The 112,677-nt window shown below is 56.7% G+C and carries 110 protein-coding genes and 1 pseudogene (2 of these 111 only partly in view); 64 read left to right on the plus strand and 47 right to left on the minus strand.

Going from position 1 to position 112,677, the window contains the following annotated elements:
• The 3 genes in view from Q9R35_RS01305 to Q9R35_RS01315 are tightly spaced (at most 12 nt apart) and all read right to left on the minus strand, a layout consistent with a single transcriptional unit that may run on beyond the window.
• Nucleotides 1-141, minus strand: partial view of an N-acetylmuramoyl-L-alanine amidase gene (locus Q9R35_RS01305; protein ID WP_311219246.1) — the 5' portion only. The gene continues 669 nt to the left of window position 1, outside the view; 141 of the gene's 810 nt are visible here — the first part of the coding sequence; the start codon lies at nt 139-141; its stop codon lies off the left edge, out of view.
• Between the two features lies 1 nt (nt 142).
• Nucleotides 143-865 (minus strand): SAM-dependent methyltransferase, encoded by a 723-nt coding sequence (locus Q9R35_RS01310; protein WP_197314164.1) that lies wholly within the window; start codon nt 863-865, stop codon nt 143-145.
• A 12-nt stretch (nt 866-877) separates the two neighbouring features.
• Entirely contained in the window at nt 878-1,432 is a 555-nt protein-coding gene (locus Q9R35_RS01315) for a Maf family protein (protein ID WP_311219247.1), read from the minus strand.
• 336 nt (nt 1,433-1,768) lie between these two features.
• Between Q9R35_RS01315 and Q9R35_RS01320 the strand changes: the two genes are divergently transcribed.
• From Q9R35_RS01320 to rarD, 19 genes are all read left to right on the plus strand, one after another.
• Nucleotides 1,769-2,290 carry a DUF177 domain-containing protein gene (locus Q9R35_RS01320; protein WP_026483102.1) on the plus strand — a complete coding sequence of 174 codons (522 nt, stop codon included), beginning with the start codon at nt 1,769-1,771 and terminating at the stop codon, nt 2,288-2,290.
• A gap of 74 nt (nt 2,291-2,364) precedes the next feature.
• Nucleotides 2,365-2,547, plus strand: coding sequence for a 50S ribosomal protein L32 (rpmF, locus tag Q9R35_RS01325; protein ID WP_003800968.1), 183 nt, complete (start codon nt 2,365-2,367; stop codon nt 2,545-2,547).
• Nucleotides 2,548-2,588: 41 nt separating this feature from the next.
• The gene (gene plsX / locus Q9R35_RS01330) at nt 2,589-3,677 is read left to right on the plus strand and encodes a phosphate acyltransferase PlsX (RefSeq protein WP_042482426.1); all 1,089 of its coding nucleotides are present in this window, start codon (nt 2,589-2,591) and stop codon (nt 3,675-3,677) included.
• Nucleotides 3,678-3,702: 25 nt separating this feature from the next.
• Nucleotides 3,703-4,680, plus strand: a complete 978-nt coding sequence (locus tag Q9R35_RS01335; RefSeq protein WP_042482423.1) for a beta-ketoacyl-ACP synthase III — start codon at nt 3,703-3,705, stop codon at nt 4,678-4,680.
• A 46-nt stretch (nt 4,681-4,726) separates the two neighbouring features.
• Nucleotides 4,727-5,665 carry an ACP S-malonyltransferase gene (fabD, locus tag Q9R35_RS01340; RefSeq protein WP_042482418.1) on the plus strand — a complete coding sequence of 313 codons (939 nt, stop codon included), beginning with the start codon at nt 4,727-4,729 and terminating at the stop codon, nt 5,663-5,665.
• Nucleotides 5,666-6,409, plus strand: coding sequence for a 3-oxoacyl-ACP reductase FabG (gene fabG / locus Q9R35_RS01345; RefSeq protein ID WP_042482415.1), 744 nt, complete (start codon nt 5,666-5,668; stop codon nt 6,407-6,409).
• A gap of 184 nt (nt 6,410-6,593) precedes the next feature.
• Nucleotides 6,594-6,833: an acyl carrier protein gene (acpP, locus tag Q9R35_RS01350; protein ID WP_003800961.1), complete on the plus strand. Its 240-nt coding sequence runs from the start codon at nt 6,594-6,596 to the stop codon at nt 6,831-6,833.
• A gap of 140 nt (nt 6,834-6,973) precedes the next feature.
• Nucleotides 6,974-8,206, plus strand: coding sequence for a beta-ketoacyl-ACP synthase II (gene fabF, locus Q9R35_RS01355; protein WP_021446869.1), 1,233 nt, complete (start codon nt 6,974-6,976; stop codon nt 8,204-8,206).
• A 462-nt stretch (nt 8,207-8,668) separates the two neighbouring features.
• A complete protein-coding gene (rpoE, locus tag Q9R35_RS01360) occupies nt 8,669-9,271 on the plus strand; it encodes an RNA polymerase sigma factor RpoE (protein ID WP_009456579.1) in 603 nt (200 codons plus the stop codon).
• 9 nt (nt 9,272-9,280) lie between these two features.
• Nucleotides 9,281-9,775, plus strand: a complete 495-nt coding sequence (locus Q9R35_RS01365; protein WP_021446868.1) for a sigma-E factor negative regulatory protein — start codon at nt 9,281-9,283, stop codon at nt 9,773-9,775.
• Nucleotides 9,772-10,797, plus strand: coding sequence for a MucB/RseB C-terminal domain-containing protein (locus Q9R35_RS01370; RefSeq protein ID WP_247966612.1), 1,026 nt, complete (start codon nt 9,772-9,774; stop codon nt 10,795-10,797). Before Q9R35_RS01365 ends, Q9R35_RS01370 begins: the two co-directional genes overlap by 4 nt.
• A 24-nt stretch (nt 10,798-10,821) precedes the next feature.
• Nucleotides 10,822-12,330, plus strand: a complete 1,509-nt coding sequence (locus Q9R35_RS01375; protein ID WP_311219248.1) for a DegQ family serine endoprotease — start codon at nt 10,822-10,824, stop codon at nt 12,328-12,330.
• A 243-nt stretch (nt 12,331-12,573) separates the two neighbouring features.
• Nucleotides 12,574-14,367 (plus strand): translation elongation factor 4, encoded by a 1,794-nt coding sequence (gene lepA / locus Q9R35_RS01380; RefSeq protein ID WP_042482399.1) that lies wholly within the window; start codon nt 12,574-12,576, stop codon nt 14,365-14,367.
• 64 nt (nt 14,368-14,431) lie between these two features.
• A complete protein-coding gene (lepB, locus tag Q9R35_RS01385; RefSeq protein ID WP_042482395.1) occupies nt 14,432-15,316 on the plus strand; it encodes a signal peptidase I in 885 nt (294 codons plus the stop codon).
• Complete coding sequence (gene rnc / locus Q9R35_RS01390) at nt 15,316-16,074, plus strand: ribonuclease III (RefSeq protein WP_009456563.1); 759 nt, start codon at nt 15,316-15,318, stop codon at nt 16,072-16,074. Before lepB ends, rnc begins: the two co-directional genes overlap by 1 nt.
• Nucleotides 16,071-16,961 (plus strand): GTPase Era, encoded by an 891-nt coding sequence (era, locus tag Q9R35_RS01395; RefSeq protein ID WP_009456562.1) that lies wholly within the window; start codon nt 16,071-16,073, stop codon nt 16,959-16,961. The genes rnc and era overlap by 4 nt, the downstream gene beginning before the upstream one ends.
• On the plus strand, nt 16,954-17,544 hold the full coding sequence (gene recO, locus Q9R35_RS01400) for a DNA repair protein RecO (protein WP_042482393.1): 591 nt from the start codon (nt 16,954-16,956) through the stop codon (nt 17,542-17,544). The genes era and recO overlap by 8 nt, the downstream gene beginning before the upstream one ends.
• A gap of 1 nt (nt 17,545) precedes the next feature.
• Complete coding sequence (locus tag Q9R35_RS01405) at nt 17,546-18,151, plus strand: PIN domain-containing protein (protein WP_197314036.1); 606 nt, start codon at nt 17,546-17,548, stop codon at nt 18,149-18,151.
• Nucleotides 18,148-19,053, plus strand: a complete 906-nt coding sequence (gene rarD / locus Q9R35_RS01410; protein WP_063693052.1) for an EamA family transporter RarD — start codon at nt 18,148-18,150, stop codon at nt 19,051-19,053. The genes Q9R35_RS01405 and rarD overlap by 4 nt, the downstream gene beginning before the upstream one ends.
• A gap of 253 nt (nt 19,054-19,306) precedes the next feature.
• Here rarD and epsC read toward each other — a convergent pair whose 3' ends face one another.
• The 4 genes from epsC to Q9R35_RS01430 all read right to left on the minus strand — a co-directional run bounded on the left by epsC (nt 19,307) and on the right by Q9R35_RS01430 (nt 23,214).
• On the minus strand, nt 19,307-20,236 hold the full coding sequence (epsC, locus tag Q9R35_RS01415; RefSeq protein WP_042482386.1) for a serine O-acetyltransferase EpsC: 930 nt from the start codon (nt 20,234-20,236) through the stop codon (nt 19,307-19,309).
• 267 nt (nt 20,237-20,503) lie between these two features.
• Nucleotides 20,504-21,214 carry a Bax inhibitor-1/YccA family protein gene (locus Q9R35_RS01420; RefSeq protein WP_042482383.1) on the minus strand — a complete coding sequence of 237 codons (711 nt, stop codon included), beginning with the start codon at nt 21,212-21,214 and terminating at the stop codon, nt 20,504-20,506.
• An 81-nt stretch (nt 21,215-21,295) separates the two neighbouring features.
• Nucleotides 21,296-21,718, minus strand: a complete 423-nt coding sequence (locus tag Q9R35_RS01425; RefSeq protein ID WP_042482379.1) for a DNA polymerase III subunit chi — start codon at nt 21,716-21,718, stop codon at nt 21,296-21,298.
• Nucleotides 21,719-21,720: 2 nt separating this feature from the next.
• Entirely contained in the window at nt 21,721-23,214 is a 1,494-nt protein-coding gene (locus Q9R35_RS01430) for a leucyl aminopeptidase (RefSeq protein ID WP_311219249.1), read from the minus strand.
• A gap of 56 nt (nt 23,215-23,270) precedes the next feature.
• Between Q9R35_RS01430 and lptF the strand changes: the two genes are divergently transcribed.
• Entirely contained in the window at nt 23,271-24,380 is a 1,110-nt protein-coding gene (gene lptF, locus Q9R35_RS01435) for an LPS export ABC transporter permease LptF (RefSeq protein ID WP_042482373.1), read from the plus strand.
• A 67-nt stretch (nt 24,381-24,447) separates the two neighbouring features.
• Here the strand turns inward: lptF and Q9R35_RS01440 are convergent, their stop codons facing one another.
• On the minus strand, nt 24,448-25,341 hold the full coding sequence (locus tag Q9R35_RS01440; RefSeq protein ID WP_042482370.1) for a LysR family transcriptional regulator: 894 nt from the start codon (nt 25,339-25,341) through the stop codon (nt 24,448-24,450).
• Nucleotides 25,342-25,506: 165 nt separating this feature from the next.
• Between Q9R35_RS01440 and Q9R35_RS01445 the strand changes: the two genes are divergently transcribed.
• From Q9R35_RS01445 to Q9R35_RS01455, 3 genes are all read left to right on the plus strand, one after another.
• Nucleotides 25,507-27,000: a CoA-acylating methylmalonate-semialdehyde dehydrogenase gene (locus Q9R35_RS01445; RefSeq protein ID WP_063693053.1), complete on the plus strand. Its 1,494-nt coding sequence runs from the start codon at nt 25,507-25,509 to the stop codon at nt 26,998-27,000.
• Nucleotides 27,001-27,086: 86 nt separating this feature from the next.
• Nucleotides 27,087-28,037 (plus strand): CysB family HTH-type transcriptional regulator, encoded by a 951-nt coding sequence (locus tag Q9R35_RS01450; protein WP_042482365.1) that lies wholly within the window; start codon nt 27,087-27,089, stop codon nt 28,035-28,037.
• A 202-nt stretch (nt 28,038-28,239) separates the two neighbouring features.
• Nucleotides 28,240-28,587 (plus strand): DUF2325 domain-containing protein, encoded by a 348-nt coding sequence (locus tag Q9R35_RS01455; protein WP_259672468.1) that lies wholly within the window; start codon nt 28,240-28,242, stop codon nt 28,585-28,587.
• Between the two features lie 113 nt (nt 28,588-28,700).
• On the opposite strand, the gene Q9R35_RS01460 is transcribed toward Q9R35_RS01455, so the two are convergent.
• On the minus strand, nt 28,701-29,420 hold the full coding sequence (locus tag Q9R35_RS01460) for a C40 family peptidase (RefSeq protein WP_223254064.1): 720 nt from the start codon (nt 29,418-29,420) through the stop codon (nt 28,701-28,703).
• A gap of 346 nt (nt 29,421-29,766) precedes the next feature.
• Here Q9R35_RS01460 and Q9R35_RS01465 point away from each other — a divergent pair, with 346 nt between their 5' ends.
• The 3 genes from Q9R35_RS01465 to Q9R35_RS01475 all read left to right on the plus strand — a co-directional run bounded on the left by Q9R35_RS01465 (nt 29,767) and on the right by Q9R35_RS01475 (nt 34,207).
• A complete protein-coding gene (locus Q9R35_RS01465; RefSeq protein WP_081251548.1) occupies nt 29,767-31,071 on the plus strand; it encodes an MFS transporter in 1,305 nt (434 codons plus the stop codon).
• 97 nt (nt 31,072-31,168) lie between these two features.
• Nucleotides 31,169-33,154, plus strand: a complete 1,986-nt coding sequence (gene acs, locus Q9R35_RS01470; protein WP_063693058.1) for an acetate--CoA ligase — start codon at nt 31,169-31,171, stop codon at nt 33,152-33,154.
• A 165-nt stretch (nt 33,155-33,319) separates the two neighbouring features.
• Nucleotides 33,320-34,207, plus strand: coding sequence for a DMT family transporter (locus Q9R35_RS01475; protein ID WP_253248775.1), 888 nt, complete (start codon nt 33,320-33,322; stop codon nt 34,205-34,207).
• 89 nt (nt 34,208-34,296) lie between these two features.
• On the opposite strand, the gene Q9R35_RS01480 is transcribed toward Q9R35_RS01475, so the two are convergent.
• A complete protein-coding gene (locus Q9R35_RS01480; RefSeq protein WP_311219250.1) occupies nt 34,297-35,943 on the minus strand; it encodes an electron transfer flavoprotein-ubiquinone oxidoreductase in 1,647 nt (548 codons plus the stop codon).
• Nucleotides 35,944-36,125: 182 nt separating this feature from the next.
• Between Q9R35_RS01480 and Q9R35_RS01485 the strand changes: the two genes are divergently transcribed.
• From Q9R35_RS01485 to Q9R35_RS01520, 8 genes are all read left to right on the plus strand, one after another.
• On the plus strand, nt 36,126-36,548 hold the full coding sequence (locus Q9R35_RS01485; protein WP_199264840.1) for a thioesterase family protein: 423 nt from the start codon (nt 36,126-36,128) through the stop codon (nt 36,546-36,548).
• A 122-nt stretch (nt 36,549-36,670) separates the two neighbouring features.
• On the plus strand, nt 36,671-37,369 hold the full coding sequence (locus tag Q9R35_RS01490; RefSeq protein WP_009456533.1) for a CoA transferase subunit A: 699 nt from the start codon (nt 36,671-36,673) through the stop codon (nt 37,367-37,369).
• 19 nt (nt 37,370-37,388) lie between these two features.
• Nucleotides 37,389-38,042: a CoA transferase subunit B gene (locus tag Q9R35_RS01495; RefSeq protein ID WP_042482349.1), complete on the plus strand. Its 654-nt coding sequence runs from the start codon at nt 37,389-37,391 to the stop codon at nt 38,040-38,042.
• A 93-nt stretch (nt 38,043-38,135) separates the two neighbouring features.
• Complete coding sequence (locus Q9R35_RS01500; protein WP_063693060.1) at nt 38,136-39,914, plus strand: aminopeptidase P family protein; 1,779 nt, start codon at nt 38,136-38,138, stop codon at nt 39,912-39,914.
• A 148-nt stretch (nt 39,915-40,062) separates the two neighbouring features.
• Entirely contained in the window at nt 40,063-41,709 is a 1,647-nt protein-coding gene (locus tag Q9R35_RS01505; protein ID WP_063693062.1) for a CTP synthase, read from the plus strand.
• An 88-nt stretch (nt 41,710-41,797) separates the two neighbouring features.
• Nucleotides 41,798-42,178 (plus strand): VOC family protein, encoded by a 381-nt coding sequence (locus Q9R35_RS01510; RefSeq protein WP_086069915.1) that lies wholly within the window; start codon nt 41,798-41,800, stop codon nt 42,176-42,178.
• Between the two features lie 76 nt (nt 42,179-42,254).
• Nucleotides 42,255-43,106, plus strand: a complete 852-nt coding sequence (gene kdsA, locus Q9R35_RS01515; protein WP_042482334.1) for a 3-deoxy-8-phosphooctulonate synthase — start codon at nt 42,255-42,257, stop codon at nt 43,104-43,106.
• An 18-nt stretch (nt 43,107-43,124) separates the two neighbouring features.
• Nucleotides 43,125-43,409 (plus strand): DUF1330 domain-containing protein, encoded by a 285-nt coding sequence (locus Q9R35_RS01520; protein WP_042482331.1) that lies wholly within the window; start codon nt 43,125-43,127, stop codon nt 43,407-43,409.
• Between the two features lie 131 nt (nt 43,410-43,540).
• On the opposite strand, the gene Q9R35_RS01525 is transcribed toward Q9R35_RS01520, so the two are convergent.
• Nucleotides 43,541-44,266, minus strand: coding sequence for an SDR family NAD(P)-dependent oxidoreductase (locus Q9R35_RS01525; RefSeq protein ID WP_311219251.1), 726 nt, complete (start codon nt 44,264-44,266; stop codon nt 43,541-43,543).
• Between the two features lie 163 nt (nt 44,267-44,429).
• On the opposite strand from Q9R35_RS01525, the gene Q9R35_RS01530 reads away from it, so the two are divergent.
• From Q9R35_RS01530 to ftsB, 4 genes are all read left to right on the plus strand, one after another.
• On the plus strand, nt 44,430-45,998 hold the full coding sequence (locus Q9R35_RS01530) for an MFS transporter (RefSeq protein WP_042482324.1): 1,569 nt from the start codon (nt 44,430-44,432) through the stop codon (nt 45,996-45,998).
• A 2-nt stretch (nt 45,999-46,000) separates the two neighbouring features.
• Nucleotides 46,001-46,447 carry a MarR family winged helix-turn-helix transcriptional regulator gene (locus Q9R35_RS01535; protein ID WP_052362907.1) on the plus strand — a complete coding sequence of 149 codons (447 nt, stop codon included), beginning with the start codon at nt 46,001-46,003 and terminating at the stop codon, nt 46,445-46,447.
• Between the two features lie 354 nt (nt 46,448-46,801).
• Nucleotides 46,802-48,088 carry a phosphopyruvate hydratase gene (eno, locus tag Q9R35_RS01540; protein ID WP_009456510.1) on the plus strand — a complete coding sequence of 429 codons (1,287 nt, stop codon included), beginning with the start codon at nt 46,802-46,804 and terminating at the stop codon, nt 48,086-48,088.
• Nucleotides 48,089-48,133: 45 nt separating this feature from the next.
• Nucleotides 48,134-48,439: a cell division protein FtsB gene (gene ftsB / locus Q9R35_RS01545; protein ID WP_042482320.1), complete on the plus strand. Its 306-nt coding sequence runs from the start codon at nt 48,134-48,136 to the stop codon at nt 48,437-48,439.
• Nucleotides 48,440-48,664: 225 nt separating this feature from the next.
• On the opposite strand, the gene Q9R35_RS01550 is transcribed toward ftsB, so the two are convergent.
• The 12 genes from Q9R35_RS01550 to Q9R35_RS01605 all read right to left on the minus strand — a co-directional run bounded on the left by Q9R35_RS01550 (nt 48,665) and on the right by Q9R35_RS01605 (nt 62,036).
• Nucleotides 48,665-49,492 (minus strand): hypothetical protein, encoded by an 828-nt coding sequence (locus Q9R35_RS01550; RefSeq protein WP_311219252.1) that lies wholly within the window; start codon nt 49,490-49,492, stop codon nt 48,665-48,667.
• A 79-nt stretch (nt 49,493-49,571) separates the two neighbouring features.
• Entirely contained in the window at nt 49,572-50,483 is a 912-nt protein-coding gene (gene hslO / locus Q9R35_RS01555; protein WP_026483073.1) for an Hsp33 family molecular chaperone HslO, read from the minus strand.
• Between the two features lie 43 nt (nt 50,484-50,526).
• On the minus strand, nt 50,527-51,045 hold the full coding sequence (locus Q9R35_RS01560) for an RDD family protein (protein WP_086046113.1): 519 nt from the start codon (nt 51,043-51,045) through the stop codon (nt 50,527-50,529).
• Between the two features lie 216 nt (nt 51,046-51,261).
• Complete coding sequence (locus Q9R35_RS01565; RefSeq protein WP_231691408.1) at nt 51,262-52,611, minus strand: class I SAM-dependent RNA methyltransferase; 1,350 nt, start codon at nt 52,609-52,611, stop codon at nt 51,262-51,264.
• Between the two features lie 1,345 nt (nt 52,612-53,956).
• Nucleotides 53,957-54,373: a CopD family protein gene (locus Q9R35_RS01570; RefSeq protein ID WP_042482023.1), complete on the minus strand. Its 417-nt coding sequence runs from the start codon at nt 54,371-54,373 to the stop codon at nt 53,957-53,959.
• A 3-nt stretch (nt 54,374-54,376) separates the two neighbouring features.
• On the minus strand, nt 54,377-55,672 hold the full coding sequence (locus Q9R35_RS01575) for a glutamate-5-semialdehyde dehydrogenase (RefSeq protein ID WP_081251441.1): 1,296 nt from the start codon (nt 55,670-55,672) through the stop codon (nt 54,377-54,379).
• 68 nt (nt 55,673-55,740) lie between these two features.
• Nucleotides 55,741-56,802, minus strand: a complete 1,062-nt coding sequence (gene holA / locus Q9R35_RS01580) for a DNA polymerase III subunit delta (protein WP_236779624.1) — start codon at nt 56,800-56,802, stop codon at nt 55,741-55,743.
• Nucleotides 56,803-56,804: 2 nt separating this feature from the next.
• Nucleotides 56,805-57,437: an LPS assembly lipoprotein LptE gene (gene lptE, locus Q9R35_RS01585; protein ID WP_283738317.1), complete on the minus strand. Its 633-nt coding sequence runs from the start codon at nt 57,435-57,437 to the stop codon at nt 56,805-56,807.
• A 2-nt stretch (nt 57,438-57,439) separates the two neighbouring features.
• Nucleotides 57,440-60,097 carry a leucine--tRNA ligase gene (leuS, locus tag Q9R35_RS01590; RefSeq protein ID WP_042482016.1) on the minus strand — a complete coding sequence of 886 codons (2,658 nt, stop codon included), beginning with the start codon at nt 60,095-60,097 and terminating at the stop codon, nt 57,440-57,442.
• A 210-nt stretch (nt 60,098-60,307) separates the two neighbouring features.
• Entirely contained in the window at nt 60,308-60,475 is a 168-nt protein-coding gene (rpmG, locus tag Q9R35_RS01595) for a 50S ribosomal protein L33 (RefSeq protein ID WP_003802781.1), read from the minus strand.
• Nucleotides 60,476-60,510: 35 nt separating this feature from the next.
• Nucleotides 60,511-60,747: a 50S ribosomal protein L28 gene (gene rpmB, locus Q9R35_RS01600; RefSeq protein ID WP_003802782.1), complete on the minus strand. Its 237-nt coding sequence runs from the start codon at nt 60,745-60,747 to the stop codon at nt 60,511-60,513.
• Nucleotides 60,748-60,887: 140 nt separating this feature from the next.
• Nucleotides 60,888-62,036, minus strand: coding sequence for a Bcr/CflA family multidrug efflux MFS transporter (locus tag Q9R35_RS01605; protein WP_311219253.1), 1,149 nt, complete (start codon nt 62,034-62,036; stop codon nt 60,888-60,890).
• Between the two features lie 350 nt (nt 62,037-62,386).
• On the opposite strand from Q9R35_RS01605, the gene Q9R35_RS01610 reads away from it, so the two are divergent.
• The 4 genes from Q9R35_RS01610 to Q9R35_RS01625 all read left to right on the plus strand — a co-directional run bounded on the left by Q9R35_RS01610 (nt 62,387) and on the right by Q9R35_RS01625 (nt 67,504).
• Nucleotides 62,387-63,625 carry a class I SAM-dependent methyltransferase gene (locus tag Q9R35_RS01610; protein WP_042482015.1) on the plus strand — a complete coding sequence of 413 codons (1,239 nt, stop codon included), beginning with the start codon at nt 62,387-62,389 and terminating at the stop codon, nt 63,623-63,625.
• 539 nt (nt 63,626-64,164) lie between these two features.
• Nucleotides 64,165-65,208, plus strand: coding sequence for an ABC transporter substrate-binding protein (locus Q9R35_RS01615; RefSeq protein ID WP_231691406.1), 1,044 nt, complete (start codon nt 64,165-64,167; stop codon nt 65,206-65,208).
• A gap of 164 nt (nt 65,209-65,372) precedes the next feature.
• Nucleotides 65,373-66,230: a proline/glycine betaine ABC transporter permease gene (locus Q9R35_RS01620; protein ID WP_042482011.1), complete on the plus strand. Its 858-nt coding sequence runs from the start codon at nt 65,373-65,375 to the stop codon at nt 66,228-66,230.
• Nucleotides 66,227-67,504 (plus strand): glycine betaine/L-proline ABC transporter ATP-binding protein, encoded by a 1,278-nt coding sequence (locus tag Q9R35_RS01625; RefSeq protein WP_042482009.1) that lies wholly within the window; start codon nt 66,227-66,229, stop codon nt 67,502-67,504. The genes Q9R35_RS01620 and Q9R35_RS01625 overlap by 4 nt, the downstream gene beginning before the upstream one ends.
• Nucleotides 67,505-67,713: 209 nt before the next feature.
• Here Q9R35_RS01625 and Q9R35_RS01630 read toward each other — a convergent pair whose 3' ends face one another.
• The 8 genes from Q9R35_RS01630 to radC form a co-directional block, all read right to left on the minus strand.
• The gene (locus Q9R35_RS01630; protein WP_311219254.1) at nt 67,714-69,135 is read right to left on the minus strand and encodes an MATE family efflux transporter; all 1,422 of its coding nucleotides are present in this window, start codon (nt 69,133-69,135) and stop codon (nt 67,714-67,716) included.
• Nucleotides 69,136-69,144: 9 nt separating this feature from the next.
• Entirely contained in the window at nt 69,145-70,905 is a 1,761-nt protein-coding gene (locus Q9R35_RS01635; RefSeq protein WP_125303357.1) for a glycosyltransferase family 39 protein, read from the minus strand.
• A 135-nt stretch (nt 70,906-71,040) separates the two neighbouring features.
• Complete coding sequence (locus Q9R35_RS01640) at nt 71,041-71,307, minus strand: type B 50S ribosomal protein L31 (protein WP_003802796.1); 267 nt, start codon at nt 71,305-71,307, stop codon at nt 71,041-71,043.
• Nucleotides 71,308-71,662: 355 nt separating this feature from the next.
• Entirely contained in the window at nt 71,663-72,988 is a 1,326-nt protein-coding gene (locus Q9R35_RS01645) for an MFS transporter (protein ID WP_063690873.1), read from the minus strand.
• 28 nt (nt 72,989-73,016) lie between these two features.
• Nucleotides 73,017-73,694 (minus strand): aspartate/glutamate racemase family protein, encoded by a 678-nt coding sequence (locus Q9R35_RS01650; protein ID WP_042481995.1) that lies wholly within the window; start codon nt 73,692-73,694, stop codon nt 73,017-73,019.
• Between the two features lie 38 nt (nt 73,695-73,732).
• Complete coding sequence (locus Q9R35_RS01655; RefSeq protein ID WP_311219255.1) at nt 73,733-75,151, minus strand: MFS transporter; 1,419 nt, start codon at nt 75,149-75,151, stop codon at nt 73,733-73,735.
• A 300-nt stretch (nt 75,152-75,451) separates the two neighbouring features.
• Complete coding sequence (locus Q9R35_RS01660) at nt 75,452-76,294, minus strand: MurR/RpiR family transcriptional regulator (protein ID WP_042481993.1); 843 nt, start codon at nt 76,292-76,294, stop codon at nt 75,452-75,454.
• 93 nt (nt 76,295-76,387) lie between these two features.
• A complete protein-coding gene (radC, locus tag Q9R35_RS01665; RefSeq protein ID WP_042481991.1) occupies nt 76,388-77,059 on the minus strand; it encodes a DNA repair protein RadC in 672 nt (223 codons plus the stop codon).
• A gap of 49 nt (nt 77,060-77,108) precedes the next feature.
• Here radC and Q9R35_RS01670 point away from each other — a divergent pair, with 49 nt between their 5' ends.
• The 6 genes from Q9R35_RS01670 (at nt 77,109) to Q9R35_RS01695 (ending at nt 82,269) form a co-directional block, all read left to right on the plus strand.
• Entirely contained in the window at nt 77,109-77,585 is a 477-nt protein-coding gene (locus Q9R35_RS01670; RefSeq protein ID WP_223254057.1) for a peptidylprolyl isomerase, read from the plus strand.
• Nucleotides 77,585-78,556 carry a 4-hydroxy-3-methylbut-2-enyl diphosphate reductase gene (gene ispH, locus Q9R35_RS01675; RefSeq protein ID WP_042481988.1) on the plus strand — a complete coding sequence of 324 codons (972 nt, stop codon included), beginning with the start codon at nt 77,585-77,587 and terminating at the stop codon, nt 78,554-78,556. The genes Q9R35_RS01670 and ispH overlap by 1 nt, the downstream gene beginning before the upstream one ends.
• Nucleotides 78,557-78,590: 34 nt before the next feature.
• Nucleotides 78,591-79,238: a maleylacetoacetate isomerase gene (gene maiA, locus Q9R35_RS01680; protein ID WP_042481985.1), complete on the plus strand. Its 648-nt coding sequence runs from the start codon at nt 78,591-78,593 to the stop codon at nt 79,236-79,238.
• 117 nt (nt 79,239-79,355) lie between these two features.
• Nucleotides 79,356-80,231 carry an NAD(P)-dependent oxidoreductase gene (locus Q9R35_RS01685; RefSeq protein WP_042481983.1) on the plus strand — a complete coding sequence of 292 codons (876 nt, stop codon included), beginning with the start codon at nt 79,356-79,358 and terminating at the stop codon, nt 80,229-80,231.
• Between the two features lie 78 nt (nt 80,232-80,309).
• Nucleotides 80,310-81,764, plus strand: a complete 1,455-nt coding sequence (locus Q9R35_RS01690; protein ID WP_311219256.1) for a YdgA family protein — start codon at nt 80,310-80,312, stop codon at nt 81,762-81,764.
• A 127-nt stretch (nt 81,765-81,891) separates the two neighbouring features.
• A complete protein-coding gene (locus tag Q9R35_RS01695; RefSeq protein ID WP_042481979.1) occupies nt 81,892-82,269 on the plus strand; it encodes a hypothetical protein in 378 nt (125 codons plus the stop codon).
• A 6-nt stretch (nt 82,270-82,275) separates the two neighbouring features.
• Here Q9R35_RS01695 and Q9R35_RS01700 read toward each other — a convergent pair whose 3' ends face one another.
• From Q9R35_RS01700 to Q9R35_RS01745, 10 genes are all read right to left on the minus strand, one after another.
• Entirely contained in the window at nt 82,276-83,046 is a 771-nt protein-coding gene (locus Q9R35_RS01700; protein WP_042481977.1) for a MipA/OmpV family protein, read from the minus strand.
• 133 nt (nt 83,047-83,179) lie between these two features.
• Nucleotides 83,180-83,482, minus strand: a complete 303-nt coding sequence (locus tag Q9R35_RS01705; protein WP_063690859.1) for a hypothetical protein — start codon at nt 83,480-83,482, stop codon at nt 83,180-83,182.
• Nucleotides 83,483-83,503: 21 nt separating this feature from the next.
• Nucleotides 83,504-84,277 carry a thiol:disulfide interchange protein DsbG gene (gene dsbG, locus Q9R35_RS01710; RefSeq protein WP_042481972.1) on the minus strand — a complete coding sequence of 258 codons (774 nt, stop codon included), beginning with the start codon at nt 84,275-84,277 and terminating at the stop codon, nt 83,504-83,506.
• A 140-nt stretch (nt 84,278-84,417) separates the two neighbouring features.
• Entirely contained in the window at nt 84,418-85,035 is a 618-nt protein-coding gene (locus tag Q9R35_RS01715; protein ID WP_311219257.1) for a Maf family protein, read from the minus strand.
• A 26-nt stretch (nt 85,036-85,061) separates the two neighbouring features.
• Nucleotides 85,062-85,532, minus strand: coding sequence for a 23S rRNA (pseudouridine(1915)-N(3))-methyltransferase RlmH (gene rlmH / locus Q9R35_RS01720; protein WP_009456141.1), 471 nt, complete (start codon nt 85,530-85,532; stop codon nt 85,062-85,064).
• A gap of 73 nt (nt 85,533-85,605) precedes the next feature.
• Nucleotides 85,606-86,010 (minus strand): ribosome silencing factor, encoded by a 405-nt coding sequence (gene rsfS, locus Q9R35_RS01725; RefSeq protein ID WP_042481969.1) that lies wholly within the window; start codon nt 86,008-86,010, stop codon nt 85,606-85,608.
• Nucleotides 86,011-86,018: 8 nt separating this feature from the next.
• Nucleotides 86,019-86,636 (minus strand): nicotinate (nicotinamide) nucleotide adenylyltransferase, encoded by a 618-nt coding sequence (gene nadD, locus Q9R35_RS01730; protein WP_311219258.1) that lies wholly within the window; start codon nt 86,634-86,636, stop codon nt 86,019-86,021.
• Nucleotides 86,627-87,532 carry an oxygen-dependent coproporphyrinogen oxidase gene (gene hemF, locus Q9R35_RS01735; protein WP_086060342.1) on the minus strand — a complete coding sequence of 302 codons (906 nt, stop codon included), beginning with the start codon at nt 87,530-87,532 and terminating at the stop codon, nt 86,627-86,629. Before hemF ends, nadD begins: the two co-directional genes overlap by 10 nt.
• 21 nt (nt 87,533-87,553) lie before the next feature.
• Nucleotides 87,554-88,843: a phosphoribosylamine--glycine ligase gene (gene purD, locus Q9R35_RS01740; RefSeq protein WP_063690857.1), complete on the minus strand. Its 1,290-nt coding sequence runs from the start codon at nt 88,841-88,843 to the stop codon at nt 87,554-87,556.
• 48 nt (nt 88,844-88,891) lie between these two features.
• Nucleotides 88,892-89,623, minus strand: coding sequence for a YebC/PmpR family DNA-binding transcriptional regulator (locus Q9R35_RS01745; protein ID WP_026483044.1), 732 nt, complete (start codon nt 89,621-89,623; stop codon nt 88,892-88,894).
• Between the two features lie 139 nt (nt 89,624-89,762).
• Between Q9R35_RS01745 and Q9R35_RS01750 the strand changes: the two genes are divergently transcribed.
• The 3 genes from Q9R35_RS01750 (at nt 89,763) to Q9R35_RS01760 (ending at nt 93,406) form a co-directional block, all read left to right on the plus strand.
• Nucleotides 89,763-91,268, plus strand: coding sequence for a helicase HerA-like domain-containing protein (locus Q9R35_RS01750; RefSeq protein WP_063690855.1), 1,506 nt, complete (start codon nt 89,763-89,765; stop codon nt 91,266-91,268).
• Entirely contained in the window at nt 91,268-92,206 is a 939-nt protein-coding gene (locus Q9R35_RS01755) for a glyoxylate/hydroxypyruvate reductase A (RefSeq protein ID WP_063690854.1), read from the plus strand. The genes Q9R35_RS01750 and Q9R35_RS01755 overlap by 1 nt, the downstream gene beginning before the upstream one ends.
• 129 nt (nt 92,207-92,335) lie before the next feature.
• Nucleotides 92,336-93,406, plus strand: coding sequence for a tartrate dehydrogenase (locus Q9R35_RS01760; RefSeq protein ID WP_042481959.1), 1,071 nt, complete (start codon nt 92,336-92,338; stop codon nt 93,404-93,406).
• 4 nt (nt 93,407-93,410) lie between these two features.
• Here Q9R35_RS01760 and Q9R35_RS01765 read toward each other — a convergent pair whose 3' ends face one another.
• Nucleotides 93,411-94,271 carry a DMT family transporter gene (locus tag Q9R35_RS01765; RefSeq protein ID WP_042481957.1) on the minus strand — a complete coding sequence of 287 codons (861 nt, stop codon included), beginning with the start codon at nt 94,269-94,271 and terminating at the stop codon, nt 93,411-93,413.
• A gap of 147 nt (nt 94,272-94,418) precedes the next feature.
• Between Q9R35_RS01765 and Q9R35_RS01770 the strand changes: the two genes are divergently transcribed.
• Entirely contained in the window at nt 94,419-95,405 is a 987-nt protein-coding gene (locus Q9R35_RS01770) for a quinone oxidoreductase (RefSeq protein WP_063690852.1), read from the plus strand.
• A 123-nt stretch (nt 95,406-95,528) separates the two neighbouring features.
• Here the strand turns inward: Q9R35_RS01770 and Q9R35_RS01775 are convergent, their stop codons facing one another.
• Both Q9R35_RS01775 and pepN read right to left on the minus strand, forming a co-directional pair.
• Nucleotides 95,529-96,554: a class 1 fructose-bisphosphatase gene (locus tag Q9R35_RS01775; RefSeq protein ID WP_045930188.1), complete on the minus strand. Its 1,026-nt coding sequence runs from the start codon at nt 96,552-96,554 to the stop codon at nt 95,529-95,531.
• The gene (pepN, locus tag Q9R35_RS01780) at nt 96,551-99,229 is read right to left on the minus strand and encodes an aminopeptidase N (protein ID WP_311219259.1); all 2,679 of its coding nucleotides are present in this window, start codon (nt 99,227-99,229) and stop codon (nt 96,551-96,553) included. Before pepN ends, Q9R35_RS01775 begins: the two co-directional genes overlap by 4 nt.
• A 163-nt stretch (nt 99,230-99,392) precedes the next feature.
• Between pepN and Q9R35_RS01785 the strand changes: the two genes are divergently transcribed.
• On the plus strand, nt 99,393-100,040 hold the full coding sequence (locus Q9R35_RS01785; protein WP_052362890.1) for a DUF4136 domain-containing protein: 648 nt from the start codon (nt 99,393-99,395) through the stop codon (nt 100,038-100,040).
• A 94-nt stretch (nt 100,041-100,134) separates the two neighbouring features.
• On the opposite strand, the gene Q9R35_RS01790 is transcribed toward Q9R35_RS01785, so the two are convergent.
• Nucleotides 100,135-100,482: an H-NS family nucleoid-associated regulatory protein gene (locus Q9R35_RS01790; protein ID WP_009456182.1), complete on the minus strand. Its 348-nt coding sequence runs from the start codon at nt 100,480-100,482 to the stop codon at nt 100,135-100,137.
• A 528-nt stretch (nt 100,483-101,010) separates the two neighbouring features.
• Between Q9R35_RS01790 and tldD the strand changes: the two genes are divergently transcribed.
• Nucleotides 101,011-102,471 (plus strand): metalloprotease TldD, encoded by a 1,461-nt coding sequence (gene tldD / locus Q9R35_RS01795; protein ID WP_042481948.1) that lies wholly within the window; start codon nt 101,011-101,013, stop codon nt 102,469-102,471.
• Between the two features lie 164 nt (nt 102,472-102,635).
• Here tldD and yddG read toward each other — a convergent pair whose 3' ends face one another.
• On the minus strand, nt 102,636-103,547 hold the full coding sequence (gene yddG, locus Q9R35_RS01800; RefSeq protein ID WP_311219260.1) for an aromatic amino acid DMT transporter YddG: 912 nt from the start codon (nt 103,545-103,547) through the stop codon (nt 102,636-102,638).
• Between the two features lie 427 nt (nt 103,548-103,974).
• Between yddG and Q9R35_RS01805 the strand changes: the two genes are divergently transcribed.
• From Q9R35_RS01805 to Q9R35_RS01830, 6 genes and pseudogenes are all read left to right on the plus strand, one after another.
• Nucleotides 103,975-104,502, plus strand: a complete 528-nt coding sequence (locus Q9R35_RS01805) for a MarR family winged helix-turn-helix transcriptional regulator (protein ID WP_197313641.1) — start codon at nt 103,975-103,977, stop codon at nt 104,500-104,502.
• The gene (ectA, locus tag Q9R35_RS01810) at nt 104,499-105,056 is read left to right on the plus strand and encodes a diaminobutyrate acetyltransferase (RefSeq protein WP_162090583.1); all 558 of its coding nucleotides are present in this window, start codon (nt 104,499-104,501) and stop codon (nt 105,054-105,056) included. The genes Q9R35_RS01805 and ectA overlap by 4 nt, the downstream gene beginning before the upstream one ends.
• A 95-nt stretch (nt 105,057-105,151) precedes the next feature.
• Nucleotides 105,152-106,459: a diaminobutyrate--2-oxoglutarate transaminase gene (gene ectB, locus Q9R35_RS01815; protein WP_009456189.1), complete on the plus strand. Its 1,308-nt coding sequence runs from the start codon at nt 105,152-105,154 to the stop codon at nt 106,457-106,459.
• Entirely contained in the window at nt 106,459-106,851 is a 393-nt protein-coding gene (locus Q9R35_RS01820; RefSeq protein WP_009456191.1) for an ectoine synthase, read from the plus strand. The genes ectB and Q9R35_RS01820 overlap by 1 nt, the downstream gene beginning before the upstream one ends.
• An 18-nt stretch (nt 106,852-106,869) precedes the next feature.
• On the plus strand, nt 106,870-107,793 hold the full coding sequence (thpD, locus tag Q9R35_RS01825) for an ectoine hydroxylase (RefSeq protein ID WP_063690843.1): 924 nt from the start codon (nt 106,870-106,872) through the stop codon (nt 107,791-107,793).
• Between the two features lie 184 nt (nt 107,794-107,977).
• A pseudogene (locus Q9R35_RS01830) lies at nt 107,978-108,160 on the plus strand (DUF2239 family protein); the annotation flags it as partial.
• A 92-nt stretch (nt 108,161-108,252) separates the two neighbouring features.
• Here the strand turns inward: Q9R35_RS01830 and Q9R35_RS01835 are convergent.
• Complete coding sequence (locus Q9R35_RS01835) at nt 108,253-109,062, minus strand: IclR family transcriptional regulator (protein WP_042481939.1); 810 nt, start codon at nt 109,060-109,062, stop codon at nt 108,253-108,255.
• A 209-nt stretch (nt 109,063-109,271) separates the two neighbouring features.
• On the opposite strand from Q9R35_RS01835, the gene Q9R35_RS01840 reads away from it, so the two are divergent.
• The 4 genes in view from Q9R35_RS01840 to Q9R35_RS01855 are tightly spaced (at most 43 nt apart) and all read left to right on the plus strand, a layout consistent with a single transcriptional unit that may run on beyond the window.
• Nucleotides 109,272-110,321 carry a porin gene (locus Q9R35_RS01840; RefSeq protein WP_311219262.1) on the plus strand — a complete coding sequence of 350 codons (1,050 nt, stop codon included), beginning with the start codon at nt 109,272-109,274 and terminating at the stop codon, nt 110,319-110,321.
• A 43-nt stretch (nt 110,322-110,364) separates the two neighbouring features.
• Nucleotides 110,365-110,967: a cupin domain-containing protein gene (locus Q9R35_RS01845; RefSeq protein ID WP_052159462.1), complete on the plus strand. Its 603-nt coding sequence runs from the start codon at nt 110,365-110,367 to the stop codon at nt 110,965-110,967.
• 23 nt (nt 110,968-110,990) lie between these two features.
• Nucleotides 110,991-112,001, plus strand: a complete 1,011-nt coding sequence (locus tag Q9R35_RS01850) for an ABC transporter substrate-binding protein (RefSeq protein ID WP_311219263.1) — start codon at nt 110,991-110,993, stop codon at nt 111,999-112,001.
• Nucleotides 111,994-112,677: the 5' portion of an ABC transporter ATP-binding protein gene (locus Q9R35_RS01855; protein WP_042481933.1), read on the plus strand. Its footprint extends 102 nt past the window's final position; 684 of the gene's 786 nt are visible here — the first part of the coding sequence; the start codon lies at nt 111,994-111,996; the stop codon falls past the right edge of the window. The genes Q9R35_RS01850 and Q9R35_RS01855 overlap by 8 nt, the downstream gene beginning before the upstream one ends.

The following is a 112,677-nucleotide window of genomic DNA, read 5'->3' on the forward strand; positions in this document are numbered from 1 at the left end:
GTTTTGGCCCTGCGCGTTATAGCTGTCATCAAGCTTGAAGGGGCCGCTACTGCCACAGGCCGCCAATAAGGCCGTCAGGCTGAGCACGCCAATCTGAAAGCCGCGTTTCAAGGCGGGGGTAAAGCAGGACAGGAGTTTCATCTTAACGGCCAGCCAGAAACAGGAAAATGCAGGGGGTTTTGTCCAGGGCAGGTGCTTGGCGTTCGCGCCATTGTTCTACCGTGGCGGTCTGGATCAGCTCACGCGAGCCGGTCAGGTCACGAGCCAGACACAAGCGCGTTGTGGGCTTCAGGGACTGCAGCAGGGCGCTGTACATGGCCTGGTTGCGATACGGCGTTTCGATCAGGATCTGAGTTTGTTTCAGGGCCTGGGACTGGCTTTCCCATTGCTTGAGCTGCTTGGCGCGTGCGCCGCCATCGACGGGCGCATAACCGTGAAATACAAATTGCTGTCCGTCCAGGCCGCTGGCCATCAGGCTGAGCAAAATGGAGGAAGGGCCAACGTGCGGGCGCACGGGGATTTTCATCTCGTGGGCCATGGCGACCACCAAGGCGCCGGGGTCGGCCACGGCGGGGCAGCCTGCTTCCGACACCAGGCCAATCGCCTGGCCTTGCAGGGCGGCTTTCAACCACTCACGCATTTCACCAGGTTTGTTGCCGCGCTTGTCCAAGGTATGAATGGTGATTTCTTGCAGAGGCACCACCGGCTCAACCAGTTTCAGGAAAGCCCGGGCGGTTTTGGCGTTCTCGGCAATAAAGATGGTCAGTTCACGCGTCAACGCTTTGACGTCGGCGGGCAGCCAGCCGCTGATCGGGCTCTCGCTTAAGCCTACAGGGATCAGATGCAAGGGGGCGGCTTGGGGCATGGCGTATCGGTCCTAAACGGAAGGGGTAAGAAGGTTGGGGCGCAAGGGGTTCAAGCCAAAGCGCCGCAGCATGGTGCACAACTCGATCAGGGGCAGGCCGATAATGGCGGTGGGATCGTCCGAGCGCATGGACTCCATCAAGGCAATGCCCAGGCTTTCGGCCTTGGCGCTGCCGGCGGTGTCATAAGGCTTTTCCTGCAGCAAATAGTGCTCGATTTCCTCATCGCTCAATGCACGAAAACGACAATTGGTAACAATATCGCTGCTCAGAAATTTCTGGCCATTTGTCACGCATAAAGCGCTGTGAAAGTCGATGCTTTGACCGCTCAGGCGACGCAGTTGTTTCTGTGCGCCGGCATGGTCGCCAGGCTTGCCAATGGCGTCTTTGCCAGACGTGGCGACCTGATCGGAGCCAATCACGAGTGCGCCTGGGTTCAACTGGCTGATACGGGCGGCTTTTTCACGCGCCAGACGCAGGCTGAGCTCGGCCGGAGCCTCTCCGGGATGTGGGGTTTCGTCAATGTCAGGCGACTGACAGGTGAAAGGCAAGCCCAAACGCGCTAACATAGCGCGGCGATAGACTGAGCTTGATGCAAGGATGAGACGCATGGTGTGTTTTAGCTGTGCTTTGGTTTGACTGCCTTGTGCTTAGCACGGTATTATCTAATGTTTTCTTCGTTATTGAAATGGTTGTGGGCTAGCTTGGCGGTTTGCCGGCTGTGTTTTACATGCTTCAATACCGAGGGGCAGGAAAAAAGCGGTACAAGAAAAAATGGTAGAGCAACCCAAGCGATACCAAGGCAGTGAAACAAGTAAACAGCAAACAAGCGACAAATAAAGCAAAACAAACAAGCGGTACCCAGATCCCTGGCAAGACCGTGGTTTGATGCCCTAAGCATACTTATGACGACACAGTATATCGACACCTTGAATCTAGCCCGTGCCCCTCAGGAAATGTCGGGTCAGGTGCTGGTGGAAGATCTGTCTCGTCTGGTATCCGATTTGCCCGATCAAGGCGATTTGCGCATTGACTGGAGTGTTTCGGGTCGGGAAGATTCTGCCCGGCGTCGTTTTGTGCATGTTCAGGCCAAAGGTAGCGTCATTTTGGAATGCCAGCGCTGTGTGAAGCCTTTTGAGTGGCCCATCGATATTTCCAACGAAGTACAGATTGTGGCAACCGAGGAAGAACTGGAGCTGGATGATGACGATACGGAAGGTCCTGATCGCATCTTGTGTGAAGGCCAGCTGGATGTCCTGGGACTGGTCGAGGATGAACTGATTCTCAGCGTGCCTTATGTGCCGCGCCATGAGGTTTGCCCCGACGCTCAGTCGCTGTCCATGGAAGCCAAGTCAGACGACCTGGATGAATCCGCCTTTGAGCGGCCGTCCCCGTTTGCGGTGCTGGGTTCGCTCAAGAAGTCTTGATTGTTTGTTACTAATTCGTTAATTTTTTCGGGCTGCACCCATTTATTCGGGGTTGTCCATCTACAGGAGTCATCATGGCTGTTCAGCAGAATAAAAAGAGCCCGTCCCGGCGTAACATGCGTCGTTCGCACGACGCGCTTACTGGTCCTTCGACGGCTATCGAGCCTACGACTGGCGAGCTGCACCTGCGTCACCACATCAGCCCTAACGGCATCTACCGTGGCCGTAAAGTGCTGAAAACAAAGAACGACGAGTAATAGTCTCTTTGTCGTTGCAAGCAACATAGGTTGCATGCTTGATGTCTAACAAAAAAATACGTATTGCCATCGATTGCATGGGCGGCGATATCGGTTTATCCGTCACTGTCCCTGCAGCGCTGCTTTTTGCCAAGCGCTATCCGGATGTGCACTGCTTATTGGTTGGCGAGCCTCAGGCCATCGAGCAAACATTGCGTGCGCAAGGTAATGTCGATACCTCCTGGTACGACATTCTTCCCGCATCCGAAGTTGTCACCATGGCCGATTCGGTCGAGGTGGCCCTGCGCCGCAAAAAAGACTCCTCCATGCGAGTGGCTGCCCAGTCCGTCAAGGACGGGATAGCTGATGCCTGCATTTCTGCGGGCAATACCGGCGCATGGATGGCAATTTCGCGCTACATACTCAAAACTCTGGATGGGATTGATCGCCCAGCCATTGCCACGTCCATCCCGAACCAAAAGGGCGGGGCCACAATCATGCTGGACCTGGGTGCCAATGTGGATTGTTCCGCAGAACACCTGTTGCAGTTCGCCATTATGGGATCTGCTCTGGCCAGTATCGTGGATCGCCATGAGCGTCCCACCGTGGGCTTGCTCAATATTGGGGAAGAGGTCATCAAAGGCAACGAGGTCGTCAAAAAGGCGGCTGAACTGTTGCGCTCCAGCGGACTGAATTTTTACGGCAACGTAGAAGGCGACGATATCTGCAAAGGTACCGTCAACGTGGTCGTGTGTGACGGTTTCGTGGGCAATGTAGTCCTCAAGTCCATTGAAGGGCTGGCCAAGATGGTCGGCAGTATGCTGCGCGACGAATTTACCCGTGACCCTTTAAGCAAAGTCTCCGCTTTGCTGGCTCGTCCTGTCTTGAATCGTTTCCGCGACAGGGTGGATAATCGCCGTCATAACGGTGCGGCCCTTTTGGGTTTACGCGGTATTGTTATCAAGAGTCATGGTTCTGCCGATGCCTACGCTTTCGGTTATGCTTTGCAACGGGCCCGCGGTGCGGTGCTCAATGGTCTGCTCAGCGGTACCAGCCAGGCAGTCGAACGCATCATGCAAAGTGTGAACTTGCATGAAGAGCAAAGCGGCGAACCAGATACACGCCATACTTCAGAGCCCTCGTCCTCATAAGAACGGGCTTGATCGGGAACATAAAATGACGATATTTGCCAAGATTATCGGTACAGGCGGCTACCTGCCTCCTCGGATTGTGTCTAACGATGATCTAGCGCTTGAGCTGGCTCAAAAGGGTATCGAAACCTCCGATCAGTGGATTGTCGAGCGTACCGGTATTCATCAGCGCCATCTTGCCGATCCCGGTGTTCGTACCAGTCATTTGGCAACACAAGCCGCGCGTCAGGCGCTGGAAGATGCGGGCGTTGCTGCCCAGGATCTGGACCTGATTGTGGTGGCTACTTCCACTCCCGATTACGTTTTCCCCAGCACGGCGTGCCTGGTGCAAGCCGAATTGGGCAACAAGGGCGCGGCCGCGTACGACGTACAAGCGGTGTGCAGCGGCTTTGTCTATGCACTGACAACCGCCGACGCCATGATCAAGGCAGGCCGTGCGCGCAATGCGCTGGTTATCGGCGCCGAAGTGTTCTCCAGCATCCTGGACTGGAACGACCGCTCTACCTGCGTCCTGTTTGGCGACGGTGCGGGCGCTGTGGTTCTGCAAGCCAGTGATGAGCCCGGTATTTTGGCCGCCCAGCTCAATGCGGATGGCAGCCAAATGGGTATTTTGTGTGCGGCAGGCAATGTCTCGCACGGCCAGGTCGTGGGCGATCCCTTCCTGCGCATGGACGGTCAGGCTGTGTTCAAGCTGGCTGTTACCTCTCTGGCCGCTTCGGCCAATCAAGTCTGCGAACAGGCTGGCGTTTCCCTGTCGGATATCAATTGGCTGGTCCCGCACCAGGCCAACGTTCGCATCATCAATTTTCTAGGTCGTAAGCTGGGTATCCCCTCCGAGAAGGTGGTTATCACGGTTGATCAACATGCCAACACCTCGGCAGCCAGTGTGCCCTTGGCCCTGAATGCCGCTCGCCGGGATGGTCGTATCCGTGCCGGTGATCTGGCGCTGTTGCAAGGCGTGGGTGGCGGCTTTACCTGGGGCTCGGTGCTGGTCCGCTGCTAAGTAGCGCGATCCGGATTACCGCCTCATCTCTTTGGGTTTTTCTACCATGAAAATTGCGTTTGTCTTTCCAGGACAAGGCTCGCAGTCCGTGGGCATGCTCGATGCCTGGGGCGAGTCTGCTGTCGTACAGCAAGCCATTGCACAAGCCAGCCAGTCGCTGGGCCAGGACCTGGCTCAGTTGATGGCGCACGGGCCTGCCGAGGCTCTGAACCTGACTACCAATACTCAACCTGTCATGCTGGCTAGCGCCGTGGCCATGTACCAGGCCTGGATTCAGGCTGGTGGCCCTGCTCCTGCCGTGATGGCCGGTCACAGCCTGGGTGAGTACTCGGCCCTGACTGCTGCCGGTGCTCTGAGCCTGGAACAAGCGGTTCCGCTGGTTCGCATCCGTGCCGACGCCATGCAAGCTGCCGTCCCTGTGGGTGTGGGTACCATGGCCGCTGTGCTGGGTCTGGATGACGATCAGGTACGTGATGTATGTGCCCGTGCCTCTGAAGGGCAGCAGATTGTTCAGGCCGTTAACTACAATGCGCCTGCCCAGGTGGTGATTGCCGGGAATGTGGAAGCGGTAGATCGTGCATGTGCTCTGGCCAAAGAGGCCGGTGCCAAGCGTGCTTTGGTGTTGCCTGTATCGGCTCCTTTCCACTCCAGCCTGCTGGAACCGGCAGCTGCTGTGCTGGCCCAGGCTCTGGCTTCGGTGCAAGTGCAAACGCCTGCTATTTCCGTGATCAATAACGTGGACGTAGCCGCGCCTACCGACCCCGAACAGATTAAAGATGCGCTGGTCCGTCAGGCCTGGCATCCCGTACGCTGGGTGGAGACCATCCAGGCCATGAAGGCCCAGGGTGTCACCCACGTGGTCGAGTGTGGACCAGGCAAAGTGCTGACAGGTCTGATCAAGCGTATTGATCGCGATCTGGTCGCCTTGTCGATCAGTGACCCTGCATCCTTGCAGGCCACCTTGGAAGCCCTGGAGGGAGCATAAATGCAAGAATTGGATTTAAGCGGCAAGACCGCCCTGGTAACCGGCGCATCGCGCGGTATCGGTCAGGCGATTGCCAAAGAATTGATGGCACGTGGTGCCAAGGTGATTGGTACCGCCACTTCCGAGTCCGGTGCACAGGCGATTTCCGCTGTGCTGGATCAGAACGGCAGTTACGGCCATGTATTGAACGTGGACGACCCGGCTGCTTGCGAAGCACTGATCTCTGCCTTGAGCAAAGAAGACGGTGGCCCGCACATTCTGGTCAATAATGCCGGTATTACGCGTGACAACCTGGCCATGCGCTTGAAAGATGAGGACTGGGATGCGGTTATCCAGACCAATCTGAGCGCCGTGTTCCGCCTGTCACGTGCCGTCATCCGCCCCATGATGAAAGCCCGCTGGGGCCGCATCATCAGCATCACCTCGGTGGTGGGCGAGAGCGGCAACCCCGGTCAAGCCAACTACGCGGCTGCCAAAGCAGGCGTGGCTGGCATGAGCCGCGCCTTGGCGCGCGAGCTCGGTAGCCGTAACATTACAGTTAATTGTGTCGCTCCGGGCTTTATTGATACGGACATGACACGCTCTTTGACTCCTGAGCAGTCGGCGGCAATTTTGTCGCAAATCCCCCTGGGACGACTGGGTGCTGCTGAAGATATCGCCAACGCGGTAGCCTTCCTGGCCGGGTCGCAAGCGCAATATATTACGGGCAGCACCATCCATGTGAATGGTGGTATGCACATGTAAGGCTTGGCATCGCGCCCGGCTGAGGTAAAATTGCGGGATTATTTGGGGCCTATTGCTTGAGCCGGCGTTGTACGAATAACGTTGGGCCTCATACAAGAACGCCGTTTTTTGTCATAGCTTATCCCTCTTAGCAGTATGGATTGGCTATAATTTGCGGGAATTTTTCCCAACTTGGAGAATCTGCATGGAAAGCATCGAACAGCGCGTCAAGAAGATCGTCGCTGAACAACTTGGCGTTAACGAAGCCGAGATCAAAAACGAATCTTCTTTTCTCGACGACCTCGGTGCCGACTCGCTCGACATGGTCGAGCTCGTGATGGCGCTCGAAGACGAATTCGAAACCGAAATACCAGACGAAGAAGCTGAGAAAATCACGACGGTCCAGCAAGCTGTGGACTACATCAATTCTCACAGCAAGCAGTAAGTTCAATTAAGAGGGTGGGCGGCATTGTGCACGCCCTCGCTCCAGAGCGGTTTCCAGAGAGTAGCCTGTGCCCGGCGGCTTTAGCTTGCAAGACGCAGTTATTCCCTTTAAACCGCTTTTTTTGTGTTTAGGAGTCATCCGTGAAACGACGTGTCGTGATTACCGGGCTGGGTATTGTTTCCCCGGTCGGCAACGATATTCCTACCGCGTGGGATAACATCGTCAATGGGCGTTCGGGCATCGGGCGTATTACCCGTTTCGATCCTTCGGCCCTAACAGCCCAGATAGCGGGTGAGGTCAAGGATTTTGATTTAACACCATACATTTCGTCCAAAGAAGCCAAGCAGATGGATACCTTTATCCATTACGGCGTGGTGGCAGGTATGCAAGCCTGGAAGGACTGCGGCCTGGACATCAACAGCATCAATGCTGAGCGTGTGGGCGTTATCGTAGGTTCGGGGATTGGTGGTTTGCCCCGCATTGAAGAAACCCAAAAAGATTATCTGGAACGGGGTCCACGTCGGATTTCCCCGTTCTTTGTACCCGGCTCCTTGGTCAACCTGGTGTCCGGCCAGTTGTCCATCGGCCTGGGCCTGAAAGGCCCTAGCTACGCAGTCGTGTCGGCATGTACAACCGGCCTGCACTCGATTGGTGACGCTGCTCGCTTGATCGAGTATGGCGACGCCGATGTGATGATTGCCGGCGGTGCCGAGTCCACCGTGTCCCCGCTGGGCATTGGCGGTTTTGCTGCCATGCGTGCTCTGTCCACCCGTAACGACGATCCTGAAACGGCATCGCGTCCCTGGGATATGGACCGCGACGGCTTTGTGCTGGGTGAGGGCGCTGGTGTGCTGGTGCTGGAAGAGTACGAACACGCCAAAAAACGTGGCGCTCGCATTTACGGCGAATTCTCCGGCTACGGCATGAGCTCGGATGCTCACCACATCACATCGCCAGACCGTGACGGTCCGCGTCGTGGCGTGATGAACGCCTTGCGCAATGGTGGCATCAACGCTGATGAAGTTCAGTACGTCAACGCACACGGTACTTCCACGCCATTGGGTGATGTGAACGAGTCCGAAGCATTGAAACTGGCTTTTGGCGATCACGCTTACAAGCTGGTGGTCAACTCCACCAAATCCATGACGGGTCACCTGCTGGGTGCTGCCGGTGGTATTGAAGCGGTGTTCACCACCTTGGCGGTGTACAACCAGATCTCGCCTCCAACCATCAATATCTTCAACCAGGATCCTGCTTGCGACCTGGATTACTGCGCCAATCAGGCGCGTGACATGAAGATTGATGTGGCTCTGTCCAACTCCTTCGGGTTTGGTGGCACCAACGGTTCGATGGTGGTGCGCCGTCTTCGCTAAGCTGGACTGCCCCACTCGTAACGCCCAGTCCTGGTCGATCGGAGCTCCGGCTCCGGTGCGCCGACTGGGCGTTTTTGTCTATGTTTTACTCGCCTCAAGCCTGGCCTGGACGATATATAGCTGGCAATGGCCCTGGGCCCCGGCTTTGTTAGCAGGTGCTTTGTGGGCTTATTTTTTGTATGCTCGCAGTCGTCGAGTATGGAATGAGCGCGCTACACTAGCTCATCGTGCAGGGCTATACTCCTTGCAGTGCGAGGGGACAGCAAAGGAGTCCGTGCAAATAGAGCAAATCTGGCGTTGCGCCTGGTTCATGACCTTGCGTTTGCGTTTTGATTCTGCTGGCAAGGCTTGTCGTACCATCATTGTATGGCGCTATACTCAGCCGCCGCAGGGCTGGTGGGCCTTGTGTCTATGTGCCAACCGACTGTCCCATCAGGTCCGTGCTCAGAATAAGGATTCTTAATGAGTGAACGCGATACCGATGCCGAACTAGTTGCACGTGTTCAGCGTGGGGATAAGCGAGCCTTTGACCTGCTGGTACTGAAGTACCAGCGCAAGATCATGCGTCTGCTCAGCCGCATGGTGCGTGACCCGTCTGAAGTCGAGGACGTGGCTCAGGAAACCTTCATCAAAGCGTACCGAGCTCTTCCCCAGTTCCGGGGCGAGAGTGCTTTTTACACCTGGCTGTACCGCATTGCGATCAACACGGCCCGTAACTGGCAGGCCTCGGCCGCCCGACGTCCCAATACTTTGCAGAACGTCGAAACTGAAGAAGGTGAAACTTTTGACCGAATCGACAACCTAAGCGATATAAGCACGCCAGAATCGATGATGGTCAGTCGCCAGATTGCTGAAACGGTAAATACAGCGATCCAGGCACTGCCCGAAGAGTTGCGGACGGCTATCGTGCTACGTGAAATAGAAGGTATGAGCTACGAAGATATTGCTCAGACCATGGACTGCCCTATAGGAACTGTACGCTCACGCATCTTTCGAGCCCGTGACGCCATTGCTGCGCAATTGCGTCCCATACTCGATGGTGAAGATAGTGAACGACGGTGGTAAGGATTGATGATGCAAGCCCTGAAATCCCATTCCGATGATGATCAACTCAATGCCTGGGAGGCCGCCGTGTCTTCCTGGGTAGATGGCGAGGCTGAAATACGCCCCGAGGAACTGGACTCCCCTTACGGGCGTCAAGTCTGGGATACCTACCATTTGATTGGCGACGTCATGCGTACCGATGCGCTGGCGATCCGTACGTCGGATCGCTTTTACGCGCGTCTGTCCAAAGCAATTGACGAGGAGCCTACCGTGCTCGCCCCGAATGCCATGAAACGGCCCCTGGTGCAGCGTTACGGTGTCAGCGGCCTGGCCGTGGTGGCTGCCGTGGCTGCCGCCTTGTGGGTGGGTCTGCCGTATATGGGGGTGAACTCCGTGCCAGGCACACTGGTGGCCAGCGCCCAGGATGATCAGCTCTGGAATGATTACGCGGATTTGCACCGCGACTTTGTTGGTACCGGTCCGGTACGCCATGTTTCCTTTGAAAGTGGAGCCTTGGGTCAATGAGGTCTGTACGTATGCCGTCGCAGGTGGGCTTGGCACGTCTCTATAAGGGCTTGTTTGCCCTTTCTCTGGCGGTGCTGTGCACACCTGTACTGGCTCAGGATGCCAGCGGGCTGGAGCCCCTGGATCTGCCCTGGTTGCAGAAAGTCCATAAAGCGGCGCGTGACCTGGATTACTCCGGGGTCATTATTTACACCCAGGATCAGGCCAGCCAGTCCATGAAACTGGTCCACATTATTGATGGCACCGGCGAGCGCGAGCGTCTGGAAATTCTGGACGGCGAGCCGCGTGAGTTTCTGCGTCAGAACGAAGTCACCCAATGCCTGATTCCCGAAAAGAAAATGGTGGTGATCGAGCGTCGTGAAAACGAGCGCTTTCCCAGTTTTCTGGTCGGTGATGTCAGCCAATTACCCAATTTTTACGATATGCGCCGCTTGCCATCGCGCGAGCGTGTGGCCGGTCGCCCTTGCGACCTGATCGAGCTGGTTCCCAAGGATGATCAGCGTTACGGCTACCGCGTGTGTGCCGATACCGATCATCATTTGCTATTGAAAATGCAGACTCTGGACCCACAACAAGCGGTAGTGGATCAGATCGCTTTTGCCTCTGTTGCCTTTGGGGAGCAGGTGGATTTGCAGGAGCTGCGTACCAGTTGGAACCCCAGCAAGTGGGAAGTGGTCGAACCCGAAGTACGAAAAATAGATTTGAACGAGCTGGGTTGGCATCTGGCCATGCCTGCCGGTTTTACCTTGCGGTCTGAAATGCTCCGACCCATGCGTGCGGGGCGTCAGGTTACCCATTTGATGCTGTCTGACGGTCTGGCTGCCATCTCCGTGTTTCTGGAGAAGGTAGGCACCCCCGAAGCGGAAGAAAACAGCCTGGGAGCCTTTCACCGTGGCTCCATGAATATGTACCGCAGTCGCATTAATGATTATGTTTTGACCAGCACGGGTGCCGTACCTGTACAGACCTTGCGCGCCTTGCTGGAAGGTACCCAGTTCACCCCTCTATCCCGGACACATTGACTATCGTCCACCAGGAGTATTTGAATGGAAAAATCGAGTCAAAAAATGCGTATTCCTGTTCTCTCGGCCTTGACGGTGGCCGTGATGCTGGCGGCGGGTGCGCCTATGGCCCACGCGCAGGCTCAGCCTGTCACGACAACCGAGCAAGTCCAGAGCACGACGCTGGGGCTGCCTGACTTTACTGGCGTTGTTGCCAAGACCGAGGATGGAGTAGTCAATATCCGTACCACCGAGGCCGTCCGGGTGCGCTCCCCCGCCATGGGTCCGGGTTCGGATCCTTACGATATGTTCCGCTGGTTCTTTGGGCCCGATTTCATGCCGCCCGGCATGGCGCCGCAGCGCCCTCGTGGCGGTGGCAATGAAGGCCAGCAACCTCAAGAGCGCACAGTACCACGTGGTGTGGGTTCGGGTTTCATCATCTCTGCTGATGGCTACATCCTGACCAATAACCATGTGGTGGCCGACTCCAACGGCATTTTCGTCACGCTGAGCAATGGCAAGGAATATCCAGCCAAGATCATCGGGACTGACGAGCGCACCGACGTGGCCCTGATCAAGATCGAAGCCAAAGACCTGAAGCCCATGGTGATAGGGGACTCCAAACAGCTCAAGAAAGGGCAGTGGGTTCTGGCTATCGGTTCGCCCTTCGGTCTGGAATCCACCGTGACCTCCGGGATTGTCAGCGCTATCAACCGTGAAACCGGCGATTATCTGCCTTTCATTCAGACCGACGTGGCTGTGAACCCCGGTAACTCCGGGGGTCCGCTGATCAATCTGAATGGCGAAGTAGTGGGTGTGAACTCCCAGATCATTTCGCGCAGCGGTGGCTTCATGGGTATTTCCCTGGCCATTCCTATTGACGAAGCCATGAATGTGGTCGAGCAACTCAAGTCCGACGGCAAGGTGACTCGTGGCCGTATTGGTGTGCAAATCACGCCGGTGGCCGATGATGTCGCGACCGCCTTGGGCCTGAAAGACAGCAAGGGTGCCTTGGTCAGCAGCGTGGAAGAGGGCGGTCCCGCCGCCAAGGCCGGTATCCAGTCTGGTGACGTGATCCTGAAGTTCAACGGTCGCACCATTGAGCAAATGACAGACCTGCCCCGTATTGTGGGTGGCACCAAGCCAGGCCAAAGTTCCACGCTGGAAATCTGGCGCAAGGGCAAGTTGCAGACCATCAAGATTGATGTCGAAGAAATGCCTTCCAGCAGCCCTGCCGCTGCCGCCAAGAACGAGAAAGACAGTCCTGCCGCCAGCACGGCTGATGCCTTCGGCTTGAAAGTGACGGCCGTTCCTGCCGCGGATCTGAAGCGTTTGGGTGTGGAAAGTGCGGTTCAGGTGACAGAGGCTACGGCCCCTGCCAGCGAAGCCGGCCTGCAACCAGGCGATCTTATTTTGCGCGTCAACGATAAAGACGTAGGGACGCCGGATCAATACGCTAAAATGGTCGCTTCCTTGGATAAATCCAAAGCAGCCGCCTTGCTGGTTTTGCGTCAAGGCCAGTCGCAGTGGGTGTTGATTACGCCATCGAAATAAAAATTCTGTAAAACGGCTAAAATGGTAGCTATTGATGAACTCCGGCCTGGGGCCGGAGTTTTTCCGCCGCTATTCGCAGGGGCAGTTTGCCCTGAATGGATACTGGTTCCACGTGCGCCCGTCTGACAGGACGGGTCTTGCGTTTTCGGCGCGTGGACTGAAAAGGGGCGTCATGGGCGCCCCTTTCTTGTGCCGTCTCTCTGGCATTGCGCCTCAACATTTTCTTTGTTTTTTAACGGGTTTATGGATCACATCCGCAATTTCTCTATTATTGCCCACATCGATCATGGCAAATCGACCTTGGCTGACCGCCTGATCCAACGCTGTGGTGGCCTGGCCGACCGCGAGATGTCGACCCAGGTTCTGGATTCGATGGACATCGAGAAAGAGCGTGGCATTACGATTAAGGCCCAGACCGCTGCTTTGCACTACAAGGCTCAGGATGGCAAGGTATACAACCTGAACCTGATCGACACCCCCGGCCACGTCGACTTCTCCTACGAGGTCAGCCGTTCCTTGTCGGCCTGTGAAGGTGCCTTGCTGGTCGTGGATGCTTCCCAAGGTGTGGAAGCGCAAACCGTGGCCAACTGCTACACCGCTTTGGATCAGGGCGTGGAAGTGATTCCAGTGCTCAATAAAATGGACTTGCCTTCGGCTGACCCGGATGCGGCCCGCCAGGAAGTGGAAGACGTTATCGGTATTGATGCCAGCGAGGCGATTGCCGCCAGTGCAAAAACCGGCCTGGGTATCGATGAAATCCTGGAAACCATTGTGGCCCGAGTGCCCGCGCCGGTGGGCGATCCAACGGCTCCCTTGCAAGCCTTGATCATTGACTCCTGGTTTGATAACTACGTGGGCGTGGTCATGCTGGTGCGCATCGTCAACGGTGTGCTCAAGCCCAAGGAAAAGATCCTGCTGATGGCCACCCGCGCCACGCACCTGGTCGAACACATTGGTGTGTTCACCCCCAAATCGGAAAACCGTCCTCATCTGTCCGCAGGCGAGGTGGGTTTCATCATTGCCGGTATTAAAGAGCTGGAACACGCCAAGGTGGGTGACACCATCACTCTGGCTGGCAAACCGGCTGAAAAAGCCTTGCCTGGTTTCAAGGAAGTGAAACCCCAGGTGTTTGCCGGTTTGTACCCGGTGGAAAGCAGCGAGTACGATCAACTGCGCGATTCCCTGGAAAAGCTCAAGCTGAACGACTCCTCCCTGATGTTCGAGCCCGAAGTGTCTCAGGCGCTGGGCTTCGGTTTCCGTTGCGGCTTCCTGGGCCTGCTGCACATGGAAATCGTCCAGGAGCGTCTGGAACGTGAATTTGACATGGACATCATCACCACCGCGCCGTCGGTGGTGTACGAGGTCGAACGTCGTGACGGCGAAGTCCTGATGATTGAAAGTCCCTCCCGCATGCCGGAGGTGTCCCATATCGAAGACGTGCGCGAGCCTATTGTTGTGGTTTCGCTGCTAATGCCGCAGGAATATGTGGGCCCGGTCATGACCCTGTGTACAGCCAAGCGCGGTTTGCAGTTAAATATGACCTATCATGGCCGTCAGGTGAATCTGGTCTATGAAATGCCCCTGGCCGAGATCGTGCTGGACTTCTTTGATCGACTCAAGTCCGTATCGCGCGGCTACGCGTCCATGGACTACGAGTTCAAGGAATACCGTTCGGCTGACGTGGTCAAGGTGGATATCCTGATCAACGGCGACCGGGTTGATGCCCTGTCCATGATTGTGCACCGTAGCAACGCCCGTTACCGTGGACGCGAAGTGGTCGCCAAGATGCGCTCCTTGATCCCGCGTCAGATGTTTGATATTGCGATTCAGGCCGCCATTGGCGCCGAAGTGATCTCTCGCGAAAACGTCAAGGCACTGCGCAAGAACGTGCTGGCCAAGTGTTATGGCGGTGACATCTCTCGCAAGAAGAAACTGCTTGAGAAGCAAAAAGCCGGTAAGAAGCGGATGAAGCAAGTTGGGAACGTGGAAATTCCGCAGGAAGCCTTTTTGGCAATTTTGCAGGTCGAGGATAAGTAATGTTGTGGTCGGCGACCCGAGCCGACCACAACCAGGACTGCTTTAATTTCTTTAAAGGAAACCGATGAGCTGGGATTTCGCTCTGATTTTGTTTGTACTGCTGATACTGACCGGCGCAATCTGGTTTTTGGATCGTTTCTCCCTGCGTTCCCGCCGACTGGCGCGTGCGCAGGCCGCGATGCAGGCGGTACCGGAAACGGCAGCTCAAGACCCCGAGCACTTGCAGCAATTGCGCCAGGAAGCGTATGACCAGGCCAACCGCATGCCGTGGTGGATTGAGTATGGCGTCAGTTTCTTCCCAGTCATTTTGTTTGTGTTCGTCTTGCGCTCGTTCATCATCGAACCATTTCGCATTCCGTCGGGGTCCATGCTGCCCACACTGAAAAATGGCGACCTGATTCTGGTGAACAAATACGAATACGGCATTCGCCTGCCCGTTAGTGGTACCAAGGTTGTGCCCTTGGGTCATCCCGAGCGTGGCGATGTGATTGTGTTCCGTTACCCCGTCGATACCAGTGTGGACTACATCAAGCGTGTGGTTGGCGTGCCGGGCGACCGCGTGGAGTACCGTGACAAGGTGCTGTCGGTCAATGGCCAGGTCATTACTCAAGTGCGCAGTGGCGATTACTACGAACCGGATCGCTCCGCGTACATTGGGCGTTATCTGGAAGAGCTGGGCAAGGTGCAGCACAACATCTTGCTGAACAAAACTGCGCCTCAGGGCTTGATGCCCATCGTGGCCTTCCCCAATCGTGACTCCTGTGAGTATTTCTCCAATGGCATCTCGTGTGTGGTGCCGGAAGGCAATTACTTCGTCATGGGAGACAATCGCGACAATAGTCTGGACAGTCGTTATTGGGGCTTTGTGCCCGATGAGAATATTGTGGGACGCGCCTTCTTTATCTGGATGAATTTCCGCGAACTTAGCCGTATAGGTCGCTTCCATTAATGAAACGTCTTGCTCTGCTTGAAGCCGCTATCGGCTACTCCTTTAAAGACACAGGCCTGCTTGAGCAGGCCTTGACCCATCGTAGCCACAGTGCGCGTCATAACGAGCGGCTGGAGTTCCTGGGCGATTCGGTCTTGAACTTCACGGTTGCGGCCTTGTTGTTCGACCGCTTTCAACGCATTGATGAAGGCGACTTGTCGCGCCTGCGAGCGAATCTGGTCAAACAGGCTGCTCTGGCTGAAATCGCAACCCGTCTGGGTTTGTCGGATTATTTGCGTCTGGGGGAAGGGGAGCTGAAAAGCGGTGGTTTCCGCCGTCCTTCCATTCTGGCGGACGCGCTGGAAGCGATTTTTGGCGCTGTCTTTCTGGACGCGGGTTTTACGCAAGCCCAAACCGTCATCACCCAGCTGTATGAACCCATGCTGGTGGATGTGGACCCCAAGACATTGGGGAAAGATCCCAAAACCTTGCTGCAGGAGCTGCTGCAAGGTCGCAAGCTGGATTTGCCGGTGTACACCGTGGTGGCCACACATGGCGCAGCCCACGATCAGCTCTTCGATATCGAATGCACGATCGCCAAGCTCAATATCCATGTCCGTGCCAGTGGCAGCAGCCGTCGTGCTGCTGAGCAAGCCGCCGCAACGCAGGCCATTGCTATTTTGGAAGCTGAATTTCCAGCCAAGACGACGCGCGCCAGTCGCCATCGTCGCCCCTCACAATTGACATTGCCCGTGGCAGTGTCGCAGGAAACAGAATGACAGAGACCCCTTTTCGTTGCGGCTTCGTGGCTATTGTCGGACGACCGAACGTCGGCAAGTCCACGCTGGCCAATGCCCTGATCGGCAGCAAGATTTCGATCGTATCGCGCAAGGCGCAGACCACGCGCCACCGCATCAACAGCGTGCTGACGCGTGACCACGATCAAATGGTATTTGTGGACACTCCTGGCTTTCAGACCAAGCACGGTGGGGCCATGAACCGCATGATGAACCGTGTCGTGACTCAGGCCCTGGCCGACGTGGACGTGGTGGTGCATGTGGTCGAAGCCGGCAAGTGGTCCGCTTCGGACGCCGAGCTGCTGCCCATGCTGCCTAAAGGTGGCAAGACCATTCTGGTCATCAACAAGGTTGATGCCTTAAAGAGCAAGAACGACTTGCTGCCCTATATCGCCCGCCTGTCGCAGGAATTCGACTATGGTGCCGTGATTCCGGTCAGTGCAGCCAAGCGCCTGCAGCTGGATCCTTTGCTGAACGAGATTGCCTCCCGCCTGCCTGAAGGTGAGGCCATGTTCGACGCAGACACCATTACCGACCGCTCGGTGCGCTTCATTACCTCGGAGCTGCTGCGCGAGAAGATCTTCCGCCTGGTCGGTGACGAACTGCCTTACGGTTGTACCGTGGTCATCGAGCAGTGGGACGAGAACGAGCAGGGCGCCCGTATTTCGGCATGCGTGGTCGTAGAACGTGAAAGCCACCGTCCGATTCTGTTGGGAGCGGGTGGCATGCACATGAAGCGCATTGCTACGGAAGCTCGCCAAGATATTGCCAAGCTGATCGACAAGCCCGTGTTCCTGGATGTGTACATCAAGGTGCGCAAGGGCTGGTCCGATCGTGAAGCGGTCCTGCGCGACCTGGGGTATGAGTAATCCCCGTCATCGCTTTCAGGACGAAGCGGGCTATATCCTGCACACCAGTGCCTGGCGTGAAACGTCCCTGATCTGTCATGCCTTTACGCGTAACCACGGGCTGGTGCCCCTGGTCGCGAAAGGCGCCAAAAGGCCGCATTCCATTTTGCGGCCTGCTTTGTCTGTGTTTCAACCTTTGTTATTGGCCTGGTCGGGCAAGAATGAAGTCAAGACGCTGACGCGGGCGGACTGCGCCGGGATTCGCCCCTTGAAAGGTCGTGCCCTGATGTCGGCCTGGTACATGAACGAATTATTGATTCGTTTGTTGCCGCGTGAAGACCCGCACCCTGTTCTGTTCGATGCCTACGAAGAAGCTCTGGTGCACTTGGCACAGATTCCTCGTCCACCCGTGGCGGGGGCCTTGCGGCGCTTTGAGTGGGTGCTGCTGACCGAAACCGGCTATGGCTTTGATGAAGCCACGCCGGACTTTGACGATCCTGTCGGCGAGCCGGAGTTGCGCATACGCTTGCGCGAACGCCTGAACAGCTTGCTGGGTCGCCCCTTGCATACCCGCTCTGTTCTCATCCAGCTGCAACGCTATTGATATGGCCGTCCCTCTTCCTTCCGTGCTGGTATTGGATACCTGCGTACTGATTTCCAACGTACTGCGCCGCTTGCTCCTGGCCCTGGCTGACGAGCAGGTGTTCAAACCTGTCTGGAGTCCGGTGATTGGGGACGAGTGGCGTCGCAATGCGGGCAGGTTGTGGAAGGTCATGCCCACCTCTATCGAGGAGCAGTGGGAGGCGCTGCAACAGCGTTACCCCGACGCCGATTTAGGCGATAGCAGCGAGTTCAAGAAGAATTTGCGCTACTCCGATGCCAAGGACTGGCATGTGATCGCCACCGCCCGATTGGCACAGCAGCGTTATCCTGATCAGCCAGTCGGCATCCTGACCCGCAATCTGAAAGACTTCAATCGTTCCGAGCTGCGTCGCCTGGGGATCAGCCTGTGGGAGCCGGATCAGCTTTTGGGTTCGTACATGGCCGCGCACCCGGACTTGATGCAGCGTTTGCTGGATGGTTTGCCCGCTTTGATGCTGACGCCCGAAGCGCAGGCACTGGATACACATACCTTGTTAAAGCGTGATCGTCTGTTCAGTGTGGGGCAGGTTTATTTGCGGCGTCAGAAAATGGACGAGGCGCACTCATGAAGCAAGGTGTTTTGCTGTCGGTTCTGGCCTCAGCGTTATTCGCTTGCCTGTACTACTACGCCACCGTCTTGCACCCGCTCAGTGGTGAGCAGATTTTTGCCTGGCGCATTGTGCTGGGCTTGCCTGCCTTGGCTTTGGTGATCACTCGCGCACGACGCTGGCGGGAGGTACGTTGGGTTCTGCGCCACTGGCCCGGTAATTGGCGCTATTTTGCCTTGCTCCTGCTGGCTGCGGCGCTGGTGGGGGTGCAGCTCTGGATTTTTGTCTGGGCGCCTTTGCACCAGATGGCGCTGGACGTGTCCTTGGGCTACTTCCTGCTGCCGTTGATGATGGTGCTGGTCGGTCGGGTGATCTACAAAGACAGATTGAGCACCATTCAGTGGATCGCTGTGGCATTGGCCGGCTTGGGTGTGTTGCACGAGCTATTCCGCGTGGGTAGCGTGTCCTGGGCGACAGCGGTGGTGGTTGTGGGCTATCCACCTTATTTCATGCTGCGCCGTTACCTGCGTCTGGGTTCGCTGGCTTCACTCTGGTTTGATCTGAGCTTCTTGTTCCTGCCTGCTTGCTGGCTGCTCTTTGTTCAAGATACGCAGATGTGGGACCTGTTCGCGGATCAGCCTCGCTTGATTTGGCAGGTCCCGTTCCTTGGCCTGATCAGCTCGGTTGCGCTGGTCAGCTATCTGTCTGCCAGCCGTCAGCTGCCTTTGGCCTTGTTTGGGATCTTGGGCTATGTGGAGCCGGTGCTCCTGTTCTGGGTGGCGTATTTGCTGCTGGACGAGCCCATGAGCGCGAGTCAGTGGTGGACCTATATTCCGATCTGGATTGCCATTGCCTTGATGGCTTTGGAAGGTTTTATCAAGATGTGGCGGCCGGGACCGCCTGTGCCGCCTCCCAAGGCGTAAATTCTGCTTGTCAGCACCCTGTCGGTGCCGATCAGTGCCAAAGGGCAGCTTGCGCCTGCAAAGACGTTCTGGGAGCGTCTTGAGAGAAGCAGAGCCCCAATGGAAAACGACTCCTGTCATGCCCCCAAGAGCTTGGATGGTTATCCAATTTTCGAGAGGGTATATCAGGAGTCGTTGTTTTTACTACGGAGAACCGCTGGAGGAGAGAGTCCGGGCGTTACCGGACTTGGTCCCGCGTGATAAAGCAGACTGCTTAGCGCAGTTTTTCCGGGCAGTCGGGTTGATTGCGCAACAAATTTGCCTGGGTCACCGAACAACCTGCTGGTACGTCTTCCGTAATCCAGACATTCCCGCCAATCGTGGAGCCGGCACCCAGCGTGACGCGGCCCAGAATTGTGGCGCCAGCGTAAATGACCACATCGTCTTCCACAATCGGGTGACGGGCCTGGCCCTTGAGCAGCAAGCCTTTCTCGTCCTTGCTGAAGCGCTTGGCGCCCAGGGTGACAGCCTGATAAATACGAACCCGCTTGCCGATGATGGCGGTCTCGCCAATCACAACGCCGGTGCCGTGGTCGATGAAACAGGAATGATCAATTTGCGCGCCGGGGTGAATATCAATACCGGTCTGGCTATGGGCCAGTTCCGCAATGATGCGCGCTGTCAGTGGCAGGCCCAGATTGGTCAGGGCGTGGGCGATGCGGTGGTGAATCATGGCCAGCAGGCCTGGATAGCACAAGAGCACTTCGTCGACGTTGCGGGCTGCCGGATCGCCTTGATAGGCAGCAACCACGTCCAGATCCAGGGTGCGGCGCAAGTCTGGCAGCTTGTTGGCAAAGGCCTGAATGGCTTTGTGGGCCTGCTCTTCAATGGTTTCACGGTCGTGCTTGTCGCCACGCAGCAAAGCGGCGCGTTGCAGCTCGATACGGGCTTGTTGCAGCAGAGTGTTCAGCGCCTGGCCCAGGTGGTGGCCGACAAAGTGATCTTCGTACTCGCGACGCAGTTCCGGGCTGCCCAGGCGCATCGGAAACAAGATGCCTTTGAGCTGCTCGGTGACTTGAATCAAGGCTTGTACTGACGGAAATTCCTGACCTTCAAGCTCGTTCAAGCGTTGATGCGCCTGTCGCCATTCTTCGCGGGCCCCGCGCAGATTATCGACAATATGTTGAGTTTCAAAGACTGCCACCAGTGTTCTCCAGAGGGGAAATTTTTCTATAAGGTTTACTATACCCGCGCGTCTGATCCTGGACACGAAAAACAGGGCGCTTCGTCAGGGTGATTCATCCAACCTTTCGCCAGGTCTGACAGGGTCGCTTCAAAGCTCCCTAAGCGTAAGGGCAAGATCAAGCAGATGAGGGGCATGAGCGGGTTTTCAAGCCAATGTGCTTGAACGTGTGGACAATAAAAAAAGCCCCCTTCGAAAAGGGGGCTTGGGGAGTGCGGGGTCGCGATCTTATTCGCGGTTACCGCCCAGCACGCCCAAAAGCATCAGCAGGTTGCTGAAAATGTTGTAGACGTCCAGGTAGATTGCCAGGGTGGCCGACACGTAGTTGGTTTCACCGCCGTTGATGACGCGCTGCAGGTCAACCAGCAAGAAGGCCGAGAAGATACCGATAGCCATCACGGAGATGGTCAGCATCAGCGCAGGCAGCTGCAGGAAGATGTTGGCCAGGGCCGCAACCAGCAAGATGACGGCGCCGACAAACAGGAATTTCTGCATGCCGGAGAAATCACGTTTGGTGGTGCTGGCAATGGTTGCCATCGCGCCAAAGACCGCGGCGGTACCGCCAAAGGCCAGCATGATCAGTTGTGCGCCATTACCCATGCCCAGGACAAAGCCCAGCAGGCGGGACAACATGATGCCCATGAAGAAGGTGAAAGCCATCAGCAGGGCGACACCCAGCGAGCTGTTCTTGTTCTTTTCGACCAGGAACATCAGGCCAAAGGCACCGACCAGGAAAACAATGGCGCTCAGGCCTGGGCTGGCGCCCATAACCCGGTTAATGCCGGAGGACAGGCCCAGCAAGGCTCCCAACACGGTGGGAATCATGGACAGGGCCAGCAGCCAGTAGGTGTTGCGCAGGACGCGATTGCGAGCAATCAGCGACTGGGCGCCCAGGGTGCCGTTATGCTCAGGCAAGCTTGATTGACGAAATTCGCTCATGATGAGTCCTTAGAATACAGAGAGATCAGTGGTCAAGAATAACTGACAACTACCTGAATAATCAAGAATCTTCTTTATTATTCAAGCACCCAGTTTATGGGCATGCACCTGACAGCCCTGTGTCTGGTACACACGCCAGCGTTCGCGAGCCTGGGTACGGTCGGCTTCCCGTTCGGACACAATTTCCAAGATACGCGGGAATTGTTCAAAACCGGGCGGGCATTGGGCATCCAGATTCAATAGCCAGCTTTGCTCACCAGAGGGCACGGGGGCGGCACTGGTCAACAAGACGGGGGTGGTGGCCGCCAGGGGGTCTTCCACACCCACATGCGGCACAAACGCCGTGGATTCAAACCCCCAGAGCAGACGGTCGAAACGAGCCAGCTGGCGGGCATCGGAAAGATACACCACCACCTGACGGCCCGCCTCGTAGTGCTTGCGCACGACCTCGCAGGCCATGCGCAAGCGATCTGGCGCGCCGAAAGCGAAATCGACGCGTGTCATGCTTAGCGACACTGATTGAGCAGGTACTGAACCAGCAAAGGCACGGGACGGCCTGTGGCGCCTTTGTCCTTGCCACTGCGCCAGGCGGTGCCAGCGATGTCCAGGTGAGCCCAGCGGTACGCTTTGGTAAAGCGGGACAGGAAGCAAGCGGCGGTTACCGAACCGGCTGGTGGGCCACCAATATTGGCCATGTCAGCAAAGTTCGAGCGCAGTTGCTCCTGGTAGGCGTCGTCCATGGGCATGCGCCAGGCAGTGTCACCTGTCTGCTTGCCAGCTTGCATCAGCTCGTCGGCCAGGTCGTCGTCAGTCGAGAACAGGCCGGTGTTGACGTGGCCCAGAGCGACCACGCAAGCGCCGGTCAGGGTGGCCATATCGATGACGGCAGCGGGTTTGAAGCGTTCGACGTAGGTCAGAGCATCGCACAGAACCAGACGGCCTTCGGCATCCGTGTTCAGGATTTCGATGGTCTGGCCGGACATGCTGGTTACGACGTCGCCCGGTTTGTTGGCGCGCCCGCTAGGCATGTTTTCGCAAGAAGCCACCACAGCGATCACTTCGCGGTCGATATTCAGTTCGGCAATGGCGCGCATGGTGCCCAGAACGCTGGCGGCACCGCCCATGTCGTACTTCATCTCGTCCATATTGCCGGCTGGCTTGATGGAGATACCGCCCGAGTCAAACGTCAGGCCTTTACCCACCAGAACGATAGGGCCGTCCTCGTGTTTGGTCTTGGTGTTGGGGGTGTGGCGCAGCACGATGAACGCAGGCGGTTCATCCGAGCCTTTGGCCACCGACAGGAACGAGCCCATCTTCAAGGCTTCAATCTGCTTGCGCTCCAGCACTTCGGCTTTCAGCGTCTTGAATTCCTTGGCCAACTGTTTTGCCGTCTTGCCCAAATAGGTGGGGGTGCAGATATTGCCGGGCAGGTCAGCCAGCAAGCGGGTCAGGTTCACACCGTTACCAATGGCCTGACCTTGCTCCAGACCGGCCTTGGCTTCGCTGGCCTGAGTGCGGGCCGTCCACAGCAGGAACTGGCTCAGCTGGGGAGCAGGTTCGGGCTTGCTGAACGTGGCGGTGTAGCGGTAGCTGGCGCGGCAAACAGCCATGGCAGCATCCTGAGCGCGGCTGCGCAAGGTGGTGCCTTTGCAATCGATGCTGGACAGCGCCGAAACGGCTTCTTTCAGGTCTGCTTTCAGGCAGTAAGAAGCAAGGCAGGCCTGGGCTTGCGTATGAGTTGCTGCTTTGTATTCCTCTTGAGCGCCTAAGCCGACTAAAATAACGCGTTCGGCCTTGACGCCAGGCAGATTGCGCAGCACCAGGTGGGTATTGGGCTTGCCTTTAAACTCGGCTTTGACAGCAGCGCTCACAGCTCCGTTGCTGGCGCGGTCGATAAGTTCCGCTGCGGGGCTTAGAATGCCCTCGGCAAAGACGCCTACGCCTAGCGCGGCTGTCTTAATTTGGTGCAAAGAAGCGGATGTCTGTGTGCTAAATTCCATTCAACTATCCTCAGTGTGTCGCAAATCGTACCTGCGATTATCTCGCAAATTCTCATATGTCTCTATTTAAACGCTCTGCGGTATCCGAAATCTTAAGTCACAGTGGCGTGGTACTGTCCACTTTGCTGATTGTGTGGCTTAGTGTACTTCTGGTGCGTTTGTTAGGCGAAGCGGCCAATGGCACGATTGGTCCTGACGTGGTGCTGGGTCTGGCCGCCTTTTCCAGTATTACCGCCTTGCCAATTATTCTGGCCGTGTCCCTGTTCATCGCCGTGCTCACCACGGTGACGCGCAGCTTTCGGGAATCCGAAATGGTGGTCTGGTTTGCCAGCGGCCTGTCCTTGAAAAACTGGATAACCCCAGTGTTGCAGTGTGCGGTGCCGACTGCCCTCCTGATTGCCGTGCTGACCTTGCAGGCCTCGCCTTGGGCCTATCGCCAGATTGCCGAGTACCGCCAGCGTTTCGAGCAGCGCTCGGACCTGAGCAAGGTCACCGCCGGGCAGTTTATTGAGTCCGACGATGGTGCCCGCGTGTTTTACGCAGATTCCCCGGAAAAAGAAGGGGACGAGCTGGGTAATGTGATTGCTCGCGTGATCGACCCGCAGTGGCTCAGCATTGTGACTGCACAGAGCGCTCGCATGGAAGAGCAGCCCAATGGCGACCGCTTTCTGGTTTTGAGCGAAGGCCATCGCTACGACCTGAAGCCGGGTCAGGCCGAGTTCCGCATGGTGGACTTTGAAAGTTATGGCATGCGCCTGGAAAGCCGTGATGCGGGCAATACTGCTGAAACTATCCGCGCTCGGGCCGAGCAGCAAATCAAGGCTCGCCAAACCACCTTGTTATTCAGTGATGACAATGCCGAGTCGCGCTCGCAGATCATGTGGCGTTTGGCCTTGCCCTTGGCTGCCTTGAATCTGGCCTTGCTGGCGATCCCCTTGGGGGCGGTGAATCCCCGTATGGGGCGCTCCGGCAATATTCTGGTGGCGGGCTTGGTGGGTCTGCTCTACATGAACCTGATCAATCTGTCGCGTGGCTGGATACGCAATGAGCAACTGGGCTTTGAGGTTGGTCTGTGGCTGGTCCACGCAATCTTCCTGCTGGTCATGGTCTTCATGATGTGGCGTAAATTGCGTATCAAGGCACCTAAACCGCCAGCAACAAGCTGATCGGCAAAAGGGGGCGTCCAGCCCCTTTTTTGTGCCTGTCGAATGACTTGTTGATCGGTTTGGCGGCTCAAGCCCCATCCAGCAAGTCCTGCCGCTCTTCCACTGACTGCTTCAGAAAGTGCCACAGCCGGGTCAGGCTGGGGTTCTGGCGTTGCTCTTCATGGCAGAACATCCAGAAGCGACGACGCAACTCCACCTGATCGGGCAAGACACAGCGCAGGCGTGGATCGGTTTTCGCCAGAAAGCAGGGCAGGACGGCAATTCCTTGTCCCTGCAAGGTGGCCTGATACTGCGCAATTACGCTGGTACTGCGAAAGCGCACGGCAGCGGATCTGACGATTTCTTCCAGATAGCGCAGGCTGTCGCTGAACACCAGATCATCCACATAGGCAATAAAGCGATGCTGGGACAGATCTTGCACGCTTTCTATAGGTGGGTGGCTGTTCAAATAATCCTGATGGGCATAGAGCCGCAAGCTGTAGTCAGCCAGGCGAGTACACCAGTAAGGACCACGTTGGGGGCGTTCCAGTGCAATCGCCAGGTCGGCATCCCGGCGCGACAGGCTGATAGGGCGGGGGACGGGCAGCAGCTCCAGAGTCAACTCCGGATACTGGGTCTGGAAAATGCTGAGCAAGGGCGTCAGCACATAGCTGCCAAAGGCTTCGGTGCAGCCCAGCCGCAGTTTGCCCGTCAAGGGCCGGGCCTTGCCAGTGATTGCCTCCCGAGCCGCCAGCAAGCGGCTTTCTACCGGCTCCATGCGTTGCTGCAAATTTTGCCCTTCGCTCGTCAAACTGTAGCCGCTGACGGTGGACTTGTGGAACAGACGCAAGCCCAGTTCCTGCTCCAGCGCCTGGATACGGCGGGCCACGGTGCTGTGTTGTACCCCCAGCCGTTGGGCGGCAACGCTGATACGTTGGCAGCGGGCCACTTCCAGAAAATAACGCAGATTATCCCAGTCCATCGTGACGAGCCCGCCTTGAAAAAGACTTGTGCATAAATGCCCAGCTCCTGTGCATTTTTCAACATGGTAAACGGGTCTTGAGGCTTCTACACTCAATGAGAACCCTCATACAAGTGGGATAACAAATAAGGCTTAGCCGCCTGAGCAATTCATTGGAGACATGCTATGACGGAAGTGGTTCGTGTACCTTTGCTGATCGATGGACAACATGTTCAATCCAAGAGCACCCGTTGGGACGACGTGCTCAATCCAGCCACCCAGGAGGTCGTGGCCCAAGTGCCTTACGCCACGATGGAAGAGCTGGAAACCATTATTGCCAGCTCGGCCAAAGCCTATGAAAGCTGGCGTCATTCCAGCCAGGGCGCTCGCATGCGTGTGATGCTGAATCTGCAGCGTCTGGTGCGTGAAAACAGTGCCAAGCTGGCTGAAGCGATTTCGCGCGAACACGGCAAGACCATGCCTGATGCTGAAGGCGAAGTAGGTCGCGGCCTGGAAGTGATCGAATACGCGTGTTCCATTGCTTCGATGCAATTGGGTGAGTACGCGGAAAATGCGGCGGGCGGGATTGACGTCTACACCCTGATCCAGCCGTTGGGCGTGTGTGCAGGCGTGACGGCATTCAACTTCCCTGTGATGCTGCCTTGCTTCATGTTCCCGCTGGCCGTGGCTTGCGGTAATACCTTCGTGCTCAAGCCTTCCGAGCAGGATCCCAGCGCCAGCCTGATGCTGGCCGAGCTGGCTCTGGAAGCGGGTCTGCCTCCAGGCGTGCTGAACGTGGTTCATGGTGGTGCCGATATTGCCAATGCGCTGGTGACTCATCCTGAGGTCAAGGCTGTGTCCTTCATTGGCTCGACAGCCGTTGGTACCGAAATTCACCGCCGTGCCACCGAAGCGGGCAAGCGCTCGCAAGCCATGATGGGTGCCAAGAATCACTGCATCGTGATGCCTGATGCGGATCGTGACGTGGCGATCAACCAGTTGCTGGGTGCTGCCTTTGGCGCGGCCGGTCAGCGTTGCATGGCGATCTCGGTGGCCGTGATGGTGGGTGAAAGCGGCGAGTGGGTCGATGAGCTGGTCAAGCGTGCGGCCACCATGAAGGTCAATGTCGGTACAGACCGTCAGGCCGACCTGGGGCCACTGGTTTCGCCACGTGCTCGTCAGCGTGTGGAATCCCTGATTGAAGCCGGTGTGCAGGAAGGCGCCAGCCTCTTGCTGGATGGGCGTGGCGTGAAGGTGCCTGGTTATGAAAGCGGCAACTTTGTGGGCCCAACCATTTTCAATGATGTGAAAGCCGACATGCGCATTTATGAAGAAGAAATCTTCGGACCCGTGCTGTGCATTGTGCGTGTCAACACGCTGGAAGAAGCGGTGCAGTTCATCAACCGCAACCCTAATGGTAATGGCGTGTCCATCTTCACTCAGGACGGCGGCCATGCGCGCTATTTCCAGAACCGTATCGACGTAGGTCAGATCGGTATCAATATTCCTATCCCTGTGCCTGTGGCCTGGTTCAGCTTTACTGGCTCGCGTGCGTCCAAGCTGGGCGACCTGGGCCCGAACGGCAAACAAGCCGTTCAGTTCTGGACACAGACCAAAACCGTTACGGCTCGTTGGCAGGCTCACGCCAATACGATGAATACAACAATCAGCATGACGTAATTGTTGAATCTATATATATAACTTAATGCAATAAGCGAGCTGTTCCTTATTACATATAATAGCCCTGTACCTGGGGCTATTAACATATGAATATTCAACAATTCCGCTTTGTCCGAGAGACCATCCGACGTAACTTCAATCTGACTGAAGCCGCTCGCTCGCTCTATACCTCCCAGCCGGGGGTGTCCAAGGCGATCATCGAGTTTGAAGATGAGCTGGGCATCAAGATTTTTGAACGTCATGGAAAACGCATTAAGGGCTTGACCCGACCGGGCGAAGCTGTCGCCGAGGTGATTGACCGCATCATGCGCGAGATCGACAACCTCAAGCGTGTCAGCGATGACTTCGCCCGCCGCGATGAAGGCACCTTGGTCATCGCTTGTACCCACGCCCAGGCACGATATTTGCTGCCCAAGGTGATCCCTGAATTCCGTCGTCGCTTCCCCAAGGTGCATATGTCCTTGGCCGAAGGCAGCCCGCCTGTGCTGGCCCAGATGGTGATCCATGAGCAGGCTGACGTGGCCATCGCTACTGAAACTCTGGCGCTGACGCCGGGCCTGGTGGCCTTGCCGGTCTATACCTGGGAACACACGGTGGTGGTAACGCCGGATCACCCCCTGGCTGATCTGCCTGCCAACAAGCAACTGTCCATCGAAACCCTGGCGCAATACCCCATCGTGACTTATGACCATGCCTTCTCGGGTCGAGGGTCGATTGACGAGGCCTTTGCCAAACATGGCATCACTCCGGACATTGTGCTGGAGGCCATTGATGCTGACGTGATCAAGACCTATGTGGATGTGGGTCTGGGTATCGGGATCATCGCAGGCATCGCTTTCGATCCACGCCGTGACAAGGGCCTGGTTGGCCTGCCAGCAGGGCATTTGTTTGGTGCCCACCATACCAAGGTGGCGGTGAAGGCCGGGGCCTTCCTGCGTGACTATATTTTTGAATTGCTGGAGATGCTAGCACCGGAGTTGACCCGCGATGTGGTGCTGAGCGCTCTGGATGAAAAACAGGCTGGTGGCCAGGTGTAAGCTCGTACAAGCAGCATCTGTTTGATTAATAACAAGGGCCACCGTGCAATCACGGTGGCCCTTGTTATTTGGTACCTTGCTGTGGGTTTACCCGGCCAGTGAAGACTTATGGTCAAAGGCTATAAGTAAAAATTGAAACAAGCTATCGACTCAATTGACTATGATAATAAGAATGATTATCATTATCCAACTTTCTTAGCCAATGGAGCTTCCTGTGTCTCAATACGTCAGTGCAGTCGTGGTTGGAGCAGACCGTCTGGGGAACATTCCCGACCTGCTCAAGATCCACAATATCTCGATCAAACATCATATTAGCGGGCGTGATCCTGCGCACCAGAAAAAAACCCTGCAGTTGCCTTCCGGCACCGATTTGCTGATTTTGCTGACCGATTTCCTGGGTCACAACGTCATGAAAACCTTCCGGGCCGCTGCCCTGAAATCCGGTATTCGAGTGGTCGCCTGCCGACGCTCGGTTTGTAGCATGAAGCAAGCCTTAACCCAATGCGGCTATTGTGAATCTTGTCCGCTCGGTAAGTCCAAGAGCCACTAGATTGGCGGCATGACTTACTGGGGCAAAGAAGGAATCTTTACAGATTAAAAAAAAGCCACTGTTTCATAACAGTGGCTTTTTTATGGCTTGCCGGATTGGCAGCAGGGTGGTCTTTATTTGACGCTACGCAGACGGGCTTCGGCTTGCTGTGTATCGGCAGCGGCCAGACGACGTGCGCCGTTATAGCGTTTTTTCCAGTAACCCACTTCCATGCTCTCGACGCGGACAACCGCGCCAGTGCGAGGAGCGTGAACAAACTTGTCATCACCCAGGTAAATGCCTACGTGAGAGAAACGAGCGCCACGAGTATTGAAGAAGACCAGGTCGCCTTTGCGCAGCTCGCTGCGGTTAACCGAGGTGCCTTCTTTGGCAATGTCTTTGGATTGGCGGGGCAGCTTCAGGCCCAGGGATTTTTCAGCCACGTAGGACACCAGGCCGCTGCAATCAAAGCCAGTGCTGGGGGCATCGCCACCAAAACTGTACTTCACGCCCAGAAAGTTCAGGGCGGCGTTGGCAAGGCCATGGGTAGAGGAAGAATTTTGCTTGCTGCGGCTTTCGGTACGACCTTGGCGACGATCACTGCTGTAAGCAATATTGATGTCGTTACGAGCGCGGTTGGCCAGATAAGTACCCAGCGGGTCGGACTCGGTCTGGAATTCGTAGTCGGCGTAATAGCCGTGATCCAGTTCTGCACGATCTTTGTCTTGGCTGGACTGTTGAGTTCCAGTGGTGGCACAACCTGTCAGGGCCAGCGCGCCGGCTAACAAAAGATACTTGGCGCTGCGATAGGTAATGTGCAAAAGTGCGGGTGGATTCAGGTAATGTGGCGGCATGACCAGGGCTTGTCTAAGGACTTGGTGAGCAGCAGCACAACCTTGATGCCTATTTTTGCTGAAATTAGCAGCAATTGATGGGTATCAGGGCTGTAAGTATGACTAAAAGCACCATACTTTGCCGGACGTTGCTGTGCGTTGAATGTTTGGCAGTGTACCGGATGATAATTGCACCGTAAAGCATTGTAGGAGCGTATTTTGCGATTGAATCATACTGTTGCAAAGTGCGGCTGACAGCGGTTTTCAGGCCCTGTGCATGGGTCCAGTGCTCTTGTTGCTGAATTATTGAAAATTAGCCGAAATAGAGCGAAGTTTCACTGTTTATAGGGATTGAATGATGCGATTTATGGGACAAGCCCTAGGGAAAGCCCTAAACGAAGGAGTACGGCTGCGCGAGTTGTGGGCTTGGGCTATGTATGATTTCGCAAATTCTGGCTACACCACCGTCATTTTGACCAGTGTCTACAGCGCGTATTTTGTAGGCGTTATCGCTGAAGGCCGCAGCTGGGCTACCTTGGCGTGGACACTGGCATTGTCTGCCTCGTATTTAAGCATCATGTTGACCATGCCTGGGCTCGGTGCAAAAGCCGATGCACGTCAAGGCAAAAGACGGCTTTTGTTCAGCAGCACCATAGGTTGTGTGCTGGCAACCGTGATGCTGTATTGGGCTGGTCCCAATGACATTGTCTGGGCCCTGGTTTTCATCGCTTTATCCAATTATTGCTACTGCATAGGCGAGTCCATCATCGGCGCTTTCTTGCCGGAAATTGCCCGGCCAGACGCCTTGGGACGTGTCTCCGGTTGGGGCTGGGGTTTTGGTTATTTTGGTGGCATGCTGGCCCTCGGTCTTTCTTTGGCTTTTCTGACCTGGGCGACTTCGCAGGGGTGGACGGCGCAGGAATATGTGCCGGGTATTGCCCTGATTACGGCTACCTTGTTTGCCTTGTCAGCCTTGCCTTCTTTTCTGTTTCTGCGTGAACGCAGTGCGCCCAGCGGGGCAGAGCAGCAGGGCATGTTGTTGCGTCTGATTGCCTCGGCGCGCGACGTGCATCAGCATTTCCCCGATTTCCGCACTTTGCTGTTATGTGGTGCCGCTTATCAGGCCGGCATTGCCGTCATTATTACCTTGTCGGCGGTGTATGCGACCGAGGCCATGGGTTTCACGATGGCGCAAACCATGACACTGATCTTTACCGTCAATATTGCCGCAGCGGTGGGAGCCTTGCTGTTTGGTCATGTGCAGGACCGAATTGGCCACCGACGTGCGTTGGCACTGACCTTATGTGCCTGGCTGGTCATGGTGGGGATTGCCGTCAGTACGCGTTCCCTGGCCGGCTTCTGGGCCGCAGCAGCCGTCGCGGGCTTATGTATAGGCAGCAGCCAAAGTGCCGGGCGGGCCATGGTTGGCTTGCTGGCGCCCAAGAGCCGTCTGGCCGAATTTTTCGCCTTGTGGACCTTTGCCATTCAACTGGCCGCTGTATGCGGTCCCTTGTCCTACGGTCTGGTGACTTGGCTCAGTGGCGGGAACCACCGTTTGGCTCTGGCCTGCACGGGATTATTCTTTTTGGCGGGCCTGCTGATCCTGTCGCGTTTGAATTTTCAGCGCGGCATTTTGGCCAAGAATCAAGCCGATCTCAATTGTCAGGATTGAGTAAGTAAGGCGCGTTACGTTTATATAAAATTAAGCTGGGCAGCCCATGCGCGGCCCATAAAAAACACCAAATCTGGAAAATAAAGGAGCCAACACCATGAGCGGTCCAACGTCTATTGAATCCGTCCTGTCGGAAAGCCGCGTCTTTCCCGTGTTCCCCACGCTGGAGCGCGAAGCAAGCATTGCTGGCATGGCGGCCTACCAGGAGCTTTGCCAGAAAGCCGAGCAGGACAATCCCGGCTTCTGGGCGGAGTTGGCCCGCGATCGTCTGGTCTGGACCAAGCCTTTCACTCAGGTTCTGGACGACAGCAAGCCCCCGTTTTACAAGTGGTTCCATGATGGCGAGCTGAACGTTTCAGCCAACTGTCTGGACAAGCACCTGGGCACCCCCACAGAAAACAAAACTGCGCTGATCTTTGAAGCCGACGGTGGCGAAGTCACCAAAGTCACTTTCCGCGAACTGTATGAACAGGTTTGCCAGTTTGCCAATGGTTTGAAAGCGCTGGGCTACAAGACGGGCGAACGCGCCCTGATCTACATGCCCATGTCGGTGCAAGCCATTGTGGCCATGCAGGCATGTGCCCGTCTGGGTATTACTCACTCTGTAGTGTTTGGCGGTTTCTCGGCCAAGAGCTTGCACGAGCGCGCCGTGGACGTGGGTGCCTCCCTGGTCATTACAGCTGATGAACAACGTCGCGGTGGCCGTGCCATCCCTCTGAAAAATGCAGTGGACGAAGCCTTGAGCGGCGGCGACTGCGAAGCTGTGCGTCACGTCATTGTGTACAAGCGCACAGGCGGTCCCGTTGCCTGGCACGAAGGTCGTGACCTGTGGTGGGAAGATGTCGTCAAAGGTCAAGGCAACGATTGTCCCGCCGTGTCGGTGAATGCAGAACATCCTCTGTTTGTTCTGTACACCTCCGGTTCCACGGGCAAGCCTAAAGGTGTGCAGCACTCCTCGGCAGGCTATCTGCTGGGTGCCATGTTGAGCGTGCAGTGGACCTTCGACGCCAAAGACAGCGATGTATTCTGGTGTACTGCCGACATCGGTTGGGTAACCGGCCATACCTTCATCACCTACGGCCCTCTGGCGGCTGGTGTGACCCAGGTCGTGTTTGAAGGTGTGCCTACTTATCCCGATGCTGGCCGTTTCTGGAACATGATTGAACGTCATGGCGTGACGGTGTTCTACACCGCCCCTACCGCTATTCGCTCCCTGACCAAGGCAGCCGAAGCGGACGAGGCCATTCACCCCAAACAATACAATCTGGACAGCCTGCGCATTATTGGTTCGGTGGGTGAGCCCATCAACCCCGAAGCCTGGATGTGGTATTTCAAGAATGTGGGCCGCGAGCGTTGCCCCATTGTGGATACCTGGTGGCAGACGGAAACGGGCGGTCACGTCATTACTCCCTTGCCAGGCGCTACTCCATTGAAACCGGGTTCTTGCGGCCTGCCATTCCCCGGCATGGATGTGGCAATTGTGGACGAAGTGGGTGACGAAGCTGAGCGCGGCAATGGCGGTTTCCTGGTCATTCGCAAGCCTTGGCCCAATATGATCCGCACCATCTGGGGCGATCCAGACCGTTTCGTGAAAAGCTACTTCCCGCCCGAGCTGAAAGGCTATTACCTGGCCGGCGATGGCGCGCAGCGTGATGCCGACGGCTACTTCTGGGTCATGGGTCGTATCGACGACGTGCTGAACGTCTCGGGTCACCGCCTGGGCACAATGGAAGTGGAATCGGCTTTGGTGGCGCACTCGCTGGTAGCTGAGGCTGCGGTGGTAGGCAAGCCTGATCCAACCACGGGCGAAGCGATTGTGGCCTTTGTGGTGCTCAATGGCGATTTGCCTTCCGGCGAAGAAGCCGACAAGATTGCTGCTGAATTGCGCAACTGGGTGGGCAAGGAAATTGGTCCTATCGCCAAGCCACGTGAAATCCGCTTTGGTGAGAATCTGCCCAAGACTCGCTCGGGCAAGATCATGCGTCGTTTGCTGCGCTTTGTCGCCAATAACGAGCCGATCACGCAGGACGTGTCCACGCTGGAAAATCCGGCCATTCTGGATCAACTGTCCGAAGCACATTAAGTTTTTTTGGTAGTTCCTGTTTGACCCTGGTTTCTTTGTAGAGCCAGGGTTTTTTTATTTCCTCTGATTATTTTGTTACTGAAAACCTGCTCGATGTGGAATTAGCCTAGCATTGAGACCGCGGCCAAAACATCGGTCCATGAATTCAATAAAAAGGGGAAAGGTTTGAGCGGGGAACAGCAGGCAGACAGGGGCGCTTTGGCGCTGATGGGCTTGGTAGTGCTGACCTGGGGCATGAGCTGGGTCGTGATGAAGGCGATGACCGTCTATATCGGGCCAGTGGATCTGATTGCGGCGCGCTATGCGGTGGCATTCGTTTTCTTATGGCTGGTGCTGCGTCTTAAAGGAGGGCATTTACGGCCTACACCCTGGAAGCTGAGTCTGGGCGTCGCCATTTTCCAGACCACCGGCTTCCAATTGCTTAGCCAGTTTTCCTTGCAGGCCGGTGGCGCGGGCAAGATGGTAGCCCTGGCCTACACCATGCCAATCTGGATTTTGCTGTTGTCCTGGCCCATGTTGGGGCAACGGCCCCAAAAGCGTCACGTAATGGGCATGGTGCCCGCGATTTTGGGCTTGATGCTCCTGATCGCTCCTTGGGAAGGAATGGGCGGCATACTCGGTTCCGTTCTGGCAACCTTGAGTGGTGTGAGCTGGGCTTTGGGGGCGGTGTTCTCCAAGCAACTATTTGAGCGCCACCGAGTGGAGCTGTTGAATGCCACCGTCTGGCAGTGCCTTCTGGGTATTGTGATTGTTCTGCCCTTGAGCTTTCTGATTCCTCAGCGTCCTGTCGTGATGGAGTGGCAGATGTTCAGCGGCGTACTGTATCTGGGCGTTATCGCGACGGGTGTAGGTTGGTTACTGTGGATGGCGGTCGTCAGTCGCGTCAGCGCAACCTTGGCCGGGATGTCCAGCCTGGGTGTACCAGCGCTGACGGTACTGCTGGCCTGGTTGCTGTTGGACGAATGGCCTACTCAACTGGAGTTGATGGGGACTGGCCTGATTCTATTGGGGCTGTTTGTAGTGAACTGGCCCAGCCGGAGCCGCAAGTCATAAAGCACATCAAAAAAGCCACCCGCTGGGGTGGCTCTTCTTGGCATCTACACTTCTGGCCTTGGTGATAGCACCAAGGCCAGAGTTGTTTTTTACATGCCGTTGTACACCGGACCTTCGCCACCTTGCGGGGGAACCCAGACAATATTCTGGGTAGGGTCTTTAATGTCACAGGTTTTGCAGTGCACACAGTTCTGTGCGTTGATCTGCAGTTTGTCGTCGCCGGTTTCGGTTTTGATGAACTCGTACACGCCTGCTGGACAGAAGCGGGCTTCGGGGCCACCGTAACGAGCCAGGTTCACCGCCACAGGAACGGACGGATCTTTCAACGTCAGGTGGACAGGTTCATCTTCTTCGTGGTTGGTGTTTGAAATAAACACGGAACTGAGACGATCGAAAGTGATCTTGCCATCTGGTTTGGGATAGTCGATACGGGCGCATTCGGCCGCAGGCTGCAAACAGGCATGGTCAGGCTTGTTGTTGCGCAGTGTCCAGGGCATTTTGCCCTTGAACAGACCTTGCTCTACAAAGGTCATGACGGACGCAAGCGAGCGGCCTTTCTTGAACCATTGCTTGAAGTTGCGGGCCTTGTCCAGTTCCTCATGCAGCCAGGACTGTTTGAATTTCTCAGCGTACTGCGACAGTTCATCCTGCTTGCGTCCAGCTTGCAAGGCTTCAAAAGCGGCTTCAGCGGCCAGAGAGCCGGATTTGATCGCGGCATGGCTACCCTTGATGCGCGAGGCATTCAGGAAACCGGCATCACAACCCACCAGAGCACCCCCGGGGAAGCTGAGCTTGGGTAGTGCCAGCAGACCACCGGCGGTCAGGGAGCGAGCCCCGTAAGCAATGCGCTTGCCGCCTTCAAACGTGGCGCGCAGGGCAGGGTGGGTCTTGTAGCGCTGAAACTCTTCAAAGGGAGACAGCCAGGGGTTGGCGTAATCCAGACCCACCACCATCCCGACCATGACCAGATTGTTATCCAGGTGGTACAGGAAGGAGCCGCCGTAGGTGTCCGAATCCAGCGGCCAGCCAGCAGTGTGAATCACCAGACCGGGCTGGGATTGGGACGGGTCCACTTCCCATAGTTCTTTAATACCAATGCCGTAGCTCTGTGCATTGCGGGATTCGTCCAGTTTGAAGCGCTCGGTCAGTTCACGGCCCAGGTGACCACGCGAACCTTCGGCAAAAATCGTGTAGGACGCCAGCAATTCCATGCCGGGCTGGTAGTGGGCGGTGTGAGTGCCATCACGGGCCACGCCCATATCGCCAGTCAGCACGCCGCGAACAGCACCATTGTCGTCGTACAGAATGTGGGCAGCGGCAAAGCCGGGGAAAATATCCACGCCCAGAGCCTCGGCCTGTTCACCCATCCATTGCACGACATTGCCAAGGCGAACGATGTAATTGCCATGGTTCTTGAAGCAGTCGGGCAGCAGCCACATGGGGGTGCTGCGGGCGCCTTTTTCGGTCAGGAAAAGGAATTTGTCTTCAGTCACTTCTACCGAAATAGGAGCGCCTTGCGCTTTCCAGTCCGGCAGCAGCTCGTCCAGAGCACGCGTATCCATGACGGCGCCGGACAGGATATGGGCCCCCACCTCAGCGCCTTTTTCCAGGATACAGACGCTGATTTCTTGTTCTTTTTCTTGGGCGAGCTGTTTCAGACGTATCGCGGTGGCCAGGCCTGCAGGGCCAGCGCCGACGATAATAACGTCATATTCCATCGATTCACGTTCAGACATTGCTGCTGATCTCCTATTACGGCTTAGCGCTTTGTTCTTGATTGTTGGCGGGTGAAATTCGTGTACTGTGCGTACGGTCGATTGTATTGTAGTCTGAGCAATCCCGTTTTGAGTTCAGAGGCCAGGGGCGGTGCCCGATGGCTTCCGTATTCATCAGTAAATATCAGCAAGGAGAGCATGTAATGACACAAGTAGTAGATTCTGGTGCAGGAGCCACTTTTGATATTGCCGTGCGCTGGGGCGATCTGGATGCCATGAATCATGTTAACAATACGGTCTACTTTCGCTACATCGAGGAAGCCCGTGTCCAGTTAATGATGGAGCTGGGCATGGTGCCACCTTCTCCACGTACCGGGGTGCTGGCGCACGCCAGCCTGGATTTCCTGCGTTCGATCCTGTATCCGGCCACTGTGCGGATTGTGCATAAATTACTGAAGGTCGGTGGCAGCAGCATTGAACTGGAAGTCCTTGTAGGTGACGCAAATCAAGCGGATGTCATTTATGCACGTGGCCGCTGTGTGCTAGTGTCCATTAACCCCCAAGGCGGTTCGCAACCTTGGACCGAAGATGAGCGTAAACAGATACACTCGGTTTTTCAGGGTTAAGCTTTACGTATACGGAAAGCATAGTCAAGTCGTAGAATGCCTGATAGCACCTTATGGTGCATAGCGGCATTATTGGACAAAGTTTGCTGTTTAGGCCAATTAAAGAGTTATTGGAGAGTCAATTGAATAAAGTCTATCCAAGCGCCAAGGAGGCGTTGCAGGGGGTCGTTGCCGACGGACAGACAGTCGCGGTAGGTGGATTCGGCCTGTGCGGAATTCCCGAAGCGCTGATTGCTGCGCTGCGCGATAGCGGAGTCAAAAACCTGACCTGCATTAGCAATAATGCCGGGGTGGATGGCTTTGGTCTGGGTCAGTTGCTGGAAACGCGCCAGATTCGCAAGATGATTTCCTCCTATGTGGGCGAAAACAAGGAGTTCGAGCGTCAGTATCTGGCGGGCGAGCTGGAGCTGGAGTTCACTCCTCAGGGCACCCTGGCTGAAAAGCTGCGTGCCGGTGGCGCAGGCATTCCCGCTTTCTTCACCGCAACGGGTGTGGGCACCATCGTGGCTGACGGCAAGGAAATTCGTGAGTTCAACGGTCAGCAATACGTGATGGAAGAGGCCCTGGTGCCCGATGTGTCGCTGGTCAAGGCTTACAAGGCTGATCGCAGCGGCAACCTGGTGTTCCGCAAGACCGCACGCAACTTCAACCCGAACGTGGCCATGGCTGGAAAAATCACCATTGTCGAGGTCGAGGAAATTGTCGAGACCGGCAGCCTGGACCCGGATGATGTGCATTTGCCCGGTATTTACGTGCACCGTATCGTGCTCAATGCCCAGCCCGAAAAGCGCATTGAACAGCGTACCGTTCGTTCTTCCTGATTAGCGAGGCAAGATAATAATGGCTTGGAATAGAGATCAAATGGCGGCACGCGCCGCTCTGGAGCTTCAGGACGGCTTTTACGTCAACCTGGGGATTGGTTTGCCTACGCTGGTTGCCAACCACGTGCCTGAAGGCATTGAGGTCTGGCTGCAGTCGGAAAACGGTTTGCTGGGCATTGGCCCCTTTCCGACCGAAGACAAGATTGACGCTGACCTGATCAACGCTGGTAAGCAAACCATCACCACCTTGCCTGGCTCGTCCATCTTTTCCTCGGCAGACTCGTTTGCCATGATTCGTGGTGGCAAGATCAATATTGCGATTCTGGGCGCCATGCAGGTGTCGGAAAAGGGTGATCTGGCCAACTGGATGATCCCCGGCAAGATGATCAAGGGCATGGGCGGTGCCATGGATCTGGTTGCTGGCGTTGGCCGTGTCGTAGTCCTGATGGAACACGTGGCTACCAAGAAAGACGGCACGGAAGACCTGAAAATTCTGCCTGCTTGCACCTTGCCCCTGACGGGTGTGGGTGTGGTTGACCTCATCATTACCGATCTGGGGGTGATGGAAGTGACGGAAAATGGTTTAAAGTTGCTTGAGTTGGCACCAGAAGTCAGCCTTGAGTACATTCAGTCCAAGACAGGCGTCCCGCTGGACGTCAGCGCTGTGGCCTGATCGGTTTCTCTGGCTAAAAAAGCTTCGGCGCGAGTCGGAGCTTTTTTTATGCTTGATCGGTGCGTGAACGCTGTTTATGTAAAGGAAGTTGGCATGGCCCATCCCCCCGTTGCCGCACGCTTGCAGGCGCTGCGCGAACAAATGCAATTTCAGTCCGTGCAGGCCAGCATTTGGCCTACATCTGACCCTCATCTGTCTGAGTACCTGCCTGATCGCTGGAAAAGCCGTCAGTGGCTCAGCGGATTTGTAGGATCGGCCGGACTTCTGGTGGTGACGGCCGATTGGGCTGGTTTGTGGACCGATAGCCGTTATTGGGAACAGGCGGCCAAGGAGCTGGACGGCAGCGGCATTCAATTGCAACGTGCTGGCGAGGCCGGCGTGCCTGAGCCGGCCAACTGGCTGGCGGAACATTTGCCTGCCCAGTCGCGGGTAGCACTGGATAGCCAGTCGGTGTCGGCACAAAGTCTGCTGGCCTGGCAAAAGGCCACGCCGGAGCTGGAGTGGGTGCTGGAAGCCGACTTGTTGAGCCCGATCTGGACAGACCGGCCTGCTGCGCCTGTTGGCCAGGTGGTGGAGCATCGGCCTCCTTTTGCCTGCCGGACTCGTCAGGAAAATTTAAGCAGCACCCGCGCTGCCATGCAGGAGCAGGGCGCGCATTGGCATTTGCTGAGCGCACTGGATGATATTGCCTGGACGCTGAATCTGCGCGGCAGTGATGTGTCCTATAACCCGGTGTTCCTGTCGTACTTGCTGATTGGCCCGGATCAGGCGTTCCTGTTTGTGGATGGCAACAAGCTGTCGGCAGGCATACAGGAAGCGCTGGCTGCAGACGGTGTGCAAGTTCAAGGCTATACCGAGTTGTCTTCCTTCATGCGTGCTTTACCCGCGTCCATGCCTATCCTGCTGGATATGGCGCGGACCACGGCTTGGGCGGCGCAACTGGCGGCCCATTTGAATGTGGTCGAATACATCAATCCCGCTCAATTGCTCAAGTCCAGCAAAACCGATGCCGAGCTGGATCATGTGCGCGAAACCATGGAAAAGGATGGCGCTGCCCTGTGCGAGTTCTTTGCCTGGTTTGAGCAGCAAAGCGACGTGAATGAGCTGGATGTGGATGAACATATCTGCGCCGCCCGTGCTCGTCAGGAAGGTTTTGTCAGCCCCAGCTTTGGCACGATTGCCGCCTATAACGCCAATGGTGCCATGCCGCACTATCAGGCGACCCAGCAGTCCCATGTCCGTATTGATGGCAATGGCCTGTTGCTGATCGACTCAGGTGGGCAGTATCAGGGCGGGACCACGGACATTACCCGTGTCGTGCCGGTAGGCCAGGTATCTGCCGAGCAGATTCGTGACTTCACGCTGGTGCTCAAAGGCATGGTGTCCTTGTCCATGCTGGTGTTCCCGGAAGGCATTGCCGGTCAGCAAATTGATGTGCTGGCGCGTCAGCCTTTGTGGGAGCAGGGCCTGGACTTCGGTCACGGCACTGGCCATGGCGTGGGTTACTTCATGAATGTGCATGAAGGCCCGCAGTCCATTTCCTGGCGCGGTCGTATCGGACCTCATTCTGCCATGCGTGCCGGCATGATTACTTCCAACGAGCCTGGCTTGTACCGTCCCGGTCAGTGGGGCATTCGAATCGAGAATCTGGTGGCGGCGGTACCGGCCATGCGCAGCGAGTACGGGCAGTTTCTGCGTTTTGAAACCCTGACCCTGTGCCCCATTGATACGCGTTGTATAGATGCCGCACTACTGACCGCTGCAGAGCGCAACTGGCTCAATGAATATCATCAGCAAGTGCGCGAACGCCTCTTGCCGCGTGTTCAGGGTGATGCACGCAAATGGCTTGAGCAAAGGACGCAGGCGATCTGATCGCCACCGTCTGCTGTTGTCAATAGTTGCAAGGACAAGTGGTATTTCCGCTGTGAAATGCCACTTGTCAGGTCGCCAAGCATGGGCGCTTGCCGTTATAATCCAAATTTCCCGCTATCGCCTGATTTGACCTCAGGCGCCTTTTATAATGACCACCAAATATGTATTCGTAACGGGAGGCGTTGTGTCCTCCCTGGGCAAAGGTATTGCGGCTGCATCCCTGGCTGCCATCCTGGAGTCCCGCGGTCTGCGCGTGACCATGCTCAAGCTGGACCCCTACATCAACGTAGATCCGGGCACCATGAGCCCCTTCCAGCACGGTGAAGTGTTTGTTACTGAGGATGGTGCGGAAACCGACCTGGACCTGGGCCACTACGAGCGCTTTATTTCCGCTCGCATGCGCAAGGTCAACAACTTCACCACGGGCCAGATTTACGAATCCGTGCTGCGCAAAGAGCGTCGCGGGGACTATCTGGGCAAGACCGTGCAGGTTATCCCGCACATTACCAACGAAATCCAGGACTTCATCATTCGTGGCGCCAAGGCTGCCTACAATGGCGAGGCCGATGTTGCCATCGTCGAGATTGGTGGCACAGTGGGTGACATTGAATCCCAGCCTTTCCTGGAAGCCGCCCGCCAGATGAATCTGCGACTGGGCCGCAACAACACCGCTTTTGTTCACCTGACACTGGTGCCTTTCATTGCATCGGCCGGCGAACTCAAGACCAAACCGACTCAGCACTCGGTGCAAAAGCTGCGTGAAATCGGTATTCACCCCCACGCTTTGCTGTGCCGCGCTGATCGCGTCATTCCTGATGACGAGCTGGCCAAGATTTCGCTGTTCTCCAACGTGCCCATGGACGCCGTGATTTCGGTGTGGGACGCGGATTCCATCTACAAGATTCCAGCCATGCTGCACAAGCAAGGTCTGGACAGCCTGGTGTGTGATGCCCTGGCGCTGTCGCCTCCACCGGCTGATCTGTCCATGTGGGATCGTCTGGTCCAGGCCCTGGAAAATCCGGAGCACGAAGTGCGTATCGGTATGGTCGGCAAGTACGTAGACCTGACCGAATCCTACAAGTCGCTAAGCGAAGCTCTGGTTCACGCCGGTATTCATACTCGTACCCGTATCAATATCGAGTACCTGGATTCCGAAGTAATCGAGAACGAAGGTACCGATTGCCTGCAAGGTCTGGATGCCATTCTGGTGCCAGGCGGCTTTGGCAAACGCGGTACCGAAGGCAAGATCCGCGCCATTCAGTACGCTCGTGAAAACGGCGTGCCATTCCTGGGTATCTGCCTGGGCATGCAATTAGCCGTGGTTGAGTTTGCTCGCAATGTGGGCAATCTGGTGGGTGCGAACTCCACCGAATTCGATCCATCGGCCGTGCACCCGGTTGTGGCCCTGATTACTGAATGGGCAGACCGCGAAGGCAAGATTGAGCACCGTGATGGTTCCTCCGATTTGGGCGGCACCATGCGCAAGGGCGCACAGCGTTGCCCGGTGAAACCAGGTTCGCGTGCTGAAGCCATTTACGGTCCGGAAGTGAATGAACGTCACCGCCACCGTTTCGAAGTCAACACCTTGTACGTGCCACGTCTGGAAGAAGTGGGCATGGTGATTTCTGCTCGTACTCCTACCGAGAACCTGCCAGAAATCATGGAACTGCCTGATCATCCTTGGTTCATGGGCGTGCAATTCCACCCGGAATTCACTTCCACGCCGCGTGATGGCCATCCGCTGTTTACCAGCTATATCAAAGCTGCTCTGGAACGCCAGAAAAAAACAGCTTGATAATTTGGTATGACTGAAAAGGCCCGCGCGACGCGGGCTTTTTCATTCGGGGCGACAGAGTCTGTTACCCGCTTTCCTGGGAGTAAGCATGATCGAACAATTGGATCATTTGGTGCTGACCTGTACTGACCCGCAAGCCACCACCCATTTCTACACACAAGTTCTGGGCATGAAGCAGGAAGTCTTTGGGCAGGGGCGAATTGCTTTCTGCTTTGGCTCGCAAAAGATCAATTTGCATGTGCGCGGGCAGGAGTTCGAGCCCAAGGCGCATTTGCCAGTGCCGGGGGCGCTGGACCTGTGTTTTATCGCCAATATTCCGCTGGAGCAGGTAATCGAGCATTTGCAGTCACAAGGCTGGCCCATTATTGAGGGGCCTGTACAGCGTACGGGTGCCATCGGCCCGATTCGCTCCGTCTATGTGCGCGACCCGGACTTGAACCTGATCGAAATCTCCGAACGATTGGGCTGACAGGCATGCTGCACTGCGGTGCAGCACCGCCTTCAGGAATGTGGGAGAATGCAGCAATACTGAAACGAGGTCTATTATGGATTTATGCGGTTACGACGTTGGCCTGGATCGGCCCTTTTTTCTGATCGCTGGCCCTTGTGTGATTGAATCGCGTCAAATGGCGTTTGATACAGCGGGTCAGCTTGCCGAAATTACCTCGGCTCTGGGCATCCCCTTTATCTACAAAAGCTCGTTTGACAAGGCCAACCGGAGTTCGGACAAGTCTTACCGTGGCCCCGGCATGGCGGAAGGTCTGCAGATTCTGGCGGATGTGCGCTCGCACTACAAAGTGCCGGTTCTGACCGATGTGCACGATAAAGACCAGGTTGATGATGTGGCTGCCGTCGTGGATGTGCTGCAAACACCGGCTTTCCTGTGCCGTCAGACCGACTTTATTCAGGCTTGCGCCGCTACCCTGAAACCCGTGAATATCAAGAAGGGCCAGTTCCTGGCCCCTCAGGATATGGTGCAAGTGGTGGCAAAAGCACGTGCAGCGGCAATGGAAATGGGCGGTGATGGCTCCACCATCATGGTCTGTGAGCGTGGCGCTTCGTTTGGCTACAACAATCTGGTGTCCGACATGCGCTCCTTGGCGATTATGCGTGCCACGGATTGCCCGGTCGTGTTTGATGCTACGCACTCGGTCCAGTTGCCGGGTGGCCAGGGCACGACCTCGGGCGGCCAGCGTGAGTTTGTGCCTGTCCTGGCGCGTGCTGCCGTTGCAGCAGGTGTGGCGGGCGTGTTCATGGAAACCCACCCTGATCCGGATAAGGCCTTGTCGGATGGCCCGAATGCTGTCCCCCTGTCGCAGATGGCAGATTTGCTACGGACACTGCAACAGATCGATTCGATTGTTAAAAACAGCGGTGCCTTGCAGCACGGCTATTAAAAGTAGTTTGGAGACACTATGTCCGCATTTTTGATTGCTAATGTCGAAGTAACGAACCCCGAGCAGTACAAGCAGTACCAAGAGTTTTCCAGCATCGCCATGAAAACCCACAACGTGAAAGTGTTGGTGCGGGGCGGTGAAACGGTCACTCTGGAAGGCAATGCGCCTTTGCGTACCGTGGTCATGGAGTTCGACACGCTGGAGCAAGCTCAGGCTTTCCACGATTCCGAGGAATACCGTCGTGCCCGTCAAGCCCGTGAAGGTGCTGCCAAAATGACCATGTACGTGGTGCAAGGTCTGTAAAAAGCGGACTCCGCCATGTAGTCAGGCAGGAAAAAGGGAGTGTGAAAACACTCCCTTTTTTTATGGGCCTAGGTATAGGGCCCGATCTTTTCGTTCAATATTCCAGAAAGGATATCCGCTTGTTTTGCTGTTTAAAACCGAGGGTCGCGCAGGGCAGGCAGGGTCAGTTCGCGTATAAAGCTGGCGGGAGACAGTTGCAGCAGGCTGCGCACAATCGTGAGTACATCATGCACCGGAATGGTCTCGCCCTGGTCCCGTTCAGCAGCGGTGTGCAGCGGTACATCCAGGCCATCTTCCATATTCAGATAGCCCAGTTGCAAGCAGGTGACGGCCAGGCCTTGATCCCTGTAGCCTTCGCGCAGACTGTCAGCCAAACCGTTCAGGGCAAATTTTGTCGCGCCGAAAGCAACTTCCGGACGGCCGCTTTGACGTAGACCCGAGGTGGAGCCCGTCAGAATCAGGCGGGGTTGTTTGCTGCGTAACAAATGGGGCAGCAGATGTCGTATAGCTAGCAAGGCCCCAGTCAGATTCACATCGACCAGACGACGGATGGTCAGATCGCTTTGCGATAGAAAATCGTATTCCTCACTGAATGCCGTGTCTTCCCAAATCCCGAGGTTGTAGATCAGCACATCCAGCGATTCCGGGCAGGCGGCTGCCAGTTGGCTGGCGGCGTCAGGCTGGGACAGGTCAGCGCTGATCCAATATTGACGGGCACTGGCGTCCGGGTGCAGGGAACTGGTCAAGGCGCTGGGAGGCCGTCTGGCCACGCCATACAGCGTGTTGCCATCTTGGGCCAAGCCATCCATCAAGGCGCGTCCCAGACCCATGCTGGCACCAACAATCATGATATTCATACGGTTTTCCTGTGGGGCAGATTTGTTTGGAAAGCCTGGCTCTCCGAATGATTGCCATTGTGTACCGGGATAGTGGGATGGGGTTTGATTCAGGCATGGCTTGTCAGGTTTTTCACTCGCTCGTAAAATAGTTGACTAGGCAATAATTGCATGGTCAATAGAAATGGTAAACGCATCGGAAGCAGCACAAAAAACGCCAGGGCGTGTCTTGTCAGTCACGGAATCCATACTGGCGATGATGGGTCTGTGCTTTGTGGTGATGTTGGTGGCCATCGATCAGACCGTGGTCGGGACAGCCTTGCCCACCATCGTGTCCGAACTACATGGTTTTGAGCTGTATGCCTGGGTGGCAACAGCGTATTTGCTGACTTCGGTGATTACCGTTCCTATTTTTGGTCGCCTGGGGGATTTTTACGGACGCCGCCGTTTTGTGCTGGTGTCCATTGTCTTGTTTACCCTGGCGTCCGTGCTTTGTGGCATGGCGCAAAGCATGTTGCAACTGGTATTGGCTCGTGCCTTGCAGGGGATAGCCGGGGGCATGCTGGTCGGGACGGCGTTTGCCTGTGTACCAGATCTGTTTCCCGATCCTCGTGTGCGTTTGCGCTGGCAAGTGATGCTGAGCGCGTCCTTCGGGATTGCGAACGGGATAGGGCCTTTTCTGGGTGGAATTCTGACTGAGCACTACGGCTGGCGCTCCGTGTTTTATGTGAATTTGCCTGTCGGCTTGCTCAGCCTTTATTTTGTCTATCGTTACTTGCCGCAGATCCGTCACTTTCGTCAAACCCAGGTCCGCATGGACTATTTGGGTGCTTTTTTGTTGATGGTCGGTTTGGCCTGTATTCAGCTGCTGGTAGAGCTGCTGCCTCAATATGGCGGCAGTTATCTGATGGTCTTGCTGGGGTTGTGCAGTGTGGCGGCTTTTGTCCTGCTGGTGACTTGGGAGCGACGGGTTGCGGAACCCTTGCTGCCTTTGATTCTGTTCAGTAGCCCCGCTCAATTCTCTTTGCTGGTTCTGTCTGCGGGTTTGGGCTTTATCCTGTTCGGACTCTTGTTCTACGCGCCTTTATTGCTGCAGGGGGGCTACGGTCTGCGACCTCAAACAGCCGGTTTATTGATCACCCCCTTGGTCGTGTTCATTACCGTGGGCAGTATCATTAATGGCCGTACGATTACGCGTCTGCGTCGTCCTACCCTGATGCTGTATTTGGGGCTGGTGCTATTGACGATTGCTTGTCTGGGTATGGTGTTTATCAAGAAAACCGACCCTCATTGGCATTTTGTGTTGTATGCCACCATTGCCGGCACCGGGGTTGGCTGCATCATGCCGAATCTGACCGTGTTTGCGCAGGAAATTGTAGAGCGCTCCATGCTGGGGATTGCCACGGCCATGCTACAGTCCATGCGCATGGTGGGGGGCATGTTGGGAACCGCTGTCGTGGGAACTCTGATCAACTACCAGTATGGTGAAGCCATCCGCACGCAATTGACGACTTTGCCTGCCAGTCTGGTGAATTCGCTGCAAGACCCGCAGGTCTTGATGAGTGTGAGCCAGCAGACACAATTTCTGGAGCAGGCGGGGCAGGACGGCCAGATGTATCTGGGCTTGGCCCGCGATGCCCTGGCACATGCCGTCAATATGGGGATGGCCGTGACCTTGCTGCTGATAGTCTGGTGCTTTTATTGGGTGCGTAAAGTGCCGCCGATACGATTTAATCGTCAAGAACAGTCTTGAACATGATGAATGAATTTCCGCAACTTCAAGCGGCTCAGCAACTGGGGCGCACGTATCGCAGTCTGATGGCGGCGTTTGATCAGCAGTTGGGCATGCCCTTGCCACGCTGGCGTGTCCTGATTTGCCTGTACCAAGAGGACGGTTGCCTGTCTCAAAAGCAATTGGTGCGCTTGCTGCGCATTGATCCGGCTGCGGTGACACGGCAGTTGAAGAACATTGAGTCTTTGGGACTGGTCGAGCGTTTCACGGACGAGCAGGACAATCGGCTGACCAATGTGCGCCTCAGTCCAGCTGGTCGTGAGCTGGTCGAGGCCACCTTGCCGCGTCGCCGTCGCCTGGTGGAGGCCATGCTGCAAGACTTCTCCGATCAAGACCTGAACCAGTTGATTACCTTGCTGGGCAACTGGGAAAGCGCCTTGTTGAAAGCAGCCGACAAAGATTTACTTTGAGACGTATCGGTACTTTTTGTATTTACAGAGACGCCGCCTAGTCTCGGAATTTCTGGTGATAATAAACACGTGCCGGTTTCGATCAGGATGAAGGCAGGGTCTTGAATCCAGGCTTTTTTCCAGCTTTCGGGACCAGACATGGCACGGCTGTGTCATGGGCAGGTACAATCCTGTTTTAGCAGGAGGGCAGGGGGCGCTGATTGCACTATAGCTGTCGCGCTTGCTGATCTTTTCAACTTCCAGGCTAGGCGCCTTTTCAAGCTGATCTTCACATCGGTTTACGGCGATACGCCCGGCAGCAGGATTGTTTAACTTATCTAGCTTAATGCTACTTCAGGCAGGACTGTCAAAATCATGAGTGCAATCGTAGATATTATTGGCCGCGAGATTCTGGACTCCCGTGGTAATCCAACGGTGGAGTGTGATGTATTGCTCGAATCGGGCGCTATGGGGCGTGCCTCCGTTCCTTCTGGTGCATCCACTGGCGCTCGCGAAGCGTTGGAGCTGCGTGATGGTGACAAGAGCCGTTACCTGGGTAAAGGTGTTTTGCGCGCTGTTGAAAACCTGAACACAGAGATCTCCGAAGCCTTGATGGGCTTGGATGCTCAAGAACAAACCTTTATCGATCGCACCCTGATCGAGCTGGACGGTACCGAAGACAAGAGCCGCCTGGGCGCCAACGCCATGCTGGCTGCCAGTATGGCTGTGGCCCGTGCCGCTGCTGATGATTCGGGTCTGTCCCTGTACCGCTACTTCGGTGGCAGCGGTGCCATGGCCATGCCCGTACCGATGATGAACGTCATCAACGGTGGCGCACACGCCAACAACACCCTGGACTTGCAAGAGTTCATGATCATGCCCGTGGGCGCCAAGAGCTTCCGCGAATCGCTGCGCATGGGTGCAGAAGTGTTCCACACCCTGAAAGGCCTGATTCACGATCAGGGCATGTCCACCGCTGTGGGCGACGAGGGTGGTTTTGCTCCTAACGTGGCCAACCACGAAGCCGCTATCGAACTGATCCTGCGCGCTATCGAACAAGCTGGCTACGAGCCCGGCACCCAGATCGCTCTGGCCCTGGACTGCGCCGCTTCCGAGTTCTACCGCGACGGCAAATACCACCTGGCTGGCGAAGGCGGCGTGTCCCTGAGCTCGCAAGACTTTGCCAACCTATTGGCCAACTGGTGCGACAAGTACCCCATCATCTCCATCGAAGACGGCATGGCCGAAGACGATTGGGACGGCTGGCGCATTCTGAGCCAGCAACTGGGCGACAAGATCCAGTTGGTTGGTGACGATTTGTTTGTGACCAACACCAAGATCCTGAAGAAAGGGATTGAGCTGGGTATCGGTAACTCCATCCTGATCAAGATCAACCAGATCGGCACCCTGACCGAAACCTTTGCTGCCATCGAAATGGCCAAGCGCGCTGGTTACACCGCTGTAATTTCGCACCGCTCGGGTGAAACCGAAGACTCCACGATTGCGGATATCGCTGTGGCTACGAATGCCATGCAGATCAAAACAGGCTCCCTGTCCCGTTCCGATCGCATGTCCAAGTACAACCAGTTGTTGCGTATTGAAGAAGAATTGGCAGAAGTTGCTACCTTCCCAGGTCGCGAAGCGTTCTATAATCTGCGCTAATTCTGTTTGATGAACCGGGTCGCAAGACCCGGTTCTTATATCACCATGCGCCTGATCGTTCTGCTCCTGCTGTGTTTGACCCTGGTAACCCATTACGCTTTATGGTGGGGCAAAGGCGGTTGGCTGGACGTACGGCAAATGCAGACCAGGCTGGTCGCGCAAAAAGAGACCAACGAGGCCCTGACAGCGCGTAATAACGCCTTGCTGGCCGAGGTTCAGGATTTGCGTTCGGGTACCCACGCAGTTGAAGAGCGCGCCCGTAGCGAGTTTGGCATGATGCGTGAAGGCGAGATCTTTGTGCAGATCGTGCCTCCCGGTGGTTCGGCTACCACGACAAGCAGCCCACGTTAAGAAGTAGCGTGCAAGGCGCTGCTGGAACGGCTGAGCAGCCAGTTCCTTTCTGATCATTCTTCTTTGTTCCCTTATTGCTGTCCCGACTACGGCCACAACTGCTTATTGCGGCGACTGTAAGTCTGTTTCCCGCTTGGGTCAGGAATGCGTTGATCGCGTCCTATGCTGCCGCCACCCGCCACCCGCCACCCGCCACCCGCCACCGCCCTCTGGCTGGCTCGGCGATTAGTAGCAAGCAGGGTTTGGAGGTGAGTAGTCAGCTCCTCCTGAGTCTGGTGTGGGGGCGGCAGGCCCTGGAGAAGGGGAAGCATCACCTGATCCTTGAGCAGGGCCATCCCTTGATGGCAGACGGCCATCCCCGTCCGGTGATGGCGGTTCTGCTGGCTCCAGATCTGTGGACCAGCCTGTTTGGGAAACTGGCAAGGCAAGCTCGTTTTCAGTCTGCTGGGCATAGACGACCCGACCATCAGCCAAGTCATCCCACTGCACGGCATCAGACTGCATGGGGTGCCTGATTTCCAGGCGGAGCCAGACCGCTGCCGAACCCGAAGGGCCAGGCATGCTGGCAGCAAGCTTGGGTAGCAGGCGAAGCAAGGAAAGAGGGCCCGGCTTATGGGCATAGAGCAGGTACAAGTGCAATGTGTTGGCCTGGTAGATGCTGGGGCCGCCGTGGCTGGCTTGATCCGCTTGTTGCGCCTGCCAGCCCTGGGTAATGCTTGTGCGCCCCTCATGAAGCCGGGAAGGCCTGCCATGCAGCATAAAAGCCTGTGGTGAGGGCGACAGGATCTGGATCTGCCATTGATCGTGCAGTGGCACTTTGGCAGCAGTCAGTGTTTGGCTGAATGCCAGGGCAATGGTTTCAGGCTGGGCATGATGCACGCTGGCCTGACGAGCTGCCTGCAACAGGCTGTGCTGCAGGCGTACGCGCAAGGAGTACAGCGTCAGCACGTCCAGCACTAGCCAGCTCAGCAGGATGATCGCAAGCAGGGCGCCCATGATGTGAGCGCCTGCCAAACCGGATTGATGCTGGGGTGAAGAAAAAGAATCAGCCATGATGTTGCCATCATGGCTGACTGTCTTTTAGTTCGGTAGAAGGACTTGTGCGGGCGTAGTCCCTCGTAGTGGTTTTTGCTTAGTGCAGGGTATCGTCACCCGGTTGGGTATCGCCCTTGTCGACAAACAGGGACGCGCAATCAATTGCGTCGTACTGATAGGGCTTGCCGCAGAAGTTGCAGGACACATTGATGGTGTCTTGCTCGGCCAGCATTTGCTCGATTTCTTCCCGTCCCAGCATGCGCAGCATATTGCTGACGCGTTGACGGGAACAGGGGCAATGCCAGCGCACGGACTGAGGTTCAAAGACTTGCAGGTCTTCTTCCCAGAACAGGCGGTGAATCAAGGTGTCGCTATCCAGTTGCAGCAATTCTTGCGTCTGGACGGTGGAGCCCAACGCCAGGGCCCGCTCCCAGGTGTCCAGGTTCTGAGCCAGACTGTGGCCGCCTTGGGGCGGGATGCGTTGCAGCAACAGACCTGCACAACGGTTCTCGTCGGCAGCCAGCCACAGGTGGGTATCCAGCTGCTCGGAGGTGCGCATATAGGTTTGCAGAACTTCGGCAACGGTCTCGCCTTCCAGAGGCACCACGCCTTGGTAAGGACGGAAATCCTTGCTGCTTTGACGCGGAGCCAGCACCACAGTGAAGCGGCCTTGACCTTGCGGGTTCAGCAGGGTTTGCAAGGTGCCGGTTTGAGGCACGGGATGGTTCTCGCGCAGCGAGACCGTTGCACGTATATCCATGTCCGAGGTGCACTCCACCACCAGCAAGGCAATTGGGCCATCCCCCTGGATTTGCAAAATCAGGGAGCCGTCAAACTTGAGGTTGCCCGCCAGGAGCACCGAGGCGGCCACCAGCTCGCCCAGCAAGTCGCGGATGCAGGCAGGGTAGTGCTGATGTTCCAGACCCATTTGCCAGGCTTGCTCAAGGTGAACAATCTGGGCTCGTGTGCTTTGGTCGGCGAACAGGTATTTTTTTAAAATGTCGGTCATGACTTTGCTGTACTACTAAAAAATGAAGAGGCAGCCTGCCTGCTCAGGTGGCTGCCGAAGTAACACGGGTAGGGCGCGCATCGATCAGACGAGTCTTGCTAAGACGGTCGTGCAGGAACTGCTGGTCCTTGTCGAACCAGGTCCAGATAAAGTTCAGGAAAGGCGTAAACACGATCAGAAGGTCCGTGGACGCATAGCCTGTGTAGACAGACAGAAGCTGAACCAGCAAAGCCCCCAGCAAAGGCAGGGGCCATAACAGAATATAACGCAGCAGCAAGGTAGGCAGGGCAGGAATCTGGCCTTGCTCGTTCACCAGGCGCATGTGCCAGGTTTTCATGGGCAGGGTCTGGCCTACTTTGCGCCAGCAGAGCACGAAATAAATCCCCAGCGCGATAAACAGAACGACCTGACGCACATGTCGCAGATCCAGGCCGCTACGGCTTTGGGTCAAGGTATCAAACAGATAGCCGGTGGTGAAAATAACGCCAAACAGCAGGATGGATTCATACATCATGCAGGCAAAGCGTCGCCAGCGGCCAGGAGTGGTGAATGTGGGTGTCATGGTGCGTCTTGAGGCAGGGAAGACTGCCATTATCGCGTATATCGCCGCCTAACGGAATGCTGCCGGTTCAGGGCTGGAACAGAAGGCCTGGAGTCGGGCGGGCCCCAAAAGGGTGGAAAAGTACTCAAGATAGATGGGGGGCTTATCCCAATAAACAAGGGCCAAGCCATTTTCATGGACTTGGCCCTTGTCGCCTTGTGCAAGACTGCTTGAGGCTTATTCGGCGCTGGCCGAGTCTTCGCTGGCGTCCGAGGCTGCCTCGTTATTGCGATAGCTGGCCGGAACCATGTCAAAGCAGAACAGGCGGCAATCCAGAGCACCGTTGTACAGCGGGTAACGACGCTTGGGCTTGAGGCGCATATGACGCGGCAACTCCAGGTCGCTGCTGATCATGTTCACGCTCCAGTTGGCGAAGTTTTGCTTGAGATTGCTGGCCCAGTTTGGCCAGAAGTCCTCGTCCTGATGTTCCAGACGCTCGCCGTAAGGAGGATTGGTGACAATCCAGCCGGCTTCTGTTTCTGGACGAATCTTCAGGGCATCGCCTTGCTCGAAGCGAATCGTCTCCAGCGTCAGGTGCGAGCGCTCCAGGTTGGAACGGGCGGCATCCAGAACGGTGGGGTTGATGTCGTAGCCAATCAGCGGCGTATCCAGACGAGGAGCGATCATGGAACGCGCTTCGTCCTTGATGTCACGCCACAAACGCTGATCGTGGCAGCGCAGACGCTCGAAGTGGAAGGGGCGCCAGATTCCGGGAGGCGCTCCCAAAGCCATCCAGGCGGCTTCGATCAGAATCGTGCCACTACCGCAGAAAGGGTCGATCAAAGGCTTGCTGGGGTCCCAGCCAGACAGGGCCAGCAGGCCGGCTGCCAGGTTTTCACGCAAAGGCGCATCGCCCTTGTCATGACGCCAGCCGCGCTTGAACAGGGACTCGCCACTGGTATCCAGATAGAAGGTGGCACTGGTCTCGTCCAGGAACAAATGCACCTTGGCATCCGGGCGTACGGTATCGATGGAAGGACGTGCACCTTCCAGATCACGCAGGCGGTCACAAATCCCGTCTTTGGCGCGCAGATTGCAGTACTGCAGGCTTTGCATGGGGCTGCGTACCGCCGAGGTATCGACACGCAGTGTCTGCTCGGGGCCGAACCAGCGTTCCCAGGGAGTCACGCGGGCCAGGGCCAGAATGTCTTCCTCGTTGGTGACAGGAGCGTGCGAGACTTCCAGCAAAATGCGTGTCGCCAGTCGCGAGGACAGGTTGGCACGCATGACGCCGATCCAGTCCGCGTCAAAATGGCAACCCGCACGGCCGGTTTGGACGTTCTCGTAGCCCAGTGCCTGCAGTTCCAGCGACAGCGCCTCCTCCAGCCCTTGTGGGCAGGGAGCAAACAGACGGTAGCGTTCGCCTTGCAGGGCCTTGACCTGGACGCGCTCGTTTTGCTCGATATTGCTATCGGGCAGGCGCTGACCGGGCTTGGGGGCCTGGGGGCTGTCTACACGCTGGATAGGCGAGACATACTGAGGAAAGGCATCGGAGTCACCTGCCGGGCTAAAAAGCTTGCTGGGCATCTTGCCGGCAGGGGTACGCTCCGAGGACTCATTGTCGCTCTTGAAGGCAGGACGTTCGCGGCGTTCACCCGAGAAATTGCGGCGTTCACCCGATTGTGGTCGGCTGTCACGGTCCCGGTTGAATGCGGGACGTTCGCGGCGTTCGCCAGAGAACTCACGACGCTCGCCCGATTGAGGACGGCTGTCGCGGTCACGGTTGAATGCGGGACGTTCGCGGCGTTCGCCGGAGAACTCACGACGCTCGCCCGATTGAGGACGGCCTTCGCGGTTGCGGTCGAATGCGGGACGCTCACGGCGCTCACCGGAGAATTCGCGACGTTCGCCCGATTGTGGTCGGCTGTCACGGTCCCGGTTGAATGCGGGACGTTCGCGGCGTTCGCCAGAGAACTCACGACGTTCGCCCGTTTGGGGACGGCTGTCACGGTCTCTGTTGAATGCTGGACGCTCGCGACGTTCACCAGAGAACTCGCGACGTTCACCCGATTGTGGACGGCCTTCACGGTTGCGATCGAATGCTGGACGCTCACGGCGTTCGCCAGAGAACTCACGGCGTTCGCCCGTTTGGGGACGGCTGTCACGGTCTCTGTTGAATGCTGGACGCTCGCGACGTTCACCAGAGAACTCGCGACTTTCACCCGATTGTGGACGGCCTTCGCGGTTGCGGTCGAATGCGGGACGCTCACGGCGCTCACCGGAGAACTCACGACGTTCGCCCGATTGTGGACGGCTGTCACGGTCGCGGTTGAATGCTGGGCGCTCGCGACGTTCACCAGAGAACTCGCGACGTTCGCCAGATTGAGGGCGGCTGTCACGGTCGCGGTTGAATGCTGGGCGCTCACGGCGCTCACCGGAAAACTCGCGACGTTCACCCGATTGCGGACGGCTGTCACGATCACGGTTAAATGCGGGACGCTCACGGCGTTCACCGGAGAACTCACGACGCTCACCCGTTTGCGGGCGGCTGTCACGGTCCCGGTTGAATGCGGGACGTTCGTGGCGCTCACCGGAGAACTCGCGACGTTCACCCGATTGTGGACGGCTGTCACGGTCCCGGTTGAATGCGGGACGCTCGCGGCGCTCACCGGAAAACTCGCGACGCTCGCCCGATTGGGGGCGGTCTGTGCGGTCGCGGTTGAAAGCAGGGCGCTCACGGCGTTCCTGGTCACGTTTCTCTACGTAGGGGCGGGACTCGCGCTTGGGGCCGCCCTGGCGGTCTTGCTGCAGGCTGGCCGCACGTGCGCGCGCACCCGAGCGCACGCGGGGTTCCGCATTGCTGGCTTTCTTTTTAGTGCCTGGGCTCAGGCTTAGTGTCTTGCGTTCAGATTGGTCTGACATGAATTAGGTATTAGAAGGGTTTTATAACCACCAGGATGAGGACCAGCAGCAGAACGATGACCGGAATTTCATTGAACCAGCGGAAGAATACGTGTGAGCGGCTTTGCTGCCCTTGCTGGAACTGCCGCAGATAGCGTCCGCACACACCGTGAAAGGCAAACAGGATCAAGACCAGGGTCAGTTTGGCGTGCATCCAGCCCTGTCCTTTGCCTATGCCGTAATACAAAAATAATCCCAGGCCTGTCAGCAGGGTCAGAATGGCCAAAGGGGCCATAAAGCGATACAGGCGCCGGGCCATGCCCAAGAGCGTTTCATAGGTCCTGACATCTTGCTCCTGGGCCAGATTGACATAGATGCGGGGCAGGTAGAACAGCCCCGCAAACCAGGAGGTCACAAACAAGATGTGAAATGTTTTTAGCCAAAGCATGATTTAACCACGCATTTGGCCATTGCCATGCAAGACCCATTTGTAGGTCGTCAGGCCTTCCAGGCCGACCGGGCCACGGGCATGAAGACGGTTGGTGGAAATGCCGATTTCGGCACCCAGGCCATACTCGAAGCCGTCAGCAAAACAGGTAGGCAGGTTCACCATGACGGAGCTGGAGTCCACTTCGCGCTGGAAGCGCTCGGCCAGGCTCAGGTTTTCCGTCACGATGGATTCTGTGTGCTCGGAGCTGTACTGGGCAATATGATCCATGGCCTGATCCATGGAGTCCACAATGCGGATTGCCAGAATGGCTGCGGCAAATTCGGTTTCCCAGTCTTCTTCGGTAGCGGGGGCTACGTTGGCGACCAGAGCGCGGGTCTGTTCACAGCCACGCAGTTCCACTCCTTTTTCCTGCAGTTGGCGGGCCATTTCTGGCAGGAAAGCCGGGGCAATACTGCGGTGAACCAGCAAGGTTTCCATGGTGCCGCAAATACCGTAACGGTAGGTCTTGGCGTTGAACACGATGCGGGTCGCTTTTTCCAGATCGGCAAATTCATCTACATAGACGTGGCAGTTGCCGTCCAGGTGCTTGATCAGAGGGACCGTTGCTTCGGCGCTCAGTCGCTGGATCAGGCTCTTGCCACCACGCGGGACAATGACGTCCACGTAGTCGTTCATGGTTACGAGCAAGCCAACAGCATCGCGATCCGTGGTGGGAACCACTTGCACGGCTTCTTTGGGCAAACCAGCACGTTCCAGGCTGCTGGAGATAATCTGTGCCAAAGCCTGGTTGGAGTGAAAGGCTTCGCTACCGCCGCGCAAAATCGTGGCGTTGCCGGATTTCAGGCACAGGGCGGCGGCGTCAATGGTCACATTGGGGCGCGATTCGTAAATGATGCCGATGACACCCAAAGGCACACGCATTTGAGCCACACGCATGCCGTTAGGGCGGGTGCGTGAGGCGCTGATCTGACCGACCGGATCGTCCATGTCGGCAATCTGACGCAGGCCTGTGGTCATGATCTCCAGGGCACGGTCCGACAGGACCAGACGCTCGATCATGGCCGGGGGAATCTGACGTTCACGTGCAGCCTGCAAGTCCAGTTCGTTGGCTGCTTGCAACTGGGCTTTTTGCTCAATCAGGGCATCAGCCATATAGCGCAGGGCATCGGCCTTGGCTTTGCCAGTGGCGGCGCGCATGCGACGGGCAGCAAGCTGGGCGCGCTTGCCCAAATCTTGCATCATGGAAGACAGATCGCCGGCCTGGGTGGCGGCAGAGGACTGGGTGATATCGTTCATAGCCGTGTAACTCTCCGGTTCAAGAGAGCATTATCGCAACAATTAAGAGATTAAGGGGTATCGGACGCTTAGCGACGGGGGGCTTGTGTCGCGACTGCGATACGCATGGTCAGGCGGCGCATTTCTTCCCACGGGTCTTGCTGACGTCCGCTGGGGTGCAGGCCTTTGATCAAACGGTCTATATCGTGTGCATGCAGAACCGAGGCAGGCCAGCTTTGAGGCGGGATGCGGTCCAAGGCCTGACGGACAAGTTTTTCGCGCGGGCCAAAAATGCGGTATTGGCGAAACAGGTTGGACAGATCCTGCCCTTGCTGACGCGCTTGTGACAAACGGGCCAAGGTACGTACTTCTTCGCCTACCGCCCACAGGACTAGGGGCAAGGCTTCGCCTTCTGCCTGCAAGCCATCGAGCACCGTCAGGGCGCGTTGGCTATGGCCGGCCAGCATGGAGTCGCGCAGATCAAACACACTGTAGCGAGCCACGTTCAGGACGGCGTTTTCCAGCTCTTCCTGGCTTAACTGGCCGGGAGGGTAAATCAGGGCCAGTTTCTGAATTTCCTGATGGGCCGCCAGGAGGTTACCTTCAACCTTGTCGGCCATCCATTCCAGACTATTGCGCTCCAGGCTTTGATCCTGGATTTTCAGACGCTGGGCAATCCAGCCTGCCAGGGAATTGCGGTTGATGGGTTGAATGTCAACCCAACAGGCCACTTGTTCCAGAGCCTGGCACCATTTGCTGTTGCGCGTGGCCTTGTCCAGGCGGGGAAGTTGAATCAGGAAACTGGTGCCATCCATTTGCCCGCCGCTGATCAGCTGACACAGCTTTTGCAGGGCATCACCGCCCGGCTTGCCGGGCTTGCCACTGGGAATGCTCACGTCCACCAGTTTCTGATCGCCAAACAGAGAGATGTTCTGGGCAACAGCAAACAGCTGCGACCAGTCTGCCCGCGCATCCAGCGTAAAGCTGCTGCGTTCGGTAAAGCCGTCCTGGCGGGCGCGGGCGCGCACGGCATCGGCGGCTTCAACCAGCAAAAGGGGTTCGTCACCAGACACCACATAAAGCGGTTGAAAGGCTGCGGATGGCGTGGCCAGTTCGCGCAGCAAGGTGTCGTGGTCGGCCCTGCGTCCCATCGTTACAGCGGCGCCTGTGGTCGGGTGGGCAGCAGTTCCATTTCTTCCATGGAGCTGGCTTCAGGCTGGCTGCTCATGAAGTGGTAGGCACTGGTGACGTCGGGCGAACTCAAGCGGCGCACGATGCGGTTGATCAGCGACTGTTCCATGTCACGGAAAATCATCTCGATTTCGCTGTCTTTGGCCTGGACGGCTTCGGCGTCATAAGGCACTTCACGCATCACGGTCAGTGTGGTGGGAGGCAGTACGGAGCGGCCTTTGGCATCGAGCAGTTCAAAGACAAAGGTCAGCTGCAGTTCGTACTCTTCCACCTGGCCCTTGGCGTTGATGGAGATTTCACGCTGATAACGGCTCAGCGAGACTTGCTGCAGGACTGCTTCCGCTTCTTGAGGACGCTCGACAAAGCGGCTTTGAGGCGAGCTGGCCAACAAGGCTCGACGCAGGTTCGCGCCAAAAGCGCTGTTGTCCGTAATATTGGTGTAAATCGTGTTGAACGGCAGCGGGGCCACCCCTTTCAGGTGGAAGCCACACGCTGTCAAAACAACACTGAGCAGGATGATCAAGCCCGCCAGTCCCCAGGACCTGGGTGCAGGAACAGACAAGGAGCCAGAAGGAAGCAGGCGGGCTACGTTCATGATTAACCTACGACGTTAACAAGTTTGCCAGGCACCACAATGATGCGCTTGGCGGGGCGGCCTTCCAGATACTTGAGCACAGCCGCATGGTCGGCTGCAGCTTGTTCAATGGCGGCTTTTTCCGCTCCTTGAGGCACGATCAGGGAGCCGCGCAGCTTGCCGTTGACCTGCAGCATCAGTTCCACTTCATCGGCAATCAGGGCTTGCTCGTCCACGACAGGCCATTGGGCATCCAGCATATCGCCTTGGCTCTCTGCCCAGCCCAGCTCGCGCCACAACTGCCATGTGATGTGAGGGACCACAGGGTACAGAACACGCAACAGGATGGACGTGGTTTCAGCCAGTGCACGTTGTGCGGCAGGCGTGTCTTCCCATTGAGTCTGCTCCAGGGTGTTGAGCATCTTCATGCAAGCCGACACGACCGTGTTGTACTGAATACGCTCGTAGTCGTAATTGGCCTGCTTGAGCAAGGAGTGAATTTCCAGACGAGTACGCTTGGCAGCGGCGTCCAGATCGCTCCAGTCGGTAGCCTGGGCGTTACCGGCACGCAGGGCATCGGCGTGGTTGTAGCAGAAGGCCCACAGGCGGCGCAGGAAGCGGTTGGCTCCGTCCACGCCCGAGTCCGACCACTCCAGTGTTTGCTCTGGCGGGCTGGCGAACATGATGAACAGGCGGGCGGTATCCGCGCCCATTGTGTCGATCAGGGACTGAGGGTCCACGCCGTTGTTCTTGGACTTGGACATGGTGCCAATGCCGTTGTACTGCACGGGCTGGCCATCGCTCTTTAAGCGGGCACCGATAATCGCGCCTTTTTCGTCGTAAACGTTTTCGACGGTTTCAGGCCAGAAGTATTCGATACCCCCTTGTGGGGTGCGGCGGGTGTAGCTGTGGTTCAGCACCATGCCCTGGCACAGCAGGCGGGTGAAGGGCTCATCAATCTTGACCAGGCCCATGTCGCGCATGACTTTGGTCCAGAAGCGGGCGTACAGCAAGTGCAGCACAGCGTGTTCGATACCACCGATGTACTGATCCATGGGCATCCAGTAATCGGTGCGTGGATCGGTCATGGAATCGTTCAGATTGGGCGTGGTGTAGCGCAGGAAGTACCAGGACGAGTCCACAAAGGTGTCCATGGTATCCGTTTCGCGACGTGCTGGTTTGCCACAAGAAGGGCAAGCGCACTTCAGGAAGGCTTCATGCTTGTTCAGCGGGTTGCCGCTGCCATCGGGAATCAGTTCTTCGGGCAGAACCACGGGCAGGTCTTTTTCTGGAACAGGAACCGGGCCGCAATCTTCGCAGTGGATGATCGGGATCGGGGTGCCCCAGTAACGCTGACGGGAAATGCCCCAGTCGCGCAGACGATAGGTAGTTTGTTTCTCGCCCAGTTCCTTGGCGTTCAGGTCTGCGGCAATGGCATCCACGGCCGCGACGTGCGTCAGGCCGTCGTACTTGCCGGAATTGATGGTTTGACCTTGCTGCTTGTCGCCGTACCAGTCTTGCCATTGGGTGGCGTCGTATTCCTTGCCTTCTACACCAATGACCTGATTGATAGGCAATTGGTATTTCAGGGCAAAGGCGAAGTCGCGCTCGTCGTGAGCAGGCACGCCCATCACGGCGCCGTCACCGTAGCTCATCAAGACATAGTTACCGACCCAGACAGGAACGTCCGCGCCCGTCAGGGGGTGCTTGACGGTCAGGCCGGTAGGCAGACCTTCTTTTTCGCGGGTGGCCATATCGGCTTCCGTGGTGCCGCCTTTCTTGCATTCTTCAATAAAGGCAGTCAGCTCGGGATTGTTGCGGGCAGCCAGGGCAGCCAGCGGGTGTTCAGGAGCAACCGCACAGAAGGTGACGCCCATGATGGTGTCCACGCGGGTGGTGAACACGTACAGACGACCGTCCTGAATCAGTTGGCCTTGCTCGTCACGAATATCGTGAGGGAAGGCAAAGCGTACGCCCTGGCTCTTGCCGATCCAGTTTTCCTGCATCAGGCGCACACGCTCGGGCCAGCCGGGCAGGCCGGTTTTCACGGTATCCAGCAGTTCTTCGGCGTAATCGGTGATGCGCAGGTAGTAGCCGGGGATTTCACGCTTTTCAACCAGCGCACCGGAGCGCCAGCCACGGCCTTCAATAACCTGTTCGTTGGCCAGAACGGTTTGGTCTACCGGGTCCCAGTTCACGGTCTGGGTCTTGCGGTAGGCAATGCCTTTTTCCAGCATCTTCAGGAACAGCCACTGGTTCCATTTGTAGTATTCGGGGTCGCAGGCGCACATTTCGCGCGACCAGTCGATAGCCAGACCCATCGCCTGCATCTGCTTTTTCATGTAGGCGATATTGTCGTAAGTCCACTTGGCGGGTGGAACCTGCGATTTGATGGCGGCGTTTTCGGCGGGCATGCCAAAAGCATCCCAGCCCATGGGCATGAGAACGTTAAAACCGCGCATGCGTAGCTGGCGCGCCATCATGTCGTTGATGGTGTAGTTGCGCACGTGGCCCATGTGTAGCTTGCCACTGGGGTAGGGCAGCATGGAGCATGCGTAAAACTTGGGTTTGAGCGAGCCATCCGGAGCGGTGGCGTTCTCGACGGCACGATAGGCGTCCCGATCGGTCCAGTTTTGCTGAGCGAGTTGTTCGACCTCGCTGGGGTTGTAACGTTCCTGCATGAGTGGCAATACCGTTTTAGACAGAAGTAAAGGAGTATCCGCCATTATACGGGGCAAATCTCGCTGTGGACGGCTGCAAGGTGGGCAGTGTGCATGAGCGTAATGGCAGACAGGAGGCAGGCCTGTCACAGCAGCCTGCAAAGGGCAAAAAAAACCCCTGCAGGGCAGGGGCTTTTTTGAAAACCAATCCGCTGCAGGAGCGGGCGCGAATTAACGCAGCTTGGTTTCTTTGTACTCGACGTGCTTGCGAACGACGGGGTCAAATTTCTTGATCACCATCTTTTCAGGCATGTTGCGCTTGTTTTTGGTGGTGGTGTAGAAGTGACCCGTACCGGCGGACGATTCGAGTTTGATTTTTTCGCGTATACCTTTTGCCATGATGAGCTCCTGGTTAAATGTTTAAGAAGCGCAGCTTAGTACTTTTCGCCGCGGGAGCGCATTTCGGCCAGAACGGAGTCGATACCGTTCTTGTCGATGGTGCGGATAGCGTTAGCGGAAACGCGCAGGCGAACCCAGCGGTTTTCACTTTCAACCCAGAAACGACGGGACTGCAGGTTTGGCAGGAAGCGACGCTTGGTCTTATTGTTGGCGTGCGAAACATTGTTGCCCGACATTGGGCCTTTTCCGGTCACTTGGCATACGCGTGCCATGGTCATACCCCTTGAGATCTAAATCAGCCTCCGCTAAACGAAAAAAGCCGCGGGCGATTGTAAAATTAGGATCGTGTTAACCCCAGTGCTGGGGTACAAAGAAGATTATTCTAATATGGAAAAATCACTTAGATCAAGTTTTACCGTGCTTTCCTCGCTGCATTGCGGCCAAACAGCCACGATAAGACGGCACAAGCGGCTAATACGGCGGTCAATGGCAAAGCATTGGACGAAGCCCAGCTGCTGACAGCAAAACCGGCCAAGGCACCGCAAAGCATTTGCAAGGCTCCCATCAGTGCGGAGGCCGTTCCCAGACGATGGCCTTGTTCAGACAGGGCCAGCGCGGCGGAATTGGGGTTTACAAAGCCCTGGCATGCCATGAAGCCCATGAGGGTCACCATCAGCCAGGTCAGGTCCAGTACGCCCAGCAGGGTCAAAATGGCACCCAGCAAGGTAAAGATCACTTGCAGGCCCTGTGCCACGCGCAGCAAAGTGGGTGGGCTGTAGGTATTGAGCAAACGGGCGCTGACTTGAGAGAAAACAATCAGACAGGCGGCATTGGCGCCAAAATAAAAACCGAAATGACGCGGCTCGACAGAAAACAAATCAATAAAGACGCGTGGCGATCCGGCGATATAGGCAAACATGCCCGCAGAACTGAAACCGGCAGCCAGGGAATAAAACATGAAGGGCCGGTCGTGCAGCAAGGCGCTGTAATTATGCGCAATCAGCTTGGGTTGCAGTGGCAGCACCCGTTCCGGGGCCAGAGACTCTTGCATGGTGAAAAAGGTCAGCAGCCACAGGAGTACGCCACAGCCTGCCATGAAGTAGAAAATGCCACGCCAGTCGCTAAACAGCAGGATCTGGCCGCCAATCAGTGGGGCCAGAATCGGCATGACACCCATGATCAGCATCAGCATGGACAGGGCGCGGGCGGCTTCACGGGTCTCGAAACGATCCCGGATCACGGCGCGGGGGATGGCCATGCCGGCGGCGCCACCAAAGGCTTGCACAATGCGCCAGACCGTCAGCTCATCAATATCGCTGGCACGGGCACAGAAAAAAGAAGCGGTGGTGAAAATCAGCACGCCCAGCAGCAAGGGCAGCTTGCGCCCGAAGCGGTCGGCCATCGGGCCGTAGACCAGTTGAGCCACGCCTACGCCCAGCAGGAAACCGGCCAATGTGCGCTCTACCATACCTGCCGAGGTGTTCAGGCTCTGGGCCATCGCCGGGAAGGCGGGCAGGTACATGTCAATGGCCAGAGGCCCCAGGGCGGTGAGCAGCCCCATCAAGATGAGCCAGGGGGGAAATGCAGGGGAGTGGTTGCGTGTCATCGGGCCAAGTATTAAGGTGGGGCAGATCCTGGCCAAGAGCCTGAAGCCGCAACCCCGCGCCGAGCATCAATGCAAACCGATGCAATGGGCCAAAGGCAGGCAGTTTAGCATGGGGCAAGGTCAAATCCGGCATAAGTGCTTTAGGTATGAAGCACATGATTCGTGACTTTGACGCAACGGATTCAAGGGCTGATTGTATTAGGCTACAGGATTGACGGCTTATGGGCGGTGTGTCGATTCAGGCGACACATTGTCATCTTTGTTTGTTTACATACAAGGAGGCGAAGTTGAGTTCCATTTCATCCATGGTCCAGGCCAAATTAGATCAACTCAGCGTCCCGGTTCGACTGACCTTGCCCAATGGGGAGCAAGTCGGTGCAGCCAACGCATCGGTTCATCTGACAATCAAAGACAATGCCACTTTGGCGCAACTGGCTGCCGGACAGTCCGGACAGTTGGGCGAGGCCTACGTGGAGGGGCGTATGGATTTTGAGGGGTCCATGCGGGATTTGATGCAACTGGCTGCCGATATCTTGCCAGGATCGCCGGTCGATGCGGCCCAGGCAGGCTGGCTGACCTCCATCATCAAGCACCTGACCTCCGTCTGGCGTCACTCCCAGGAAAAGGACGCCAAGCAGATCCAGTTTCACTACGACTTGTCGGACGACTTCTACGCCCTGTGGCTGGACCCGCGTCGGGTCTATTCTTGCGCCTATTATCGCGAGCCGGACATGACGCTGGCCCAGGCCCAGGAAGCCAAGCTGGATCACATTTGCCGCAAGCTGCGTCTGCAATCGGGCGAGCGCTTTCTGGATGTTGGGGCCGGGTGGGGCGGCCTGTTGATGTGGGCGGCCGAAAATTACGATGTGGATGTGACCGGCATTACCTTGTCCCGTAACCAGCATGCGTATGTGAATGGATTGATTGAGCAAAAGGGGCTGACGGGCCGGGCCCGCATGATGTTGCTCGATTACCGGGATCTGGATGAGCTCAAACCCTATGACAAGCTGGCCTCGGTGGGCATGTTCGAGCATGTGGGCCGCGCCCAGCTCAGTGCTTACTTTGACAAGCTGCGCCGTCTGGTCAAACCGGGTGGCCTGATCCTGAACCATGGCATTACCGCAGGTGGCGTGGACAATAGTCAGCTGGGCGCGGGTATGGGTGACTTTATCGAGAAATACATTTTCCCCGGCGGAGAGCTGACCCATATCAGCCATGTGTTGCGTCATCTGGCCGAAGGCGGTCTGGAGGGGCTGGATATCGAGAACCTGAGGCCGCACTATGCGCGTACCTTGTGGGCCTGGAGTGATGCTTTGGAAAGCCAGCTGGACAAGGCCAAGGCCACGCTGGATTCCGAGCAGGGACAAAAATCCCTGCGGGCGTACCGGGTTTATCTGGCCGGTTGCGCAATGGGCTTTGAGCATGGCTGGATTGCCTTGCATCAGGTTCTGGCACAGGCGCAAAGTGCGGGGCGCGCGCAAGAACTGGAGTATGCGCCCGACCTGGTATATCCATGGCGACGGGACTATATGTACCAGCGTTAAGCCACTGATTGGCAGGACAAATGACAAGGTTTCAGGCCTTGTCATTTGTCTTTCTGAGCTCGGTTTTTAACTTCCCCGATTAGCCTTGAATGATTAAGTAACAAAAAAAAGTTTGGAAAATCGCTAAAACCACGCCAAACAAGGCTTTTGTTGTGTTTTCGCCATTGACATATTCAGGATTTTTACTGGTTTTGTGCGGTAATAATTTGTTTTTGATTGCAAAGGCCCGTAGAATGGCCTCCTTGTCTGATTCATCAATTCGATCCAGAACCGCTCAAGCAGCGTGTTCTATTCGCACCAAATCATCGTCCCGCGCGGTGTAACCCTGGCCCAGCCGTTTTGTTTCGGTCAAGGCAGAGAACGGTAAAAGAAAGGGGCTCAGCCCCCCAACGCCGTTCCGGGTTTTTCGTGAGTGCCTGGCACTCGCTCTATACGTAGGTATGTATTGGCGATAAGAGCATCGTCTTCCGCACACCCCTTTAGCCTTGGCGCCGACTGATCATGCAGGACGCGTCCACAGTAACTCAAGGAGGAGCATCATGTCTTCATACTTCCCTCACGCCGGTGCCAAGTCGCGCTTGCACCGTTTTCCCCTGATTCAAGCCTCTGTGCTGGCCAGCGTTTTGCTGGGTTTGTCGTCCGCCGCGCAAGCCGCTGCCCCGGCTGCCTGCGAACTGGACCGCACTGTCCGCTTTGGCGGCATGAATTGGGAATCGAACCTGGTCCTGACTGAAGTCGAGCGTTTTATCGCCGACAAGGGTTATGGCTGCAAGACTGAGGTCATCTCGGTCGAGACGCTTCCGGCTTTGGCCGCATTGGAGCGAGGCGACCTGGATGTCAACACTGAAATCTGGCTCAACAGTGTGGCTGATCCCTGGAAACAGGCTGAAGCCAAGGGAAATGTAAAACGTATTGGCGATATTTATATGGGTGGCGAAGCCTGGTTCATTCCACGCTACACCGCCGAGCGCCTGCCTGAACTGAAGTCCGCTGCGGACCTGCCCAAGTTCAAAGATGAGTTCAAGGACCCGGAAGAGCCCGGCAAAGGCCGTTTCTATGGCTGCCCGGCAGGTTGGGGTTGTGAAGTGGTCAGTGGCAATCTGTTCAATGCCCTGAAGCTGGGCGATACCTATACCCTGTTCTCGCCCGGTACTGGCGCCACGCAGAAAGCAGCACTGACTTCTGCTTACCAGCGCAAGGAAAACGTGGTGTTCTACTACTGGTACCCTACACCGTTGGTGGGCTCCATGGATCTGGTCAAGCTGGAACTGCCAGCTTATGACGAGAAAAAGCACGGGTGTCTGACTGACCCCAATTGTGCCAATCCAGAGCCTAGCGACTACCCTGAAAACCCGGTGTTCACTGCCGTGAATACGGAGTTCTCCAAGCAGGCTCCCGAACTGACGGCTTTCCTGGCCAATGTCAGCATCCCTCTGGAACTGATGAACGACACCATGGCCCACATGGAAAAAACCGAGGGCGAGCCCGAGGATGTGGCGAACTGGTTCCTGAAAGAGCATGAGGACACCTGGACCAAATGGGTGCCCATGGAAGTGGCTCAGCGCGTAAAAGCCGCTCTTTAGTATTCGTGTAGTTGTAGGGCGAGGCCGGCCTCGGTTCCTGCACCCCATGTGGGTGCGGGCACTGAGCCGTACCTCGCTTTTCTGCCTGGCCACCCTGTGGTCGGCAGGCTCATGGCCGGGCGGCACGCCCGCGCCGCACGCACGAGTTTTACGGAGTGTTTTTTATGTTTCCTGAGTTGATTGATCCGCGCGCCTTACGTTTGCCCATCGATCAGTTCGTGGGTGATCTGGTGGCCAATTATTCCAGCACCTTGCGCGCCATGACCCAGCCTTTGCTGGACATGCTGGTCTTTATGGAGTCCATCCTGCGCAGCAGCCCCTGGTGGGCCGTCGTGCTGGTGGTGGTCGTGCTGGGCTGGGTTGCCAGCCGTCGCGTCCTGTTTTCCGTGGCCATGGGAGCCATGTTGTTTGTCATCGGCTTGATCGGCCTGTGGGATGCAGCCATGCAGACCCTGGCGCTGATGATCGTGGCCGTTTTCCTGTCTGTGCTGATAGGCATACCGTTGGGCCTGTTGATGGCCAGCTTCAACTGGCTGCGTCGCATCATGATGCCGGTGCTGGACGTGATGCAAACCATGCCCAGCTTTGTGTATCTGATCCCGGTGGTGATGCTGTTTAACCTGGGCAAGATCGCCGCCCTGATTGCCACCATTATTTATGCTATTGCGCCGGTGATTCGCCTGACCGATCTGGGTATACGCCTGGTCGACAGCGAAGTGCTGGAAGCCTCGCGCTCCTTCGGGTCCAACCGTTGGCAGCAGCTCTACGGCGTGCAATTACCTCTGGCCATGCCCAACATCATGGCCGGTATCAACCAGACAACCATGATGGCCCTGGCCATGGTGGTGATCGCCTCCATGATTGGTGTGCGGGGGCTGGGCTACGAAGTGCTGCAAGGCATTAACCGACTGCAAGTGGGGCGTGGTCTGATGGCCGGTTTGGGTATTGTGCTGCTGGCGATCCTGTTTGACCGTATTACGCAAGAGTTCGGCCGTCGCTTTCAGACACGGGAGGCCTCATGAGCAAGATTGAAGTTCGTAATATTTACAAGATCTTTGGCTCCCAACCCGAGCGCTGGCTGGAAGAAGCTCGTAACGGCGTTCGCAAGGATGAGCTGCTGGCCAAGAGTGGCCATACATTGGGCCTGCGCGATATCAGCCTGTCCATTGAGCACGGCAGTATTTACGTCATCATGGGTCTGTCCGGTTCGGGCAAGTCCACCTTGATCCGCCACTTCAACCGTTTGATTGAACCGACTGCCGGGCAAATTCTGGTGGATGATGTGGATGTGATGAGTCTGGACGGCAAGGCGCTGATGCAGTTCCGCCAGCAAAAGATCAGCATGGTCTTTCAGCGCTTTGGCCTGTTTCCGCATCGTACGGTGCTGGAAAATGCGGCTTATGGCCTGCAGGTGCAGGGCATGGGTCGTGCCGCCCGCGAGGAAAAGGCCACTTACTGGCTGGAGCAGGTGGGTCTGCAGGGGTTTGAGAAACAGTACCCTCATCAGTTGTCTGGCGGTATGCAGCAGCGCGTGGGCCTGGCTCGAGCCTTGGCCACCGACGCGGACATCCTCTTGATGGACGAGGCTTTCTCGGCTTTGGATCCGCTGATTCGACGCGAAATGCAGGATCAGTTGCTGGAGCTGCAAGCCCGTTTGAACAAGACCATTGTGTTTATTACGCATGATCTGGACGAAGCTCTGCGCCTGGGTAACCGGATTGCCATTCTGAAAGATGGCGAGTTGATCCAGGAGGGTTCGCCCGAAGATATTCTGCTGTCACCCGCCAGCGATTATGTGCAGGCTTTCTTGCAGGATGTGAACCGCAGCAAGGTGCTGAATGCCGCCCATGCGGTGCGCGATTCCAGCAAGACATTGACCTTCACCATGCGTACCCGTGCTGTTCACGCGCTGGAGCGCTTGAGCGAACGGGGTGTGCGTTATGCGCCTGTGCTCGATGGCAAGCGCCTGGCCGGTGTCTTGATGCGTTCCAGTGCTCAGGAAGCGGTGCAGCAAGGCGCACGGGATATCTCCGGCTTTGTGGATGAAATGAGTTCGGTTCCCGCCACCATGGGGCTGGATGAAATCCTGGGGCAATTGCTGCGCAGCAGCGAACCTTTGGCTGTGACTGGCGAGAACGACGAGTTCCTGGGCCTGCTCTCACGCAGCAAGGTTGTGGATCTGGTCAGCCCGCTGATTGATGCGGTGGAGGAATCGCCGGATGCGGCTGCAGAGTCGACTCCGGATGATACGGCCAAGATCGTGGAAGCCATTGAAGGCAGTAAGCCTGCTGCCTGAGTTTCCTTGTCTTGGTAAGGCGATAAAGAAAATGGGACCAGTTGAATAACTGGTCCCGTTTTTTTTTATATGTTTGCGCTTTGAGGATTTGCCGTATTTTGGCCTTGGGATTTTGAGCCTGAGCAAAGAGCGAAAGGGGACAGGGTAGCCAGTACCGGGGCGTCTGAGTTTGCCGTGGACTGAGCGAGTGCCAGTGCCCCAGGTCTGGCTTATTGGGACGCCTGCGTCTTGCGCCTTGCCGGATTGTAGATACGCAAAATATGTACGTACCAGAACAGCAGCAGCAATGCCGAGGCTCCCAGACCCAGGCTGGACATGGTCCACAAGCTGGCTGCCCCTACTGGCGCTCCCGGTGCCAGCCACTGAATGACTCCTTCCAGCGATCCGGCGGCAGGCCCGAAGCCCAGCCACCAGCCACCGCCCAGCCCCAGCACGCTCAAGGCAAAAAATTGCAGCAGCATGGGGACAAAAGCCACTTTATATGCACGCAGCAAATAGGAAATCAGGCACTGGAACGCATCGAAAAAGTGGAAGAAAGGCAGCAGTTGCAGCAACAGCAAAGCCCGCAGTGCTACGTCGGCATCATCGGTGTAGGCGTTGGCCAAAGTCGGGCGCAGCAGCACCAGCAGGGTAATGGTTAAGGTCGCCCCCGCCAGCACGATCCCCAGGCTCAACATCCCCACCTGCCGGGCGCGATGATATTGCCCGGCCCCAATCGCTTGCGCACTGACGGAAGCAGCGGCAACGCCCACGGCCATAGGCACCATGAAGCAGACGGCGGCCAGATTGGCCATGATCTGGTGCGCACCCGATGCAAAGACCCCTTCACGGGCAACCAGCAAGGCCATGAAACTGAAGGCGCAGATCTCGATCAGATAGGAGCCGCCCATAGGCAGACCCAGACGCAGCAGTTCTTTTTGAGCCGCCCAGTTGGGCAGCCCCAGTCGCAGCGTGAAAGGTTTGTAGTAGCGGTCGGTGCGCAGCAGCCACAAGCCGGCTGCCAGCATCAGCCAGGACACCACGGTCGTGGCCAGGCCGGAACCGACAGCCCCCATGGCTGGCAAACCGAATTTGCCGAAGATCAGCACCCAGTTGAACAGAGCCTTGAAGGCCACGCTGAACAGGTTGATCAGCATGACGGCCTTGGGGCGGGAAGTTGCCGTGCCCAGGCAGTAAATCGTTCGGAATACCAGGGCGGCAGGCAGGGCCAGAATCAGGCTGCGCAAATACCAGGTCACCCGGTCGTGAACCTCAGGGCTCAAATCGCCCGACCAGCGCAGCCAGATATTGGGAAAGGCCAGCGCCAGGGTGCCGATCAAGGTCAGTAAAAGGGCCAGCCATACGCCTTGCCCCCACCAGCGGCCCACTTCTGTCAGGCGGCGCGCGCCAAATTGCTGCGCAATGATAGGAATCAGGGCGTGGGTGACACCCATCAAGCCAATAAAAACGGTGATGTAAATGGATACGCCCAGGCCCATGGCCTGCAGGTCGATCGGGCTGCTGTGGCCGACCATAACGGTATCCAGAACACCAAAGGCGATACCCGCCCAGGAACCGACCAGCACCGGCCAGGCCTGACGCAGGATCTGACCTGCCTGGCCTTTCCAGTTGTGATGAAACACGGAGGACATGATTGAAACTTACTGAGCTTGCACTCGCAGCAGACGGAAAGCCTCGTGACGATCTGGCCCGCGTTTGCCTTGCCAGAGCTGGACCGCATTATCGGGAATGGGGGCCTTGCCATCTTGCAGGTCGCGCAGGGAGAACTGTTCCAGCACCAAAGAGCAGCGGTTGTCGAAATTGATATTGATGTTGTTGAACACCAGGAAGGAGGCACGTTGCCCCGAACCCAGGCCCCAGGAGCGCAGGCACTCGCCGGGCTGTTTGTGTACGCGCAGGGCGGCGGACAGTTCGCCGGAGACATCACGGTAACTGCGTACGTAGTCCAGCGAGGGCATCCACAAGGTCACCAGCAAGAGCCAGGTGGTGATCAGACCACCTGCAGACAGGACGGTGCCACGCAGCAGCCCGGGAGGGTTGGTGGACAAGCGCCAGCGTACCAGGGCAATCCAGGCGACAGTACCCAGCACGGCAATAATCATGACCGGCCAGGAGATGAAGGTGTCATAGCCTTGTGTCTGGCGGGCAATATTGTGCGAAATCTGGCGTGGCCATCCGGTTTGCTGAGCAAACCAGCCCAGCCATACGGTTGCCGCCGTCAGCGAGAAACACATGATGGCAAACCAGTCCAGCGTATTGATGACGCCACGGCGCAGGGTGGGCAGCGAGAAAGCAGCCAGGATGGCGCAAGGCACGACCAGCAAGGCGTATTCGGGCTCGAAGGCATCGCGCATGAACAGCAGGCTGAACAGCGGCACCAGAAAACTGATGGCGGGCACGTAAATATGTGGCGCCTTGAACCAGCTGCGCCATTGCCACAGCGCCAGCAGTGCCAAGGGCCAGATGGGCCAGAGGAACCACAGCAGGTCACGCAGATTATTCAGTTGTTCCTTGAAACCAGCCCAGCCCCAGGCAGCCAGATGCCACAGACGCCATTGTTCGGTCCAGTACACGCTGACACGCTTGGCCGGAATCCACCAGGCCATGATGATGGCCAGGGTCAGCACAGCGCTCAGGGCCAGCCATTGGCTGTGCTGGCGCAAGGGGCTGCGCGGAATGAAACACAGCGCGGTGGCCAGCATGATGGGGCCCGCACCCAGCCAGCCGCGGGTCAGAAAGCAGGCACCCAAAGACAGGCCCAGCATGATCGCGCCCGAGGCAGGGCGGTCGAACATGCGCACCAGACTGTACAAGGCCAGTGCCTGAAAAGCGATGATGGCCGGCACTTCCGAGGTTTCATGCATGCGCCAGATGATGCCAACCGTGGCTACTGTCAGCAGCAAGGTGGCATCGGCAATCATGCGGCCATAGGCGGTGGGAGAGGGCTCGCCCCCAAAGGGCAGGCGCAGCGGCTGGGCTTCAGGACGACGGGCCAGCCAGTAGGCACTGTGCCAGACCGAGGCCGCCAGCATGCCGAACCACAGTAAATTGGGCAGGCGGGACGCCACAATATTGGCGTTCAGCTCGGAGGTGAACAGCTTGAGCAGCGGCGCAAACAGTGTAATGAACAGCGCACCCAGCCAGGTCGTCAGCGGCCCATCCTGGGCGTGCGCCAGGTCGCCTACCTGCGGCAACAGCAAGGCCTGACCGCTGGGATCAGACAAAGCGGTAAGCATGGTCGCAAGCCCGATGACATCGTCTGCCTTCCAGGGATCACGGAAAAACAGACCCGCAAGAATGTAAATTGTCCCCACAACAAGCAGGACCAGTCGGGGAAGTTTGACGGCAGCGGTAGCAGTCAGGCGGGCAGGGGTGGAGGTGGGTATGAGGCTGGATGACACGTCTAGGGTAAAACAGTCTGTTGATTCGCCCTATCTTAATGCAAAGGGGGCGCCTTGGCCGGGAAATGTACGGTAAAAAAAAGGCAGCCGAAGCTGCCTTTTTTGCGCTGAACGCGGTATGTCGCGAAAGAGAGCTTATTCGCCTTTCTTGACGGTACCAGCCGTACGGGCAAAACGGGCGCGGAATTTTTCAACGCGGCCAGTTTCCACGATACGGGTTTGAGCGCCCGTGTAGAAGGGGTGCGACTCGGACGTCACGTCACACTTGAACAGCGGGTAAGTCTTACCGTCTTTTTCGGTGGTTTCGCGAGTCTGGACAGTGGAACGGGTGATAAAGGAGTTGCCCGTTTGCAGGTCCAGAAACACCACGTCACGGTATTCTGGGTGAATGCCTTCTTTCATGATGATTCCTGTTTTGACAAATAAGGACCGCCAGCAAGGCACGTATTTACAAAAATAAAGCTGCACAGGGCAGATTTTCAGTCTTGTAAGTACCGGCACTAAAAAGCTAGAGGGCTGTTTTTTTAACCGGGTTTGGATTTTTTTAATCCCGCCCGATTGAATAATGCCTAAAGACTTTTTGCCACGTATCCGATGAAGCCTGAAATTTTAGCATCGAGCCGCCGCTTTTCAAAGAAAACTCCGTACGAGCGCGGCACAAGTGCAACAGGATCTGGTTCGCTGGCGGGTAGGCAGGCCCCGAAAACGGCCAGTTTGCCGGCTTTTTCGGGGCCCTGGTCCATGATTGGCAAGGCGCTCAGGTGGCTTGCCTGCGCTTGCGGAAAGACAGAATCCAGATACCGACGGCCAGTTCCAGCGCCGCAATAATCCATAAACCGCTTTGGAAATTGCCGCTGGCGTCTTTCAGAGCGCCCAACATGAAGGGAGCGCCGAAGCCGGCCAGATTAGCGACGGAGTTGATGAAGGCCACACCAATAGCGGCTGCCGAGCCAGCCAGTACGGCATTAGGTAACTGCCAGTACACCGGAATGCAACCCATGGTGCCGGACACGGCCACAATCAGGCTGATAAAAGCCAGGGTCGTATTGTTGCCCAGGAACAGACCCACACCAGCCAGACCGGTTGCGCCGATGATGACGGGAATACCTGTGTGCAGACGGGCTTCGCGGCGACGGTCGGCACTAAAGCCCAGTGCCAGCTGGAAGATGGCCCCAAATACATAGACCAGACCAACCAGCAAGCCCACCTGTAGCGGATCGGTCGGGCCCAGCGAGCGCACCAGGGTGGGCGCAAAAAAGGCCAGTGTGGAGTTCGCGGCCACGATGCCAAAGAACATCAGGGTCAGGGTCCACAGATCGGCATTGCCCAAGGCTTTCTTGAAGCTGTGCTCGCGCGGGCCTGCGGCCTTGGCGTCCAGCACCAGCTCCTGTTTGATCAGGTCCTTCTCACGCTGGCTTAACCAGCTGGCTTTTTCCGGGCTGTCCACAATGAACATTACCGCCAGAATGCCTGCGAAAATTGTCGGCAGGCCTTCCAGCAAGAATAGCCATTGCCAACCGGACCAGTCATTGACGCCATCCAGACGCGTCATGATGAAACCGGCCAGCGGTGCGCCCACAACCGAGGCCACCGCCGAGGCGGAAATAAACACCGCAAAAGCTTTGGCGCGACGATGGGCTGGGAACCAGAAGGTCAGGAACAGCAATACGCCGGGCTGGAAACCTGCCTCAAAAGCGCCCAGCAAAAAACGCATCACATAAAAGTAGGCGGCTGTTTTGGTAAACATCATCAGCACGCAGATCAGGCCCCAGCCAAAGGCAATACGGGCCAGGGTCTTGCGTGCACCAATACGCAGCAGCAACCAGTTGCTGGGCACTTCAAAAAAGAAGTAGCCCAAAAAGAAAATACCGGCACCGATGCCGTAAACCGTTTCGGAAAACCCCAGCTCGGGCTGCATTTGCAGCTTGGCAAAACCAATGTTGAGCCTGTCTATCCAGGCCAGCATCCAAAGCAAGAAAATGAAGGGCAAAATGCGCCACATCACTTTCTTGTAAATCTGATCCAGTTCCTGCTTGCTGGCGGACGGGGCCTGGGCTCCGTCCCCAAGGGTGCTGCTTGTCATGGGGTGTCTCCTTGTGTGGTACCGCGTGTTATGGCTGATCTGGGGGCAGGCGCTCGGCCATGAGCTCGCAGGCAGCAATGATGGGATTGATCACCGGCACAGCCAGCCGGCTTTGCAGCGCTTGTGCGCTTTGAGCCAGTGGGCCACCGCCGATGATGACGGCGCGAGCACCGTCTTGTTCGATACATGCCACGACACTGTCGGCCAGTTCCTGATCCTGACGTTCAGGGGCCTGGGCCAGATCCAGGGGGGCGGTAGGGGTCAGGCGCAGGCCGGAGAACTGGTCGCTCCAGCCGTAGCGCTGTACCTGGTCCAGAATGGATTGCTCCAGGCCGGGTGTCGTGGTGGCAATGCCAAAAGGGCTGCCTGCTCGGGCGGCCTGCATCATGGAAGCCTGGCCTATGCCGATGACGGGCACCGTTACGTGCTCAGCCAGGACTTGCAAGCCGGGATCACCAAAAGCACCGACGATGACGCCATCAGCGTCCTGTGCCTGTGCCAGCACCAGCGGGTGCCTGGCCATGGTGGCGGCCTGCTCCAGCTCCTTCATTTCGGTCAACATGCCCGGCCCTTCGGGGGCAGTCAGCCCGCGGACCTGGATATCGCTGCGCTGCAGGCTCTGGAAGCAAGCCTGGGCAAGGGCAACCATCATGTCAGTGGTGGGACGGGAAGTATTGGGGTTGATGAGCAGTACGGTATGAGACATAAATACAGGGGCCGCCGTAACGCGGCTTATCAAGTGAATCAGGTATCCAGGGGGCGGCCAAAGGTTTCGGGCGCCAACTGCAGGACGGCGGCAAAGGTGACATACATGCCAGCCATCAAGGTGAACATGCCGGCGACACCATAGCCTTCCAGCACCCAGCCGCTAAGCGTAGGGATAAATGCACCCGCCAAGGTACCCAATGCCAGAATGAAGGCGGTGCCAAAGGCGCGGACGCGCGTGGGATATAGCTCAGGGGAGAAAATCCAGATCGTGGTGTTCAGCAGCAGTACGCAGAACTGGAAGGCCGCACCGAACAGCAGCACCAGATAAATATTGAAGCTCAGAAAGCCAAAGGCCAGACCACTGGCGCAGGCCAGCAAGGCCCCCAAGGTGAAGACGCGTTTGCGAGGCACGCGAGAGCCCAGGTACGAGGCAGTCAGGGCACCCAGCAAGCTGCCTGACTGCATCAGGATGGTGAAGGTATAGCTTTTCACCAGGGAGTAGCCTTGTTCTACCAGCAGAGTCGGCATCAGGGTCAGCACCGTCAGTTGTGCGCCGTAGGTCATGCACACGGCAATGCCGGTAACCAGCGTGCGCATGGCCAGCGGGCCCTGGAAAATCTCGCTCAAGCGTACGCGCTCTGCTTTTTGCGCTTGCGGGCCGCTGTGCAGATAAGGGTAGGGGTTGGCAACGTGGCGGCCCAGCTTGCCCGAGGCCAGAATATTCAAAACCTGATTGGCCTCGTCGATACGCCCTTGCGATACCAGAAAGCGAGGTGTTTCAGGAATGTAGCGACGGTAGAACAGCACCATGAAGGCGGGCATGACCAGCAGGCCAAACACCCAGCGCCAGCTCTCGGGGCCGGGAAAGAGGGTAAAGACCAGCAAGCCAAAGGCCGGAGCCAGCATATTGCCCAGACCACCACCCGCGACGTTGATCGTGCCGACGGCGGTGCCGCGAAAGCGCGAGGAGCAGAACTCGGCCAGCATGGTGACGGCAATCGAGATCTCGCCACCCAGACCAAAGCCGACAATCATGCGACCCAGGCCCAGTACCCAGTAGCTGGGGGCCAGGGCGCAGATCAGCGCGCCCAACGTGAACAGGGCCAGATTGATGGTCAACATGACGCGGCGACCATAGTGGTCGGCGATATAGCCGGACAGCAAGCGCCCCAGGGCCGCAGCGGCAAAGGTCAGGGTGTTCAGAAACCCGACATCGCGAGGCGTCAGCCCCCAATGTTCCTGAAGAAGCGGACCGACCAGGCCCACGGCATTTTGCTCCAGCACGTCAAACAGCACGCCCAGCAAAATCAGGGCCAGCACTTTGCGGTGCGAGTTGGTGACGCCTATGGTCTCCAGCGAGTTTTCCAGTTGCTGCTGAACCGTGTGGTTGTTGGCCGTAGAACTGGCCTGTGCCTGCCTGGTGTTGGCCGGCAAGGTTTGCTGCTTGCTAGACATGGTTTCTCCTCGTTTCAGGACATGCAGGGCACGTCCGCCCATGACATTATTTTTTCAGCCATTATTGGTATGAAAAAATATTTTCAAAACTAGGGTTAACGAGAAAGATTTTGCAGGACTTTAAGTTGGATTGATTAATCGATTGATATAAAAGGAGTTTTAATAAAAAAAGGATCATCGCATTTTGCATATGATCCTTATTCGATTCCTGGGATAGCCGCTGGCAGCCTGACTTGGGCGGAGCTGATTTGCCTTGGCTGCAGGAGGAGCGGGCGGGTTTGTGGTGCCAGTCTCAGCGACCTACAGCTCCAGAAAACTGTCGTGGAAAGCTTCCACCATGCCTAGATGGCGACGTCCGGCCGGACCGGCCTGATCCATTACCTGGCTCAGAATCAAATGGCATAAGCCGATCACTGCCACGTGGTTGTCCAGGACACCGGGTGACTGGACATCACATCGCAACGTCCAGCGACAGGCGCTTTTCTCGGCGCTGAGTTGATCGGTAATATGCAGCACATTCGGGTTCAGCTGAGCCATTTGACCAATAAGCTGATCCATATTGCGCACCCGGCGACGCAGGGCAAAGATCACCACCACATCCTCGGCGTGTATGCCGGCCAGATGCTCTCCCATGGTTTCACCAGGACCGGGAATCAGTTGAGCTTCTGGGACGATTTGCAGCAACTGCCAGCGAAAGTAGTTGGCCAGGGCGTGGCTGGAGCGAAACCCCAGCACCCACACTTTCCGCGCAGCCAGAATGGCCTGGGCGATCTCTTGCAGCAGCGAGTCGGGAATGCGTCTGTAGGTAGAGGCCAGATTGTTCTGGCTCTGTTGCAGCTGCGTGGCCAGTGAGCGTTCGGCTTCTGTCTCGGTCGCGGCCAGCAGCAGGGGGGAGCCGGCTTTCTTTTCAGAGCGCACTTGCTTGCGGGCCGCTTCGTAATTGCTATAGCCCAGGCGCCGAATAAAGCGGGTAACCGTAGCGTTGGATACATGGGCCAGAGACGCCAGCTCAGACGCGCTGTAGCCGGCCAGATCGCCTGGGAAATCCAGGGCAAATTCCGCCAGACGTCGCTCTGATGGGGATAGATCGTGAAGAATGTCACGTACGCGTCCAACAAAGGACTTCACGGCGGGATCAGACATGGCGCTCCGTACTCTTGTAGTGTGTTCTGGATTTTACGGGGAAGCTCATGGAACTGTATCAAAAATCCGGCAGTTTCCGCCGGGCCGAATGGTTTACAGATCCCCGCGCTCGGCCATGGAGACAGTCTGGCTGGGCGTGACGATAATGTGGTCCAGCAAGCGTATGTCTACCAGAGCCAAGGCCTGCCGTATGTGCCGGGTCAGCCGTATATCGGCAGCGCTGGGATAGGCCGCGCCGGAAGGATGGTTGTGCGCCAGAATGATGGCGCAACTGTGGTGACGCAGGGCGGCGCGCAGAATCTCCCGGGGGTAGACCGAGGCTTGGTTCACCGTTCCCCGGCTGATTTCCTCGGCGCAGATCAGTCGCAGCTGATTGTCCAGAAACAGGGCCAGGCAGTGCTCCACGGGTAAGTGTCCGATATGGGCCAGACAATATTCGCGTACCTTGTCTGCCTGGTTCAGGACTGGCAAGTCAGTGAGCGACTCCAGGGCACAGCGGCGTTGCAGTTCCCGGATAACCAACAGTTCCGCGCATTTGGCCGGGCCGATTCCGTCCAGTTGGCGCAGGGCAGACGCATCGGCCGATAATAATCCTTTGAGTCCGTTAAAATGGTCCAGCAACATCTGGCCCAGCTCGACAGCATTGCGCTCGCGTGTACCGGTGCGCAGGACAATACCCAGCAGTTCCGGGGTGCTCAGACAGGCAGGGCCGTGCGCCAACATGCGCTCACGGGGCCCTTGGCGGCGTAAAGTGGATGTGGCCATAAGAAACGCTAAAATGCGGTAATTGAATGATTTTCTATAGTGAGCGATCGTGAGTAACTCTGCTAGTTCCGAGCTTGGAATTGTCCGTCAGGATTCCTACCTGACTTTGCACTATCGTATAGAGCTGGCCAGTGGCCCGGCGGCAGGCTCTGTGTTTGCGGATACCTTTACGGGCCGCCCGGCGACCTTGCAACTGGGCAATGGTCAGTGGGCTCCTGGCATGGAAGAGAAATTGCTGGGGCATCGTGAAGACGAGCGCTTTCAGCTCGACATCACCCCTGAAGATGCTTACGGCGCCCGTAACCCGGACCTCTTGCAGCGCATCACTCGCGAAATGCTGGCCAGCAATGCCGCCGAAGGCGTGGAGTTCGTACCCGGTGATATGGTGGAGTTTGCCGCCCCTAATGGCAGCCGCTATTCGGGTGTACTCAAGGAAATCGACGACAAGACGGCCTTGTTCGATTTCAACCATCCTTTGGCCGGCGTGGCCTTGCGCCTGGATGTACATATTTTGGGGATTCTGTAATGAGTCAAGCTACTCCCGTTCAGAACGCTGAGGTTGTTCTGGCCCAGCCCCGTGGATTCTGTGCTGGGGTCGACCGCGCGATTGATATTGTCGAACGCGCCTTGGAATTGCACGGCGCACCGATTTACGTGCGTCATGAAATCGTCCATAACCGTTACGTGGTCGAAGACCTGCGCAACAAAGGGGCGATCTTTATTAAAGAGCTGGACGAGGCCCCTTCGGGTGCGATCGTGATTTTCTCGGCTCACGGCGTCTCGCGTCAGGTGCGTGACGATGCCGAAAAGCGTGGCCTGAAAGTGTTTGATGCCACATGTCCGCTGGTGACCAAAGTGCATATCGAGGTCTCTCGCATGCGGGCCGAAGGCCGGGAGATCATCATGATTGGTCATGTCGGTCACCCTGAAGTCGAGGGCACCTTGGGGCAGGCCGATGGCGGCATGTACCTGGTGGAAACGCCCGAGGACGTCGCCGATCTGAAAGTGGCTGATCCCGACAAGCTTGCCTTTGTGACGCAAACCACCTTGTCCGTGGACGATGCGGCGGTGGTGGCCCAGGCCTTGCGTGAACGCTTCCCCAATATCGTGGAACCCAAGAAAAGCGATATCTGTTACGCCACACAGAACCGTCAGGATGCGGTCAAGATCATGGCTCCACAGTGTGATCTGGTCCTGGTGGTGGGCAGTACCAACAGCTCGAACTCCAATCGTTTGCGCGAAGTGGCCGAACGCAAGGGCGCGGAAGCTTATCTGCTGGATAAACCGGAAATGATTGATCCGGCCTGGCTGGTCGGTAAAAAGCGCGTGGGTGTGACGGCCGGTGCGTCGGCACCGGAAGTTCTAGTGAATCAGGTGATTCAGCGCTTGCAGGAACTGGGCGTAGGCAAAGTGCGGGCCCTGGATGGTGTGGAAGAAAACATTGCCTTCCCGCTGCCTCGAGAGCTGTCGCGCAAGATTGAAAGCCTGAACAAATAAAAAAACGAATTTTGCAGGGTGGACAGGAGACAAGATGATTTTGTATAGCTACTTTCGCAGTTCCGCCGCTTACCGGGTACGGATTGGTCTGAACCTCAAGGGTCTGGATTACCAGATCAAGCCTGTTCATCTGCTTAAAGATGGCGGTCAGCAGCATCAGCCGGATTATGTGCAGATCAATCCAGTGCAGTTGCTGCCTGCATTGGACGATGATGGCCTGATCATTACGCAATCCCTGGCCATTCTGGAATATCTGGACGAACGCTATCCCGAGCTGCCTTTGCTGCCCAAGGCCTCCGCAGAGCGGGCATGGGCACGCTCCATGGCTCAAACGGTGGCTTGCGATATTCACCCGCTGAATAATCTGCGCGTGTTGCAGTATTTGAAAAACGAACTGCACGCCGAAGAGGATGCTCGCAATCAGTGGTACCGCCATTGGGTCCAGGTAGGGCTGGAGGGTCTGGAGGCCCTGGTGCAGCGTCATGGCAAAAAGGATCATCCCTTTATCTTCGGTGATACCCCCGGTGTTGCTGAAATTTGCCTGATTCCCCAGATGTTCAATGCGCGTCGCTTTGAAATCGATCTGAGCGCGTTTCCCCGCCTGTTGGCCGTCGAAGAGAAGTGCCTTGAGCTGTCCGCTTTCCAGGAAGCCGCTCCCGACCGTCAGCCCGACGCCGCTTGAGCATCAGCATGAAGGCGGCCCGGACTTGGGCCGACCAGAACCCACCCGCCGGACAGGCGGGTTTTTCTTGCCCCGTTTCAGCCTGTTCAATTGCGGTGGGGGCGTAAAGGATGAGACATGAATATTGGTTTTTGTGGTTTGGGCCGTATGGGACAACCGATGGTGCGCCGTTTGCTGAATGCCGGCCATCAGGTTCGTATCTGGAATCGCTCCAAGGACAAGGCGCAGGCCTTGATTGAAGCGGGTGCCCGCTGGTGCGATACCCCGGCACAGATGGCCGAGCAATGCGAGGCCGTGTTCTTGTGTGTATTCGATGCGCAAGCGGTGCACGATACTGTTCTGGGCGAGCAGGGCCTGTCCACTGTGCAGGGAGCCTTGCAGATTGTGGTGGACCATTCCTCGATTCCACCTCAGGCCACACGCGAGATGGCTGTCCAACTGCAGCAGCGTTGCGGGGCGGATTGGCTGGATGCTCCTGTCTCGGGGGGAGTCGGCGGAGCTGAGCAAGGCACCTTGGCCATCATGGTGGGTGGAGCGGCGGCGCAGCTGGAACGGGTACGCCCCGTGCTGGCGGCGTATTCGCAGCGCGTCACCTTGATGGGGGCAGTAGGGGCTGGCCAAGTAACAAAGTTATGCAATCAGACCATTGTGGCCACCACCTTGACTGCAATTGCCGAGGCATTGAGCCTGGCCAATGACAATGGGGTGGATGCCTCCAAAATCAGTGAAGCCCTGGGGGGCGGCTGGGCGGATTCGATTTTGCTGCAATTGTTCGTGCCGCGCATGACCCGGCAGGACAATCAGGTAAAGGCGTCGGTAGATACCATGTTGAAGGACTTGAATACGGTGGCGGGGCTGGCCAGTGTCAGTCATACCAGCATGCCGGTGGCTCATGCGGCCCAGCAAACCTATCGTGCAGCCCATCGCTTGGGTTTGGGTGAAGAAGATGTCGCCCGCATTACGCAAGTGAATAGTTACAATTACGGGGAATAAACTACCATCAGTCAAACTTAGTTTCGGTATTATGTCGGCTATTTGAAGTTGGGACTGTAGGTCTACAAAAGGGAAGTCATGAAGAAAAGTACAGGGCTGGTCACACTGGTTGTCGTGTTAGCGGCCGCATATGGCGGTTCGACTTGGTACACCGGTAAGAAAACTGAAGCGCTGGTGGGTGAGAAAGTGGCCCAGTTCAATACTCTGGCTGCCGAGCAGATGCAGCAAATGGGCATGAGCGAGTCGGTCGTCATGAATGTGGTGGACTACCAGCGTGGCGTGTTTTCTTCTACCGCTCGCTACACCATCACCATCAAGCCTTCCGACGCTGAAGAGAAGCCTCTGGAGCTGACTTTTGATGACAAGATCAGCCACGGTCCTTTGCCTGTGTCGGCAATGGCTCTGGGTAAATTCACCCCTGTTGCCGCCTTGTCGCACAGCACCTTGGTCAAGACCAAGGATACGGAAGGCTGGTACAAGCTGACTGGCGACAAGACCCCTTTGTGGGCAGACAGCCTGGTTGGTTTTGACGGTGCCGTGGACTCCAACGTGCACTTTGAAGCCATCAAGCACCAAGGCGACGAAATCAAAGTGGATTTCAGCGGTGGTCAGCTGCGCACCAAGGCTGGTGGCAAGAGCAAAGATATTGTCGTGACCGGCAGCTTCCCCAAGCTGTTCGTTGATGACATCAGCGACGATCCATTGAAGCTGGAAGCCTCCAACTTCGTGGTGGACTTCAAGCAAGATGGCGACATCAACGTGAACGGCACCCAGGTCGGCAAGCTGAGCGTCGATGGCGTGAAGATGCAAACGGCCGAGACTGATGGCATCACCTTCAAGCAGATCGCCATCAACTCCGATGCGGTGACCAAAGACTCCATCAGCGATACCAAGGTTGTCTACGCGCTGACCGATCTGGTGTTTGAAGACAAGGTCAAGCTGGGTTCGGTTGAACTGTCGATGAATTTTGATCGTGTGTACGCACCCGCTATCTCCGCGCTGTCCAAGCTGATCTCCGATTCCAATCTGCAAAACGATATGGATTCGGTTGATGGCCCAACGGCTCAGAAGATGATGGAACTGGTTTTGCAAGCACTGGAGCACAAGCCTGTGCTGCGTGTTGAGCCTCTGCGTTGGTACACGGCTGCTGGCGAGTCCAAAGCCACGTTGCGTGTGGACTTCCAAAAGCCTGATGCGACGTTGCAAGAGCTGCAAACCAGCCCCGAGATGTGGATCGAAGCCATTCCTGCTGCTCAGCTGGATCTCCTGATCTCCAAACCCATGCTGCGTGGTCTGGCTGCCGATATGGACAAGGCTGAAGGCCTGTCGCCTGAAGAAGGCAATGCTGCCATGCTGGACATGATTCTGGACGCTGCTGTGGCTCCTTACGCCGAGTCCAATATGGTCAAGAATGACGAGAACGGCATCTCGACCGCTATCAAGTACGATGGCAAGGATCGCGTGTTCGACATCAACGGCCAGCGCTTCACTTCCGAGCAATTGCTTGGTCTGGTCCTGATGGGCATGATGTAATTCGTCTGGGCCTGGTCCAGCGTAAAGCCCACCGAAATTCGGTGGGCTTTTTTTTACCGCCGGGCAGCAAGCCAAAGGCGCAGCGTGGGGGCTTTTAATATTTAATCAGGGAAGGGAGCCGGATTTTATGGCCAGCTTATCGGATCAGCTGTCTCGGCTGGTGTACAGCACGGAGCAAGGACGCATGTGTCCGGATTGCGGGCAGCCGCAAAACCAGTGCCGTTGCGAAGAAAACAGGCGCGAACACGCTTTGTCTCAGGCTCAGGGGCCGGTGCGCTTGAGTCTGGAAACCAAGGGACGAAAAGGGAAGGGCGTGACCGTGGTATCGGGCCTGGTGATGCCGCAAGAGCAGCTCAAGGCGCTGGTCAAGGAATTGAAGAACGCCTGTGGAGCGGGCGGGACGCTGAAAGAGGGAACGCTGGAGATTCAGGGTGATCATCGAGCCGTTGTGCAGGCGCGCCTGGAACACAACGGCTTGACGGTCAAGCGGGTCGGCAGACCCTGACGGGACTTAGAAGCTGTAGCCCAAGCCTATGCCACCAAAGACGCTGCTTTTCTTCTCGACCAGCGGGCTGTCTTTGGCTTCTTCACCCAAGGTGTTCACGCCCAGCAAGCCTTGCAGGGACCAGCTTTCGCTGATCTTGTGGGTGTACTGGCCGTACAAGGCATAAGAGCGCAAACCAGCATCAGGGCGGTACGTGCGCAGCTGGCCATTGCTGCCAGCGGCTTCATGAGATTTCACGCCAAAGTAGGTGCGCATGGCTTTTTCGTTGGACCATTTCAATTCCGCACCCAGCGAGAAGCTGCTGTCCTGGTCGTTCCAGAGGCGGTAGCTCAGATCCAGAACGGCTGTCGCGCCGTAACCGCTTTTCAGTGCCTGGTAGTAGCTGCCTTCGATCTTGGCATTGCCCAGTTGGTAGGCGGTAAAAACGCCCAGATTGCCGTGACGATCAATATCGTCAGTACCGTACAGGCGGTCAGCATCACCCGATTTACGTGCGCGGGCCAGGGCGGCGTACGTGCCGATAGTCCAGTTGTCGGTCAGGTTGGTTTGCAGACCAATGGCAGGCATGCCTGCCTTGGGGGCCAAAAAGAAGTGGCCATTGCGGTGCGACAGCAGGGGGTAAAAGCGGCCATCGTAACTGTCAGCCCCTTCGTATTTGGGGGCGAAACCCACACCCACGCCAACCGTGGTTTGCTGCGCCAGTGCCTGACTGGTTCCTAAAGCACATAAAGCGAGTAGCAGGCAGGGACGCAGAGCAGAGCGGGCGAGGGTGGGCATGACAGATTTCCTTGTGATACGGGATAAAAACAGGCCCGCTTGCCGCGGGCCTAGCTATCGTATCAAGGTTTGAACGGGCTTAGGCAAAATCATGACCGGCCTGTATGGTCTGTTGTGCCAAGCCTACATCTGCTCAGGCCCGAATATAAATCCAGTTCTCTGCCTGCAGTGTCACCAGCGCCGTGATCGCTCCTTGCTCCAGGGTTTGGAAGCGCTCTGGCGCGCTGAGCGCTTGGTTGCGCAGTGTGTTGGGGCACAGATAGGTATAGATGTCACACTCGTGTTCTGCGCCTTCTACGCAGGCTTTAACCGCCTGCGCATTGGCGATGATGCGAATCTGCGCATCCGGTATGTCCTTGAGCAAGTTGCGCGCATTGCTGCGAGCGCGCTCCAAGGCATCGGCGGTGGGGGCATGCAAGAGAACACGAGTGCTCATGAATAAATGTCCTGCTTGAAATTAACGTGGGCCAAAAACGCGTTCGGTGATGTCGGGTGAAGCGCCGGTCTGCATTTGGATGCGACCCTGCTCATCCTGCCAGACCATGGCGGGGGTAGCACGCAAATCCCAGCCCATCATCAGGTCTTCATTGCGGGTCAGGTCGGCCTCGATGTCGCTGGGCACGCTGTCCAGACCTTTCACACCGGCGCTGCGGTCTTTCAGCATGGCCAGAGAGTGCTCGTTCAAGGCCTTGGTAGGATCCTTGGCGGCCAGGATGGCGGCGGATTTCAGGCTGCTGCTGGGGGCCAGGATGCCAACCATGATGTGACGCAGCTGTACCTTGCCGGACTCCACCCACGGGCGGGCCATTTGCCAGAATTGCATGCAGTACGGGCAGTTTGGATCGGTAAAGACGTAGACCACGCGAGGGGCCTTGTCGTCGCCATCCTTGATCCAGCGGGATTTTTCCAGCTTGCCCAGCATGTCTTTGGCGATAGCCGGTTGAACCAGCTCGTCCAGGCCGGCAGGTCGCACCTCTTCGCCATTGGCATCGATCATGGTGCCCACCATCATGTGTTGCCCATCGGGCAAGTTGTAGATGGCCAGTGCCCGATTCCCGCTATATGCGCCCCAGGCTTTCAGGCCACCGGGAGCATCAAACTCGCCCACAATGGACAGCCCTTGTTCTTCCAGAGCCTTCAGGGCAGCGGGGCGGTCGGCGGCGTGAGCAAGGGTGCTGGTACATAGCAAACCGGCCAAGGCAAGACGAATCGAAAAAGAAGAAAGCGACATGGTGATTAAATCCTGCAAAACAGTCGGTGAATGTATATATCCATAAAATATATACTAAGAGCCAAATGGAATAAAAGAATGGGACTAGGCCTTGTGCGGAGAGTTCCCCATTCCTGTTCTGATCAGGCTGTTTCTCCGGTTTAGCCGGGTGTGCGAATATTCAGATTGGCCAGTTCCAGCAAGCGGTAGGTTTCGTGCACGGGCAAGCCCATTACGCCGGTATAGCTGCCACTCAAGTGGCTGATGAACGCGCCGCCCAGACCCTGAATACCATAGGCCCCCGCTTTGCCCATAGGCTCGCCACTGGCACAGTACTCTGCAATTTCCTGCTCGTTCAGCGTTTTGAAGCTGACTTCGCTGATGCTGATGCTTTCAAATTCCACCCCGCCCACGCCCAATGACAGGGCGGTCATCACTTTGTGACGGCGGCCCGAGAGCTCGCGCAAGATACGTGCGGCATCGGCCATATCAGCAGGTTTACCAAAAATGTCTTCGCCCATGCAGACCGTGGTGTCGGCACTCAAAATAGCGCGTTCTTGATCCAGGCTACTATTCTGTGCTCGCCATTCCAGGGCGCGCAGCAGCTTGTCGCGGGCCGTGCGACGGACATAGTCCAGCACGGCTTCCTGTTCCAGGCGCGGCTCATCCTCGCCCGGAGGGCTGGGCACGTTCAGGACTTCATGCGTGATCTGGATACTGTTGAGCAAGTCGTGGCGACGTGGGCTGGCAGAGGCCAGGTAGATGGGCTGAAAAGGCATAAAAAAAACCAGGACTAAAAGAAGGTTCAGGCGCGATGGTAGGGATGCCCGGTCATGACCGACCAGGCGCGATACAGCTGTTCGGCCAGAAAAATACGTACCAGAGGGTGGGGCAGCGTCAGGGAAGACAGGCGCAGCATGCCGTGGCAGCTTTGCTTCAAGGCCGCATCCAGCCCGTCCGGGCCTCCGACCAGAATCGCAATATCCTGACCGCTGCTGCGCCAACGCTCCAGTTCCTGGGCCAGCTTGACAGTGGTCAGGTCCTTGCCGCGTTCGTCCAGAGCAATGCGCATTGCTTGGGCGGGAATGGCTGCTTCAATGCGCTTGGCCTCGGCCTGCATCATCTGGGCGGGCGTCTTGCCGCTGGTACGAGGTTCGGCCTTGATTTCGCGTAGTTCTATGGCGCAGTCCTGAGGCATGCGACGTGCATATTCCTGCCAGCCTTGTTCCACCCAGTCGGGCATGCGCTGACCTACCGCGATGACAATGAGTTTCATGGAATGTCGTAAAAGAAAAAAGGCCGCATCGTAAGCTGCGGCCCGGGTATTGCCGACAGGGCAGAGGAAGGGTTTAGTCTTCGTCTTCGTCGGCGCTGGCAAAAAAGCCAGCCGGTGGAACCTGGCGCGATTGCGGCAGCAGTTCCACTTCGACAGGGCGCTCGCCCCAAAGTTCTTCCAGGTTGTAGTACTGGCGGATGGCAGGCTGCATGCAATGCACCACAATGTCACCCAGATCCAGCAACACCCATTCGCCGGTGTCCTCGCCTTCATGGGCCAGGACTTCGACTTTGTTTTGGCGTGCCTTGTCAAACACGTTCTGGGCCAGAGCGCGGGTTTGCCGGTTGGACGTACCACTGGCGATGACCACACGATCGAACAGGCCGGTCATGTGGGTAGTGCTAAAGACCTTGATGTCTTGAGCTTTGACGTCCTCGAGGGCATCGATGACGAGTCGTTGAAGTGTTTCTATATTCATAAAAAGAACTATACAGGGCGCGCCTGTGGGTGGGAAAGATAGAGCCGTTTTTTGTCAATGTATTGAGCGACTTCTTCCGGGACCAGGGCGGTGATGTTGTCACCGCGCTGCACTCGCTCCCGAATTTGGGTGGCCGAGATGTCCATGGGCAGAAAGTCGATCTGATGTAAACGGCGCTGAAGTCGACTCAGTTCCTGTTGCAAGGCCTCGGGAGTTTCCACAGGACTGCCGGGGCGCTGGGCAACAGCCAGTTCGACGTATTCAAGAATTTCCTGCCAGTCGTTCCAGCTGCAAAAGTTATGCAGTTGGTCGCTGCCTAAAATCCAGTAGTACCGCGACCCGGCAGGCAAGCTGCGCACCGTGTCGATGGTGTAGGTGGGGCCGCCGCGCTCGATCTCCACGGGGTTGACCTGCAGGCCGGGGTGGCGTTGTGCAGCCAGTTCGGCCATGGCCAGACGATCCTGGGTGCTGGCACCCAGAGCGTCGCGTTGCCAGGGCTGGGCAGCGGGCAACAGCTGAACCTGGTCCAGCTGCAGTTGCTCGAACGCGGCAAGAGCCAGTGCTACGTGGGCTTTATGGATGGGGTCGAAACTGCCACCCAAGAGCCCGACTCGCTTCAAATCCATTCGCGCGGCACCAGGTATTGCGCCAACGCCGCTTCCGGTGTGCCTGGTTCGGGCGACCAGTTGTAGCGCCAGTTCGCCTGGGGGGGCATGGACAGCAGGATGGATTCTGTACGTCCACCCGATTGCAGGCCAAACAGGGTGCCACGGTCAAAGACCAGATTGAATTCCACATAACGGCCACGACGTATGGCCTGGAAGTCCCGATGCGCCTGGGTGTATTCCTGATCCATGCGGGCACGCACGATGGGTGCATAGGCATCGGTAAAGGAATTGCCCACGGAGCGGGTCAGGGCAAAGCTGGCCTCAAAGCCGGGCTCGTTCAGATCGTCGTAGAAAATGCCGCCAATGCCACGGGTTTCGTTGCGGTGCTTCAGGTAAAAATACTCGTCGCACCAGCGCTTGTAGCGTGGGTAGTAATCCGCACCGTGTGGCGCCAGGGCATCGTGGCACACCTGATGGAAGTGGCGCGCATCGTCTTCGTGCAGGTAGTAGGGCGTCAAGTCCAGACCGCCGCCAAACCAGAACACATCGTCTTGACCCGCTGTTTGGGCCTGGGCCACAAACATGCGCACGTTCATGTGCGTGGTGGGCACAAAAGGATTGCGCGGGTGTATCACCAGCGAAACACCCATGGCCTCCCAGGGGCGCCCGGCCAGTTCAGGACGGTGGGCGCTGGCCGACGGAGGCAGGGTGTGGCCTTTGACATGGCTGAACAGAACGGCCGCCCGCTCGAACACGGGGCCGTTCTCCAGCAGGCGGGACAGACCGCCACCGCCTTCCGGACGATCCCACTGGTCCGACTCGAAAGGCGTGCCATCCAGTTGCTCAAGAGTGTCCACGATGTGGCTTTGCAGCTGACGGAAATAAGCCTGGACGGTATCAATGGGTAAAGACATGAAAAGACCTTGCTGCGACAATCAGGATTCACTGCTGGGCAGAGCGCGCCAGCCGATATCGGTACGGAATTGCTTGCCGTCGAAATGCGTTTGGGAAATGGCCTCGTAGGCGGCTTCCTGAGCGCGACGGATGGAGTCGGCCATGGCGGTGACACACAGTACACGACCACCCGTGGTGACCACGGTGCCCTCTTTCATCTGCGTGCCTGCATGGAAGGTGATGCACTCGTCGGTGTCTTTCGCAAATTGCGTGATGGCATCACCCGTGCGTGGCTCTTCGGGGTAATTGGCCGCTGCCAGTACCACGCCAATTGCGGTACGACGATCCCATTCGATGGTGGCCTCGTCCAGCTTGCCGGCCAGAGCCAGTTCGAAGGTCTCGGTCAGATCACTCTTGATGCGCATCATGATGGGCTGGGTTTCAGGGTCGCCCATGCGGCAGTTGAATTCCAGCACCTTGATGGGGCGGGTAGCGTCCGGGCCATCGTCAATCATCACGCCAGCATACAGAAAGCCGGAGTAGGGCAAGCCTTCCTTGGCCATGCCTTGCATGGTGGGGTGAATGACTTCGCGCATGATGCGGTTATGCAGCGTGGGGCTGACGATAGGAGCGGGGGAGTAGGCACCCATGCCGCCGGTGTTCGGGCCCTGGTCGCCGTCTTTCAGGCGTTTGTGGTCCTGGCTGGTGGCCATGGGCAGCACATTCTTGCCGTCACACATCACGATGAAGCTGGCTTCTTCGCCGGTCAGGCATTCTTCCACGACCACACGGGCACCGGCAGCGCCAAAGCGGCCATCGCCCAGAATGTCGTCAATGGCGCCCAGTGCTTCTTCCAGCGTGGTGGCCACAATCACGCCCTTGCCAGCGGCCAGGCCATCGGCCTTGACCACAATGGGAGCGCCTTGCTGACGGATGTAATCCTTGGCGGCATCCGGATCGGTAAAGGTCGCGTAGGCGGCCGTCGGGATGTTGTGACGCACCATGAAGGCCTTGGCGTAGTCCTTGGAGCTTTCCAGCTGCGCGGCAGCCTGGGTGGGACCAAAGATTTTCAGACCGGCCGCACGGAAGGCGTCCACAATGCCGGCTGCCAGAGGGGCTTCCGGGCCGACGACGGTGAAGGCAATTTTTTCTTGCTTCACAAAGGCAATCAGTTCCTGGATATCGGTGATCGCCAGGTTTTCAATACGTTCGGCACGCGCGGTACCGCCATTGCCAGGGGCAACGTAGACAGTCTGCACGCGTGCAGATTGGGCCAGGCGCCATGCCAAGGCGTGTTCACGGCCGCCGCTGCCGACAACAAGTAGCTTCATAGTGATGAGTCGGGCAGGGCCCGCAAAGAGGAGTTTTCAGGAACCAGGTTATTCGGCTTCGTCCATGACGGCGGTGGTGTAGACCTCTTGGACATCGTCCAGGCCTTCCAGTGCGTCCAGAAGTTTTTGCATTTTGACGGCATCGTCGCCGCTCAGTTCGGTCTCGTTCAGGGCTTTCATGACCACGCCTTCCACTTCGGGCGTCAGGCCTGCTGCCTGGAACGCGGCTTGCACAGCCGGGTAATCCGTGGGAGCGCACAGCACTTCGATCAGACCTTCTTCGTCCGTCACGATATCGTCGGCACCGGCTTCCAGACCGATTTCCATAATCGTGTCTTCCGAAGTGCCGGGAGCGAACAGAAACTGACCGCAGTGGCGAAATTGAAACACGACCGAGCCGTCCAGGCCCAGATTACCGCCATTTTTTGTAAAGGCGTGACGCACATCCGAGACAGTGCGCTGACGGTTGTCGGTCATGCAGTCCACAATCACGGCAGCGCCGTTGATGCCATAGCCTTCGTAGCGAATTTCTTCGTAGTTGGCGTCGTCTGCCCCACCTGCGCCGCGCTGGATGGCGCGCAGAATATTGTCTTTGGGCATATTGGCCGCGGTTGCCTTGTCCCAGGCCATGCGCAAACGTGGGTTGGACTCGGGATCAGGCCCTCCGGCACGTGCGGCCACGGTGACCTCACGAATGATCTTGGTCCAAAGTTTGCCCCGTTTTGCGTCCTGACGACCTTTACGGTGCTGAATATTCGCCCATTTACTATGTCCGGCCATAAAGTATTACCAATTCAGTAGACTACGTTCAAAGAAAAACAGATCTATTTTAACCTGTCTGCGCGACAAGGCCCGAGCTTGGGTGAAAGTCGCTAGAATCTAGGCACTTGGCATTCTATCCGGAAGAGAACAAACAATCATGGCCGATCCAATTTTGCTTGCTCAGAACAGCAATACTCCCATTTACCTGTTGCCAGCGCTGGCCAACCGGCATGGATGTATTACGGGTGCCACAGGAACGGGTAAAACCGTCACCTTGCAGGTGCTGGCCGAAGCGTTTTCCCGCCAGGGAACCCCGGTGTTTCTGGCTGATGCCAAGGGAGACCTGAGCGGAATTTCCCAGGCTGCCCAGCCCAATCCCAAACTGCAGGAGCGTCTGCAAAAACTGGGTCTGCCTGAACCGGCCTGGGGCGCAAACCCGGTCACCTTCTGGGACATTTTCGGCGAGCAGGGCCACCCGGTCCGCGCCACCATCTCCGACATGGGGCCCTTGTTGCTGGCCCAGATTCTGGAGCTGAATGACACCCAGGAAGGGATTCTGAACATTCTTTTCCGTGTGGCAGACGATGAAGGCCAGCTGATTCTGGACCTGAAGGATTTGCGTGCCTTGCTGCAGGATATATCGGATCGTGCGGCCGAACTGCGTGGCCAGTACGGCAATATTGCCGCCGCCAGTGTGGGAGCCATTCAGCGAGCCTTGCTGCGTCTGGAAACGCAAGGGGCGGATCGCTTCTTTGGTGAGCCGGCCCTGGATGTGATGGACTGGATTCGCACCGATTCGGCCGGGCGGGGCATGATTAATGTGCTGGCCGCCGACAAGTTGATGCAATCACCCCGTTTGTACGCCGTGTTCCTGTTGTGGATGCTGGCTGATCTGTACGAGCGTCTGCCGGAGGTGGGCGATCTGGACAAGCCGCGTCTGGTTTTCTTCTTTGACGAAGCCCACTTATTGTTTACAGGTGCACCCAAGGCCCTGCTGGAAAAAGTGGAGCAGGTTGTACGCCTGATTCGCTCCAAAGGGGTGGGTATTTATTTCGTGACACAAAACCCGCTGGATATTCCTGATACCGTTCTGGGCCAGTTGGGTAACCGGGTTCAGCACGCCTTGCGCGCCTTTACGCCGCGCGATCAAAAAGCCGTCAAGACGGCGGCGCAAACCATGCGTCCCAATCCAGGTCTGGATATTGAAGCGGCCATTACGGAATTGGGTGTGGGTGAAGCCCTGGTGTCCATGCTGGATGCCAAGGGGATTCCCACGCCTACCGAGCGTGCCTGGCTGGTGGCGCCGGGTAGCCGGATTGGTCCCGCTACCGATGCGGAACGACAAACGGTACGACAAGCCTCCTTGTTTGGCTTGAAGTACGACCAAGCTATTGATCGTGAGTCCGCTTACGAAGTGCTGGCCAAAAAAGCGACGGATGCGGCCGCCAATGGCGCTGCGGGAGCCACTCAGGCGGGTGGCACGGCGGCTGGCAAGGATGACGGCCTGATGGGCGTGGTGAATGACTTTCTATTTGGATCAACAGGGCCGCGGGGTGGCAAGAAAGATGGCTTGGTGCAAAGCATGATCAAAACCGAGACCAAACGGGCTGCCACCAAAGTGCTGCGTGGGGTGTTGGGTTCTTTATTTGGAGGGAAACGTTAATGCCCACGCAACTGCCACATCTTATTGTTGCTACCGCACGGCCATCTGAAACCACACGGTGGGCGGACGAATTCCGCAAAGCTTATCCTCACTGGAAAGTCGACGAGTTCGTACCGGGCCAGCCCAGCACCGGGGCGACCTATGCCGTGGTCTGGCAGCCGGATACGGTCTTGTTCAAGCAGGAGCCCAATCTGCGCGCTACCTTTAACCTGGGGGCGGGCGTGGATGCGGTGGCAGGGACTATCCCGGCCGAAATGCCTTTGTACCGCCTGGAAGATGCGGGCATGGCCGAGCAAATGGCCGAATATGCCTTGTATGGTGTGCTGCGTGCCGTGGGCCGGTTTCAGCCATACGAAGAACAGGCGCGTGAAGGCAAATGGAAAGCGCATCGCCCGATTGACCGCCGTCAGTGGCCGGTAGCTGTGCTGGGTCTGGGTGCGATTGGCAGCAAGATTGCCAAGGTCATCGCCAGTCTGGGTTACCCGGTGCATGGCTGGTCGCGTCGTTTGCACGAGGCTGACTTCCCTTGTTATGCCGGTGAACAGGGCCTGAAAGAGTGCGTATCTGCCAGTCGTATCCTGGTTAATGCTTTGCCATTGACTCCGCAAACCGAGGGCTTGATCAATCGCGACGTATTGTCGAATTTGCAGCCTGGCGGCTATCTGATCAACGTGGCTCGTGGTGGTCACCTGGTTGATGCCGATGTGCTGGAGGCTCTCAAGAGCGGCCATCTGTCAGGTGCTTTGCTGGACGCCTTCACCCAGGAGCCGCTGCCAGCAGACCATCCGTATTGGGGCATTCCTTCCGTGATGATTACGCCGCACATTTCGGGCATCACCGTGCGAGAGCTGGCACTGGAGCAAATCGGTTCGCGTATCGAGCTTTTGCAAGAAAGCAAACCGGCGTCCGGGCGAGTCGATCACGGCCAGGGCTATTAATCATTGTTGGATCAGGACCCGCCTGCCAGCACCGTGGGGAGCTGGCAGGCTACTTGCTGTTTTGTGAACAGAGCAGCGTCTTGTCAGAATAAGGCCGTTGAGGCCATGTAAAACCACAAGGAAAGAGGAATGAGTAAAGTTCATCGTATTGCCGTGATCGCGGGAGACGGGATCGGCAAGGAAGTCATGCCCGAAGGGCTGCGTATTCTGGAAGTGGCCGCTCGTCGTCACGCCATCAATTTTGATTGGAAAGTGCTGGACTGGAGCTCGGACTACTATCAGAAGCACGGCACCATGATGCCCTCGGACTGGAAAGCCCAACTGATGGATACCGAGGCCATTTTCTTTGGTGCCATGGGCTGGCCCGATCTGGTGCCTGACCACGTTTCGCTGTGGGAGTCCCTGTTCAAGTTCCGTCGTGAATTCGATCAGTACATCAACTTGCGTCCCGTGCGTTTGATGCCCGGCGTGCGTTCGCCACTGGCAGGTCGTGAGCCCGGTGATATTGATTTCTTCATCGTGCGCGAGAATACCGAAGGCGAGTACTCCAATAGCGGCGGCATCATGTTTGAAGGCACGCAGCGCGAAGTGGTGATTCAGGAAAGCGTCTTTACCCGCACCGGTACAGACCGTGTCTTGAAGTTCGCTTTTGAGCTGGCTAAAAAGCGTGGCAAACACGTTACCGCGGCGACCAAATCCAACGGTATCTCGATTTCCATGCCCTGGTGGGATTCCCGCGTGGCAGCCATGGGCGAGCAATACCCGGATGTGAAGTGGGACAAGTATCACATCGACATTCTGTGCGCGCACTTTGTGCAGCACCCGGACTGGTTCGATGTAGTCGTGGCTTCCAACCTGTTTGGCGATATCTTGTCCGATCTGGGCCCGGCATGTACTGGCACCATCGGTATTGCACCGTCGGCCAACCTGAACCCCGAACGTGTGTTCCCATCCTTGTTTGAGCCCGTGCACGGCTCGGCCCCGGATATCTACGGCAAGGGCATTGCCAACCCGGTCGGTCAGATCTGGAGTGGTGCCTTGATGCTGGATTTCCTGGGCTACCCGCAGGCCGCCGCCGAAGTGGTGCAAGCCATTGAGCAGGTTTTGGCCAACGGCCCACGTACCCCTGATCTGGGCGGCCAGGCCAGCACTGCAGAAGTCGGTGCCGCCGTTGCCCAGGTTCTGGAAGCGATGGCCTAAACCATTAGCTGGACTTGGGTGGGCGCAAGCCCGCCCAGGTGATGGCGCCAATCATGATGGCGCCACCCAGCAGCGCACGGCTGCTGGGGTATTGAGCGAAGAGCAGAGCCGCAAAGGCGATGGCGTAGACAGGTTCCAGGGCGATCACAATCCCGGCGCTGCGAGCATTCAGAACGGTTAGCGCAGAGACCAGCAGGTAGTGCGACAAGGCCGTACAAAACACTCCCAGCAGTGCAATCCATACCCAGTCCACCAGCGTGCTGTCGCCCAGCAGCGGTATGGCGAAAGGCCAGCACATCAAGGCGACAAACAGGTTTTCCCACCAGGCCACTTGCTGTGCCGACAAATGCTTGGCGGCGCGGCGGTTGATCAGGGTGAACATGGCGAAGGTAAAGCCGGAGGCAATCGCCCAGGCCAGGCCAATGGTAGATTGATCCTGGAAATCGAAAGAGGGGGTCACCAGCAACAAGCCAAAGGTGACCAGAGCCAGAATGATCCATTCCGACACGGTGACGCGCTCGCGCAGCACGGCCCATTCACACAAGGTAATGAAGGCCGGGAAGCTGGCAAAACCCAGGGTGGCAATGGCCACACCGCCCACTTTGACGGCCACGAAAAAAGTGGCCCAGTGAATGGCCAGCATGATGGAGGCCATAAGCAGGGTGCGAAAGTCCGCGGCTTTCATGCCCTGACCCAGGCCACGTCCTTGAGAGCGGATACTGATAAACAAGGCCAGCACTGCAAAACTGGCCCGGCCAGCCGTGATCAGCATGGCGCCGACCTGGATGAGTTCACCAAAAATACCGGTCAGTCCGAACAGAACGGCGGCCACATGAATGGCAGCCAGAGCACGTCCATGCGTCATGGAAAGCGATCCGAGAAAAAAGAGTCAAATTTAGGCTATTCTGGTGCTTTATATCAGCCAGCGATAGGGCAGCGGGGTCGGGCAGGCAATACGTGTAAGGCATTATTCTAAGACATTGCCACGGGCCCCTCATCAAAGGAGTAAACAATGACGCAGACGGTTAAGGCGATACGGATTGAACGTAATGGAGGCCCGGAGGTATTGCAATGGGCTTCGGTAGAGTTACCCGCTCCGCAGGAAAAGGAAGTCACCATCCGACAGAAAGCGGTGGGTTTGAACTTTATTGATATCTATTTCCGTAATGGCCTCTACAGCAACCCCTTGCCACATGGTTTGGGTTTTGAAGCGTCCGGCATTGTGGAGGCAGTCGGTTCGGGCGTCACGCACCTGAAAGTGGGTGATCGCGTCGCTTACGGTCAAAGTCCCCTGGGGGCGTATGCCGAAGCACGGAATGTACCTGCTGATCGCGTCGTTCGTATTCCTGATGGAATCACTTTTGAGCAGGCGGCGGCCATGATGCTTAAAGGTCTGACGTGCTGGTATTTGCTGCGCCAGACCTATCGCGTGCACGAAGGCCAGACGATTCTGTTCCATGCGGCTGCCGGTGGCGTGGGCTTGTACGCCTGCCAATGGGCTCGTGCTTTGGGCGTGAAGTTGATTGGTACGGTTTCCAGTCCCGAAAAAGCCGCTTTGGCTAAAGAAAATGGCGCTTGGGAAGTCATTGATTATTCGCACGAAGACGTAGTGCAGCGCGTGCTGGAACTGACCAATGGCCAGAAAGTACCTGTTGTGTATGACGGCGTGGGCAAGGACACCTGGGAGCGCTCGCTGGATTGCTTGCAGCCGCGTGGCTTGATGGTCAGCTTTGGCAATGCTTCCGGCCCGGTAACGGGTGTGAATCTGGCGACGCTGGCATCCAAAGGGTCCTTGTATGTGACTCGCCCTGTGCTGGGTGCGTATGTGCCTACGCAGGAAACCATGCAGGCTGCTGCCGACGAGATGTTCGAGCTGGTGCTGCAAGGCAAGATCAAGCCGCTGATCGGTCAGCGTTTTCCGTTGGATCAGGTTGCCAAGGCGCATGAAGATCTGGCCGGTCGTCGTACGACGGGCTCTACGGTTTTGACGCTGGATTAAGGCGGGTTATCGGGCGGTGACGAGCAGTCAGCCGCAATCGTATTGCTTTAAAAAAATGGCCTCCGACAAGGAGGCCATTTTCATTTGGCAGTGCTGTATCCGCCGAGGATTGGCGGACAGAAATCAGCCTTGCTCGTGGTACTGACGCACGCGCTCGACTTCATTGCGCGAACCCAGAATCACGCCAATGCGCTGATGCAGTTCGGTAGGCTGAACGTCCAGAATGCGCTGTGTGCCGTCAATCGACATGCCACCGGCCTGCTCGACCAGGAAGCTCATGGGATTGGCTTCGTACATCAAACGCAGCTTGCCTTTGCGACCGGAGGCGCGGGCATCGCGGGGGTACATGAAGATGCCGCCACGGGTCAGGATGCGGTGTACATCGGCCACCATGGACGCGATCCAGCGCATATTGTAGTTTTTGCCCAATGGGCCTTCGGGACCCGCCAGGCAGTCGTCGATATAGCGTTTTACCGGGGCTTCCCAGTGACGCATATTGGACATGTTGATGGCAAATTCCGAGGTGTCCTCAGGAATGGTAACGCGCTCGGTGGTCAGCACCCAGGAGCCCATTTCCTTGTCCAGCGTGAAGGCGGCCACGCCATCACCTACCGTCAGCACCAGCATGGTTTGCGGACCGTAAATAGCATAACCGGCGGCCACTTGACGCACGCCAGGTTGCAGGAAGTCCTGCTCTTCGATCACGCGGTCACGTGCTTCGGGCGGTACGCTCAGCACCGAGAAAATGGTGCCAATGGAGACGTTCACGTCGATGTTGGACGAGCCATCCAGAGGATCGAACAAGAGCAGGTTTTCGCCCTTGGGGTAGTAGTCGGGAATGCGGTGCAGGGTGTCCATTTCCTCGGAGGCCATGGCAGCCAGGTTACCGCCCCATTCATTGGCTTCCAGCAGGATTTCGTTGGACAGTACGTCCAGCTTCTTCTGCACTTCGCCCTGGACGTTTTCGGAGTCCAGAGAACCCAGAACGCCGCCCAGCGCCCCTTTGCTGACGGCATGGCCAATGGCCTTGCAGGCGCGTGCTACGGTTTCCAGCAGCAGGCGCACGTCGGCGGTGACCGTTTTCTTCTGGCGCTGTTGCTCCACCAGATACTGAGTAAGGTTTTTCTTCAAGACAGACTCCGAGGTCAAAGAGTTAATGCTTTATGTACGATTTCGGCCACATTGCCCGACAGGCCGGGTTCGGCCTGAATACGCTCCAGCGCTGCTTTGAGCTGGTCGCGGGCTTCCGGTTCAAAGCGGGCCCAATTATCAAATACACGGGCCAGACGGGCAGAGATTTCCGGGTTGAGCTTGTCCAGGGCAATGACTTGCTCGGCCCAGAAAGCATAGCCTTCGGGCGTGTGTGCAGCCTGCATATTATTCATGCAGAACTGGAAAATCAGAGAGCGGGCGCGGTTGGGATTGCGCATCGAGAAAGCAGGATGCAGCATCAGGGCGCGCACCTGGGCAACTTGTGTGCTGGGGGCGGTGGCCTGCAAGCTGAACCAGCGATCCAGCACCAGGGGATTGTCCTGCCAGCGCTGGAAAAAGTCATCCAGACCGTCCTGACGATCTTCTTCGTCACCGTAGTTCACCAGCGCACTAAGAGCACCCATGCGATCAGTCATATTGGTGGCCTGATCATATTGATTGCGTGCCAACTGCGGGCCGGTATTCACTCCGGCCACCAGCAGGTAATTCAGGGCCAGATTGCGCAAGGAGCGCTGGCCAGCCTGCAAGGCGTCGGGGCTGTAGGGAGCTTGTTCCAGGCTCAGGTATTGATACAGCTCCTGCCAGTAGGGCGTCAGGGCCAGACCCAGTTCACGTTGCAGCTGGCGACGAGCCTGAACCACGGTACGCGGGGTCATGGGCTTGGTTTGTTCCAGCAATTCGCGTTCGCTGGGCAGGGACAGGATGCGGGCCTTGTAAGCAGGGCTCAAGGCAGGATCTTGTACCAGCGCATGCCAGGTTTGCACCACCGTCGCCAATTGTGCAGCCGAAGGTGTGCGTCCTGATGCCGAGGACAAAATCAGACGGGTAGCCAGCAGCTGTGCGGCTTCCCATCGTGCAAACGGATCCGTGTCGTGACGGGCCAGCAGAGCCAGTTCGGAATCCGGGCGGTAGTAGTCCACCCGCACTGGTGCAGAGAAGTTGCGCAGCAAGGACAGAACCGGCGCTTCAGGAATCTGCGTGAAGGTCCAGCTTTGTTCGGTTTCGGTGAAATCCAGTACCAGCGTATCGCCTTGCTGACCGTCCAGATGCAGAGTCAGTGGTGTGCCTTGCTGATCCAGCATGCCCAGGGCAAAGGGGATATGCAAAGGCGGCTTGGGTGTGGATTTGTTCTCGATGCCGGCAGGCGCATTGCTTTGACGCAGGGTCAGCGTGGCGGTCTGGGCGGCTGGGTCATGTTGCAGGCTGACCTGAACACGCGGGGTTCCCGCTTGCTGATACCAGCGGCGGAACTGCTCCAGGCTTTGGCCAGGTTTGGCCTGGCGATACACGCTGTCCATGCTGTCCACAAAGTCATCGCAAGTCACTGCCTGGCCGTCGTGGCGCTTGAAGTATTCACGAATACCGGCCTGGAAGTTTTCTTCGCCCAGCAAGGTGTGCTGCATGCGAATGACTTCGGCGCCTTTTTCGTAAATCGTGGCGGTGTAAAAGTTGCTGATTTCCTGATAGCTCTCGGGGCGAATGGGGTGAGCCATTGGGCCGGCATCTTCAGGGAACTGGGCTGCGCGTAGGACGCTGACATCATCAATGCGTTTGACGGCACGGGCACTGGCAGCTTGAGCACCGTCCAGCCCTTGAGCCAGCATGTCGGCCGAGAATTCCTGATCGCGGAAAACCGTCAGGCCTTCTTTCAGGGAGAGCTGGAACCAGTCACGGCAGGTGACGCGGTTGCCCGTCCAGTTATGGAAATACTCGTGACCTATGACCGCTTCAACAGCGTGGAAGGAGGCATCGGTAGTGCTTTGTGCATCGGCCAGCACATAGGCGGCATTAAAGATGTTCAGGCCCTTGTTTTCCATCGCGCCCATATTGAAGTCGCGAGCGGCCACAATCATGAAGCGGTCCAGATCCAGTTCCAGGCCAAAGCGTTGTTCATCCCAGCGTACCGAATGTTCCAGGCATTCCATGGCCCATTCTGTTTTATCGCCATCACCACGATCGCAATAAACTTGTAATAGGGCAGGCTGACCGTTGGCCTTTTTGATTTCGCGTTCGCGCACATCAAAATCGCCCGCAACCAATGCAAATAAATAAGAAGGTTTTGGAAAAGGATCTTCCCAGATTGCCTGGGTACGGCCATCGTCCAGCGTGGTGCTTTCCAGCAAATTGCCGTTGGAAAGCAGATACGGGTAAAGCTTGGCATCGCCGCGCAGCACCACTTCATAACGGGACATGACATCTGGGCGGTCCGGAAAGAAGGTAATGCGGCGAAAGCCCTGGGCTTCACACTGGGTAAACAGATTCTTACCCGAGACATACAAGCCCATCAGCATGGTGTTGTCTTGCGGGCGGCAACGGCTCACCAGCACCAGATCAAATTCTGCCGTCTGGGGCGAGAGTGTCAGCCCCTGTTCATCAAGCTGGTAATCCTGGGCGGTCAGGGCGACGCCGTTGATACTGACTTCGAGCAGTTCAATATCTTCGCCATCCAGTACCAGGGGGCGGATCTGGCCGTCCCGGCTGCTGGCTCGAAAAGCCAGACGAACCAAGGTTTGCTCGGCCGCCAAATCAAATTCCAGCCGTACCTTTTCTATTTGATAGGGGTAGGGCTGGTAATCGTGGCGGGAGATCGTAGGTAAGGTGTCTGTGCGCATGTGATCCTGGTCCGACAATCGAAAAATATGGTCTATTGTAATGTTGTTTGAACGACCACACTGGACGCCAGAAACAGGCAGTAAACTAATTGTTCGTCGGCGCTACGGTGCTGTCATTAATCGGGCTTGAACGTGCAAACGAAAAACAAGCAAGGGTGAAACTATGACGTTATTTTCTGAAGGGTTTTCCTGGCGCGCCCTACGCCTGATGAGCCTGGCACTTGCGGTATTGACCACGGCTTGCGCTGCGCCTAGCTGGTCTGCCAAATTGACGCGTTATCAGCAATGGCCCACAGCCACCAGCGGTGATACGTATTACATCAAGTCCTCGCCAGACAAAAGTAATAGTCTGCAATATCAATCTTTTGCTGATTCTGTGCGGGCCTCTATCGGGGTGACGGGGCTGGTGCAAGCGCCGGATCTGAAAGCGGCACGTTTTGTGGTGCAAATGGATTATGGCAATCCGCAGGAACAAAGCTGGGTGCCACAATTTGCCGATAGTTTTTATGGTCCATCTGCTTGGGGAATTGGCCGCGGCTATTATGCGCCAAATGATGGTTGGGGCGGCGGTTTCTTTTATTCTCCGAATGTAGTGAATGTTCCTGTCACTGTGTATAAAAATTATCTAAATGTAATCATTACAGATAATCAAAACTCGGGCGCAGAAGTGTATCGTGCTACAGCCGTGTCTTATAGCCATTCCGACAACCTGGACCAGCAGATGCCATTTTTGTCCCAGGCCATATTTGATGGCTTCCCCGGTAATAATGGACAAGTGATTGATATCCGATATCCATTAGCTCGGGATTGAGTCGCTAGAACTCCGGCATTATGTAGGGGTTTTATATCAATAAGAAAGGGACCGCTTTTTCAAGCGGTCCCTTTCTTTTGTTCGGTGTCCGTACTTATTTGATAAGGAACTCTTCACGGCTGCGGCCATTGGCTTCTGCATCAATGATCCAACGTGGTGGGCGGCCACGGCCAGTCCAGGTGTCCTGGGTGCCGGGGTGGCGGTATTTGGGAGGCAGGCTGGTTTTAGGGCCGTTGGAACCAGCACCAGCACCGCGGCGGGCGGAATTTTCCAGAGCTTCAGCGACTTCTTCAATCGTGATCTCGTTATCTTGCATGGACTTGACGATAGATGCGATGACAGGACGACGCTGTTTGACTCGAAGAGATTTCATCTGCTTTTGCAGACGGAGAATCTCTTTTTCTATCTTCTGCTTTGCGGAGCTGTAAGTTTCGACTGACATATAGGATTCCTGTTTCATGTTTGTAGTTATCTGATAAACCCTGCCTGCACAAGCTCATGTTTATCATGTGAAAGCAGTGTACTTTGATTTTCTTGAAAAGATAAGTGGTTTGGATAAAAAATAAACGCTTAATCAAAAAGCTGTTTGGTTTTTGTAATTATTTAAGGGTATTAGGCAATTCTATGGCTCTTGATTAATTAATCTAATCAGGGGTTATCATGAAACCGAATGGGTTTATATCAAAACCATATAGGTGCATTTCTAATTAGAAAGATTTTAAAATAGTTTTAATTCCGTATCAGAAAATGTCGGAATTGGAATTTTTGAACCTATTAGTTCAATAGGCTGATTTTGGGCACAGAGGGCCCCTTATTGGCCCGATCCGTACGTCGGCATCGCATACGGTGGCACATTCTGTTTTAATGCTCAGATGGACGGAAGCCAAGTTGATGTCAGCACGTCTGCTGGTACCCATTTTCGTCCCTTGCAGCCATGGGCTTGCCGGGGATCTGTCAGTAGGAATAAACGATGAAGTTAGTTGATCCGGCTATCAATGCCCTGGAATGCGCCCGTGGACTGTTGCTTGAGCCTTGGGGCTTGAATGAAAGCCATTTGTCCGGTGCGCTGGGTGAGATCTTCACCCATCAGGCTGACTATGCCGATTTGTATTTTCAGTACACCCGCAGCGAAGGCTGGGCGCTGGACGAAGGAATCGTCAAGAGCGGCAGCTTTTCCATTGAGCAGGGTGTGGGTGTGCGCGCATTAAGCGGCGAGAAAACCGCCTTTGCTTATTCGGATTCCCTGAGTCCCGAAGCTTTGCTGTCGTCGGCTCGCGTGGTGCGCTCGATTGCTCGCCAGGGCGGTTCGGGTAAAAGCGGCATTCTGGTGCCGGCCGATACGCAGCGCCCCACTTTGTATACCGGCACAGATCCTATCGCCAGCTTGCCTGCCCCTGAAAAAGTGGCTTTGTTAGGGCGGCTGGATGCCTTGGCGCGCGCAGCAGATTCACGCGTTGTGCAGGTCATGGCCAGCCTGGGGGCGGAATACGATGTCGTGCTGGTGGCTGGCAGCGATGGTCGTCTGGCCGCCGATGTCCGACCCCTGGTGCATTTGTCCTTGTCGGTGATTGTTGAACAGAATGGCCGTCGTGAACGTGGTTCGGCAGCGGGGGGCGGGCGGGTTGATCTGTCCTATTTCTCCGATGATATGCTGCGCAGCTACGTGGACAAGGCGGTGCGTTCTGCCATGACAAACCTGGAAGCCAAACCCGCGCCTGCCGGTCAGATGACGGTGGTTCTGGGCCCAGGCTGGCCTGGCGTCATGCTGCACGAAGCCGTGGGCCACGGTTTGGAAGGCGACTTCAACCGTCGCGGCAGCAGCCTGTTCTCGGGCCGTATTGGCCAGCGTGTGGCATCCAAAGGCGTTACTGTCATTGACGATGGCACCCTGGAAAACCGTCGTGGCTCCTTGAATATGGATGACGAGGGCAATGCCACACAACGTACGGTCTTGATTGAAGACGGTATTTTGAAAGGCTATTTGCAAGATACCCATAATGCACGCTTGATGGGCGCGGCGATTACGGGGAATGGCCGTCGGGAATCCTACGCCAGTCTGCCCATGCCGCGCATGACCAACACCTTTATGTTGGGAGGCGATAAGGATCCACAGGAAATTATTGCTTCGGTTAAAAAAGGTTTATATGCCGTAGACTTTGGTGGGGGTCAGGTTGATATTACTAGCGGTAAGTTTGTTTTCTCCGCCTCGGAAGCCTGGGTGATTGAAAACGGCAAACTGATGTATCCCGTGAAAGGTGCCACCCTGATTGGTAGCGGACCCGATGCCATGAATCAGATCAGTATGATCGGTAATGACATGCAGCTGGATTCTGGAGTGGGCACTTGCGGTAAAGAAGGTCAAAGCGTTCCGGTTGGAGTCGGTATTCCTACCGTGCGGATGGAAAACCTGACCGTAGGTGGAACCGCCTGATTTAATTTGCTGGCTAAGCAAAACCCATAAAAAGACCGCCCGAAGTTGAATTAACTGGGGCGGTCTTTTTTTATGCGACTTTTTTTGCAGCGCAGCAAACGGCTTTTTATTTTGATTTTTGCGCAGCAGGCACAATGGCGTCGGAATTAATGAATATGGTTTTTTCAGGCAGCGCTTTTTAGTGACCGGGGTTTGCGAACCCGGATGGCCAGCCAGCATAGCAGGGCACCCAAACACACCATGGCCGAGCCTTGCCAGAAGGTCAGCGTCAACGAAGCTTGCAGCAAAACGGTGGACAGGGCGGCTGAAAATACCGGAATAAAGTAGGAAGCGCCGGCCAGGATGGTGACATTGCCATGCAAAATACCGACATTCCAGGCGGCATAGCCAAAGCCCATCGCCATGGCCGCCAGCAGCAAATACACCAAGGCGGGAACCGTAAACGTCATGGCAGGAGCACCTTGGACCAGGTACTTCACCCACAAGGCCGCTGCCGTCAGCATGAAAAACAGGGTGATGCCATTTTTGCCCTGGGCGATGCGGGCGGTCATGGTGCTGTAGCCGGCCCAGATCAGCGCGCCGCTAAAGGCCAGGCCGTAGCTCAAGGGATTGTCCTGCACATTCAGCCAGATGTTGTGCAGGCTCAAGCCTTGCTCGCCGCCCAGAATCCAGCTGATCCCCATCATGGACAAGAGCAGGCCGGGTGCAAGCAGCCCATTGGCTTTTTGCTTATTGAACAAGATGGCGGCCACAATGGTAAAGGTCGGCCACAGATAGTTGACCATCCCCACTTCAATTGCCTGCTGGCTGTTGTGGGCATAGCCGATGGACAGGGCCAGACAGAGTTCATAGCAGACAAACAGCACACTGCCCCAGATCAGGTAGCGACGCGGAAAGTCGCGCAAGCGTACCCAGCCCACTGATAAAAGAAGAAAGACCGAGGCCAGGGTGTAAATCAGGGCAGCGCCGCCGGTTACGCCCAGAGAGTCGCTGACGCTGCGTATCAGGCCGACAATCGTGCTCCAAAGGACAATGGCGATCAGCCCGATCAGGGTTGCCTTATCAGATTGCTTCATGCTGGTTTCTATGTCTGGCGGGCGCACCGTGAACCGGGAGCGGCTTTACGTGGCCAACAGACTTATGGGTTAATGGACCGGGTTTGTATCAGGCTGTGGCGGTTTGCAAGCAGGATTCTGATGCAGCACGTCATGTCTTGGGCAAGGCCAGGAGTGACAGCCCCGGCAGGGACTCCTGGCAGTGTACTGTAAGCTTCACGCTGCCTTGCTCTGTTCCTCGACAAGAAGGCCAGGAGCAGGGCATTGCGCCCGCTTGCTTGCCCGCTGCGAAAGGGGCAGGCGCTTACATTTTTTTCAGTTTTGAGTCAGATCCACGGGTTTACGCTCCGTATGATTTTGAGTGTAAATCGGTTTGACTTAGATCTTTTCTAGGCATATCATTTCAACACGAATTAATCGTGCTGAATTATTTTGTTTGGCTAATTAAATGACCACAGATCAACACTACGATTTACGAATTTTGCGGGCCTTGCGCCAGATCACGCGCTCGATTGCCCTGCATTCCAGGCAACTGTCGGCGTACAGCAATATCACCGCGCCCCAGTTGATCTGCCTGCGTACCATTATTGAGAAAGGCCCGCTGACGGCCACGGCCATCAGCCGCGAAATGCATGTCAGCCCCAGCACCGTGGTCGGTATTCTGGATCGCCTGGAAGACAAGAAACTGGTGCTGCGCGAGCGCGGTCGTGAAGATCGACGGATTGTTTTTGTTAGTGCGACACCTGAAGGGAAGACCTTGGCACATGACACGCCGTCCCCCTTGCAAAAGAAGTTGTCGGACGCCTTGAAAGAGCTGCCCGAGCTGGAACAGGCCACCATGACCTTGTCCCTGGAGCGCATTGTGCGTTTGCTCGACGCTGACCCCGATGTTGTGCTGGAGGCCGACGATACGGCCTCGCCTATTCTTGAGGTCCCGGAAGGGGATGTACCCCCCGAATCCGGGTTGGTGGTTTGACGGACCGACCTAGTCCGGGCAGTTCGGCCGGCAGCGTGACTGCCGCCGATCCTGCCCCCAGTGACCCGGCGCTGATACTGCGTGCGCCCCTGTTGCGTGATGCCGCCGCCATCCATCAGTTGATTGCCGACAGCCCGCCACTGGATCTGAATTCTGAATATCTCTATTTGCTGCTCAGCGAGCACTTTTCCCAGACCTGCGTTATCGCGCAGCGTGGGGAACAAATAGACGGTTTCATCTCTGCCTACTTTCTCCCCGACCGTCCTGATGTGCTTTTTGTGTGGCAAGTGGCCGTGCATGAGCGCGCTCGTGGGCGTCGTTTGGGGCAGGCCATGCTGGACCACCTGAAGCAGCGTCTGCGTGGCCGTTCCCTGCGCTATCTGGAAACGACGGTCAGCCCTGGCAACCGGGCCTCGCGTGGCCTGTTTGCGGCCATGGCGCGGCGTTGGGGTGTGCCCATGCAGGAACAGGAATTCTTTGATACCGCCTTGTTTGCCGATCAGGCTCACGAGGCAGAACCTCTATTACGAATCGGCCCCTTGGACTCTGGATAAGGGGACTTTACGCAAAAGAACGGTAGAGCCGGTCTGGTTCGCTGATTGTTGTTTGTCGGCTCAAGACACGCCGTTCTATAACCAGGAGAGGAAATATGACTGACTTAAAAATATTCGACCGGATGGAGTCTGAAGTAAGGGGCTACGTCCGGTCCTTTCCGGTCATTTTCAACAAAGCCCGAGGCTCGGTCTTGGAGGACGAGTCAGGCAGACAATACATCGATTTTTTCAGTGGGGCCGGTACGCTCAACTATGGGCACAACAACCCTCATCTGAAAGAAAAGCTGATTGAATACCTGAACACCGACGGCTTGGTACACGGTTTGGACATGGCCACCAGCGCCAAGAAATACTTTCTTGAAACGGTGGACAAAGTGCTGCTCAAACCGCGCGGGTGGGACTACCGCTTGCAGTTTACGGGGCCTACCGGCACCAATGCCGTAGAGGCGGCGTTAAAACTGGCACGCCAGGTCAAAGGCCGCCAGAATGTGATTTCCTTTACGCACGGTTTCCACGGCGTCAGCACGGGTTCCCTGGCAGTGACGGCGAATTCCAAGTTCCGTAGTGCAGCGGGTGTGGCCCTGGGCAATACCTCGTTCATGCCTTATGACGGGTATTTGGGCCCGGACGTCAATACGATGGCTTATCTGGAGCGCTTGCTGGAAGATCCCAGCAGTGGCCTGGACCATCCTGCCGCGGTCATCGTGGAAACCGTGCAGGGTGAAGGGGGCGTGAACGTTGCCACACAGCGCTGGCTGCGTGAGTTGCAGCGTCTGTGCCGCGAGCACGACATGCTGCTGATTGTCGATGACATCCAGGTCGGTTGTGGTCGTACTGGCCGCTTCTTCAGCTTTGAGCAGGCTGGTATCAGCCCTGACATCATCACCTTGTCCAAATCCCTGTCCGGTTTTGGCTTGCCCATGTCTCTGGTTTTGCTGCGTCCTGAACTGGATGTGTGGAAGCCGAGCGCCCATAACGGCACCTTCCGTGGCAATAACCTGGCTTTCGTGACCGCGGCTCAAGCTCTGGAAAGCTACTGGGCCAACGAGGATTTTGAAGCCGAGATCCAGGGTAAGGAGCGCCAAGTGCGCGACTGGCTGGAAAACCTGGTGCACAGCTATCCCGATCGTGGCTTGAGCGTGCGCGGTCGCGGCCTGATCCAGGGGCTGGTGACCCCACCGGGTGCCGGTCTGGCCAATGAAATTGCTGCACAGGCTTTCAAGCAAGGTCTGGTGATTGAAACCTCGGGCGCCCACGACGAAGTTCTGAAGCTGCTGCCTGCCCTGACGATCAGCAATGAAGAGCTGACTCAAGGTCTGGACATTATTGAACGCAGCGTGGCCCAGTGCCTGTCCAAGCGCGGCAGCCAGGCCAAGATTCTGAAGATTGGAGGAGCACGCTAATGTTGGTGAAGAACGTACAAGATGTGATTGGAACCCGTGACGAGGTGCGCACAGATACCTGGGTCAGCCGCCGTGTCTTGCTCAAGAAAGACGGCATGGGTTTTTCCTTTCATGAAACCGTTATTTTTCCTGGCACCGAAACGCACATCCACTACCAGAATCACCTGGAAGCGGTGTGGTGCATCGAGGGCGATGGTGAAATCGAAACAGTTGCCGACGGCAAGAAATACGATTTGGGCCCAGGCGTGGTCTATGCCCTGGACCAGCACGATGAACACTATTTGCGCGGTGGCAAAGAGCCGCTGCGAGTGATCTGCGTATTCAATCCGCCCTTGACCGGTCAGGAAGTTCACGATGAGAAAGGGGTTTACCCAGCCATCGTGGAAGACTGAAGACTTAAGGAGAGCATGATGACAGTGACCATGAGCGATCTGTACACATCCCGTACAGAACGAACGGCGGCCATCGTCAGCCGCCAGGAGCCGGTGGTGTATCCGGATCCGGTAGGTAGCCAGCCTTTGAACAAGTCCCAGTTGCGGGAGTATGAGGACAACGGCTTTTTGCTGCTGCCCGATTTGTTCAATGCGCAGGAAGTGCAAGCCTTGCTGGGCAATGTGGAAGCCATGAGCACGGACCCCGGCATCTTGTCGCGTGAAGAGGCTGTGGTGGAAAAAGGCAGTCAGGCCGTGCGCTCGATCTTTCGTGTGCATGAATTAAGCGAACTGATTGCCCGCCTGGTACGTGATCCGCGCGTGCTGGATGTGGCCCGTCAGATTCTGGGCTCGGATGTGTATGTGCATCAGTCCCGTGCCAACCTGAAACCGGGCTTTACCGGCAAGGAGTTTTACTGGCATTCGGACTTCGAGACCTGGCATATCGAAGATGGCATGCCGCAAATGCGCGCCTTAAGCTGCTCGGTGCTGTTGACTGACAATAATGTGTGCAATGGCCCCTTGATGCTGGTGCCGGGTTCGCACCGCCAGTTCATCTCCTGCACGGGGCAAACGCCGGACAACCATTACAAGGAGTCCTTGCGCAAGCAGGAGTATGGCGTGCCCGATCCAATCAGCCTGCGATTGCTGGTGGATCAAGGCGGCATTGAAGCCATTACTGCCAAGGCCGGTTCGGTGATCTTTTTTGACTGCAATACCTTGCATGGCTCGGCCAGCAATATCTCGCCTTGGCCACGAGCCAATGTGTTTACGGTCTATAATAGCGTGGAAAACTGCGTGGGTGATCCCAAGCAGGGGCTGACGCCTCGTCCTGCGCATGTGGCTACTCGCGGGCAGTTCCCTGTCCTGACGCCATTGAGTGGACCGCTGCTGGAGTCCTGAGCAAGAAGAAGGTCTGCGCCTTGGGTGCAGGCTTGGCCGGATAAGACGCTCCCTGGATTTATTTCAGGGGGCGTTTTTTGTGTGTCCAGGATTCTGCTAAACGTATGAGGCGGCAAGCCTTTGGGAGCGAGCTGTGGGCACATGACGATCTTGAACGCACTGACCGGCCTGGGCCCAGGAACGTACCTATAATTTCATGACCGCATTGGATGGCGATTTGCCCGGTTTTGAAGAAGCCATGCGAGTCTTGTTTGCCGATGAGCTGGGGCGCTTCAAAAGTCTGCTGGCTGCCTGGCCGGACGATGTGCGGGAGCATGCCATCAAGCTGGCTCAAAATCCAGATGCCTCTGCGCTCAATGAAGCTTGAAAAAAAACATCCTCTCCCTCTGTAAAGCCCACTTGAAGCCGGGTTTGCAAAGGGAGAGGATCCAGGCAGCCTGCAGGCTCTACCCGTATGGCTTATCTGGTCGAGGACTCGCTACTGTGATAACCCAGTAGTTGGGACAGTTCTGTTGCAGCGCTGCGCACAGTATTGACTAAGGATGAGGTGTCCAGCTTGCCGGAGCGCAAGTAGCTGACCGGGATCGTCACACCCAGTGCGGCCACGATATGTCCTTGCTTATTACGTATCGGGACAGCTGCACTTCCTACTTCAGGCTCAAAATACCCTTCGTCGTATCCATAGCCACGCTCGGCATCTTGGCGGATGAGTTCGTACAGCATATCCGTGGTCGTAGGCGTCCGCTCAGAAAATCTGGGCAGTGTGTTTTCTGGGTACAGCTGCAGCAAATCCGCCGGTTTCATATCACTTAACAGCACCCGTCCCAGCAGGGTGGCATGCAGCGGCAAACGGGTGCCCACATGTACGGTGCTGACAAATGGGGTGGGGGCGGCCACTTTGCTAATGATGACGGCGCTATGTTCATCTTGAATCGCCAAGTTGCACGAGAGCCCGGTTTCATCACGTACGCGCTCCAGAATCGGTGTTCCTAATTGGGTTAGCTCCAGAGAAGCCAAATACTCAAACCCCAGTCGCAAAATGGCCATGCCCAATTTATACGTATGGCCACCTTCCACACGCTGTACAAAGCCCAGATTTTCCAGTGTCGCCAATAATCTGAAAGTGGTGGTGCGGGGAAGCTCCAGTCTTTTGGCCAGCTCGGGCGCCGTCAAAGTCTGCTCGTTCCGGTTGAATTCGAACAACAAGCGCAGGCCACGCTCCAGTCCTGGCACGGTGTAGTTTTGTTGTGCCGGCAAAGTCGTACTCATAAGCTCTCTTGGGTGTTGGTCACAGCGGTTTGGTTGATGTGGCTAAGTATAAGAGTGGGCGCCGCTATTGTGATAGACAACGGCGTGCCCGTCTGAAGTGATTCATGCTTAAAGGGTTTCTACTCATTTCTCTCGAAGTTTAAATGATTTTATACTTTCTGTTCCTAATATAAAACATCATTTCACTAGTGAAACAGAAAGGGTAAGGGATGAGTAAAGGACGAATGGGGGCAGTAGCGGGTGTATTGGTCATGGCGTGTGCCGGGCACGGCGCTGCGTTCGCCCAGCAAAGCAGCGTGCAGCTCTACGGCTTGCTGGACAGCGGCCTGTTGCTGGAAAAACAGTTAGATGACAGCAGAAAGTTTGGAATGGCCAGCGGGATTGCCGGTCAATCGCGCTTTGGTATCCGCGGCAGTGAAGACCTGGGTAACGGTTATTCCGTGACCTTCCAAATGGAAGGCGGCTTGTTGACGACGACCGGCACCTCCACCCAAGGCCGCCTCTTTGGACGGCAAGCAACCTTAGGAATCAAGGGCGGTTTTGGTGAACTGAAGTTTGGTCGGCAAACTGTTTTTGGCTATTCGTGGACGCCCTTTATTGCCAGCCCGTTTGGCGTGGCATGGTCTGGTAACGGCATCGGTTCTACCTTCGGGTATAAAAGCGGCGACTACGGTGCAGATGGTCGCTTGAGCAATGCGGTGACGTATCAGACGCCTGTTGTCGGTGGGCTGGAAGCCGGTATTGGTTATAGCTTTTCCACTGCTGATGAACAGTCTTTTGGCTCATCCAACAACAATCGTGTTCTGACCGCTGGCTTGCGCTATAGCAATGGCCCCTTGAAGGCGGCGCTGACCTACGAGCGCTTGAATCCTATTAAAGATAGTAATAATCGCAAGGCGCAAAACCTGCAGTTTGGTTTGTCTTATGACTTTGGCGTCGTGCGTTTGTTCAGCGGCTATAACGAGCAGCGCAACATTAACCTGAACCCTGCGCCTGGTTATGTGAAAACAGGGGGCGACAAAGATCGCGCCTTTACGGTCGGCGCGTCCATTCCTACTGGAAAAAGAGGGACGGCCATGCTGAGTTATCAGCGCGCCATGCTCTCGAACAATGGCGGTTTTGCAGCAGGTTACCGCTATCAACTCTCCAAGCGCACCAACGTGTATGCGATGGGCAACGTGTACAGCGTGCGCAACCACTTTATTGACGAAAAACAGCGCAAACACCAGCTCGGTGTTGGGCTGCAGCATTCATTTTGATTGATTTGATGTTTTGGGAGTAGAAAGGAAAGCCATGAGTGATATGACAACAGAACAAATTGTGCCGGTTCCCGATCAGGAATCTCCTCTGTTTGCGAGCTGGAAGCGTCCACAAGACAAGAGTTTGCAAGAGTGGATTGAATCACGCATCGCTCGCCGCAAAAGCCGTCAGTACGATTGGAATGCACTGGGTTGGCAAGCAGAGGTGAACCCGACATACCGTCGAGCGCAAACTCGCTACATCGGCACAGGAGCAGCGGGCGTAACCCATGACGACAACGTCATTCCGGCAGAGCATTTCACGTTTTCCACCATGATCTTGCCTGCTGGTTGTGAGGGCCCCTTGCATGTGCACCACGACGTTGAGGAAGCATTTTTCATTTTGCGCGGCGACAGTATCCGTCTGTTCCTGGAATACAAGGGAGAGCGTTGCGAAGTTGTCTTGAACGAACGTGACGTTATTTCGGTGCCACCGGGTGTGTACCGCGGTTTGCGCAATGAGGGTCAAGAAGAGTCCTTGATGTGCGTGATGCTGGGGGCGAACCGGCCTGATTTGCCTGACTATCCCGAAGACCATCCGCTGACTGCCGCCAAGAAGCTGCGTATGCAGGCAAAGGCCGCTGCGCAAAACAAGCAGCCCACCTAAATCCTATCAAGGAGCGATTCCATATGAACCGCAGGAAATTTCTGGTTTATAGCGCCGGTGCCTTGGGGGCAATGAGTTTGCCCATGAGCGCCAGCGTGGCCTTTGCCAAGGCAAGGGGGACCTACACGTACCTGACCCCTTTCACTCTGTCCCTGGCCTTCGCGCCCGTCTTGTATGCCAGCGCGTCGGGTGGTTTCGACAAACTGGATGTGAACGTCAAAGTAGAAGTAGGCAGGGGGGCCGGTCAGGCCATACAGCTGGTTGCCGCCAAGCAGGTAGAAGCTGGCCGCACCGGTGGCGCCAATTATCTGTCCGCGCGCGCCCAAGACAACTCCGATGTTCTGGCCTTTGGCACGGTGTCACAGATTTCACCTTTTGTGGTGATTTCTTCCCAGAGCCACCCAGTTCGGGACGTGAAGGAACTGGCAGGGAAAGTGGTTGGCGTGGCGTCATTCGGTGGTTCCATGGAGGCCACCTTGAACTTGATGCTGGCCAAAGCAGGTGTGGACCCCAAGTCGGTGCGTCGTGAGCGTGTTGCTGACGGTCCGGCGTCGTTCGCGATGGTGGAGGCGGGCCGTATTGCCGCATTTTTTGGCAATGCCAGTACGGTATCGCGCCTGCGTGCTGCCGAACTGCCTTTGGTGGCGCTGCCTGTAGACGACGGTGTGCCTGGTCAAGTCTATGTGGCCAGTGAAGAGGATCTGGAATCCAACCGCGAGCAGCACGTCGCATTTTTGCAAGGCACCCGCTCGGCGATCTTGGCGATGGCGGATATGGACGATGCGCAACTGCTGGAAGTCATTCGCACGATTGCGCGTCGTTTCGATGTGCCAGGTATTGACAAAGAAGATATTGCGCTGGGCGACCTGAAAGGCAACCGTGAGTTGTGGTTGGCGCACGGTAAAGAAAATGTCTTGCGTAATGTGCCCGAGCAGTGGGATGAAGCGACTCGCTTGTTGCAGGGTGCCGGTCTGATGAAGGAAACCTCCAGACAGCTCTATACCAATGCCATCTGGGAGTCTACCGTTGTCTGAGCTAGCAAAAAAACCGTCCACTGACGCACCGCCCATCGTTCGTTTTGACCGTGTCTCCAAGCATTTCAAGACCTCTACCGGTACGACCATTGCTTTGCAAGACATTAATCAGCACATCATGGCCGGTGAGTTTGTGGCAGTAATTGGTCCATCAGGCTGCGGCAAGTCCACCTTGCTGCGCTTGTTATGTGGTTTGGAACAGCCCACCTCCGGTCAGGTGAACTGGCCCGCTACGGCCGACAAGAAAACGCCCGATATCGGTGTGGCATTTCAAGAGCACCGACTTTTGCCGTGGATGAATATCCAGAAAAATATCTTGCTGCCCAAGTTGATGCAAGCGGGCAGTTACAGCGCTGAGGATGAACAGCGGGCGCTGTTGCTATGCGACATGGTGGGGTTGAAAGGCTTTGAAACCAAGAGCCCGGCCGAGCTGTCCGGTGGGATGCGCCAACGGGCGTCTTTTGCGCGCGCCCTGTTTTCCCAGCCCGATTTATTGCTGCTGGATGAACCGTTTGGGGCATTGGATGCCTTGACCCGGGAAAAAATCATCGCTGATGCAGAGCGTATCTGGATGGATCAGAAATTTGGTGCTTTCCTGATTACGCACTCTATCAGTGAAGCGGTGCACTTGGCGGATCGGGTCATTGTGATGTCGGCGCGCCCGGGACGTGTGGTA

The sequence above is a fragment of the Alcaligenes sp. AB3 genome (assembly GCF_031844565.1).
Taxonomy (GTDB): Bacteria; Pseudomonadota; Gammaproteobacteria; order Burkholderiales; family Burkholderiaceae_B; genus Alcaligenes; species Alcaligenes faecalis.

Excerpts from the sequence above, each read along its gene's own strand:
- Q9R35_RS01310 (WP_197314164.1), bottom strand. The coding sequence starts at position 865 with ATGCCCCAAGCCGCCCCCTTGCATCTGATCCCTGTAGGCTTAAGCGAG.
- Q9R35_RS01315 (WP_311219247.1), bottom strand. The coding sequence starts at position 1,432 with ATGTTAGCGCGTTTGGGCTTGCCTTTCACCTGTCAGTCGCCTGACATT.
- Q9R35_RS01320 (WP_026483102.1), top strand. The coding sequence starts at position 1,769 with ATGACGACACAGTATATCGACACCTTGAATCTAGCCCGTGCCCCTCAG.
- rpmF (WP_003800968.1), top strand. The coding sequence starts at position 2,365 with ATGGCTGTTCAGCAGAATAAAAAGAGCCCGTCCCGGCGTAACATGCGT.
- plsX (WP_042482426.1), top strand. The coding sequence starts at position 2,589 with ATGTCTAACAAAAAAATACGTATTGCCATCGATTGCATGGGCGGCGAT.
- Q9R35_RS01335 (WP_042482423.1), top strand. The coding sequence starts at position 3,703 with ATGACGATATTTGCCAAGATTATCGGTACAGGCGGCTACCTGCCTCCT.
- fabD (WP_042482418.1), top strand. The coding sequence starts at position 4,727 with ATGAAAATTGCGTTTGTCTTTCCAGGACAAGGCTCGCAGTCCGTGGGC.
- fabG (WP_042482415.1), top strand. The coding sequence starts at position 5,666 with ATGCAAGAATTGGATTTAAGCGGCAAGACCGCCCTGGTAACCGGCGCA.
- acpP (WP_003800961.1), top strand. The coding sequence starts at position 6,594 with ATGGAAAGCATCGAACAGCGCGTCAAGAAGATCGTCGCTGAACAACTT.
- rpoE (WP_009456579.1), top strand. The coding sequence starts at position 8,669 with ATGAGTGAACGCGATACCGATGCCGAACTAGTTGCACGTGTTCAGCGT.
- Q9R35_RS01365 (WP_021446868.1), top strand. The coding sequence starts at position 9,281 with ATGCAAGCCCTGAAATCCCATTCCGATGATGATCAACTCAATGCCTGG.
- Q9R35_RS01370 (WP_247966612.1), top strand. The coding sequence starts at position 9,772 with ATGAGGTCTGTACGTATGCCGTCGCAGGTGGGCTTGGCACGTCTCTAT.
- Q9R35_RS01375 (WP_311219248.1), top strand. The coding sequence starts at position 10,822 with ATGGAAAAATCGAGTCAAAAAATGCGTATTCCTGTTCTCTCGGCCTTG.
- lepA (WP_042482399.1), top strand. The coding sequence starts at position 12,574 with ATGGATCACATCCGCAATTTCTCTATTATTGCCCACATCGATCATGGC.
- lepB (WP_042482395.1), top strand. The coding sequence starts at position 14,432 with ATGAGCTGGGATTTCGCTCTGATTTTGTTTGTACTGCTGATACTGACC.
- rnc (WP_009456563.1), top strand. The coding sequence starts at position 15,316 with ATGAAACGTCTTGCTCTGCTTGAAGCCGCTATCGGCTACTCCTTTAAA.
- era (WP_009456562.1), top strand. The coding sequence starts at position 16,071 with ATGACAGAGACCCCTTTTCGTTGCGGCTTCGTGGCTATTGTCGGACGA.
- recO (WP_042482393.1), top strand. The coding sequence starts at position 16,954 with ATGAGTAATCCCCGTCATCGCTTTCAGGACGAAGCGGGCTATATCCTG.
- Q9R35_RS01405 (WP_197314036.1), top strand. The coding sequence starts at position 17,546 with ATGGCCGTCCCTCTTCCTTCCGTGCTGGTATTGGATACCTGCGTACTG.
- rarD (WP_063693052.1), top strand. The coding sequence starts at position 18,148 with ATGAAGCAAGGTGTTTTGCTGTCGGTTCTGGCCTCAGCGTTATTCGCT.
- Q9R35_RS01420 (WP_042482383.1), bottom strand. The coding sequence starts at position 21,214 with ATGAGCGAATTTCGTCAATCAAGCTTGCCTGAGCATAACGGCACCCTG.
- Q9R35_RS01425 (WP_042482379.1), bottom strand. The coding sequence starts at position 21,718 with ATGACACGCGTCGATTTCGCTTTCGGCGCGCCAGATCGCTTGCGCATG.
- Q9R35_RS01430 (WP_311219249.1), bottom strand. The coding sequence starts at position 23,214 with ATGGAATTTAGCACACAGACATCCGCTTCTTTGCACCAAATTAAGACA.
- lptF (WP_042482373.1), top strand. The coding sequence starts at position 23,271 with ATGTCTCTATTTAAACGCTCTGCGGTATCCGAAATCTTAAGTCACAGT.
- Q9R35_RS01440 (WP_042482370.1), bottom strand. The coding sequence starts at position 25,341 with ATGGACTGGGATAATCTGCGTTATTTTCTGGAAGTGGCCCGCTGCCAA.
- Q9R35_RS01445 (WP_063693053.1), top strand. The coding sequence starts at position 25,507 with ATGACGGAAGTGGTTCGTGTACCTTTGCTGATCGATGGACAACATGTT.
- Q9R35_RS01450 (WP_042482365.1), top strand. The coding sequence starts at position 27,087 with ATGAATATTCAACAATTCCGCTTTGTCCGAGAGACCATCCGACGTAAC.
- Q9R35_RS01455 (WP_259672468.1), top strand. The coding sequence starts at position 28,240 with ATGGAGCTTCCTGTGTCTCAATACGTCAGTGCAGTCGTGGTTGGAGCA.
- Q9R35_RS01460 (WP_223254064.1), bottom strand. The coding sequence starts at position 29,420 with ATGCCGCCACATTACCTGAATCCACCCGCACTTTTGCACATTACCTAT.
- Q9R35_RS01465 (WP_081251548.1), top strand. The coding sequence starts at position 29,767 with ATGGGACAAGCCCTAGGGAAAGCCCTAAACGAAGGAGTACGGCTGCGC.
- acs (WP_063693058.1), top strand. The coding sequence starts at position 31,169 with ATGAGCGGTCCAACGTCTATTGAATCCGTCCTGTCGGAAAGCCGCGTC.
- Q9R35_RS01480 (WP_311219250.1), bottom strand. The coding sequence starts at position 35,943 with ATGTCTGAACGTGAATCGATGGAATATGACGTTATTATCGTCGGCGCT.
- Q9R35_RS01485 (WP_199264840.1), top strand. The coding sequence starts at position 36,126 with ATGACACAAGTAGTAGATTCTGGTGCAGGAGCCACTTTTGATATTGCC.
- Q9R35_RS01495 (WP_042482349.1), top strand. The coding sequence starts at position 37,389 with ATGGCTTGGAATAGAGATCAAATGGCGGCACGCGCCGCTCTGGAGCTT.
- Q9R35_RS01500 (WP_063693060.1), top strand. The coding sequence starts at position 38,136 with ATGGCCCATCCCCCCGTTGCCGCACGCTTGCAGGCGCTGCGCGAACAA.
- Q9R35_RS01505 (WP_063693062.1), top strand. The coding sequence starts at position 40,063 with ATGACCACCAAATATGTATTCGTAACGGGAGGCGTTGTGTCCTCCCTG.
- Q9R35_RS01510 (WP_086069915.1), top strand. The coding sequence starts at position 41,798 with ATGATCGAACAATTGGATCATTTGGTGCTGACCTGTACTGACCCGCAA.
- kdsA (WP_042482334.1), top strand. The coding sequence starts at position 42,255 with ATGGATTTATGCGGTTACGACGTTGGCCTGGATCGGCCCTTTTTTCTG.
- Q9R35_RS01520 (WP_042482331.1), top strand. The coding sequence starts at position 43,125 with ATGTCCGCATTTTTGATTGCTAATGTCGAAGTAACGAACCCCGAGCAG.
- Q9R35_RS01525 (WP_311219251.1), bottom strand. The coding sequence starts at position 44,266 with ATGAATATCATGATTGTTGGTGCCAGCATGGGTCTGGGACGCGCCTTG.
- Q9R35_RS01530 (WP_042482324.1), top strand. The coding sequence starts at position 44,430 with ATGGTAAACGCATCGGAAGCAGCACAAAAAACGCCAGGGCGTGTCTTG.
- Q9R35_RS01535 (WP_052362907.1), top strand. The coding sequence starts at position 46,001 with ATGATGAATGAATTTCCGCAACTTCAAGCGGCTCAGCAACTGGGGCGC.
- eno (WP_009456510.1), top strand. The coding sequence starts at position 46,802 with ATGAGTGCAATCGTAGATATTATTGGCCGCGAGATTCTGGACTCCCGT.
- ftsB (WP_042482320.1), top strand. The coding sequence starts at position 48,134 with ATGCGCCTGATCGTTCTGCTCCTGCTGTGTTTGACCCTGGTAACCCAT.
- Q9R35_RS01550 (WP_311219252.1), bottom strand. The coding sequence starts at position 49,492 with ATGGCTGATTCTTTTTCTTCACCCCAGCATCAATCCGGTTTGGCAGGC.
- hslO (WP_026483073.1), bottom strand. The coding sequence starts at position 50,483 with ATGACCGACATTTTAAAAAAATACCTGTTCGCCGACCAAAGCACACGA.
- Q9R35_RS01560 (WP_086046113.1), bottom strand. The coding sequence starts at position 51,045 with ATGACACCCACATTCACCACTCCTGGCCGCTGGCGACGCTTTGCCTGC.
- Q9R35_RS01565 (WP_231691408.1), bottom strand. The coding sequence starts at position 52,611 with ATGCCCAGCAAGCTTTTTAGCCCGGCAGGTGACTCCGATGCCTTTCCT.
- Q9R35_RS01570 (WP_042482023.1), bottom strand. The coding sequence starts at position 54,373 with ATGCTTTGGCTAAAAACATTTCACATCTTGTTTGTGACCTCCTGGTTT.
- Q9R35_RS01575 (WP_081251441.1), bottom strand. The coding sequence starts at position 55,672 with ATGAACGATATCACCCAGTCCTCTGCCGCCACCCAGGCCGGCGATCTG.
- holA (WP_236779624.1), bottom strand. The coding sequence starts at position 56,802 with ATGGGACGCAGGGCCGACCACGACACCTTGCTGCGCGAACTGGCCACG.
- lptE (WP_283738317.1), bottom strand. The coding sequence starts at position 57,437 with ATGAACGTAGCCCGCCTGCTTCCTTCTGGCTCCTTGTCTGTTCCTGCA.
- leuS (WP_042482016.1), bottom strand. The coding sequence starts at position 60,097 with ATGCAGGAACGTTACAACCCCAGCGAGGTCGAACAACTCGCTCAGCAA.
- rpmG (WP_003802781.1), bottom strand. The coding sequence starts at position 60,475 with ATGGCAAAAGGTATACGCGAAAAAATCAAACTCGAATCGTCCGCCGGT.
- rpmB (WP_003802782.1), bottom strand. The coding sequence starts at position 60,747 with ATGGCACGCGTATGCCAAGTGACCGGAAAAGGCCCAATGTCGGGCAAC.
- Q9R35_RS01605 (WP_311219253.1), bottom strand. The coding sequence starts at position 62,036 with ATGGGGCTGCTCACCGCCCTGGGGCCTCTGGCCATTGACATGTACCTG.
- Q9R35_RS01610 (WP_042482015.1), top strand. The coding sequence starts at position 62,387 with ATGGTCCAGGCCAAATTAGATCAACTCAGCGTCCCGGTTCGACTGACC.
- Q9R35_RS01615 (WP_231691406.1), top strand. The coding sequence starts at position 64,165 with ATGTCTTCATACTTCCCTCACGCCGGTGCCAAGTCGCGCTTGCACCGT.
- Q9R35_RS01620 (WP_042482011.1), top strand. The coding sequence starts at position 65,373 with ATGTTTCCTGAGTTGATTGATCCGCGCGCCTTACGTTTGCCCATCGAT.
- Q9R35_RS01625 (WP_042482009.1), top strand. The coding sequence starts at position 66,227 with ATGAGCAAGATTGAAGTTCGTAATATTTACAAGATCTTTGGCTCCCAA.
- Q9R35_RS01630 (WP_311219254.1), bottom strand. The coding sequence starts at position 69,135 with ATGTCCTCCGTGTTTCATCACAACTGGAAAGGCCAGGCAGGTCAGATC.
- Q9R35_RS01640 (WP_003802796.1), bottom strand. The coding sequence starts at position 71,307 with ATGAAAGAAGGCATTCACCCAGAATACCGTGACGTGGTGTTTCTGGAC.
- Q9R35_RS01645 (WP_063690873.1), bottom strand. The coding sequence starts at position 72,988 with ATGACAAGCAGCACCCTTGGGGACGGAGCCCAGGCCCCGTCCGCCAGC.
- Q9R35_RS01650 (WP_042481995.1), bottom strand. The coding sequence starts at position 73,694 with ATGTCTCATACCGTACTGCTCATCAACCCCAATACTTCCCGTCCCACC.
- Q9R35_RS01655 (WP_311219255.1), bottom strand. The coding sequence starts at position 75,151 with ATGTCTAGCAAGCAGCAAACCTTGCCGGCCAACACCAGGCAGGCACAG.
- Q9R35_RS01660 (WP_042481993.1), bottom strand. The coding sequence starts at position 76,294 with ATGTCTGATCCCGCCGTGAAGTCCTTTGTTGGACGCGTACGTGACATT.
- radC (WP_042481991.1), bottom strand. The coding sequence starts at position 77,059 with ATGGCCACATCCACTTTACGCCGCCAAGGGCCCCGTGAGCGCATGTTG.
- ispH (WP_042481988.1), top strand. The coding sequence starts at position 77,585 with ATGAGTCAAGCTACTCCCGTTCAGAACGCTGAGGTTGTTCTGGCCCAG.
- maiA (WP_042481985.1), top strand. The coding sequence starts at position 78,591 with ATGATTTTGTATAGCTACTTTCGCAGTTCCGCCGCTTACCGGGTACGG.
- Q9R35_RS01685 (WP_042481983.1), top strand. The coding sequence starts at position 79,356 with ATGAATATTGGTTTTTGTGGTTTGGGCCGTATGGGACAACCGATGGTG.
- Q9R35_RS01690 (WP_311219256.1), top strand. The coding sequence starts at position 80,310 with ATGAAGAAAAGTACAGGGCTGGTCACACTGGTTGTCGTGTTAGCGGCC.
- Q9R35_RS01695 (WP_042481979.1), top strand. The coding sequence starts at position 81,892 with ATGGCCAGCTTATCGGATCAGCTGTCTCGGCTGGTGTACAGCACGGAG.
- Q9R35_RS01700 (WP_042481977.1), bottom strand. The coding sequence starts at position 83,046 with ATGCCCACCCTCGCCCGCTCTGCTCTGCGTCCCTGCCTGCTACTCGCT.
- Q9R35_RS01705 (WP_063690859.1), bottom strand. The coding sequence starts at position 83,482 with ATGAGCACTCGTGTTCTCTTGCATGCCCCCACCGCCGATGCCTTGGAG.
- dsbG (WP_042481972.1), bottom strand. The coding sequence starts at position 84,277 with ATGTCGCTTTCTTCTTTTTCGATTCGTCTTGCCTTGGCCGGTTTGCTA.
- Q9R35_RS01715 (WP_311219257.1), bottom strand. The coding sequence starts at position 85,035 with ATGCCTTTTCAGCCCATCTACCTGGCCTCTGCCAGCCCACGTCGCCAC.
- rlmH (WP_009456141.1), bottom strand. The coding sequence starts at position 85,532 with ATGAAACTCATTGTCATCGCGGTAGGTCAGCGCATGCCCGACTGGGTG.
- rsfS (WP_042481969.1), bottom strand. The coding sequence starts at position 86,010 with ATGAATATAGAAACACTTCAACGACTCGTCATCGATGCCCTCGAGGAC.
- nadD (WP_311219258.1), bottom strand. The coding sequence starts at position 86,636 with ATGGATTTGAAGCGAGTCGGGCTCTTGGGTGGCAGTTTCGACCCCATC.
- hemF (WP_086060342.1), bottom strand. The coding sequence starts at position 87,532 with ATGTCTTTACCCATTGATACCGTCCAGGCTTATTTCCGTCAGCTGCAA.
- purD (WP_063690857.1), bottom strand. The coding sequence starts at position 88,843 with ATGAAGCTACTTGTTGTCGGCAGCGGCGGCCGTGAACACGCCTTGGCA.
- Q9R35_RS01745 (WP_026483044.1), bottom strand. The coding sequence starts at position 89,623 with ATGGCCGGACATAGTAAATGGGCGAATATTCAGCACCGTAAAGGTCGT.
- Q9R35_RS01750 (WP_063690855.1), top strand. The coding sequence starts at position 89,763 with ATGGCCGATCCAATTTTGCTTGCTCAGAACAGCAATACTCCCATTTAC.
- Q9R35_RS01755 (WP_063690854.1), top strand. The coding sequence starts at position 91,268 with ATGCCCACGCAACTGCCACATCTTATTGTTGCTACCGCACGGCCATCT.
- Q9R35_RS01760 (WP_042481959.1), top strand. The coding sequence starts at position 92,336 with ATGAGTAAAGTTCATCGTATTGCCGTGATCGCGGGAGACGGGATCGGC.
- Q9R35_RS01765 (WP_042481957.1), bottom strand. The coding sequence starts at position 94,271 with ATGACGCATGGACGTGCTCTGGCTGCCATTCATGTGGCCGCCGTTCTG.
- Q9R35_RS01770 (WP_063690852.1), top strand. The coding sequence starts at position 94,419 with ATGACGCAGACGGTTAAGGCGATACGGATTGAACGTAATGGAGGCCCG.
- pepN (WP_311219259.1), bottom strand. The coding sequence starts at position 99,229 with ATGCGCACAGACACCTTACCTACGATCTCCCGCCACGATTACCAGCCC.
- Q9R35_RS01785 (WP_052362890.1), top strand. The coding sequence starts at position 99,393 with ATGACGTTATTTTCTGAAGGGTTTTCCTGGCGCGCCCTACGCCTGATG.
- Q9R35_RS01790 (WP_009456182.1), bottom strand. The coding sequence starts at position 100,482 with ATGTCAGTCGAAACTTACAGCTCCGCAAAGCAGAAGATAGAAAAAGAG.
- tldD (WP_042481948.1), top strand. The coding sequence starts at position 101,011 with ATGAAGTTAGTTGATCCGGCTATCAATGCCCTGGAATGCGCCCGTGGA.
- yddG (WP_311219260.1), bottom strand. The coding sequence starts at position 103,547 with ATGAAGCAATCTGATAAGGCAACCCTGATCGGGCTGATCGCCATTGTC.
- Q9R35_RS01805 (WP_197313641.1), top strand. The coding sequence starts at position 103,975 with ATGACCACAGATCAACACTACGATTTACGAATTTTGCGGGCCTTGCGC.
- ectB (WP_009456189.1), top strand. The coding sequence starts at position 105,152 with ATGACTGACTTAAAAATATTCGACCGGATGGAGTCTGAAGTAAGGGGC.
- Q9R35_RS01820 (WP_009456191.1), top strand. The coding sequence starts at position 106,459 with ATGTTGGTGAAGAACGTACAAGATGTGATTGGAACCCGTGACGAGGTG.
- thpD (WP_063690843.1), top strand. The coding sequence starts at position 106,870 with ATGACAGTGACCATGAGCGATCTGTACACATCCCGTACAGAACGAACG.
- Q9R35_RS01835 (WP_042481939.1), bottom strand. The coding sequence starts at position 109,062 with ATGAGTACGACTTTGCCGGCACAACAAAACTACACCGTGCCAGGACTG.
- Q9R35_RS01840 (WP_311219262.1), top strand. The coding sequence starts at position 109,272 with ATGAGTAAAGGACGAATGGGGGCAGTAGCGGGTGTATTGGTCATGGCG.
- Q9R35_RS01845 (WP_052159462.1), top strand. The coding sequence starts at position 110,365 with ATGACAACAGAACAAATTGTGCCGGTTCCCGATCAGGAATCTCCTCTG.
- Q9R35_RS01850 (WP_311219263.1), top strand. The coding sequence starts at position 110,991 with ATGAACCGCAGGAAATTTCTGGTTTATAGCGCCGGTGCCTTGGGGGCA.